The sequence below is a fragment of the Rhizobium sp. YS-1r genome (assembly GCF_000757525.1).
Lineage (GTDB): Bacteria > Pseudomonadota > Alphaproteobacteria > Rhizobiales > Rhizobiaceae > Neorhizobium > Neorhizobium petrolearium.
On the sequence record NZ_JPYQ01000006.1, the window covers coordinates 1 to 115343 of the forward strand.

Genomic DNA, 115343 nt, shown 5'->3' on the forward strand with positions numbered 1-115343 from the left:
ATAAAATCGGAGCCAGTGGAATCCACAGATTCACAAAAGCCGCCCGACGCTCTAACTGGGACGGTTTTTACGATGCCATGCACGACCTGTCATGGATCGAAGCCGGGAGCATCAATATTGTCGTATTGAATGGCATCTCCTTATATCGCCGTAATCCCAATCTTTTCCAAAGGTTCGCAAGTTCACTCGACGCGGTTGGCGCCGAATGGGCCAAACCGGTGTCCGAAGGCGGGCCATGGGATAGGCGGCCGAGACCTTTCCATGCCCTTTTTGCCAGCAGCCGGAAATCCGACCTGCCTTTGCCGCTTCTTGATATCAATATCTGATCCGGATTTCGCTATTATCAAACAAAAGGCCGCCTCAAGGGCGGCCTTTCTGTTCGGTGTGTGCAGCTTCTTAGCTGAACCGGCCGGCGGCGTGGGCGAGCATCGTGTAGACCTTGCCCGTATCCGAGGTCAGGTAGCTCTGCGTCACCGTCTTGTCGCGGTCGGTGCGGGCGACGTCGGCAAGCAGCTTTTCGAAATCGGCGATGTAGCGATCGACGGCCTTGCGGAATTCCGGCTCGCGCTCGTACTTGCGCTTGATCTCGTCGAAGGTCTGCTGGCCTTTCAACGTATAGAGGCGACGGGTGAAGACGTCGCGCTCGCCGCGTTGGTAGCGCCGCCACAGATCGACCGATGCGTCATGGTCGATCGCGCGGGCGATATCGACCGAGAGCGAATTCAGCGATTCGACCATATGGCGCGGATTGCGATTGTCACCATTGCTGCGTGGCGCGGGAGCCGGTTCGGCCGGACGGGCCGGTTGCGGCTGGCGTGCCGCCGGCGCTTCTCCGAGCTCGTCGCGCGAGGCGCCGCGCAGGAGATTGCTGATCCAGCCTTCATCACCGCGCACCCCCTGCTGTTCAGGCGCCCGCGGAGCTGGCGCCGATACCGGCCGGCCGAGCGGAAGCGTACCGCGCAGCGAGCCCGAGGCATAGGGATCATTGCGGGATGCGGCGGGAGCGGTCTGCGGACGAGCCGGCGCTGGCTGAGGCTGCGGCGCCGGCGCGGGGCGGGGCGTCGAGGCTTCGGAAACTTCGAAGTTCTGCGTGGAGCGGCCAACCAGCGCGGAAATATCCTGAAGAGCCTTGATCTGCTCGGCGACCGCACGGCGCATGGCTGCAGCACTTTCCTTGGCTTCTTCCGGAAGATCGAAGGCACCGCGCTTCAGCTCCGAGCGGGTGACGTCGAGTTCGCGGCGGATATCCTGCGCCGAACGCCGGATCTCGTCGGTCGCGCCGGAGAACCGGTTGATCGCTTCCTCGACCGACTCGCGCAGTGTTTCGCGAAGCTGCTCGGCCGCACTGCCGGACCGGTTGGTGGCATCCGACAACAGCCGTTCGATATCGCCGAGCGACTGAGAGATGCTGCCACGCATCCGCTCCGAAAGATCGCGGGTGCGCTTTTCGGCTTCCGACAACGTCGCCTCGATGGCACGATTGGCGTCACCGCCGGCATTGGTCAGCGCTTCGCGCATCGCATCCGCAGTGACTTCGGCACGGTGCTGGGTTTCCCCGAGCGTGCGGCCGATATCGGCAAACGAGGTGTGCAGGCTTTCGCGCAGCCGTGAACCTACCTGCAGCGAACGTTCTTCGGCACGTTCAAAAGCGCCGTCGACGAGGCTTGTCAGGCTGCGCATCGTTGCTTCGATTTCCTCGGAGCGCTTGACGAGGCCGCCCGCCAGGCTGTTGAGGGCGCTCTGGCGTTCGTCCAGCGTGCTGGTGAGGTTGGATTGGGCGGCATCAAGGAGATCGGACGCCTGCGCGAGCACTCTGGAATGCTCGTCGAAGCGGCTGACGATGCCACCCACCTGATCGAACGTCTGGCTGAAGACTTCCGTCATCCGTTCGATATTGGTTTCCAGCATGCGGGTCGAACCGGAAACGATATCGGCGGCTTGTGTCGCCGATTGCGTGAAACGATTGGCCGTCACGCCAAACTTGCGGTCGGCCTCTGCCAGATGTTCCACAACCAGTTCCGTGGTGCTGCCGAGTTCCTGCGTCGCCTGTTGAACCAGTGCGCTGATGCTGGAATTGCTTTCCGCAAGCTTGTCGATGAGGCCGTTTACCGCGACCGACAGGCCCTGTTCGACACGGCGCATGGTGCCGGCCGCATCCTCGGTCCGCTGGCTAATTGCCGAAAGCGTCTCGTTCGTCCGGGCGGTGATGGCATCGATCAGCGCCGAATTTTCGTTGCGGATGCGCGCGCTCGTCTCCTCGGCCGTGGCCGAGAGCCGTTCTGCACCCTGCTGCGCCGCAGCGGTAATCTGCGTGACGGCGGATCGGCCGGTCTCGGCATATTCCTCGACCATCGGCTTTGCCTTCTCGTCGAGAATGCGAGACAGTTCGGCCGAACGGCTTGCGAGCATGGAATTGAGGTCGCGGGCGCGGGTATCGAGGGCCGAACGGATCGCTTCGCCGCGCGCAGCAAGGGCGCGGTCGACGGCGTCCATGGCAGTGTCGAGCTGGCTCGCGGTTTCGGCGAGCGCGCCGCGGATATCGTCGCCGCGGGTGCCGAGCACCTTCTGTGCATCGTCGAGCGCTTCCGAGATCGCTGCCACCTGGCGTTTCACAAGATTGTCGGCCTCCGCCACCTTGCTGACGATCGCGCTACCGGCCTCGGAGAAGGCATGCGCCACGGTCGCCGCCTGGCCGGCAAGCCGGTTCTGCGTTTCCGAAATCCGACCGACGATCTCTGTGGAACGCTCTTCGATCGCCTTGGTGAACTCGTCATTTCGGTTGGCGAGTTCCTGCGTGAATTCGGAGCCGGCGCGGGCGAGCGCTTCCGCCGAGCGGGTGGCTTCGCCGTCCATGCTCTGGGCCGCTGCGCTGACTGCTTCGCGCAGGGTCGAGGCGAGGCCGACGGCCTTGCTTTCGATGGTTTTCGTGACGTTGTCGAGGCCGATCGTCAGCGCCCGATCGACCGTTCCGAGCCGTTCCTCGATACGGGCCGTGCGGTTGTCCATGGTCTCGGTGATCCGGTCCGTCGCTTCGCCCGCTGCACGCTCCAGCTCGGCCGTGCGGCTGCCAAGCGTGGTGGAAAGCTTGGTGCCCGCGTCTTCGACGAGCTGTGTCGCGTTGAGGATCTCGCCGCGGATACGGCCTTCGAGACCACCGAACGTGGACTCGATCCGGCTTCCGGTTTCCTCGAGCGCCTGCTGAACATCGCCGACGGTCTCGCGGACACGGTTGGAAAAGGCATCCGCCGACTGTCCGATGCCGCTGGCCGCGTCGGAGAGCTGGGTGGTGAGTGCGCCGACATTGTTGCGCAGCCGTTCTTCGAGCGACTGGCCAGCCGCATCGATGGCGTCCTTGAGCGTGCTCTGCTGGTTCTCGAGCGACATTTCCAGCATGCCTGCACTTGCGGCGATGGAGGTGCTGATGGACGTCGCCTGATCGTTCATCAGGCTGCCGATCTGCTCATGCGCCTCGCCGAGCGCGCCCGCGATCATGGAGGTGCGTTCTTCGAGCGTCTCACGCAGCTGCTCGTAGCCGGAGCCGAGGGTCGCCTCCATCTGCTGGTGGCCGAGACCGATCGTCGCGGCAATGCGGTCCTGTGTCGAGCCGAGGAGCGTCTCCATGCGTTCCAGGCCGTCGGCCATGCCCGTCTCGAATCGCTGCGTGCCGTCTGCGAGCGTGCTCTCGATGCGACCTGCTGCCCCGCCGACGGTCTGTTCCAGACGAGCTCCGCCGCTTTCGAGAATACGCGAGAGCTCGGCGGTCCGGTTCTCCAGGGAAAGGTCGAGATTGAGCTGGTTGTCGGCATAGGCGTTGCGAATGGCATCCACCCGGGCAGCGAAGGACTGCTCGATGCGGCCGTCCGCATCGGTGAGCGTGCTCGCAAGCGCGGTGGCCTTTTCGTCCAGCATGCCCGAGAGACGATCTTCGCTGAGTGCCAAGGAAGTGGCGATTTCCATCGACTTGTCGTCGAGAATCTCGGCGAGCTTTTCGCGGTTGGTGTTCAACGTTTCATGGATTTCGGACGTGCGCCGGCTGAGATTGTCGCCGATCTGCTGTTCGGTCTCGGAAAGCGCGCGGAGGATGGATTCCGACTTTTCATTCAACGTGCCGGTGAGGCGGTCCTCGCCGAGCGCGAAGGAGGTGGCGATTTCCATCGACTTGTCTTCGAGAATCTCGGCGAGCTTTTCGCGGTTGGTGTTCAACGTCTCATGGATTTCCGACGTCCGCCGGCCGAGATTGTCGCCGATCTTCTGTTCGGTCTCGGAAAGCGCGCGGGCAATGGATTCCGACTTTTCATTCAACATGCCGGTGAGGCGATCCTCGCCGAGCGCGAAGGACGTTGCGATTTCCATCGACTTGTCTTCGAGGATCTCGGAAATGCGTTCTCGATTGGTATCAAGCGATGCCTGCATGGCAGTGGCATGGCGGCCGAGATCGCCGCTGATGCGCTCTTCGCTTTCCGAGAGTGTCCGGGCGATATGTGCCGACTTCTCGTCGAACATGCCTGCCAGACGCTCCGGCGCATTGGAGATCAGCGTGTCGAGCGCGGCGGTCTTCTGGCTGAGAACCTCGGTCAGATGATCGTGGCTGCTGGAAAGGGCGGTGATGATCGCGCCGGAGCGGACTGCCAGCCCCTGCTCGAACCTCGTCTGGTTTTCCGAGAGCGCATCGAGAAGATAGTTGCTGCGCTCGGCAAACGTACCGTCGATCGTCTGCTGAACACTCGCAAGCCCTTGCTGAAGCTCGCCGATACGTAATCCAAGCGCATCCTGGATGCCGGCGACGTGGGAGGTCAGTGTGCCGTCGATCGTCTCGTGGACATTCGAAAACGCGTCCTGGATCTCGCCTGTCCGCGATGCAAGCACGGTGTGGATTTCGGCCGTGCGGGAGGCGAGCGTATCCTGGATCTCGCTGCTGCGGGCCGTCAGCGCGCCGGAGAGTTCGCGCGCGCGGCTTTCAAGCACGGAATCGAGCACTTCCTGGCCGGTGTCGAGTGTGGTCGCAAGCGCGAGCGACTGGTCGGTCAGCGAGGAGCTGATGCGCTCGATGCTGGAGCTTAGAATGTTCTCGATCGACTCCGAGCCGCTTGCAACGGTCTCGTTTATGCGGGCAAGGCTGTCCATCAGCTTGCTGTCGAGCGTGCCGGCACGCTGATCGAATGCCGACGTGAACTGCGAGATGCTCTCGTCGAACGTCGTGCTGAGCTGGCCGACGGTTGCCTGCAGGCGTTCCTCGAAGAAGCCGGAACGCATGTCGAGGTCCATGACGACGTCGTCAACCGTGCTCTGCAAGCTCTGGCGGAAGAAAGAGCCTCTTTCATCGAGCGAGCTGTTGAGGGTGGCGAGGATACCGTCGAGGGAGCCGGTGAGCGTCCTTTCGCTGTCTGTGAGGCCTTCCGTGATTTCGCGTGTGCGGGCGAGCAGGGTTTCGTTGAGCTGTCGGGTGCGGTCGGCAAGGGCCGCGTTCAGCTTTTCAGTATTGGCGTCGAGCGTTGAGGCGCGGGTTTCGAATTCGTTCAGCAGCGCCTGGCCGCGTTGCGAAAGCACCGAGGTGATCTCTTCCATCCGCTCGTCGAATTCGTGGGCGAGCGCGAAGCCGGAGGAGTTCAGGGTCTGTAGCAGGCTTTCCGCCTTGTTGGTGAGCAACGTGCCCAGCGCCTCGCCGGCTGCGTCGGATTTCTCCATCAGCGCGGCGGCACGGGTATCGATCATCGAAGCGAATGCTTCGCCGGATGTTGCCAGGCGGACCGAAATCTCTTCGGTCGCCAGCGACAGCTCTTCCTTGAGCTGGTCATGAGCGCCGACGATCGAGGAGCGGATGCGTTCCGCGTGATTGACGATTGCATCGCGCTCGGCGCCGAGTTCGTGCACGAGCCCTCTGACGCGCAACTCATTGTCGGTGAAGCTGCGCTCCAGCGCATTGACTTCCGAATGCACAAGGGTTTCGAGCTCGGTGGCGCGTGCGATGGTGCGCTCGATGCCTTCATTCATCGCCGAGACTTCGCGGCGCACGGCCTGTCCGACGCTCATGATCCGCTCGGAGGCGATCGTCTCCGGCTCGGACAAGCGAAGCGCCACTTCGGCCATGGAGCGGGCAGCGTTCCTGAGATCTTGCGCGCGCGCCATCATGATGGCGAAGGCGAAGAACAGCATGATTGGCACAAGGATGCCGACCACGAGCGCGACGAGGCCCGGCGCAGCAAGCACGCCGGCGACGGAAGTGATTTCCCACAGTTGGTTGCCATAAATGAGCTGGCCAAGCCCGATGCCGGCGATCGCCCAGAGAATCGAGATGATCACCGCATTGCGGATGGCCGAACGCATCGCGCCGCCTTCCAGTGTCCTGAGAAGGGCCGTCGTACTGCGCCTGCCGGCGTCATTGGCAGGCTGGAGGGCAGGAGACTTGGCAACGGTCTCGGAAGCCGACGATCTGTAGGATTCGGCGGTGTCCTCCTGATTCTGCGAAGGAGCCGGACGCTGCTTGGATGTATCTGACACGCGGGCCTCCGAGGCATGGAGCGCTGGTTTGGGGCGCGGCGGCTCATCGTCGAAATTGATCTTCAGAGCATCTTCCAACGCCTGGAACGCCGTCTCGTCGATCGATTCGCTGCTGGTTTTCTTCGCCATGCGGTTACGCCTCGTTACATACTCGCCCGGCCATCCCATCCGACGCTCTGCCGCCCGCAGACCGAAAGACGGAACACTGCCTGCCGGAAACCCAACTCCCTCATGGAGCCTGTTTCCTATTCACTTTCAGGTCGGACGGCCGTTCTTTCAAACGGATGATAACGAAAGCTTACCAACCTGACATCTGCGGCAAAAGGAGAATATTCCTCGCCACCTTAGTCGTACTGTAGTGGCACATCCGGCCATCTGGCACAATTAAAACGCCTGCCTGAGGCCGGTGGCTCGGATTGTTGTTAACAGAATTTAAACCATGGAAAGATGCAAAAGTCCTAAAATCCCGGGAGCTTAGCAGAAATTAACCATATGGGAAGATTTCAGCCCCGATTGTGCCGGAATTTAACGGGATAGCGGCATGTGCCCCGCACAATTCGGGACACTTTTAGAATAACAATAGGGAAAACTGGTCCATGGCAATGGCAGCCGTCAGTATCGCGTTCGAAGCGCCGGAAAATCATCGGGGCGCGTGCCCCTCGCACTCCCGTCCGATTGATCTCGTTCATCTCGCGCACCAGACTATGGGCGACAAGGCGCTCGAAATCGAAGTGCTGCAGATGTTCGCGCGCCAAGCGCGGCGTGCGCTGCAGGACATGACCGGCGCCGACGCTGCGACGACCGCGGCTGTCGCCCATCGCCTGAAGGGAGCCGCCAGCGCGGTCGGTGCTTTCCAGGTTTCAGCAGCAGCCGAGAAACTCGAAAACAAGAGTGCGGACGCCGCTCTGAAGGCCGCTGTCGACGCAGCCGTCATCGAAGTGGAAAACTTCATCAATAAGCTCTGCCGCTAGAGGCATTAATTTTTGGCTCAGGGCGCCCATGGGACAGCCTGCGGCGCCCGAAAATGTTGACTGGACCGGGGTTTTATTGGAAGACAGCGCGCTTAAATAAGCCGTAACCCTTCAACATCCCGGATTTCCAACATCATGACGAAACTGACCATCGTTGCCTTCGACAGAACGCGCTTCGATATCGACGCCGAACCCGGCTCCACAGTCATGGAGAATGCGGTTCGCAATTCCGTTCCCGGCATCGAGGCGGAATGCGGCGGCGCCTGCGCCTGTGCGACCTGTCATGTCTATGTGGATGAGGCCTGGACCGAAAAGGTGGGGCCGCCCGCACCGATGGAGGAGGACATGCTCGACTTCGCCTTCGAGGTGAGGCCGAATTCCCGGCTTTCCTGTCAGATCAAGGTGAAGCCCGAGCTCGACGGGCTGATCGTCAACGTGCCTGAGCGGCAGGCCTGACCTTCTCTTTTTCACGAAAGAAGCGCAAAAAGAAGCCTCGCTGCGCAAAACTGCAAGCGAGGCGAGGCGGGCGCATCACCAACAGGCGAGGGAGGAGACACCTGTGGCTGAAGACGCGCCAGGAGAACCTAAAAAGCGCGGAAAACGATCCTCACGGATGCCGAGGGGGGCTGTGCAACATATCGCCGCCCGATCGGAACGCACACTGATCTCGTTGCTATCTACCTCGTTTGCTTCGCCTTTCGACGACTCGCCGGCAGATCAACCATGTCTCATCTATATATGAGATTCGTATTTTAGGCTATCGCGATAAATCATCCGTCATTGGCCGGATGAGGCGCAAGCTTCACGAAAGCTTCGCTGCGTTCGAGTTGGCGATTTCAAGGAACGCGGCTTACTTGCCTCTGCGCTTCAGGTTGTACTGCAGGAGCCGCATCAGGCGCGCATCGAAATTCGCCGCCTCGACCTGATCGAAGCGCAACTGTTCCCTGTCATGGGATTCGAGAAGCCGGCTTGTGATCTCCGCCACCTGTTTCTCCAGAACCTCACAACTCCTGTTCGGACGAAGGGCGAGCAGTTCCCGTTCCAACTGGTAGGCATGGTTGCGGGCGATCTCCGCATGGCGCTCCTCGTGCCGCTTGATATCCGTCGACAGCGTGTCCCAGATGAAACCGAGGTCGGCTGTGGCGCGTCTGCGATTGCTCCAGCGTGGCAGGACGATGCGGGTGCGCAACGTCACCCGCGCGCCGCTGATCTCGCAGCGCCCGCCCTTTTCCATATAGGTGACGTCGCCGCCGAATTTGATCTCCGTCGCCCCCGGGTGGCGGTGTCCGGTCGTGCGCGTGACGGGGCCTCGCTTCTCGAGTTCCTTGTCGAGATCTTCCGCCGTGCGTCCGCCGATCCGGAAATAGGAATAGGTCTTGGTGATGGCTGGCTGGGCCGAAGCCACCGCCGGGATCACGCAGAGGAAAAGAATTGCACCGGAAAGCCGGCGGACCCTGCGCATTAAAAACATTCTCTGGCCTGCGACGTTGAACTTCAACCAAGCTTGGGGCATAGCCAAGGGGAGCGCAACACAAAGGCATGAAATTTTGCGTTACCCCTCGACAGATGGACAGCCGGTGACATCGCGGCGCAACAGGTCATGGCACGTTGGGCGGGGCCGGACCTTCGAGCTTGGCCCGACGGGCCATATCATGGCGATCATCAACGTCACGCCGGATTCCTTCTCCGATGGCGGACGCTACGGAAGCGTCGACGCTGCGGTGGCTCACGCGCTCGCCTGCGTCCGCGACGGTGCCGCAATTCTCGACATCGGCGGCGAATCGACGCGGCCAGGCGCGGCGGAAGTAATGGCCGCGGAAGAGCAGGGCCGTGTCCTGCCGGTAATCGAGAGACTTGCGGCAGAGACCGACGCGCTGATCTCCATTGACACCTATCGTGCCGAGACGGCGAGGCTCGCCATGGCGGCAGGCGCCCACATCATCAACGACGTGCACGGCCTGCAGCGCGAGCCGGAGATCGCAACGGTCGCCGCGGCGACGGGAGCCGGCATCTGCATCATGCATACCGGCCGGGGCCGCGAGCAGGAAAAGCGGGCCGACCGCATCGCGGACCAGGAATTCTTCCTCACAAAATCGCTTGAGATCGCCCGTGCCGCCGGTATTCCGGAAGAGGCGATCGTACTCGATCCGGGCTTCGGTTTCGCCAAGAACCGCGACGACGACATGGAGCTGATGGCGCGCTTTGCTGAGCTGCACCGGCTTGGCTTTCCGCTGCTTGTCGGTACATCGCGAAAGCGTTTCATCGGCGCGGGGACAGGCCGCGACAAGCCGGAGGAACGCGATGTCGCGACCGCCGCGACCACTGCCATCCTGCGGCTTGCGGGAGCGGCGATCTTCCGCGTCCACAATGTCGCCGCCAACCGCGATGCGCTGGCGATGGCGGACGCCGTGCTGGCTGCCGCCTGGGCTCATGAGGAAAAAGGAAATACCTGATGGGCACCTATACGATCACGCTGAAGAACTGCGGCTTTTACGCCCGGCATGGCGCATTTGAGCAGGAAGCCACGCTCGGCCAGCGCTTCTTCGTCGACGTCGTCATGCATGTGGCAGCGGACGAGGCGCTCGAAAACGATGATGTCGAGAGTACGGTCCACTACGGCATCGCCTATGAGATTGTCGAAAAAGTCGTGACGCAGAACCGCCGCAACCTGATCGAGGCGCTCGCCAGGGATATCGCCGTGGCGCTCTGCGCCTGGTCTCCGCAGATCAAGCGTGCCGATATCACCGTTCGCAAGCCGAGCGTGCCGATCCCAGGTATCCTGGATTATGCGGAGGTGCGTGTTGAACACGTCGCCTGAAAAGCCCTTCGAGATCGCCGCATTGGGTATCGGCGGCAATATCGGCGATCCCCCGGCCGCCATGGCCGAAGCCCTGCGGCAACTCGACCAACGCGAAGATTGCCGCGTCCTCGCCGTTTCGAAACTTTATTCGACTCCGCCCTGGGGAAAGACGGATCAGGCGGATTTCTTCAACTGCTGTGCGCTGGTGGAAACGTCGCTGGACCCCGAGGAGCTTCTCGATGTCTGCCTGTCGATCGAACAGGGCATGAAGAGAGTGCGACTGGAGCGCTGGGGGCCGCGTACTATCGACATAGACATCCTCACCTTCGGGACACGTAATCAGAAGAGCGAGAAACTGGAATTGCCGCACCCCCGCATGACCGAGCGGGGGTTTGTGATGATGCCGCTTGCAGATATCGCACCAGACCTTCTGGTGAAGGGACGAAAAGTGGGCGAGTGGCTCCAGGAAACGGATACCGCCGGCATCAAGATCGCAAGGGACAGCCAGGATTGGTGGCGGGGCGCGTAAGCGCCGCGGACGCGGTCTTTACTGGTTGATCGAACCGACGGCGATCGAGTCGAGGTCCCGGTCGAGGCTGAGCCCGATGACCGGAATCATCTGGTCTTCGACCTTGACCGAAATCGTGATGTTCATCTTGTTCTCGCCGCGCAGGCTAGCCACCATGGCGCCGTTGAGCTTGGCACGGTTGATGCCCATCACGACCTTGTCGCCATTGACCGACCCGGAGATGATGTCGAGACCCTTGCCTTCCGCACCGTCCAGGAATTTGCCGGTGTAGCTGCGACCGCTCTGGGTGATAACCGCCGACATAGGCTGCTGGAAGACGCCGACCCGGCAGGTGCCGTCGAGCTTGATGCCGACATCGCCGTCCGGAGTCGGCGCACCGGTCAGGCTGCAACTGAATTTGGTGCCCTTGTATTTGCCGGCGACGATTTCGCCCGGGCCTTTCCAGGCGCCGGCGACCGACTGGAAGAAAACCTTGTCGCGAGGAGCGGCTTCCGCTTGCGGAGCCATGGCCGACGTGGCCGCGACAGTCAGAACGGCAAGCCCGCCGATAAGCGAAAGGAGGCGCGGATACATGATACTTTCCCCGACGAGCAGCGACGTTAAGTGCTTCGTAATTTAGGCGGGAATGGTTAACGAGTGGTATCCGTGGCCGGATTGCAGCGACCCTCGATCGGCCTATTCTTCGTCTTTCCGGCTGCCGACCGCTGCAATATCCGAGATGAAATCACCGATCCCCGGGCGCTTGACTGCCTTGAAAGGAAGTGGCCGGCAGAGGTCCATGGCGGCGATACCGATTCGAGCGGTGAGCATCCCGTTGATGACCCCTTCGCCAAGCCTCTTCGACAGTTTCGAGGCAAGCCCGTGGCCGAGCACCTGCTGGGCGAGGCCGTCGCCGACCGCGATGGAGCCTGTGACGGCGAGATGCGCGATCACGTCCCGCATCAGCCTCATGAGGCCGAGAGTACCCGGCCGGCCCCCATAAAGTTCCGCCATGGCGCGGATGAGCCTTGTGACTTCGAAGAGCACATAGGCAAGGTCGACGACCGCGCGGGGGCTGACGGCGGTGACGATCGAAACGCGTTTGGATGAGCCGAGGATCAGTGCGCGGGCCTTGCGGTCGAGAGGGGCCAGGAGTTCCCGTTCGGCCAGTTCCAGAAGCTGCGGGCCGTCAATAATGTCGTCCTTCGTGGCATCGAGCGTGGCCCGGCCCCTGGCGGTCTCGGCGCGATGGCTGAGGATTTTCGCAAGCCTCGAGACAACAGAGCGTGCCGCTGCCGGACGAGGGGAAAGGATCGCTTCCTCGGCTTCCGCCTTCAACGTCTGGACGGCGGAAAGCCGCATCATGCCGAAGATTTCACGACCGATGATCACCGCCACCGCGAGAAGCCCGGCCCCGAGCGCGATCAGTGCCGCATAGCCGAGCCAGTCGGCGCGCGAGAAGAGGTCGCGGATCACCTGGTCGGCCCACAGTCCGAAGGCGAGCGACAGGAAGGTGCCGAAGGCGGCGAGCGCCAGATTGACGAAGGAGAATTTCTTGCGCGCCCGCGGCTCGGCAACAGGGATCGCTTCCGGGGCGAGCTCGGCCGGCGTCACGAAAGGGTCCTGGTCATCAGGGGTGACGACGACCTCGCCCTCGAAACTGCGCGGGCTGCGACGAACCGGGGGGGCTGCCTCGCCATGAGACATCGCTTCTTCTTCCACCGCGAAGGAGGCGGGCCGGCGCCTGCCGTTCTGAGGTGTCTCGGGCGGTTTCATGCGAGGCGGTCTCCGAACAGGAACTGCATGGCGCGGTCGAGCCGGATATGCGGCACAGAGAGCTTCAGGCCGCCGTTCGATTCTTCCAGCGCCGGCGGGCGGAAGCGAACGACGTTGATTTCCGGGAGTTCCGCATTCGGTGCATCGAGATTTTGAAACAATGCTTCAGGATTATCCGGTAAATCTCCGGGAAATATGGCAGTTTTCTTGTTTCCGTCGAAGCGTTCGCCGTTGATTGTCTCACCCGCCATCGGCGTACCGATGATGACCGGCAGGATGTGGTTGTCTTCCTTGACAGTCGCCTCGCGGGTGGCGCGGACGGAAGCGATCGCCATCACCTCGATGCCCGCGCCTGCCATGCCGATCCGCTGGATCGCGCGATCGACCAGACGGCCGGTGAGCCTTTCCAGCCGGTCATGGCTTTCGTGATGCAGGTGGTCCGCCTTGGTGGCGGCGACCAGAACCTTGTCGATCCTTCGGCCGATGAGCGACGAGAAGAAGCTGTTGCTGCCGGGGCGGAAACAGGCGAGCACGTCCGTCAGCGCGCGCTCCAGATCCTGCACGGCTTCGGGGCCGCGGTTGATCGCCTGAAGAGCGTCGATCAGCACGATCTGCCGGTCGAGCCGGGCGAAATGCTCGCGGAAGAAGGGTTTGACGACTACGTTTTTATAAGCGTCGTAACGGCGCTCCATCATGGCCCGCAGCGAACCCTTGGAGGCTTTGGTCTCCGGAATGTTCGGCAGCGGCGCGAACGTGAGCGCCGGCGAACCCTCCAGATCGCCGGGCATCAGAAAGCGTCCGGGCGGCAAGGTCGACAGCGATCGCTCATCCGCCTTGCAGGCCCTCAGGTAAGCTGCAAAAGCTTCCGAAAGGCGCCGCGCCGTCATCTCGTCCGCCGGCGCATCCATGTCGATGCTCGACGCCAGCGCCAGCCACTCGCGCGACAATTCCTTGCGGATGCCGGTTTCGGCGAGCGTTACGGTGTTCTCGCTGAACGCGCGAAAATCCTGGGTGAGAAGCGGAAGGTCGAGCAGCCATTCTCCGGGATAATCGACGATGTCGATCGAAAGCCGGCCGCGCGAGAACATCCGGCTCCAGCCACTGGCGCTCTGATAGTCCAGCGTGATGCGCAGCTCCGAAATGGCGCGGGTCGAATCCGGCCAGATGCGGTCGCGGACCAGCGCCTGGATATGGTCCTCATACTGGAAGCGCGGGATCGCATCGTCCGGTTGCTGTTCGAGCCGCACCGCGGAAACGCGTCCGGAGCGGACGGCTTCGAAGAGCGGCAGGCGACCGCCGTTCAAAAGGTTGTGGACGAGCGATGATATGAATACTGTCTTGCCGGCCCGCGACAGGCCGGTGACACCAAGCCGGATGGCGGGATGCATGAGGCCCGAGGCACGGTCGGTGATATTGTCGAGCGCAATCCGCGCGTCGTCGGTGAAGCTGGTAAGCGAAGGCGGCAAGGCGTCGTTCCGGGTTCAATGTTCCAGCTATATAGGAAGCGGAGACGATGCCGCAAAGGCGACGGCACGTCTCAGGCCGTCAGGAAGTCGATCAGCACCCAGGCTGCGCCGGAACCTGCAACAATCCCGCGATAATCGAGCACGGCGAGACCGGCAGGCGGATAGCCGCCCGGAATGGCGGCGACCATCTGGTCGGCGCCAATCAACGCCTCCAGCACCTCTTCCATGGTCGGGTTATGGCCGATCAGCATCACCGAGGCGCTTTCCTTCTGGCCTTCGAGGACGGCAAGATAGGTGCTGAGCGAGCCGCTGTAGAGCTCGTCGATATAGACCGGCTCGATCGCCTCGTCGGTCGCACGCCGCACGGCTTCCGCCGTTTGACGGCAGCGGACCGCGGTCGAGCTGATCACGATATCGGGCCAGTATTTCCTGTCGGCCGCTTTGTCGGCGACGATCTCGGCCTCGGCAAAGCCCTGATTGTCGAGCGCCCGGTCGAAATCATGCTGTCCCGGCTCCGCCCAGCCAGACTTGGCGTGGCGCAGGAGATAGATGCGGGAAGGAGGAGGAGTGATCGTCGTCATGCCCGGCGCCGGAACCAAAGAAATTCACTGGATGGGTAGCCTTTCGACGGGATACTCGTCAACTGCCCGAAATGTTTCTGCTGGAACGGACACGCGCCGGCCAAGTTAAGCACAAGAAAACTGGCTGCAGTCAATAAAGGTTAAAAAATAGCCATTTAGCTGAATTTTGTGACGGTTTTAAAAATATCTTAATGCTTGGCGGAAGGCTTGAACCGGCATAGGCGAATAGGATATAGAGGCGCCGCATGAGATGTTCTTCAGGAGAATCGCGTTGAGTGAGAAGATCGATCTTAGCAATTATGTGCTCTCGGAAGACGACGAGTTCATGAATGCAAATCAAAAAGCGTATTTCCGAGCAAAGTTGATTGCTTGGAGAAATGACATCCTGAGAGAAGCGCGCGAAACGCTGGATCATCTGGCAGAAGAAAGCGCAAATCATCCCGATCTCGCTGATCGGGCCTCCTCCGAAACCGACAGAGCCATCGAACTCCGCGCCCGTGATCGCCAGCGCAAGCTGATTTCCAAGATTGACGCCGCCCTCCAGCGTATCGAAGACGGCACCTACGGCTATTGCGAAGAGACCGGTGAGCCGATCGGGCTCAAGCGTCTTGACGCCCGACCGATTGCAACGCTGTCGATTGAAGCGCAGGAACGGCACGAGCGCCGCGAGAAGGTCTACCGGGACGAATAGTTTCACGATTTCGCCGAAACGCAATTTCAAGGGCACGGTTTTCCGTGCCTTTTTTATTGGCGAGAAATCATAGGGGGCCGTCGCTCATTTGTCGCGGTTGACAGACATCTCGCCGAAGATGCGGGCGACCTCCGTCTGCAGGGACGGCTCGGGCGTGGCGCCGGTGACACGTGGTGCTGCTGATGGATTGCGCGGCAGCGTCGGAGCGGGCGGCTGCCCCAGCGCTGCAGCCTCGCGGGCGGCCAGATTGTTGGCCATCTCCTGTTCGAGGATTCGTTCGAAATCGCTGCCGAGCTGTTTCGGTTTCTCGGCTGCGGGCTGGAGCACGGGGGGAACCGCCGCAGGATTGGCGGGCGCGACGCGCGGCTCGGGGACGTCCTGCAGGACCCGTTCGCGGGCGGCATCAAGCACATTGGCGGCAATGTCGAGCGAATGAGCGGACGTGGCGGCGGCCGCCACTGCTCCGACCGGCCGCAAGGGCTCGGGTTTCACGTCAGTTGCTTGCCGGACAGGCAGTTCGATTTTCGGCGCGACCGCATGTTCGGGAGGCGCGGCAAGAATGGGCGGCGCGGGCCGCGGGGGCGTTGTATCCATCGGCCCCGGTCCGGTGGCGAGCGGCATGACGGCTGGCGCCGGACGCGTCGCGTCGCGGGAAACGGAACGTTCCCTTGCCGGCTCCACGCGAGGTTCCGGAGACACCGGACGCTGGGCGAGAGCAGTTCGCGGCTCGGCGGCCGGCAAAGCGGAGAAGGGAACCGTCATATCCGAAGGATCTAAAGGTGTGGAACGGCTTGCGGCGGACGCCGATGCCGCATTCATGCCGGCGGCCCCTGTCGAAATTCCGCTCTCGATGACGATATCCGTCGGCCCGCCGATCATCACCAGGTGTTCGACATTGTCGCGGCGGACGAGGACGAGGCGCCTGCGTGCGTCGACGGCGGCGGCATCCAGTACCTGCAGCCGCGGCTGGCGGTTCTTCCCGCCGCGCACGAAGGGCGAGGGCCCATTGCGGCCGCGGATCATCCACAGCGCGACAACGAGCAGAAGAAGCGCAATGCCGACACCGAGGACTGCGATCACGAGGCGGCTACCGTAGGCGCTCAACAGATCTTCCAACATTTTTTGCCACTCCTCATATGAACGCTGCCGTAAAAGACGACTTTTTTTATGCCGAGGCAAGCCGTCCGCTGTCGTTGTCCCATCCCGGAAAAGCGGGATGAAATGGTAAAGATAGGTCGCACCTGCGAACTGTCCCGGGTTTTGTGGCCTTGCGGAGCTTTTTGCTTCACCTGCAACTTGCTAAGAAGGAATCGCGGGGATTTCTTCCTGCGGATGTCCATGGCCGCGGCGCCGGCCGAAATGCGAGGAATTGATGACGAAGTTGCAGCAAGGCGGCAACTACGAGGCGCCTCTGGTGGAGCGCGGGACACGCGGCGGCACCATCATCCGGATCGTTCTTCTGGCTCTCGTGCTTTGCGGGGTGGCCGCCGGCTTCGTGCTGTTCCAGCATGCGCTCGCCAACGAGGTGGTGCTCGGACTGCTCGGCATCCTCGCCATGGTCGGCATTTTTTTCCTGGTTTCCTCGCTTATCGGCCTTGTCGAAGTCATGCCGCAATCGCGATCCGACGAGCTGGCACGCGGGTTCCTCGCCAGCCATCCCGACGGAATTCTGATCACCGATCCGAAGGGTCGCATTCTCTATGCCAACGCCGCCTATGGCCGGATGACCGGCGCGACCAAGGCAAGCAATGTGCAATCCCTGGAAGCACTGCTTTCCAAGACCCGTGAATCGACCGAGGCACTCTACCGGCTGACCACGGCGCTCCGTGAGGGGCGTGAGGGTCACGAGGAGTTCCGGCTTCTGCAGCCTCTTGGCCGCGTCACCGGCAACGGCTCGGGTGCCCATTGGTATCGTCTGAAGGCGCGGCTGCTCGGGCCGGCCGGCAAGGGCCAGCTCGATATCTGGCAGATTACCGACATCACCTCCGAACGTGAGGACCAGGAGCGCTTCTTCCGGGAACTGCAGAATGCAATCGACTATCTCGACCATGCTCCGGCGGGCTTCTTTTCTGCCGGAAAGAAGGGCGAGATCTTCTATCTCAATGCCACGCTCGCCGAATGGCTCGGCATTGATCTGACCAAATTCATGCCGCGTTCGATGACGATTTCGGACCTTGTGGCGGGCGAGGGCATGGCGCTCATTCAGTCGGTGCAGGCGGCCCCTGGGCTGCAGCGGACCGAAACGCTCGATCTCGACCTGCGCCGTACCAACGGCCAAAGCCTGCCCGTGCGCCTGGTGCACAGTGTCAGCGCCACCCGCGACGGTGCGCCGGGTGAAAGCCGCACGATCGTATTGACGCGGCCCAAGGGCGGCGAGGGAGATCAGTCGGCCTCGGCGATGCGCTTCACGCGCTTCTTCAACAACACGCCGATGGCGATCGCCTCCGTCGACGGCGAAGGCAGGATCCTGCGCATCAACGCACCGTTCCTGAAACTGTTCGCCGGCGTGGTATCGCGCGACGACGTCGAGGCCGGCGCGGATCTCGAACGCATCGTGCATGAAAATTCCCGCCAGCAGCTCATGCAGGCGCTTGCCGCCGCAAAGGACCGGCAGGGTGACATTGCACCCATTGATTCGCGCCATCCTGCCGACGAAAACCGTTATATGCGCTTCTACGTGAATGCCGTGATCGACGAGAGCGACGAGGCGCCTGAAGAGGCGGCGATCGTCTATGCGGTCGAAACGACCGAGCAGAAGGCGCTCGAGACCCAGATGGCGCAGACACAGAAGCTCAATGCGGTCGGTACGCTTGCGGGCGGCATCGCGCACGACTTCAACAATGTGCTTACCGCAATCCTGCTTTCATCCGATCACCTGCTTTTGCAGGCGCGTCCTTCCGACGCGAGTTTCGCGGATCTCATGGAGATCAAGAGGAACGCCAACCGCGCGGCTGTGCTGGTGCGCCAGTTGCTTGCCTTCTCGCGCAAGCAGACCATGCGGCCTGTCGTGCTGAACCTCACCGATGTGGTCGGCGATCTGCGCATGCTGGTGGATCGATTGATCTCCGGGACGAATGTGAAGCTCGAAGTGGATTACGGCCGCGATCTCTGGCCGGTGCGCACCGATCTCTCGCAGTTCGAACAGGTGTTGATCAATCTCTGCGTCAATGCCCGCGATGCCATGCCTCAGGGCGGCACGATCCTGATCAAGACCCGCAACGTCTCCGCGGAGGAGGCGGCGGGTTTTCATCAGGCGGACCTGCCTTCGGAAGATTTCGTGATGGTGGAAGTCTCCGATACCGGCACGGGTATTCCTTCCGAAATCATGGACAAGATTTTCGAACCCTTCTTCACCACCAAGGAAGTGGGCAAGGGTACCGGCCTCGGCCTCTCCATGGTTTATGGGATCGTCAAGCAATCCGGCGGCTACATCTATCCGGAGTCGGAAGTCGGCCGCGGCACGAGTTTCCGCATCTTCCTGCCCCGCCACGTGCCCGAGGCGGCAGTCGCGGTCGCTCCGGGGGCTGCCACCAATGCCCCGGCCGGTCAGGCCGCCCCGCCACCGGTCGTCTCGGTGACGCCCGCGGAAGACCTCGATCTGACAGGCAAGTCCGCAGTCGTGCTGTTGGTCGAGGACGAGGAAGCAGTCCGTCGCGGCGGCAAGCGCATGCTGGAAACGCGCGGTTATACCGTTCACGAAGCGGGTTCCGGCACCGAGGCGCTGGAGATCATGGAGGAACTTCAGGGCAAGGTCGATATCGTCGTTTCCGATGTCGTCATGCCGGAAATGGACGGGCCCACGCTGCTTACCGAGCTGCGCAAATCCTATCCGGACCTGAAGTTCATCTTCGTTTCCGGCTATGCGGAAGATGCCTTTGCCCGTAACCTGCCGGCTGACGCCAAGTTCGGCTTCCTGCCAAAGCCGTTTTCGCTGAAGCAGCTCGCTGTCGCGGTCCGGGAGATGCTTGATTCGAACTGAGAAGCGGGCCGGTTTCTAAAAATTTCGAAACGCTGCGATTCGTCCGCTGGATGTGGCGATGTCTTGTTTTCCTTGATGAATTTTCCACATGCCAGAATACGTGAACATCTTGAGAACGGAATGGAAATAACGATTTGCAGTCAAGCAGTTGATTGGCGCTTGTCAAATGAGAACAAAACATGTACATCATCTTTATCGGCTGCTTCATTGCTTGCGCGGTGGCAATAACCTAAAGGTGGGATCATATGGCACAGAATACTTTGCGGCTCGTAGAGGATAAAGGCGTGGACAAGAGCAAGGCGCTGGAGGCGGCACTGTCGCAGATCGAACGATCCTTCGGTAAGGGATCGATCATGAAGCTCGGCTCGAACGAGAACATCGTCGAGATCGAGACGGTTTCGACCGGCTCTCTAAGCCTCGATATCGCGCTTGGTATCGGTGGTCTGCCGAAGGGCCGTATCGTCGAGATCTATGGCCCTGAAAGCTCAGGCAAGACGACGCTCGCACTGCAGACGATCGCCGAATCCCAGAAGAAGGGCGGCATCTGTGCCTTCGTCGATGCCGAACATGCACTCGATCCGGTCTATGCCCGCAAGCTCGGGGTCGATCTCCAGAATCTCCTGATCTCCCAGCCCGATACCGGCGAGCAGGCGCTCGAGATCACCGATACGCTGGTGCGCTCCGGTGCCGTCGATGTTCTCGTCGTCGATTCGGTTGCGGCGCTGACGCCGCGTGCCGAAATCGAGGGCGAGATGGGCGACAGCCTTCCGGGCTTGCAGGCGCGACTGATGAGTCAGGCGCTGCGCAAACTGACGGCCTCGATCTCGCGCTCCAACTGCATGGTCATCTTCATCAACCAGATCCGCATGAAGATCGGTGTCATGTTCGGTTCGCCGGAAACCACGACCGGCGGCAATGCGCTGAAATTCTATGCCTCGGTTCGCCTCGACATCCGTCGCATCGGACAGGTCAAGGAACGCGAGGAAGTGGTCGGCAACCAGACTCGCGTCAAGGTCGTCAAGAACAAGATGGCGCCTCCCTTCAAGCAGGTGGAATTCGACATCATGTATGGCGAGGGCGTATCCAAGACCGGCGAACTCGTCGATCTCGGTGTGAAGGCCGGCATCGTCGAAAAGTCCGGTGCGTGGTTCTCCTATAACAGCCAGCGTCTCGGCCAGGGCCGCGAGAACGCCAAGACGTTCCTGCGCGACAATCCCGAACTTGCCCGCGAGATCGAAATGTCGCTTCGCCAGAATGCCGGTCTCATCGCCGATCGTTTCCTCCAGAATGGCGGTCCCGACGCGGACGACGGCGGCGAAGCCGCCGAAATGTAGGCGGTTCCGTCGCGTTTGGAGCTTCTCCTCGGTTACTTTATAGCCGGCCGCGAATCGAAAGATGCGCGGCCGGTTTCTCGTTTGGTTGAGCGGTGTGCGGCTGGACAGTTGGGGGTGCGGACGATACAAGCCTCTGGTTTTCAAATAACGGACCGCATCCGGCGGTGAAGAAGGGCGTAGCATGAGCGGCGTGAATGAAATTCGGTCGACCTTTCTCGACTATTTCCGAAAGAACGGACACGAAGTCGTGGCTTCCAGTCCGCTGGTGCCGCGCAACGATCCGACGCTGATGTTCACCAATGCCGGGATGGTGCAGTTCAAGAACGTCTTCACCGGTCTGGAGACCCGTTCTTATTCGACGGCCGCGACCGCACAGAAATGCGTGCGGGCCGGCGGCAAGCATAACGACCTCGACAATGTCGGCTATACGGCACGCCACCATACCTTCTTCGAAATGCTCGGCAATTTCTCCTTCGGCGACTATTTCAAGGAGCGTGCGATCGAGCTTGCCTGGAACCTGATCACCAAGGAATTCGGCCTTGACCGCAACCGTCTTCTGGTGACCGTCTACCATACGGACGACGATGCTTTCAGCCTGTGGAAGAAGATCGCCGGCTTGGCCGACGAGAAGATCATCCGCATCCCGACCAGCGACAATTTTTGGGCGATGGGCGATACCGGCCCCTGCGGTCCATGCTCGGAAATCTTCTACGACCATGGCGAGCATATCTGGGGCGGCCCTCCCGGTTCGCCGGAGGAGGATGGCGACCGTTTCATCGAGATCTGGAACCTCGTCTTCATGCAATATGAGCAGGTTACGAAGGAGGAGCGCATCGACCTGCCGCGTCCTTCGATCGACACCGGCATGGGTCTGGAGCGCGTTGCGGCCGTTTTGCAGGGGCAGCATGACAACTATGATATCGACCTGTTCCGCGCACTGGTTTCGGCCTCCGAGGAGGCAACCGGCGTCAAGGCGGAAGGCGAGCGTCGCGCGAGCCATCGCGTGATTGCCGACCACTTGCGGTCCACCGCTTTCCTGATCGCCGATGGCGTGCTTCCGTCCAACGAAGGACGCGGTTATGTGCTTCGCCGCATCATGCGCCGCGCCATGCGTCATGCCGAGTTGCTTGGCGCCAAGGAGCCGCTGCTTTGGAAACTGTTGCCGGCGCTCGTCCAGCAGATGGGCCGCGCCTATCCGGAGCTGGTGCGCGCCGAGGCCCTGATTTCCGAAACGTTGAAACTCGAGGAGACCCGCTTCCGCAAGACGCTGGAACGCGGCCTCTCGCTGCTGTCCGACGCAACGAGCACGCTTCACAAGGGCGATATGCTCGACGGTGAAACAGCCTTCAAGCTCTACGACACCTACGGCTTTCCGCTCGACTTGACCCAGGATGCGCTGCGCGCCCGTGAAATCGGTGTCGACATTTCAGGATTTACCGACGCCATGGAGCGCCAGAAGGCCGAAGCCCGCTCCCATTGGGCGGGCTCCGGCGACAAGGCAACCGAGACGATCTGGTTCGAACTCAAGGAAAAGTTCGGTGCGACCGAATTCCTGGGTTACGACACAGAGACGGCGGAGGGCGTCGTCCAGGCGATCGTCCGCGACGGCAAGGCGGTCGATAGCGCATCGGCTGGTGATCAGGTGCAGGTGATCGTCAATCAGACACCGTTCTATGGGGAATCCGGTGGCCAGATGGGCGATACCGGTGCAATCTCTACGGACAGTGCCCGGCTGGACGTCTCTGATACGCAGAAGAAGGGCGAGGGCCTTTTTGTTCATAGCGCGATCGTCGCCGATGGCACCTTGAAGGTCGGAGATGCCGTGGCGCTGGCGGTCGATCACAGTCGCCGCTCACGCCTGCGGTCGAACCATTCGGCGACCCACCTATTGCATGAGGCGCTGCGCGAAGTTCTCGGCACGCACGTGGCGCAGAAGGGTTCTCTGGTCGCGCCGGAACGCCTGCGTTTCGACGTTTCGCATCCGAAGCCGATGACCAGCGAGGAATTGCAGAAGGTCGAAGACATGGCAAATGCCATCGTTCTTCAGAATGCGCCGGTCACCACGCGCCTGATGAGTGTCGACGATGCAATCGCGGAAGGCGCGATGGCGCTGTTCGGAGAGAAATACGGCGACGAAGTGCGCGTCGTTTCCATGGGCAGGGCCATCGAGGGACCGAAGTCCGGCAAGCCCTATTCGGTCGAGCTTTGTGGCGGCACGCACGTGAATGCGACCGGCGATATCGGCCTGGTCCGCATTCTGGGCGAAAGCGCGGTCGGCGCCGGTGTCCGCCGTGTCGAGGCGGTGACGGGCGAGGCGGCACGCGCCTATCTCGCCGAGCAGGACGAGCGGGTGAAGACGCTGGCTAGCGCGCTGAAGGTACAGCCGACGGAGGTCGTTTCGCGCGTCGAGGCGCTGATCGACGAACGGCGTAAGCTTGAGAGAGAGTTGGCCGATGCCAAGCGCCGGCTTGCCATGGGCGGCGGGCAGGGCGGCTCGGCCGGCGATGTCCGCGAAATCGGCGGCATCAAATTTATGGGCAAGGCGCTCACCGGCATCGATGCCAAGGATCTGAAGGGTTTGGCCGATGAAGGCAAGGTGAGCCTCGGCTCCGGCGTCGTAACGCTGATCGGTGTGTCGGAAGATGGCAAGGCAAGTGCTGTCGTTGCGGTGACGCCGGACCTGACCGGCCGGTTCAGCGCAGTGGATCTGGTGCGGCTCGCCTCCGCGGCCCTCGGCGGCAAAGGCGGCGGCGGACGGCCGGACATGGCTCAGGCGGGTGGTCCGGATGGAGCCAGGGCGGACGAAGCGCTGGAGGCGGTGGCAGCGGCGCTCGATGCCTGATGATATATAGGAAGCGGGCGAGGCCCGCTTCTCCGTTTTTGAGGGAAGGCGAATGGGTGTGAACGCCAGAATCGAGGATGAGCCGGATGAGGCCGTCGATGGCCTGGTGCCGGCATTGTTCCGCGATGCGCCGAGTTCGGTCTCATTCAACAAGCTGCGCAAGCGCCTGCTTCGGCAGGTGCGCCAGGCTTTCGATGACTTTCAGATGCTGAAAGGGCAGAAGCGCTGGCTGGTTGGCCTTTCAGGCGGCAAGGATTCCTATTCGCTGCTCGCCGTACTGCTCGATCTGCAATGGCGCGGGCTTCTGCCGGTCGAACTGATCGCCTGCAACCTCGATCAGGGCCAGCCGAATTTTCCGAAACACATCCTGCCGGACTATCTGACCTCGATCGGGGTGACGCACCGGATCGAATACCGCGACACCTATTCGATCGTGAAGGAGAAGGTGCCGGAAGGCGCCACCTATTGCTCGCTCTGTTCCAGGCTACGCCGCGGCAATCTTTACCGGATCGCGCGGGAGGAGAGGTGCGACGCGCTGGTGCTCGGCCATCACCGCGAAGACATCCTTGAAACCTTTTTCATGAACTTCTTCCACGGCGGCCGTCTTGCAGGCATGCCGGCCAAGCTCCTGAACGACGAAGGCGACCTGATGGTGCTGCGTCCGCTCGCCTATTGCGCCGAGGACGATCTCGCGAAATTCGCCGCCGCCATGCAGTTCCCGATCATCCCCTGCGATCTCTGCGGCTCGCAGGACGGCTTGCAGCGCAATGCGATGAAGCAGATGCTTGGCGAGATCGAGGCACGCATGCCCGGCCGCAAGGATGCGATGCTGCGCGCTCTCGCCCATGTGAATCCGTCCCATCTTCTTGATCCGAAACTCTTCGATTTTGCCGGCCTGCAGACCAACCCGTCACCCTGAGTTCCTCTTTCAGAACCTGAGATATAACGATGACCCTTCCGCTCGACGTCACGAAGCTTGCCGATCTCTTGCGCCTTGCTGCCAGATCCGAAATCCTGCCGCGCTTCCGTCGGCTCGGAAACGGCGACGTGCGCTCGAAAAGCGAACCGTCCGACCTCGTGACGGAGGCAGATGAAGCGGCAGAGCGGTTGATCCGGCGCGAGCTCGAAACGATTGCTCCGGATGCATTGTTCGTCGGAGAGGAATCGGTCGCCGCCGACCCCGCCTTGCTTGGCAGGCTCGCCGACGCGGAATTCGCGATCGTTGTCGATCCCGTGGACGGCACCTTCAACTTTGCTTCCGGCATTCCAGCTTTTGGTGTCATGGCCTCCATCGTCTGGAAGGGCGAGACGGTCGCCGGCATCATCTATGACCCCATGGGCGATGACTGGGTGATGGCGGAGAAGGGGGGCGGCGCTTTCCTGATAAGGCCTGAGGGGGAGGCAATCCGTCTTTCCGTGGCTCAACCCCGGCCGCTGGATGCGATGGTGGGCATGGCTTCAGCCGGCTATTTCTTCGGTGACATGCGCCACCGTATCCTGGGGAATCTTGCCAAGGTACGCTTCTTTTCGAGCTATCGCTGCTCGGCGCATGAATATCGCACCTTTGCGGGTGGCCATGTGCAATTCGTGCTCTACAACAAGCTGATGCCCTGGGATCATCTGGCAGGCACGCTGATCGCGACCGAGGCCGGCGGTTATGCGGCGCGCTTCGACGGTTCAGCCTATCTGCCGCATCATGTCGATGGCGGTTTGCTGCTGGCCACCGACAAGGAAAGCTGGCAGATGCTGCGGAACGAGATCATCGGAGCCTGATTGGAAAAGGCCGGATTTATTCCGGCCTTTTTGCTGTTCAGATCCGCGGATTGTGCGGCTGGAAGAGTTTTCCCTTCTCGCCGATCAAAACGAAAATCAGGCCGATAATGGACACGGTGAAGAAGCCGGCAACGAGCGGCAGGGCCGTGCCGTCGAAGGCCTGGCCGATCACCAACCCGATAACCGATCCGCCGACCGTGCTCATGAAGCCGAGCACCGAAGAGGCGGTGCCCGCCACATGGCCGAGCGGCTCCATGGCCAGCGAGTTGAAGTTCGAGCCGATCCAACCGAACTGGAACATGGCGAGCGAGAAAAACACCAGGAACAGAAGGATCGGCATGGGCTGCGGCCCGAAAACCTGCATCAGCATCCACAGGAAGGTGATGGTGATGAAGCCGATGAGCGAGCCGTGCGACAGGCGGCGCATGCCGAACCGGCCGACGAAACGGGCATTCAGGAAGGAAGCGGTCGACATGAACACGGCCACGGCTGCGAATGCGACCGGGAACCAGACGCCGAGCTGGTAAATCCCCCCGTAAATCTGCTGGGCGGAATTGATGAAGCCGAACAGGGCGCCGAAGATGAATGTGCTGGCGATCGTGTAGCAGAGGGCGATGCGATTGGTCAGCACGATCCGGAAGCCGTCAAGGATCGAGGAGACAGTGAAGGGGCGAACGTCGGCAGCGTCCAGCGTCTCGGGTAGGCGGCTATACATCCAGAAGCCGATACAGAGCGAAACGATCGCGATGAATACGAAGATCAGGTGCCAGTTACCGAGGAACATGATGAGCTGGCCGGTGCCTGGCGCGATGATCGGCACGATCATGAAGACCATCATGATCAGCGACATGACCTCCGCCATGGCGCGGCCGCCATAGACGTCACGGACGATCGAGATGGTGATGACCCGGGTTGCTGCGGCGCCGGCACCCTGGATGAAACGCAGCACCAGCATTGCGCCGAAGGAAGGCACGACCACGATGCCGATCGCACACAGAATATAGACCGCAATGCCGAAGAGCATGGGCTTTCGGCGGCCGAAGCGGTCCGAAAGCGGGCCATACAGGATCTGCGCCGCACCAAGCCCGAATACATAGGAAGAAACGACATATTGGCGGTGGTTTTCGTTCACCACGCCCAGCGAGGCGCCAATCTCGCCCAGGCCGGGAAGCATGATATCGATCGCCAGGGCGTTGAGCGCCATCAGCATGGCCATCATCGCAATGAATTCGGCTCGGCCCATGGCGCGCAAGCGATCCGGGGCCGTTTGTGAAGGATTTGTCACAGTGGTTTCCTAAACAATGGGAAAGGCGCCGTTGGGAGCGGCGCCTTGAAAATGTCTTCGATAAAACCCGGACCGGGTGGTCCGGAAGAATTCAGGCGGCGCCGCGGACGGCGATGCCCTGTTCCTGCAGATGATTCTGCAGTTCACCCGATTGGAACATCTCGCGGATGATATCGCAACCGCCAACAAACTCGCCCTTGACATAGAGTTGCGGAATGGTCGGCCAGTTGGAATAGTCCTTGATACCCTGGCGGATTTCGGCGTCGGCAAGCACGTTCACGCCCTTGTAGTCGATGCCAAGGTAATCGAGAATTTGCACCACTTGGCCAGAGAAACCACACTGCGGGAACTGGGGCGTACCCTTCATGAAGAGAACTACGTCGTTCGCCTTCACTTCGTTGTCGATGAATTCGTGAACTCCGCTCATGTCATATCCTTTCACACGCGGTTTCAAGGGCCGCTGCGCTGCGTCATTTCTCCTAAATAGCAACACAGCCCCGGGAATTCCAGCGGAATAGTCGGCTAGACGCCAATCGGGCATCGGGTTTTGACGCTATCTGCGCGGCACACCTGTGCTCAGTGGTTCCGTTGCCTGCTGCGGCTTGCCGCTGTACGCCGGCGGCTCACCTGCTTCTTCGCGGGCTTGGCGGTCCGCGCAGTGGTCTTCGTGACGAAGCGGCCCGACGTGGCGGAGCGGGTCTGCCGCTTCTTGCGCTTGGTGCTCGTGCGGCCATGCGACTTCTTCAGCAGCTCCTTCATGGCGCTCTGGACGATGCCCGTGACGATCTCGTTGATCAGGTTCGGCATGGATCGTCTCAGTCCGTCGGGGCCGAAGTCTGCAATGCCAACGCATGCAGGACACCGCCCATATTGCCTTTCAGCGCCTCGTAGACCATCTGATGCTGCTGCACGCGGCTCTTGCCGCGGAACTGCTCGGCCACCACTTCGGCCGCGTAATGATCGCCATCTCCGGCAAGATCCCGGATGGTGACCTTGGCTCCCGGAATGCCGGCCTTGATCAGATCCTCGATTTCACCCGGTCTCATCGGCATGATGTTTTTCCCTTTTTCTTTTCACGGACTCACCGCGAGCTTTTGTGAGGACAGAGTGCCTCAAAGCCGCTCCCGGGTCAAAGAGGGATCGAGCCGCGATCGACAGCTTCTCATCCGCAAAACACGGGATCAATCCATGTAGGTCGGGAACCAGCCTTCATGGGCTTTGACGAGTTCAGCCACCGGTACATCGATAAGACCGTCGATCGCCAGCCTGTCGCCCGAAACGGTTCCGAGCGGGCGGAAGGGCACGCCGGCACTTTCCGCATTCGCCTGCACGAAATTGGCAAGGTCGGCCGGAACGGCGATCACGTAACGGGCCTGGTCCTCACCGAAAAGAAGGGCATGCGCAGGGCCGCGCTGCTCCGACAAGCTCACCTTCGAGCCCTTGCCGGAAGCCATGGCCATTTCCGCGAGCGCGAGGACAAGGCCACCGGAGGAGATATCGTGGCACGCGGTCACCTGACCATTGCGGATGATGGACCGGACGAAATCGCCGTGGCGACGCTCGGCGGCGAGATCGACGACCGGAGGCGGGCCATCGATGGTGTCGAGGATGTCGCGCAGGTAGACGGAAGAGCCGAGATGGCTGCCGTCCGTGCCGATCATGATCAGCTTGTCGCCTTCTCGCGCCGAGCCTATCCTCGTCATCTTCTGCCAATCGGGCAGGAGACCGACGCCGGCAATTGTGGGTGTCGGCAGGATCGCGACACCGTTCGTTTCGTTGTAAAGGGAGACGTTGCCGGATACGATCGGGAAATCGAGCGCGGTACAGGCTTCGCCTATGCCTTTGATGGCGCCGACGAGCTGGCCCATGATCTCCGGTTTTTCCGGATTGCCGAAATTGAGGTTGTCGGTCGCAGCGAGCGGCTCGGCGCCGGTCGCAACGAGATTGCGCCAGCATTCGGCGACCGCCTGTTTGCCGCCTTCATACGGATCGGCCTCGACATAGCGCGGGGTCACGTCGGAGGAGAAGGCGAGCGCCTTGCTGGGATGGGTGTCGACACGCACGACGCCGGCATCACCGCCCGGACGCTGCAGAGAATTGCCCTGGATCAGCGTGTCATACTGTTCCCAGACCCAGCGTCGGCTGGACTGGTTGGGCGAACCGACCAACTTCAGCAGCGCCGCGTTGTAATCGGCCGGTGCCGGAACCTGGGATGCGGGCAGGGGGGCGCGGCCGTTCGACTGGATCCATGGCCGGTCATATTCGGGCGCCTGATCCCCAAGCTCCTTGATCGGCAGGTTCGCCACTTCTTCGCCCTGGTGCAGGATGCGGAAGCGCAGGTCGTCGGTCGTTTTGCCGACGATCGCGAAATCGAGGCCCCATTTGACGAAGATCGCCTCTGCTTCCTCTTCCTTCTCCGGCTTCAGCACCATGAGCATGCGCTCCTGGCTCTCCGAGAGCATCATCTCATAGGCGCTCATGCGGTCTTCGCGCACCGGCACCTTGTCGAGGTCGAGCTCAATGCCGAGGTCGCCCTTGGCACCCATTTCGACAGCCGAGCAGGTGAGTCCTGCGGCACCCATGTCCTGGATCGCGATCACCGCTCCGGTTGCCATCAGTTCGAGGCAGGCTTCGAGCAGGCACTTTTCGGTGAAAGGATCGCCGACCTGCACGGTGGGGCGCTTCTCCTCGATCGATTCATCGAACTCGGCAGACGCCATCGTGGCACCACCGACGCCGTCGCGGCCCGTCTTGGCGCCGAGATAGACGACCGGCAGGCCGACGCCTTCCGCCTTGGAATAGAAGATCGCATCGGTACGCGCGAGGCCGGCTGCAAAGGCATTGACGAGGATGTTGCCGTTATAACGCGGGTCGAATTCCACTTCGCCGCCGACGGTCGGTACGCCGAACGAATTGCCGTAGCCGCCGACGCCGGCGACGACACCGGAGACCAGGTGCTTGGTCTTCGGATGATCGGGAGCGCCAAACCGCAGAGCGTTCATCGCCGCGATCGGACGTGCGCCCATGGTGAAGACGTCGCGCAGGATACCTCCCACTCCCGTCGCCGCACCCTGATAAGGCTCGATATAGGAGGGGTGGTTGTGGCTCTCCATCTTGAAGACGACGCAATCGCCGTCATCGATATCGACGACGCCGGCATTCTCGCCTGGTCCCTGGATGACGCGCGGTCCCTTGGTCGGCAGGGTGCGCAGCCATTTCTTCGATGACTTGTAGGAGCAGTGTTCGTTCCACATGGCCGAGAAGATGCCGAGTTCCGTAAAGGTCGGCTCGCGGCCGATCAGATCGAGGATCCGCTGATACTCGTCCGGCTTCAGGCCATGCGAAGCGACGAGTTCGGGAGTGATCGCGATGCTGTTCGGAATGGTCATGTTCTTCTCTGGATTGAAGGGCCAAGCTTTGGCGCTCTTTAACCTAAGTGGCGCGGGGGCGCGACAGGAAAATGCTGCTGCTGAATGTTACGACATCCTGGCGGCGAAAACAAAAAGCGCCGGAAAAAACCGGCGCTTTCAAAAAATGGTATCTGATCCGATCAGAATTTATAACCGACCGAGATGCCTGCGTAGGACAGTCCATCGTTGTCGTCGCAAAGACCGGCGTTGGAAGAGTGCTCGATGGTCGCCAGAACGCGCCAGTTTTCGGTGATGTTGTAACCAAGGGCAGCCGACTCGTGGAAAAGGACGCTGCAGCCGACCTGCGGCCCGTCGTTGTCGTCGTCGACATTGTTGATCGCGCCGCCGAAGCCGAGATCGATGAAGAACTTGTCGGTCAGGGGAGCCGTCCACGTGAAGCCGGCATAGACCTGGCTGGCTTCCCCAGCCGTCGAGACAATCGCACCGAGATGCACCCTCGGACGCAGCATATGGTCGAGGAAGCTCTGGGCATGGCGCTGGTCGAAGGGGTCGAAGAAGACCGTGGCTGACGGGAATGCGCCGGGCTCGAAGGTGCTTTTCGCCTGAATCGAGCCGGAAACGCCGATACGGACTTCATCGAGCAGGTGTTCCTGGGCGAATGCCGAGGAAGACATCGCCGAAGTGGCGATGATTGTCCCGATGACAGAGCCGAAAAATGCCTTCTTCATTAACATCGCCCTCACAATTGCCGCTGCTCGCGGCCGGCACGATCCGCGTTATGCGACCGACCGTCTCCAGGGACGAATTGGTACAATGGGGCTCGGGGGGCGTCCAGCAGGCGTTTAGGCGGCGTTATGACTTATGGCGAAAAGATGTGAAAATTCGGAAAAGCGGTGCAGACCTGCAACAGGCTGTACCTGAAGGCGCGAACGTTGATGGCGAATATCAGCAGCCGTTCGCGCCGTTCGCCCAGCGCAGGACGTCCCGCTTGATTCGCTCTCCTTCGGCCCCGGTCATTAACGGACCGAACACGTCGAGGCGCGCGGGGCTTCCTTCCGCCTGTACGACCAGCACCGGGCGGGATTCCGGGCTGTTGCGCGGAACGGCGAGGATGCGCGGCCGTCCGGAGAAGGAATTGAGTTCCGGCGCCAGCCGATAGGGTTTGAATGTTGCATCGCCCGACTTGAACCAGCAGGTATTGGCGGCGAGCGCCACTCGCTCCATGGTCGGGAGCGCGGCGCGATTGGGTGCCGCGGCTTCCCGTCCTGATTGACAGGCCGAAAGGGCCATGCCCGCGAGAACGAGGGAAAAGAGGGCGGGAAGGCGTATGGAAAACGGCATCGAAACGTCCTGGCGTGATTTACGGCGCTCTTTGGTCGAGGCAGATGACCAGAGGGTTAAGCGGCGGCCGCAACCACATCGAGCGCCGAGGCGAACAGACCACGACCGTCATTGCCGCCATGGGCCGCCTCGATCAGGTTTTCCGGGTGCGGCATCATGCCGAGGACATTCCCGCGGCTGTTTATGACGCCCGCAATGTCGTTCAAGGAGCCGTTCGGATTGGTGCCTTCGGCATAGCGGAAGACAATCTGGCCATTGCCTTCCATGGAAGCCAGGGTTTCGGCATCGGCAAAATAGTTGCCGTCATGGTGGGCGACCGGGCAGCGGATGATCTGCCCCTTTTCATAGGCCCGCGTAAAATCCGTCTCCGCATTAACCACTTCGAGCTTCACTTCCTTGCAGACGAATTTCAGCGAAGCGTTGCGCATCAGGGCGCCGGGCAGCATGCCGGCTTCGACGAGGATCTGGAAGCCGTTGCAGACGCCGAGAACCTTTACTCCCTTGTCAGCTTTCTCCTTGATCGCCTGCATGATCGGCATGCGAGCTGCAATCGCACCGCAGCGCAGATAATCGCCGTAGGAAAAACCGCCCGGAATGACGATCAGATCGACATCATCCGGGATTTCGGTTTCCGTCTGCCAGACGGTGACCGGTGCTTTGCCGGAAATCTTGGTGAGTGCGGCAATCATGTCGCGATCGCGATTGAGGCCGGGAAGCTGGACGACGGCGGATTTCATGGGTGCGGTTCAAACCTTGCTTGTGCCTCCGCGAGCTCACGCAATTCGAGGCGGTTTTCTATCCGATCAAGGCGCGTTTCGTGTCTGGACAGCGTCGTGTAGATATTGTGAATGTCTTGCTGCATCGAGATCATAGTGCCGCGCATTGCGTTCATTTCAGCTTTCAGCTCGCGTTGACCAAGCTTCACATCCGCAATGTCTGCATGCATTCGCTTCATGAGTTCATACATCAGTTCATTCGTGATTTCAGCCATCACGCGCTCCGCAACCGTCAGTCGAGGGCGATAGTATAGTTCTCGATCACCGTGTTTGCCAGAAGCTTCTCGCACATGGCCTTCAGATCGGCCTCCGCCTTGGCCTTGTCGGCGCTGTCGAGCTCGATGTCGAAGACCTTGCCCTGTCTCACATGACCGACGCCGGAAAAGCCGAGGCTGCCAAGCGCGCCTTCGATCGCCTTGCCCTGCGGGTCGAGGACGCCGTTCTTGAGCGTGACTGTCACGCGTGCCTTGATCACTGATCTACCCCCTGAATTACTTGACGAGAACCGGCCCCATCCCGCGGATCGGCTCGTTTTCGTTGATGATGCCAAGACGGCGCGCGACTTCCGAATAGGCCTCCAGAAGCCCTCCCAGGTCGCGCCTGAAGCGATCCTTGTCCATCTTTTCCTTGGTCTCGATATCCCATAGACGGCAGCTGTCCGGCGAGATCTCGTCGGCGAGGATGATGCGCATCATGTCGCCTTCGAACAGGCGGCCGCATTCGATCTTGAAATCGACGAGCTGGATGCCGACGCCGAGGAAGAGGCCGGACAGGAAGTCGTTGACCCGGATGGCAAGCGCCATGATGTCGTCAAGCTCGGCCGGATTGGCCCAACCGAAAGCGGTGATGTGCTCTTCGGAGACCATCGGATCGGCAAGCACATCGGACTTGTAATAGAATTCGATGATCGAGCGCGGCAGAACCGTGCCTTCCTCGATGCCGAGACGGGTCGAGAGCGAGCCGGCGGCGACATTGCGCACGACGATCTCGAGCGGGATCATCTCAACTTCCTTGATGAGCTGCTCGCGCATGTTCAGCCGGCGAATGAAATGCGTCGGGATGCCGATCTTGTTGAGATGGGTGAAGATGTATTCAGAGATGCGGTTGTTGAGAACGCCCTTGCCGTCGATGACGTCATGTTTCTTCTTGTTGAAGGCAGTGGCGTCGTCCTTGAAGAACTGAATTAGCGTGCCGGGTTCGGGGCCTTCATACAGGATCTTGGCCTTGCCTTCGTAAATACGGCGGCGACGGTTCATGGTTTCTTGTCTCGTTGTTGGCGCCCCTCGCGGGCGCAATGGATGATGTTTGAGCGGTCCCTTATCGGAAAAGAACGGGTTTCACAATGCAGGCCTCCAAAAGCTTGTGGGCAGAGGGGGACTTGACGAAAAGCAATGAAGAATCATTCATCGTCAGCTTACACGGATTTTTGAAGCTTTTTCTGTAGCAATGACCGCGTCCTCAAGAAAAGGACAGTCATAACCAGTAAAAAGCAGGGATTTCATAATGTATGCTCTTCGCGAACGGGGCAGAGCCCTTGAAGATAAATTCGCCTACGATCAGTCCTTCCAGTTTCGTGCGGAAGCCCGTCGTAACAAGCTGATGGGCCTTTGGGCCGCATCACTGCTCGGCGTGGCCGATGCCGACGGTTATGTTCAGGATCTAGTATCCTTCACCCTCGACGACAAGACTTTGCACGACATAGCCACCAAATTGCGTCATGATTTCGACGCAGCCGGCATCGCTGTAACCGACGAGCAGTTGCAGGCGAAGATGCACGATCTTCTCATTGAAGTCGTCAAGGAGATGCAGACCGCCTGAGGCTGACGCCAGCAAGGCTGGAGGAACATTGGCGCCATTCCTTGAATAGTTTGCATCCGTCAATTCGTTTGTGCTGGAATCGAAGCGCCGCCGATTGCACTTCGCGCGTCTTTTGATTAAGGGGTCCAGTCACAAAGTCCACTTTTGGGAGACCCGAGATGAGCGGCATCAGCGATCGCGAAAGAGCTTTCGAAAACAAGTTCGCCCTGGACCAGGAATTGAAGTTCAAGGCGCTTGCCCGCCGCAACAAGCTCGTTGGCCTTTGGGCTGCCGGCCTGCTCGGCAAGACGGATCCGGAAACCTATGCGAAAGAGGTCGTTATCGCCGATTTCGAGGAAGCCGGCGATGAGGATGTCTTCCGCAAGCTGCGCGGCGATCTTGATGCGGCCGGCGTTGCCATCTCCGACCAGGACATTCGTACAAAAATGATCGAACTGCTCGCCGAGGCGGTCAATCAGATCGAAAACCAGTAAGCGTTCCGTGTTCTTTGATACGAAAGAAAGCCGAGCCCGGCCGGGCTCGGCTTTCCTTATGCGGGAAAGATCGAGGAAGCAGCACGGGCGGAGCTTTGCGGCGGTCTCGTCAAGCGGAGACCTCGCCGAGACGTCCGCGGCCCGAACGGATGAAGCCGGGAATTCCGGAGCGGGGCATCGGCCTTGCAAGCGCATAACCCTGCAGCACGTCGCAGCCGAGATCGCGCAGGATGCGGATCTGTTCAAAGGTTTCGACGCCTTCGGCGATGACCCGGATATTCAAGGATTTGCCGATCTCGACGATCGAACCTATCAGCTTTCGCGGTTCCGGGGATTGCGAAACGAGCCGTACCAGCTCCCGGTCTATCTTGAGGGCTCGTGGGTTTAGCCTGAGCAGGCTTATGATGGAGGCGTGACCGGTGCCGAAATCGTCGATCTCGATATCGATGCCGAGCTTTCTAAGCCGCGCCAGGTTCTTCAGCACGCCGTCGTCACAATCATCGAGGAAGATCGACTCCAAGAGCTCGAACGATACCATACCCGGTTCGATCTTCAGTGCCTCGAGCTTGCGCGACAGTGCTGCATCGTGAAGGCGGCGATAGGAGACATTGACCGAGAGCTTCGGAATCTCAAGGCCCTGCTGTCTCCACTCGCGGAAATCCGCCAGCGCTTTTTGAAGGATCATTCCGTCGATCAACGAGACCGCATCCAGTTCTTCGGCGGTCTCCAGGAACTGGTCCGGCGGCAGCATACCGTGCTCCGGATGCATCCAGCGGGCAAGCGTCTCGACCCCGGCAATTTCCAGCGTCGCGGCGTCGAACTGGAGCTGGTAGAAAGGGACGAATTCATCGCGTTCGAGACCGAGCAGGATCTCGTCCGACATCCGTTTGGTGCTGATGATCTCGTTCTGCGTATCCGCCGAAAAGAATTCGTGCCGGTTGCGGCCGCGCTTCTTGGCTCGGTAGAGCGCAATATCGGCATTCAGCAGGAGCTGGCGGGCATCGACATTTGCCCCCATCTCACAAGCGATGCCGATGCTGGCGCCGAAACGGCAATCATGACCCTCATACGAAACCGGCTTGCGCAATTCCTTGATGATCCGTTCGGCAAGATTTGAGAGCCTTCGCGGCGATCCCTGGAATTTCGAAAGGATGACGAATTCGTCGCCGCCGATGCGGGCCACGAAATCGCCTTTCCGGATCGTCTCTTTCAAGACCTTCGCCGCATGCTTCAGCATCATGTCGCCGGCGCTGTGGCCGAGTGTGTCGTTGATCTGCTTGAAACGATCGAGATCGATATGAAGGATGGCAATGCCCTGTCCGTGACGGGTGCATTCCGCTGCCACACGCTCCAGCATCTCGTCCAGGTAACGCCTGTTCGGCAGATCGGTCAGGTAGTCGTGCATCGCGTTGTGCTCAATGCGGCTGCGCGCGGCTTCAAGCTCCCGGTTGCGTGCCTCGGCAAGGGTCTTGGCCCGTTCGAGCTCGCGACGGAGTATCACGTCAGCGGTAACGTCCCAATTGGCGCCGACCATCTTCTGATGGCCGGTGCCGTCGGTAAAGGACATGGTCTGGGTGCGGATGGTGCGCTCAGAACCGTCGCGCAGGATGATCCGGTATTCATCGGAGAAACGCTTCTGATCCCGGATATGCTTCTCGACGTTGGCTTGCACGCGCTCCGCGTCCTCCGGATGCAGAAAGCTTTCCCATAGGCCACCGATGACGACCTCTTCGCTTTTTTCCAGGCCATAAATCCGGAACATCTGCTCATCCCAGTCCACCTCGCCGGTGTCGAAGTCGCATTCGTAGACGCCGATGCCGGAAATTTCGAGGGCCATGTCGAGCCGGCGGGACATCTTTGCCATCGCCTCTTCGGCCGCCTTGCGCGCGGTGATATCCGTATCCGTGCCCACCACACGCGTGGCCTTGCCGCTCGCATCCCATTCGACGCAAGCGCCGCGACATTCGATCCAGATCCAATGGCCTTGCTTGTGGCGCTCGCGATATTCGAACACTGCATAGGCCGGGTCGCCCGCGTTCTGCCGCTCTATTGCGTGGGCGACCCGCTCCCGGTCTTCGGGATGCACGAGTTCCAGCCATGCCTGCGTGGAGGCGGCAAGCGGATCCTCAGGTGACATTCCGCGAATCTGACGCCACACCGGGGAATAGTATTTCTGGCCGGTTGCATAGTTATGGTCCCATACCCCTGAGACGGAACTGACAAGGGCGTTGTTCCAGCGGGTTTCGCGCTCCGCAAGCTCTTCGACATGCTGTCTTCGCTCGGTGACGTCGGTGATATGCACGAAGAGCAGTGGCTGGTTTTTCGGATTTCGTGCAAGCGGAGCCAAATGGACCAGCGCCCATCGCGTAGGCCCCTCCGCCCGGGCGACCCGCAATTCCAGAAGTTCGGAGGAGGAGCCGTTGCGCAATTGCAGGAGCTTCTCGTCGATCTCCGCGCGTCCTTCAGGATCAAACAGGTTCGAAAAGCTGGTCGTCGCGGCCGCGCTTCCGATCCAATCGCGTCGAAATGGTGCGTTTGCCGCCAAAAGCGCGCCGGCGTGATCGATGACTGCGATCGGGAAAGGAAGAGCTTCCAAGGCCAACGCTACAACGCCGGTGTCGTCTCCTGAACTGGAGTTTAAACGGCGTGAGAGAACGTTTGACGGCATCGGCGGGCCTGGCTCACTACGAATGAGCGAAAACTTTAGCAAATGCCGATTAAGTTCAGCTTAAGATTGTCGTTCGAATTGCCGCCTCTGAATTCAACAAGGGCATGACGAGATATCGTCTCGTCATGGTTTCAGACGGCTGAGGAACTGTGCAAAGACCATGGTGCCCTCCGGCCAGGGGCCATGGCCGGATTCAGCATTGATATGGCCCGCTTCTCCAGCATCGATGAAGAGTGAGCCCCAGGCCGAGGCGATGTCGTCGGCATGTTCGAACGAGCCGAACGGGTCGTTGCGACTGGCGACCGTCAGTGAGGGAAAGGGCAGGGGATCGCGCGGATAAGGGCCGAAGGTCATCAGGTGCCTGGGCCGGATCTCCGGATTGTCCACCTCGGGCGGCGCCACAAAGAAGGCGCCGGCGACGCGCTTATTGAACAGCGGAATAGCATGGATCGCGGACGGTATGCCGAGGGAATGGGCGACCAGCACGACCGGACGAATCGAGGCATTGACCTCTTCGGCGACGCGAGCGACCCAATCGTCCCGGACGGGCTTTGACCATTCCGCCTGCTCCACACGGCGGGCGGTGGAGAGCTTTGATTGCCAGCGCGTCTGCCAGTGGTTGGGTCCGGAATTGGTATAGCCGGGGATGATCAGGATATCGGCTTCGGATGCTTTCATGATGGCGCGATTTGAGGAGCAACGCGTTCGAAGTCAAGGCAAGAGGCGACAGAAGCTGCAAAATTTGCTAGACTTCCTTTGCCGGTTGCCGAGGAAGCGTGTCGGCCTCTTCTTAGTCGAACGTCTTACGGTGGTCGGGTGGATCGATGCATCGTCGATTCCGCTCAGTTTGGCGGAATCCATATCGGAACTGCCACCACGTTGTTCTTTGCGTATGGGGGAACGCGGAACCGTGACGGGTCTAGGAGGAGAATCCTTATGACGACATTTCATGTCATGGCCGGTGCAGACAGCAGTTTTGTCCGTCCGGTCGTTCGCAAGATCGGTGTAGCCGACATTATGGACGCCCTGAGCCTGGGCTGGAACGACTTCCGCGAGAAGCCTTCACATTACGTGTTCTTGTGTCTGATCTATCCGCTCGCGGGTGTGTTCCTGATGGTCTGGAGCTCCGGCGCCAACCTGCTGCCGCTGCTCTTCCCGCTGATGTCCGGGTTCGCCCTGCTGGGGCCTCTTGCGGCAATCGGGCTTTATGAAATCAGCCGCCGCCGCGAGCGCGGCGAGGACAGCTCATGGCGACATGCCTTTAGTGTGCTCAAATCGCCGGCGTTGCCGTCGATCATCGCCGTCGGCTTCCTGCTATTCGTGCTGTTTATATCCTGGTTGCTGGTGGCGCAGGCGATCTACACCGCCTATTTCGGCGACGTGGCTCCAACCTCCATCTCGTCCTTCCTCAACGAGGTCCTGACGACGCCGCAGGGCATGGCGCTGATCCTGTGGGGCAATCTCGCCGGCTTCCTCTTTGCGGTGGTCGTGCTGGCGACGACGGTGGTGGCATTTCCGCTACTGCTGGACCGGGACGTCGGAGCGGTAGCAGCCATCGACACGAGTGTCCGGGCCACGCTGGCCAATCCGGTGCCCGTGGCGCTCTGGGGGCTGATCGTCGCAGCTCTGCTGGTCATCGGAACCATACCGATCTTCGCCGGCCTTGCTGTCATCATGCCAATCCTCGGCCACGCGACCTGGCACCTCTATCGCAAGCTTGTGGCTCCTGATATCTCCATCCGGTCACCCCGCAGGATTGATGATCTTACCAACGGTCAAGCCTGATCCGTAGCTTCCAGGCAAGTCATATGGAAACGCCGCCGGAACAGCCGGCGGCGTCCATCGTCAAACAGCTTCCGTCATTCCCCGAAGACGCGCTTGAAGATCGTGTCGACATGCTTGGTATGGTAGCCGAGGTCGAACTTTTCGCGGATATCCTCTTCTGAGAGTGCCGCGCGGACTTCCGGATCGGCGAGAAGTTCCTCGAGGAAATCCTTGCCCTCTTCCCAGACCTTCATGGCGTTGCGTTGCACGAGCCGGTAGGCGTCTTCGCGGGAAACCCCGGCTTGCGTCAGCGCAAGCAGCACACGCTGCGAATGAACAAGCCCGCGGAACTTGTTCATATTCTTCATCATGTTTTCCGGATAGACGAGCAGCTTATCGATCAGGCTGGTCAATCTCGCGAGCGCGAAATCGAGCGTGATCGTGGCGTCCGGGCCGATCATGCGTTCGACGGAGGAGTGGGAAATATCCCGCTCATGCCACAGCGCAACATTCTCCATGGCCGGGATGGCATAGGAGCGGACCATGCGGGCAAGCCCCGTCAGGTTTTCGGAGAGCACCGGATTGCGCTTGTGCGGCATGGCCGAGGAACCCTTCTGGCCCGGTGAGAAATATTCCTCTGCCTCCAGCACCTCGGTGCGCTGCAGGTGGCGGATTTCGACAGCCAGTCGCTCGATCGACGAGGCGATGACACCAAGGGTGGCGAAGAACATGGCGTGCCGGTCGCGCGGGATGACCTGCGTCGAGACCGGCTCCGGTTTCAGACCCATGGCGGCCGCGACATGCTCCTCGACGCGTGGATCGATATTGGCGAAGGTGCCGACGGCGCCGGAAATAGCACAGGTCGCAATCTCGTCGCGGGCCTCCATGAGGCGGGTCTTGTTGCGGTCGAATTCCGCATAGGCCTGGGCGAGCTTCACGCCGAAGGTCGTCGGCTCCGCATGGATACCGTGGCTGCGGCCGATCGTGACCGTGTCCTTGTGCTCGAAGGCGCGACGCTTCAGCGCTTCGAGAAGCCTGTCGATATCGGCAAGCAGAATGTCCGTCGCCCGCACGAGCTGCACGTTGAAACAGGTATCGAGCACGTCGGACGAGGTCATGCCCTGGTGGATGAAACGGCTGTCGGGACCGACGAATTCGGCAAGATGGGTCAGGAAGGCGATGACGTCATGCTTGGTGACGGCCTCGATCTCATCGATGCGGGCAACGTCGAACTGAGCCTTGCCGCCTTTTTCCCAGATGGTCTCGGCGGCCGATTTCGGGATCACGCCAATCGCAGCCAGTGCATCGCAGGCATGCGCTTCGATCTCGAACCAGATGCGGAATTTCGTTTCGGGCGACCAGATGGCGACCATTTCGGGCCGCGAATAGCGGGGGATCATGGGCTTTCGGCTTTCTCAATGGTGTTCGGCGCCGCTGTAGCAAGAAGTGCGAGCAAGCTCAAGTTTGCAGGCGTCTCAACGCAGGTCAGGACTTGCTGTTTTGATCGGAATGGCAATCCAGCGGCCGTCCTGCCCCTCGAAACCGGCGCTGAAAACCATGATGAGGGCGACCTCGATCCGGGCTCCACCGGGAACGACGCCGGTGACGATACCGCCCAAGCGATAGCCGCTAACGCAGCCGCGCGAGGAGGGGATGCGCTGGTCCTCGTGAACCATGTCATCTACCGGCTTTCCATCCCGTTCGCTAAAATGCAGGCGGAGCGAAACGTTTCTTTCGACCAGGCCTTCGCAGCGCGGATCATGCGGTTGCGGGATTTCCTCAAGTACGAGCGTGTTGGGTTCACCGACGGAAGGCACGACGGCCACGCTGCGGTAGCGCAGCCGGTGAGGATCGTTGTCGACTTCGGTGATCGGATTGAACGCGACGAGTTCGCCTGGATGATTGGCGAGTTCATGAGCCTCAATCACCACTTCCGCATCGTTTTGAACCTTCCAGCGGGCTTTGGCTATCGTCGCGTCGTCCTCTTCAAGGCGCACCCGGAAGGGCGTTCCCGGCAGATAGGTGTCCTTGGTGAGATCGAGCACATGGATATTGGCATAGGGAAAACCGGAGCCATCCTGAATGCCGTATTCCTCATAGGCGAAGATCTGGCCGTCGGTGGAAAAGCCGATGGGGTGGATGCTGGCGATATCGGCTGCGGATGTGGAACCGGCGAAGAACATCGCCGCACAGGCAGGAACCGAAGATCGCAAGCGCAATGTCATCTGCGTCCATCCTCCGCCGCAGCTTTCAGCCGCGCGATATTTTCCCGATAGGCCGCGATTCCCTCGCCTTTGTAAACCGCAGAACCCGCGACGAAGACATTCGCGCCGGCAGCGGTTGCTGCTGCGATCGTTTCTGCGGTGATGCCGCCGTCGACTTCGAGCTCGATCGGCCGGCTGCCGATCATTGCCTTCGCAGTGCGGATCTTCTCCACCATCGCGGGAATGAACTTCTGGCCGCCGAAGCCCGGATTGACGCTCATGATCAGGATCAGGTCGATGTCATCCAACACGTTTTCGAGAACGGAAAGCGGTGTTGCCGGGTTGAGTGTGACGCCCACCTTCTTGCCGAGCGCGCGGATCGTCTGCAGCGACCGATGCAGGTGCGGGCCTGCTTCCGCATGCACCGTAATCCCGTCGCAGCCTGCCTTCGCGAAGGCTTCGAGATAGGGATCGGCCGGCGAAATCATCAGGTGGCAGTCGAAGAAGGCCTTGGTATAGGACCGGAGCGACTTGATGACATCGGGACCAAAGGAGATGTTCGGCACGAAATGACCGTCCATCACGTCGAGATGCACCCAATCGGCGCCGGCTTCGATGACGTCGCGCACCTCCTGTCCGAGTTTGGAAAAATCGGCGGCGAGGATGGAAGGTGCGATTCGGATCGCCAAGGGCGTGGCTGGGGTCATGGTCGAAAGAGCTCCGGTTTTCCCCGCCACTTAGCACCGGCAGGCTTCATGAACAATCGTCACTCGGTTGCCGGATGCGAGAGGGCGAAGGCCGATCCGCGCCATTCGAGCAGGCGGAATGGATTCTCCTTCAGTTCCTGGTCGACACCGAAGGCGATCGGGCCTATGGCCGTATTGAAGGAGCCGCTGGCGATTGCCGCGGTCGCTGGCCTGTTGCCAGCCCTCGATATTGCCTGATGCACGACTTCTACCGCGGCATAGGCCGGCAGCACATAGCCATCGGGATCGATATTCCTTGTCTGCAGCGCCGTGATCGCAGCAGCAGCCGAGGGCAGGGTCGCATAATCGGGAAGCGCTACCGCGAGCACGCCGTCACGCAACGGCACAGGCCGGTTGGCGGCACGAAGCGTGTCGCCGCCGATCAATGTCAACGGGATGCCCTCCGATACCGCATCGCGGGCGATGATCGCCATGTCGTTGCGGTCGCCACCGACGAAGACATGCGTGGCGCCCGCCTTGGCGAGGCGGCGTACCAGCGCCACCTGTTGCTCCTGGCCGGGGCGGAAGGTGTCGGTAAAGACCGGCGTGATTCCCATCGGCTCCAGTTGTTGGCGAATGGCGCTGGCCAACTCGCGGCCGTAGATCGTGCCGTCGTCGACGAGCGCGATCGGCTCGGCCTTCCAGAGGTCGAGAATGATTTCGGCAAGCTTTTCCGCCTCGTCGCCTTCGACCGGCGCCATGCGGAAGAAGGGCCAGCCGTTGCGCGAGGCGTCCTCCATGAGGATTTTCGAGCGGACGGAAATACTGATGGCCGGGATCTGCTCCGCCTTCAATTGCGGCAGCGCGGTGGTAAGGGTTTCGACGCAGAGGAAACCGATCGCCGCAGCGGCCCTGGCGTCCACAAGGCTCCTGGCGACGGCAGCACCACTGCTTTCATCACAGCTTTCATCCACCTCGACAACCGTATCGCCTGCCGCCTCGGCTGCAGCACGTGCGCCCTGAACGATCTGGGCGCCGAGAGAGGCATACGGGCCGGAGCGCGGCGCCACGACGCCGATCACCGCAGCCGATGCCGATCCGCATCCGACAAGCGAAGCCAGCAGGCCGGCGATGATGAAACGTCGTGCTGTCATGCTTTGCTCTGGCATTCAACCTCAGGCCACATTTAGCCTTCTCGTCGCCGCCGTCAAAGAGAATCGGCCGGCGATGGTAAAAAGCCGCAATGGACGTGGACATCAAGCATCTTTGCTACCATATCTCGAAAAAGGGGGCTGCGATTGTCCTCGGTGCTTTTATGAGATGCCTTTGTCGGACCAGACTTTTCCCGATCCCGCTATCTATCGCAACGGTATGGCGCGTTATGCCGGCCATGTTCAGGTGGTGACGACGGAATTCGAAGGGGTTCGGCGCGGCGTGACGGTGACCGCAGCGTGCTCCGCCTCGGATAATCCGCCGACCGTGCTGGTATGCCTCAATCACAGCAATGCCAATAACGCGATCTTCGAAAGGAGCGGCATATTCGCATTGAATTCGCTGGCCGCCAGTCATCAAGCACTCGCGACAGCCTTTGCTGGTTTGAGCGGCGTGCCGGCGGGAGAACGTTTCGCACTGGGAACCTGGACAACGCTTGCGACGGGTGCGCCGGTGCTCGCCGACGCCGTGGTGAGCTTCGATTGCCGGCTGACCGACATCAAGCATGTCTCGACGCATTTTGTTATGTTCGGCGAGGTGAAAGCCATCCATTTCGGCCCGGAGGCACCGTCGCTCATCTATCTGGACCGGGGTTTTCGCACGCTCTAGAACGCCGTTTGAAAGGGTATGAATATGCCGGATGGGAAAACGGGCACTTTGCCCACCTCTATTCCCCAATCGATCCCTCGGTCGATCGACGAGACGATCTCGCTCTTGAGCAAAGAGGATTATCTTGCCGGCCGATCGCTCGCGACAGTGATCTTCCTGGCGCTGAAGATGAAACGGCCGCTTTTTCTCGAAGGCGAGGCAGGCGTCGGCAAGACGGAGATCGCCAAGACGCTCGCCAGAGCGCTGGGGCGGCCGCTGATCCGCCTCCAGTGTTACGAGGGCCTCGACATTTCGTCTGCCGTCTACGAATGGAATTATCCGGCACAGATGCTGGACATCCGGCTTGCGGAAGCGACGGGTATCGAGGATCGCGAGCGGCTGGAGGCCGATCTGTTTTCCGAGCGCCATCTGATCCGCCGTCCGGTACTGCAGGCGCTGGGGCAGGCGGGCGGACCGGCGCCGGTTTTCCTGATCGACGAACTCGACCGCACCGACGAGGCTTTCGAAGCTTTCCTGTTGGAAGTGCTCTCGGATTTCCAGGTGACGATCCCGGAACTCGGCACGATCAAGGCCGCCGAGCCGCCGATCGTCATCATCACCACCAACCGCACCCGCGAAATCCACGACGCGTTGAAGCGCCGCTGCCTCTACCACTGGGTTGATTATCCCGATGCGGTGCAGGAGCTGGAAATCATCCGCCGCAAGGTGCCGCAATGCGCCGAGACGCTGTCGCGACAGGTCGTCGCGTATGTACAGAAGCTCAGGACGCTCGATCTCTTCAAGAATCCGGGCGTGGCCGAGACCATCGACTGGGCGACGGCGCTGACCGAACTAGACCGCATCGCGCTCGATCCGGAAACGATTGCCGACACGCTCGGCACGCTCCTGAAATACCAGGACGACATCGCCCGCATCAGGGGAGGTGAGGGCGAGCGGGTGCTCAATGAGGTCAAGGCGGAACTTCTGGCGGCGGGATAGGGAAAATGGCGGCGGGATTGGATGGAGACGCAGCGATCATGCCGCCGGTCCCGGCCGGCGACGGGCGGCTTGCGGACAATCTCGTTTATTTTTCCCGCGTGCTCCGCCGTGCCGGATTGAAGACCGGCCCGGCCGCTGCCGTCGACGCGATCGCTGCCATCGATGCGATCGGCATCGGTTCGCGCGAGGAATTTCACGCAGCGCTTTCGGCTGTTTTCGTCAAGCGCCACGAGGACCAACCGGTTTTCGACGAGGCATTCCGGCTCTTCTGGCGCTCGCGCGATCTCGTTGGCAAGATGATCGCGATGATGTCGCCCCGGGCGGCCGATAACCGCGAGCCGGAAAAGCAGAAAGCCGGTGCTGCCCGCGTCAGCGACGCGTTGACCGCCGACCAGCCGGAAAACCCGAGCAGAAAACCGCCGGAAGTCGAGGTGGATTCCCGCTTCACAACGTCCGCCAGCGAAGTGCTGAAGCGGATGGATTTCGCCCAGATGACCGCCGCCGAATTGGCGCAGGCAAGGCGTGAGCTCCAAAAGCTCGCTTTGCCGCTCGACCAGGTGATGACGCGCCGTTTCCGGCCCTCGAATCGTCCGCAGCGGATCGATCCGCGCGCCACCATGCGCCAGGCGATGCGGAGCGGCGGCGATCTCATTCTTCCGCGCTTCCGGCAACGCCGCAGGGCGCCGCCGCCGCTCGTCGTGCTCGCCGATATTTCCGGCTCGATGAGCCAGTACACGCGCATTTTTCTCCATTTCCTGCATGCGCTGACGGAGAAGCGAACGCGGGTGCATACCTTCCTGTTCGGCACGCGGCTGACCAACGTGACGCGCCAGATGCGTCGTCGCGATCCGGATGAGGCGCTGTCGGGCTGTACGGAGGCCGTGCGGGACTGGTCGGGCGGCACGCGGATCGGCGCAACCCTTGCCGAGTTCAACCGTCTCTGGTCGCGGCGCGTGCTGGGGCAGGGGGCCGTGGTGCTTCTCATCACCGACGGGCTGGAACGCGACGGTGTCGAGGAACTCGAAAAGGAAATGGACCGGCTGCACCGTTCCTGCCGGCGGCTGATCTGGCTGAATCCGCTGCTCAGGTTCGACGGCTTCGAGGCGAGAGCGCGCGGCGTGCGCGCCATGCTGCCGCACGTGGACGAATTTCGCGCCGTTCACAATCTGCGGTCGCTTGCCGATCTCGCGATTGCGTTGTCGGATGATCATACAAAGGCCGCGGACCCGCGGCGCTATCTGGATATGAGGAGGGTCGCATGACTGTTTCCGAAATATTGGACCCGCTGGCCACGGCCGAGAGCTGGAAAGAGGCTGGCCGCGATGTTGCAATCGCCACGGTGATCGACACCTGGGGCTCGGCGCCACGCCCGGCCGGCAGCCATCTCGTCATCGATGGCGAGGGCAATTTCGAAGGTTCCGTCTCCGGAGGTTGCGTCGAAGGCGCGGTCATCACCGAGGCGCTCGACGTGATTTCGACCGGCACGCCGAAGATGCTGGAATTCGGCGTGGCGGACGAGACCGCCTGGCGCGTCGGCTTGTCCTGCGGCGGCAAGATCCGGGTCTATGTGGAAAGGCTCGCCTGATGCGGTTCGAAACACTGAAGAAACTGAATGCGGCCCGGCGCGCGCGCCAGGCGGCGATCGCGGTCACCGACATTTCCGATGGCAAGATACAGGTGATCCTTGAAGGCGAGGACATGTCCGGCCCGCTCGGCGAGGAAATCGCCAAGGCTTTCCGCAGCGGCAAGGCGGGCACAGTGGACGTCGAAGGCCGCTCTCTCTTTCTCAACGTGCATCTGCCGCCGCCGCGCATCGTGGTGATCGGTGCGGTGCATATCAGCCAGGCGCTGGCGCGGCTGGCACCGGTCGCAGGCTATGACCTGACGATCATCGATCCGCGCACCGCCTTTGCGACGGAGGAGCGTTTTGAGGGCGTCGAGCTGATCGCCGATTGGCCGGAGGATGTGCTGAAAGATCGGCCGCTGGACGCCTATACGGCGCTGGCAGCACTGACCCACGATCCGAAAATAGATGATTTCCCGCTGTCGGAGGCGCTCAAGGCCGGCTGTTTCTATGTCGGCGCGCTCGGCAGCCGCAAGACCCATGCGAAGCGTGTCGAGAGGCTGAAGGAAATGGGCCGCACCGATAACGAGATCGGCCGGATTGCGGCACCCATCGGCCTCGACATCGGCGCCGCAAGCCCGGCTGAAATTGCGCTTGCGACGCTTGCCCAGATCGTCCAGGCCTTCCGTCGCCGCGAGCTTGTCGCTGCGGGGTGATGCGATGAAATACGGAACCTTTCAGCTTGAGGAAGCAGGGGGCACGGTGCTGGCGCACAGCATCCGCTTGCCCTCAGGCCGGATATCGAAAGGGCAGGTGCTTTCGCAGGAGGACATTGCCCGTCTTTCTGAAGAAGGGATGACATCCGTTGTCGCTGTCCGGCTTGATCCCGGTGATATGCTGGAGGATGAGGCAGCTGCGGTGATCGCCCGCACGATCGCGCCCGACAACTTGCGGTTTTCCGAAGCGACGACGGGGCGGGTGAATGTTTACGCCAAGATCGATGGCCTCTTCGTCGCCGACAAGGCGGTGGTGGATGCACTGAACCGCATTGATCCGGCAATCACGCTCGCCTGTCTTGCCGATCACGTCGTGGTGCGCGCCGGCGACATGGTGGCCACCGTCAAGATCATTCCTCTGGCGGTTCGCGGCGAGAAGATCGCCCAGGCCGTTTCGCTTCTGGCAGAATCGGTGGCATTCGAGGTAAAAACCTTCCGTCCCCGAGCGGTGACTCTGGTGGCGACCGAACTTCCATCGTTGAAAGCTTCGGTCATGGATCGGACCGCACGGCTTCTCGAACATCGACTTGCATCATCTGGTAGCCGGCTAATAAAAGAAATACGGATTCCACATTCTGCCGATCGCCTGACTGAGGTTCTTCAACAGCTTACGCCGCAGGAAACTAATGAGCCGGCTATGATTATTGTCTTCGGCGCTTCCGCGGTAGCCGATAAGGATGATGTAATTCCGGCGGCTATCCGAGCTGCGGGCGGCGATGTGGAACAGGTGGGCATGCCGGTCGATCCCGGCAATCTGCTGGTACTCGGGAGGATCGGTGACATGCCGGTGCTCGGCGCGCCGGGTTGCGCCCGCTCGCCCAAGGAGAATGGTTTCGATTGGGTGCTGAACCGGTTGATGGCCGGCGAGACGCCCACGTCGTTCGATATCACGGGCATGGGGGTCGGCGGGCTTCTGATGGAAATTCCGACCCGGCCGCGTCCGCGCGACGCTACGACGGAGAAAGCGAAACTTCTCTCGGTGGGGGCCTTGCTGCTTGCTGCGGGGCAGGCGCGGCGCATGGGCAAGGATGGCCCGCACAAGCTGTTGGCGGAATTCGACGGTGTGCCGCTCGTCCGCCGCGTGGCCGAAATGCTGTTGGCCTCGCAGGCCGCGCCGGTCGTTGCCGTCACCGGGCATCGGCGGGAGGAGGTCGAGGCGGCGCTTTCCGGTCTTGATATTCGCGGCCAATTCAATCCGGACTATCCCTCCGGCATGGCAAGTTCGCTGGTCACGGGGTTTTCCGCGCCGGAGCTGGCGTCGGGAGATGGTGTCCTCGTCATGCTGGGAGATATGCCGGGTGTGACGGCGAAGCATGTGAACATGCTTGTTTCCGCTTTCCGCGAGGCGGGTGGCGGTGTGGTGGTGCGTTCCGTCTCGGAGGGAAAGCGGGGCAATCCGATCATCCTGCCGCGCATTGCCTATGACGCGGTCCTGAGGCTTGAAGGCGACGTCGGCGCCCGCGCCATCATCGAGAATTCCGGCCTGTCGGTGATCGACGTCGATATCGGGCCGGCCGCGCATCTAGACGTCGATACGCCCGAAGCGGTGACGGCTGCAGGCGGCATATTGAGGGGGTAGGCGATGGATAATGCCGGCATCGAGGAAATGTTCGAAGGCTTGGGTCCGGTCTCGATCCGTCGCATGTTCGGCGGCAAGGGTGTCTATCACCAGGGCCTGATCGTCGCGATCGATCTGCGCGACGAGGTCCTTTTGAAGGCGGATGAACTGAGCGGTCCGGAATTCGAGGCGGCCGGCGCGCGCCAATGGGTCTATCAGAACAAGAAGGGCACGCCTGTGCCCATGCCCTACTGGTCTGTTCCGGACGCGGCCTATGATGATCCTGACGAGATGCGGAAATGGGTCAGGCTCGCCTTTGAGGCGGCCGTGCGGGCGAACGCGAAAGCCTGAATGCGAAGCGTCGCCGCCGACAGTGCAAGATTTCGCAGGTTGATCGGGAAACTAAGGGAAGCTTATCATCTGCTTCGTAATGGGGACGCGGGCTGCCGAGACTATCGACCAGGATCACGTCCGAGAATAGAAACAAAATGATTTTATCAAGATAGCCGCTCTGGTTCGCCGGAGCGGCGTTGTTCTCATCGCTGATTTGCGAGCTGGGCCAGTGCTTTGACGCAGAAGACCGAAAGCGGCTGCGGCGGGTTCTGCGGATCGAACCAGCCGATCTCCGACAGCTTATCCGGTTCCATGAGCGTCGGTTCGCCGATGAAGTCGCGCGTGACATAAATCATCGAAATCCAGTGCTGCCGGTCGGCTTCGGTTATCTCCTCGGCAGCGCAGAGAAATTCGACTTTGCCGATTCTGAGGCCGCTTTCCTCTTCCGCCTCGCGGCGGGCAGCGTCTGCGGACAGCTCCATAAGGTCGACCTTGCCGCCGACGATGCTCCAGAAACCGGCTTCCGGTGCCTTCATGCGGCGGCACAGCAGAACCTTGCCGTCGTCGCGCAGGATTACGAGCCCGGCGCCTACGCCCGGAAAATCGATGCCCGGTTTTGTCACGTTGAATTAAGCCTTGGCGTTGGCAACGATCAGCATGAAGGCGGGGATATCGTCACCGAAGCCGACCGGGGTCGGGCCATCATCATGATCGCGATGGTAGCGGGCACGACGTTCGCGGTTGTCGTCATTGGCAGGGTTCGGCCGCGTGTTGCGGTTGCCGCTCGCGTTCTGCGGCTTCCTGTCTGTCTTGCGCTCCGGTTTCACGTTTTCCGCCCCCGACTTGTCGAATGCCTCTTCGGCCTCGCCCTGATTATCTTGGTTCTTCGTGTCAGCCCTATGAACAGAGCTGCCGCGGCCCGAATCGCTTCGCCTGCCTCGGCCGCGCTCCTTATCACGATCGCGACCCTTGCGGCCACGCTGATCGTCTTGGCTCTCCATGGGAGCGGGGAGCGCGGAAAGGTCACCGCTCTGCCATTCGATCTTCTCGTTGATAAGCTTTTCGATGGCGTCGAGATATTTGGTGTCGGAGCGGGTAACGATGGTGAAGGCACGGCCCGAACGCCCGGCACGGCCGGTGCGGCCAATGCGGTGGACATAATCTTCGGCATGGATCGGCACGTCGAAATTGAAGACGTGGCCGACGTCCGGAATATCGAGGCCGCGGGCCGCGACGTCGGAGGCCACGAGGAGCTGAATGCCGCCCTCCTTGAAATTCGCCAGCATGGTGGTGCGCGAACGCTGATCCATGTCGCCATGCAGGGCGCCGACCGAGAAACCATGCCGTTCCAGCGAGCGGAACAGATCCGCGACATCTTTCTTGCGATTGCAGAAGATGATTGCGTTCTTGAGGTCGTCCTGCGCCTTGATCAGATCCCGTAGCACCGCGCGCTTCTCGTAATCCTTGTTGTGCGAGGCGACGAGGCGCTGCGTCACGGTCTTGGCGGTCGTCGAGGGTTTAGCCACCTCGATTCGCTCCGGATTTTGCAGGAAGCGGTCAGCCAGCTTCTGGATTTCCGGCGGCATCGTGGCCGAGAAGAACAGGGTTTGCCGGGTGAAGGGGATCATCTTGGCGATCCGCTCGATATCCGGGATGAAACCCATGTCGAGCATGCGATCGGCTTCATCGATAACGAGGATCTCAACCCCGGTCATGAGAAGCTTGCCGCGCTCGCAGTGGTCGAGCAGGCGGCCCGGTGTCGCGATCAGCACGTCGGCACCGCGTTCGAGCTTGCGATCCTGGTCTTCGAAGGAGACGCCGCCGATCAGGAGCGCGACGTTCAATTTATGGTTCTTGCCGTATTTGTCGAAATTTTCGGCGACCTGGGCTGCGAGCTCGCGGGTGGGCTCCAGGATGAGCGTGCGCGGCATGCGGGCGCGGGCTCGTCCCTTTTCCAGAAGCGTCAGCATGGGCAGAACGAAGGAAGCCGTCTTGCCGGTTCCAGTCTGGGCGATGCCGCAGATATCGCGACGCTGCAGCGCGTGGGGAATTGCCCCTTCCTGGATCGGTGTGGGGATTGTGTAGCCCGCGTCGGAGACCGCGGAGAGGACTTTCTGGCTCAGGCCAAGATCAGCGAATGTGGTCAAAGGGAGTTCTGTTTCCGTTCCGGTTCTTAAGCGAACACTGTGCAGGTCGACGCGCGAATGGCTGACGACTGGCCGCGACATAGGACCAAAATGCCCGAAAGTCAAGGAAAGCAGGCAATTCGGCTGCCGGATTGATGAACGAAGATACTAAATAGTCAAGCCGGCTATCGTTTGCGCGGCAGGAAGGTTGTCTTTCGTCAAAACGAAAGGCTCAATTGAGGTATGTCGTGAGCTTCATGCCGGCATTGAGGAAATGGATAGGGTCGACCGGATTGCCGTCGCGGCGGACTTCGTAATGCACATGTGGACCGGTGGAGCGACCGGTGGAGCCTGCCCGCCCGATGACATCGCCGACGGAGACCATATCGCCTTCCTTGACCAGGATCTTCGACATATGCCCATAACGAGTGGTGACGCCCTGGCCGTGATCGATTTCGACCATGTTGCCGTAACCGCCGGAAGGCCCGGCGGTGATGATCTTGCCGGCGCCGGTTGCAACCACCGCCTGGCCGGTATCCGCCTGGAAATCGACGCCTGCGTGAAGGGCCAGCCGGCCAAGAAAGGGGTCGATGCGGTTGCCGTAGCGACTGGTGATCTCATGGCCGGGTGCTGGATTGCCGAAGGGCAGGTCGCGAGCCGTTTCTCGCACGCTTTCCAGCCGTCTGAGTGCTGCGTCGAGCTCGTCGAGCGAAACATCGAAACCGCTGACATCAATTTGCGGCTCGACATAGGGGCCGCCCACACCTTCGCTTGTATCTCCTGAAGCCTTTCGTGCAGGGTCTACCTGAACGCCGGTGCGCTTGAGGATCGCGGCAATCGCATCTGCCGTTGCGGAAGCGTCGGTTGTCAGATTGGTAATCTTGGCGAGCTGTTCCTTCTCTATGTTTTTCAAAGATAGCGTCACATTGGAAAAAACGCGGTCGGCCCGATCGGCAATGTTGTCGCGCAGCGGCACAAACCCGAGCGCACTCTTTGTATCGAGCGGAGTGGCGGAAGTCTTGCCGGAGAGTAGCTTGTCGATGGCCTGGAAGCCGCTTCCTCCGGAAAGCGAGGCCTGCCGCTCCTTCTTGACCGGTTGGAAGGCCGGGGCGGGCATCTCGGGCGCGGTCAATCCGGATTCTTCCGCTCGGTTCAGCAGCGATCCGAGCTTGCCATGTCGATCGAAGAGAGCGTTCTGCTGCTCAAGCAGCTTTTCCACCTTTTGTTCGACGACTTGCTGGTCGAGAAGCTGGCGCGAAGTAATGCGGTCGAGTTGGGCGCGCAGCGCCGCGATACGGTCTTCGTAATCGTGTTGCATGCGGGCCTGGCGCGCCATGGTCGCGCCGACCAGGTCGTCACGGATGACGAGATAGGAGGTCGCCGCAAGGTAGCCGATCGTAAACACACCGAAAAAGCAGAAGGTCAGAGCCGCCATCCAGGGGCGAATGGTCATGTGGCGGATTTTTTCGCCGCTGGCGAGAATGAGGACGTGCTGAGGCGCACGCTTCCCAAACGCCCGTTTTTCGATTCCCTTCGCCACGTGAATCTCCCGGAGATGCAACCCGTTCCGTTGGATCGATTACACATGGTTAAGGTTAATGAATGCTTATTTCAGGCGCTGCTGGTGGACGTGAGGGAGCGGTAGAACGAGGGCGTGAGGCCAGCTTCGGCGCGGGCGATGTCGTTGAACGGCGCTTTGAGGGAGCCGCGGAAATTGGCGCGCACCAGTTGCTGGAATGTCGCTGCCGGATCTTTTCGCTCTCGGGCGCAGAGGAAGCGGAACCATTTCGCGCCGATCGCCACGTGACCCTTTTCGTCATTGTAGATGACATCGAGAATCGCCGCACTTTCCAGATCGCCCGTCTCGCGCATCTTGGCCTGCAGCGACGGCGTCACATCGAGCCCCCGCGCTTCCAGGATGAGCGGCACGACGGCGAGCCGTGCAGTCAGATCGTTGCGGGTCGAGTGGGCTGCCTGCCAGAGCCCGTCATGAGCCGGCATATCCCCGTAATCGGCTCCCAGGTCGTTCAATCGTGCGCGGACCATGCGGAAATGCTTGGCCTCTTCGAACGCGACCTGCATCCAGCCGTCGAAGAAGGAGTTCGGCACCGCTTCGGTCGCAAAGCGGGCGACGATATCGAGCGCCAGGTCGACGGCGTTGAGCTCGATATGGGCGATCGCATGCAGCGTAGCGATCCGGCCGTTCAGCGTATGCAGCGAGCGCTTTTCGACGGCTTTCGGCGGCACGAGTTCCGGCTTTTCAGGTCGGCCCGGCCGCTCGGGCAGCGGCGGATCGAGCGGCGAGCGCAGCGACAGCCGACGTTCGAACCAACGGGTGGCGGTCTCCTGCGCAAGCCGCGTCTTGATGTCGAGATCGGCCGAAAGGATCGCAGTCGTTGCGCCGCCTCTCAGCGACGTGATCGAAAACGTGTCCGTCATCGGATTCCTCTGCTTACAGTGCCTTGAGGCTTTCCAGCACCTCCTCGGCATGGCCCGTGACCTTCACTTTCGGCCAGATCCTTGCGATTCGCCGGTCAGCGCCGATCAGGAAGGTCGTCCGTTCCACACCCATATAGGTGCGACCATACATCTTCTTTTCTTTCCAGACGCCATAGAGATTGGCAAGGGCTGCGTCTTCGTCGGAGGCGAGGATGACCGAAAGCTCGTGCTTCTTGGCGAACTTGTCATGTTTCCTGACGCTATCGGGAGACACTCCGATCACGCTTGCCCCTGCCTTTTCGAATTCCGGCAAGAGCCCGGAGAACGCGATCGCCTCCCTGGTGCAGGCGTCCGTGTCGTCCTTGGGATAGAAGTAGAGCACAATCGGCTTACCCGAATGAGCCTGCAAGGAAACGGTGCCGCCTCCGTCGCGTGGAAGCTCGAAGTTCGGTGCAATGTCGCCGACCATCAAATGGGACATGGATTTCCTTTCTTTTGCCGGTATCTTGAGTGATTGTCGCCGCAATCGGTATATACTGGCCTCCGCGGCGTCCAGATCATTTGCGAGTATGGAAAGATAGTTTCAACCTGATGGCGGAAATTCGCGGAGAAAGGGTCAGTTTCAGCCGGAAGGACATCATTCCGCTGCACGAACTTCCCTCTGCACAGGCGGAAGATCCGATCATCGTCCATTGCCCGCCGCCGCCAAAACGCGTGAAGCGATTCGGCAGGACGGTCGTGCTGCTCCTGATGCTGGTGCTTGTCGCGCTCGGCAGCGCCGTCTTCGCGATCGAAGGCGGAGCAGTCGACGGAGCGCTTTCGACACGCGCCCAAAGCGCGCTCAACGACGCGATCGGCCCGCGTTATGCCGCATCGGTCGGTTCGACTGTCATCCGCTTCGATTCGGGTTTTCGTCTGGCCCTGGAGGCGCGCGACGTCGATATCGTTGAACAGGCAACGGGCAAACATTTGAGCCAGACGGGCGCCATGCGCATGGCGATCGATCCCCTGGCGCTTCTCGGTGGCCGGATCTCCATCAAGCAGATGGAGGCGGAAAACATCCACCTCAACACGGCGCAACTGCCGTCCGGCGATCCGCTGCCGCTGTCCGAGGTGCGGATCGACGCCATGCCCGCTCTGCTCGAACAGGCTTTTCAACGTCTCGACGAGGCGCGTGGTCTCATCGAGCGCACAGGCACGGGTTCTGTTCGTATCTCCGGCATCGAAATCCTGCTGCCTGCCGCCCCGGGGCGGAAACCGATCATGCTGGTCGTCGATAATCTCGAGCTGACCCGCAGCATCGAGGGCGAGGTGGAGATCAATGGTGCGATCAGCCTCAATGGCCGCAAGGCCGTGCTGACGGCTGCGTCCAGGACCGTGGGAGGCGTCACCACATCCCTATCGGCGAAGTTAACGGGTCTCGAGGTCACGTCCTTCCTGCTGCAGCGAACCGAGGAGGGAGCGCCGCGCGAGGGGATCGAAGGTTCGCTCGATCTCGACCTTGCCGCCGTCCGCGCGCGCGAGACCACGAAGCCTGCCATCACCGCAACGCTTCGCCAGTCTCCGGGCTATTTCTATTTCGATGGCCTCCAGCAGACCTTTACCGGCGCCGTCATCAATATCGCCTATGATTTTGCCAAGGATTCGATCGAACTCCTGAAGTCGGAAGCCCGTTTCGGTCCTACGGTCCTGCCGTTCACGGGAGCGGTCATCGATCTCAACCGACTGAATCCGGACGATCAGCGGCTTGGCTTCGGCCTGGACCTTCTGATCAGCAGCGGCACGGCCGTGGGAGCGACCGAAAGCGAACAGCCTGCACAGTTCGATCTCAAGGCGACGGGTCGATACCTCTCGGCTGATCGCGAGCTTCAATTCGATGAAATGGGTGTTTCCAGCCCTCTTGGACGGATGGCCGGAGCTTTGAAAATCCGGTTCGGCGATCAATCGCCGGAAATCAGCTTCGGTGCACAGCTGCCGAACATGGAAGTGACCGGCGTCAAGCAACTCTGGCCCTTCTGGATGGCGCGCAAGCCGCGCGATTGGATCATGGGCAATATGTTCGGCGGGACCGTGACCAATGGCTCGATTGCCGTCTTCATTCCGGCAGGCCGTATGAAAGGCCCTGGCATTCCGATGGAGCTCGACGGGAACGAGCTGCAGATCAGTTTCGATGTTGCCAATGCCCGGATCAACCTCCCCGGCGACATCCCACCGCTCCGTGACATCGAGGGCCGTTTCGATCTGAAAGGACAGGTGCTCCAGTTCGATATCGCCCATGCGGCGTCATTCTTTCCGTCGGGGCGGTCCGTCTCGGTGGAGAATGGCCGTTTCTCCATTCCCGCCACTTATGACAAGCCCTTGATGGCTGATCTTTCGCTGAGACTTGCAGGACCTGCGGACGCAGTGGCGGAACTTGCGAATTTCCGACCGATCAACGCTCTTAGGGGGACAGAGTTCAAACCGGAAGATTTCTCCGGCAATGCCCGGCTCGATCTCAAGGCGCGCATGGGTCTGATTAACGCCCAGAATCCCCCCAAGCCAACCTGGAACGCCCATGTCGAACTCGATGACGTCGATCTCGGCACCGAGTTTTCCGGTCGCAAGATCGGCGCGCTGAACGGAACGCTGGATATCGACACGCAAGCCGCTCGGCTTGCCGCCAGGGGTGAGATCGACGACGTGCCGGCGGATATCACGGTCGTTGAGCCGGTTGATGGCGCATCACCCGTCAAACGCGAGCGGATTATCAAGACGGTGCTCAACAACGACCAGCGAGAGAAGCTGGTTCCGGGACTTTCCGAGATAATCGACGGGACGATCTCTGCGCATTGGATCTGGGTTGATGAAGCCCGCCAGACCGTGGCGCTCGACTTGAGTCGCGCGGCTCTCTCCGTTCCGTGGCTTGGATGGACGAAGGGCGGCGGCATTCCGGCCAAGGCTCAATTCGAGCTTTCCGGAGAGGGGGCTCGCACCGACATCCGCAATTTCGAGCTATCCGGTGATGGTTTTGGCGCGCGGGGAAGCCTGGTGCTCAATAGTGACGAGCTTACTTCGGCCGAGTTCTCCCGTGTCCAGCTTTCGCCTGCGGACAATTATGCGGTCGCCGTGAAGAAAGCGAAGAGCAATTTCGACATATCGATCACCGGTTCCGTAATGGATATGCGGCCGGTCATCACCAGGCTGAGGGCAGAGGAAAAGGGAAAAGGTGGTGGCGGTCGCGACGACGATGACGTAACGGTGCGAGCCAAACTCGACCGCATGATCGGCTTCAACGACCAGACGTTGACCAACGTGTCGCTGTTGGTTTCCAGGCGCGACGGCGATGTCACGACTGCTGATTTCTCTGCCGCGACGGGTAGCGGCCAAGCGGTGATCAGCGAGATGAATGGCGGCAATACGGTCTCCATCACCAGCGGAGATGCAGGCGCGGTGATCCGCTTTACGGATCTTTACGACAACATGCGCGGCGGGCTCCTGAACCTGCGGCTGAAGGCGAATGGTAACGCCTGGACGGGATCTATCGATCTGCGCAACTTTTCGCTCGTCAACGAATCGAAGCTCCAGTCTCTGGTCTCGACACCGGATCAGGAAGGGCGGAGCCTGAGCACCGCGACGAAGCGTAATATCGACGTCACCTCGGCCAAATTCCAGCGTGGTTTTGCGAGCCTTCTTTACCGCGACGGGGCTTTCGCCGTCGAGAACGGCGTGGTGCGCGGCGAACAGATCGGCGCGACCTTCCAGGGACTTGTGCGCGATTCCAGAGGCAATATGAACATGACCGGAACGTTCATGCCCGCCTATGGATTGAACCGTCTCTTCGGCGAACTCCCCTTGATCGGTGCCATTCTCGGCAACGGCCGTGATCGCGGCCTGCTCGGCATTACCTTCAAGCTGGAAGGCCCGTTCGACAAGCCGAAGCTCACCGTTAACCCGCTGTCGCTGATCGCTCCCGGCATTTTCCGGCAGATCTTCGAGTTTCAATAGAAAAAGGGCCGCAGACGCGGCCCAGTTTTGTTTGCAAATTGCGGGACTGGATCAGACCGGGCGCACCAGGATGTGCTTTTTCTTGCCGAGCGAAAGCTTGATGACGCCGTCGCCGGTGATCTCGCCTGCACCCACCGTCTTGCGTTCGTCGGTAACAGACTGATCGTTGAGGCGCACCGCGCCACCCTGGACATGTCGGCGGGCTTCGCCGTTCGAGGCGGCGAGGCCGGCGCGTACCATCAGCGACAGGAGGCCGACGCCGGCATCGAGCTCGGTGGCTGGAACCTCGACGGATGGCAGGTTTTCGGAAAGTCCGCCTTCCTCGAACGTGGTCCGCGCGGTTTCCGCAGCAGCTTCCGCCGCTTCCCGGCCATGCACGATGGCGGTCGCCTCGGTTGCCAGGATCTTCTTCGCTTCGTTGATTTCCGAACCTCCGAGCGCCGCGAGCCGGGCGATCTCGTCAAGCGGCAGGCGCGTGAAGATCTTTAGGAAGCGGGTGACGTCCGCGTCCTCGGTATTGCGCCAGTATTGCCAGAACTCGTAAGGGCTGAAGACATCTTCGTTGAGCCAGACGGCGCCGGAAGCGGTCTTGCCCATCTTGGCGCCGGAACTGGTCGTCAGGAGGGGTGTCGTCAGGGCATAGAGCTGCGGTGTCCCCATGCGGTGACCGAGGTCGACGCCGTTGATGATATTGCCCCATTGATCCGAGCCGCCCATCTGTAGGCGGCAGCCGTAACGCCGGCTGAGCTCGACGAAGTCGTAGCCCTGCATGATCATGTAGTTGAATTCGAGGAAGGAGAGCGACTGCTCCCGGTCGAGCCTCAGCTTGACGCTGTCGAAGGAGAGCATACGGTTGACCGAGAAATGCCGGCCTACGTCGCGCAGGAATTCCACGTAGTTCAGCTTCAGGAGCCAGTCGGCATTGTTGACCATGAAGGCATCCGTCGGGCCGTCGCCGAAGCGGAGGATGCGGGAGAATATCTTCTTGATGCCTTCGATATTGGTGGCGATCGCCTCTGGCGTCAGGAGCCTGCGCTGCTCGTCCCGGAACGAAGGGTCGCCCACCATCGAGGTGCCGCCGCCCATCAGCGCGATTGGCCGGTGGCCGGTCTCCTGCAGCCAGTAAAGCATCGTGGCAGAGATCAGGTTGCCGATATGGAGGCTCGTTGCGGTAGCGTCGTAACCGACATAAGCCGTCACGGTTTCCTTCGAAAACAGTTCGTCGAGACCAGCCTCGTCGGAAATCTGGTGGATGAAACCACGCTCGTCGAGCGTGCGGAGGAAATCGGACTTGAACCTGGACATGATCAATCTCTGGCAGGGATGTGTTTTCGCTGTGTGGGGCGCGTCTAGCACTGTTTTTGCCCGCAATCACTTCAAAAGTGATGCTTGGAACGATCAATGCGAGGAATGGAAGGACCGCAACCAATACGGAGGCACGCAGAACACGCTGATTGTCGCTAATATTTTAGGTATTAACCGTTTCTTGTTCATGCGCATCTAACATCGGTCATGGAACACGGTAAACGGGTGGCGTGCAGCGATCTGCACTGAGGGTTGATGAACGGGGCGACCTTCTTCCTGGCGGTGAATTTTATCATCGCCATTTCCTTCTCGCTGGTCTTCGCGGTTGTATCGACTCGCAGCCGCTCGCGAAGTGCTGCGCTCTGGTTCGCGGCCGGCTTTGCGGTCGCTTCGCTCTCGGCGATCTGCGAGCTGCTGGTCGCCTACACCGCCCTGACCCGATTTTGGGCGATCGGCGCGTTCGCGACCGTGCTTGGCGGTATGATCCTGCTGAGAATCGGCATCGGGGACCTGTATGGCCGGAAGAGCAATCTGCCTTTCGCAATCTGCTTCCTGGTTGCCTGTACGATTCTCGATGTCCTGATATACAACCTGCCGCGCGGGACTGTCCTGCATGCTTTCTCATATCAGACGCCTTTCGCTTTGGTGGTCCTGGCCAGCGCATTTGCGGTTCTCTCCTCCGCGCGCCGGCTCGCGATCGATCGGGCGCTCGGCGGCCTGCTCCTCGTTACCGGCCTGCATTTCTTCGGTAAGGCCGGCATGGCGGTACTGGCGGGGGCGGGGACGACCGCCAGGGATTACATCCATACGAATTACGCGCTGATCTCGCAAAGCTCGACCGCCGTGCTGATGGTCGCGGTCGGGCTGACACTGCTTTCGGTTCTGGTGCTGGAAATCATGGCCGACGAGCGCAGCAATTCGGAACAGGATGCCCTATCCGGTCTTGCCAATCGCCGAGGTTTCGAGAATGGCGTGAAGGCGGCGATCTCGATGGCGCCGAATGTCCGGCACGCGGTGATCATTTGCGATCTCGACCATTTCAAGAGCATCAACGACACCTACGGCCACCACGGTGGTGATCTGGTGATCCGTGCTTTCGGCGAACTTTTAAAGACGAGCGCAACAAAGACGACTGTCGTCGGCCGCATCGGCGGAGAGGAGTTCGGTGTCTTCATGCCGAATACGACGATAGAGATGGCGCTGATTTTTGCGCAGGCGCTTCGGGCCGGGACGATGGGGATCCGCATCAGCGCCCTGCCACCATCCTTTACCGTGACCGCCAGCTTCGGCGTCGCGGAGCTTGCTTCGGGAGGCGAACTCGCCGACGCGATGCGCAATGCCGATGCAGCTCTCTACGAGGCGAAACGCACCGGCCGCAATTGCGTCAAGCAAGCGCATCCGGGGTTTCCGCCTTCTGGATCGATCAGGGTCGTGAAATGAAAACGGCCGCCGGGGCGGCCGTCTGACAAGAGCACAGGGAACGCCTCAGCGGATGCGTTTGGCGGCCGGCTCCGGCACCAGTTCCCCATTGAGACGACGGTCGAGATAGTCTTCGCATTCCGCCATGAGGGCTTCCACCTGGCCGTTGAAGAAGTGGTTGGCGCCTTCGACGGTACGGTGGGTGATCAGGATTCCCTTCTGGGTCTTCAGCTTTTCGACAAGGCCGTTGACATCCTTTTCCGGTGCGACCTTATCGGCATCCCCATTGATGATGAGGCCCGACGAGGGGCAAGGCGCAAGAAAGGCGAAATCGTAGATGTTCGGCTGCGGCGCGATCGACATGAAGCCTTCGATCTCCGGGCGGCGCATCAGAAGTTGCATGCCGATCCAGGCCCCGAAGGAATAACCTGCAACCCAACAGCTCTTGGAATCGGGATGCAGGCTCTGCACCCAGTCGAGCGCGGAAGCCGCGTCGGAAAGCTCGCCGGCGCCATGGTCGAACTCGCCCTGGCTGCGCCCGATGCCACGGAAATTGAACCGGAGCGTCGTGAAGCCGCGTTTCTGGAACATATAGAAAAGTTGGTAGACGATCTGATTGTTCATCGTGCCGCCGAACTGCGGATGCGGATGAAGGATGATGGCGATCGGGGCGCTCTTTTCCTTGGACGGCTGATAGCGACCTTCCAGGCGGCCGGCGGGGCCGTTGAAAATGACTTCGGGCATTGGTACTCCGGTCAACGTGCTCTGGTTCCGAACAGGTCGTCATCACGTCGAGTTTGACTTGACGAAGTCGCTCAGCTTTTCTACAACTCAGTTTAGAACCATTCGAAACTTTGGGCGCCATTCGAAATGGAGCCCGATGCGATGTCTCATAAGGCAAGGCTGGCGGAAATTTCAACAAAAATGCGGAATTCTCCGCATTCGTGAGATTTGACTGCTATCTAGGAACGGAAATCGATCAGGCAATGGCGCCAAACCGCACATATCTGGACTGGAACGCGACCGCACCTTTGAGTGCGCCGGCTCGCGCTGCCATGTTGGATGCGTTGCGGCTGCCCGGCAATGCTTCGTCCGTGCATGGCGAGGGCAGGGCGGCCCGCGGCGCGCTGGAGACGGCACGGCGGCAGGTTGCGGCTCTCGTGGGTGCCGAGGCGCCGCATGTGACCTTCGTGAGCGGAGCGACGGAAGCGGCCAATCATGTGCTGACGCCCGAATTCCGGATGGGCCGTGCCCCGTTGACGGTCAGCCGGCTCTTTGTGTCGGCGATCGAACATCCGGCGATCCGTGAAGGCGGGCGTCTCGACCCGGAGCGGGTCACGGAGGTGCCGGTCAATCGCGATGGGATCGTCGATCTGGCGGCGCTCGAAAACCTGCTCGCCGGCCATGATCGCAGTGCCGGCCTGCCGATGGTGGCTGTGATGCTGGTCAACAACGAGACGGGCATCATCCAGCCGGTGGCGGAAGCCGCCGCGATTGCCCATGCGCATGGCGGGCTGATGGTGGTGGACGCCGTGCAGGCGGTCGGCCGCGTGCCCGTTGATATCAATGTCCTGGATGCTGATTTCCTGATCCTCTCGTCCCACAAGATTGGCGGCCCGAAGGGCGTCGGTGCACTGGTTTCGCGCGGCGAGGTGCTGATGCCGAAGCCGCTGATCCGCGGTGGCGGACAGGAGAAGGGCCATCGTTCCGGCACCGAGAATTTTCATGCCATCGTCGGCTTTGGTGCGGCGGCAGCAGCGGCGCTTGAAAATCTCGAAGAGCGCAGCGCCGCAATCGCTGGTCTGCGTGACCGGCTGGAGGCGGGCATGCGTCAGGCGGCGCCGGACGCCATCATCCATGGCGAAACAGTCCCGCGTGTGGCGAATACCTGCTTCTTCACTTTGCCGGGTCTGAAGTCCGAAACCGGACAGATCGCCTTCGATCTCGAAGGCATTGCGCTGTCGGCCGGCTCTGCATGCTCTTCGGGAAAAGTGGGCGAAAGCCATGTACTGAGCGCGATGGGGTACGATCCCAAGCTCGGCGCGCTCAGGATTTCGCTCGGGCCTGATACGACCGACGAAGACATCTCGCGGGCGCTTGCGGCTTTCGCCAAGATTGCCGGCCGCCGGAGGCCGAGGGGCGAAGCGGCCTGATTTTGTCGAATTTGCGGAAACGCAAATTTCCGCTTGCCAAAAGGTGTGAAAACAGCCTTTTGGCCACTACATAGGGGAGGCGTTTGTCCCCCCGGAATGCTGACAAGAATTGCCGGAATTTGAACCGGCAAGAATTGGAGAATGATATGCCTGCCGTCCAGGAAACAGTCGATCAGGTCCGCCGGATCGATATCGACCAGTATAAATACGGTTTCGAGACCGTCATCGAAGTGGACAAGGCTCCCAAAGGTCTTTCGGAAGAGATCATTCGCTTCATTTCGGCCAAGAAGCAGGAGCCGGATTGGATGCTGGAATGGCGTCTCGACGCCTATCGCCGCTGGCTTACGATGGAAGAACCGACCTGGGCGCGCGTCGACTATCCGAAGATCGATTTCAATGACCTCTACTATTACGCGGCGCCGAAGAAGTTTGGCGGTCCGAAGTCGCTCGACGAGGTCGATCCGGAGCTTCTGAAGACCTACGAGAAGCTCGGTATTCCGCTCAGGGAGCAGGAGATACTCGCCGGCGTCGAGAAGCCGAGAGTGGCCGTCGACGCGGTCTTCGATTCGGTCTCGGTCGTCACCACGTTCAAGGAAGAGCTGAAGAAGGCTGGCGTGATCTTCATGTCGATTTCCGAAGCCATTCGCGAACATCCCGATCTGGTCCGCAAGTATCTCGGTTCCGTCGTTCCTGCCACCGACAATTTCTATGCGACGCTGAACTCGGCAGTCTTCACCGACGGGTCCTTCGTCTTCGTGCCGAAGGGCGTCCGGTGCCCGATGGAACTTTCCACCTATTTCCGCATCAACGAGAAGAATACCGGCCAGTTCGAGCGCACGCTGATCATCGCTGAGGAGGGCGCCTACGTTTCCTATCTCGAGGGCTGCACGGCACCGCAGCGCGATGAGAATCAGCTTCATGCCGCTGTTGTCGAGCTCGTGGCGCTCGATGATGCCGAGATCAAGTATTCGACCGTCCAGAACTGGTTCCCGGGTGATGCCGAAGGCAAAGGCGGCATCTACAACTTCGTCACCAAGCGCGGCGATTGCCGCGGTGCGCGCTCCAAGATTTCCTGGACCCAGGTGGAAACCGGATCGGCGATCACCTGGAAATATCCGAGCTGCATCCTGCGTGGCGACGACAGCCGTGGGGAGTTCTATTCGATCGCCGTATCCAACGGCCATCAGCAGATCGATAGCGGCACCAAGATGATCCACCTCGGCAAGAACACGTCGAGCCGCATCATCTCCAAGGGTATTTCCGCCGGCAAGTCGAACAACACCTATCGCGGCCAGGTGTCGATCCATCGCCGCGCCGAGAATGCCCGCAACTTTACGAACTGCGACTCGCTGCTGATCGGCGACAAGTGCGGTGCGCATACCGTGCCCTATATCGACGTGAAGAACGCCTCCGCGCAAATCGAGCACGAGGCGACGACGTCGAAGATTTCCGACGACCAGAAGTTCTACGTCATGCAGCGCGGCATTCCGGAAGAGGAAGCGATCGCCCTCATCGTCAACGGCTTCGTCAAGGACGTCATCCAGGAACTGCCGATGGAGTTTGCCGTCGAGGCCCAGAAGCTGATCGGCATTTCGCTCGAAGGAAGCGTCGGGTAACAACGCCTCCGTCATCCTCGGGCTTGTCCCGAGGATCTACAAACGTCAACGGAAAGAAGGAATGAGCGGTTTCGTCTACATGATATCCGATAAACCACGAGGCGTGATCTACACCGGTGTCACGAGTGATTTACAGGGGCGCGTGTGGGAGCACCGCAACGAGGTGCAGAAGGGCTACACTCAGAAATACAAGGCGAAAAATCTGGTGTGGTTCGAAAATCACCCGAACATCGTGCTGGCGATCCAACGTGAAAAGTCGCTGAAGCGGTATGTACGGGAGTGGAAAATCAAGCTCATAGAAGAGTTCAATCCGACTTGGATGGACCTTTATGAACACATAGGTGAAATGGAAAACACATACCGACCCCATCCGAATACAAAACTGTGGGGCGATTACAATTAACGGTTTAGATCCTCGGGACACGCCCGAGGATGACGGACCAGAAAACGGACCGCTCTCGCGATCGGTCAAAGGCGGCCCTTGAACCCGCCCTATGAGTAGGAAACGAAATGCTTGAGATCAAGAACCTTTTTGCACGCATCGCCGAAGACGGCACCGAGATCATCCGCGGCCTGAACCTCACCGTGAAGCCCGGCGAGATCGCCGCCATCATGGGGCCGAACGGCTCCGGCAAGTCGACGCTCTCCTACATCTTGTCGGGTCGCGAGGACTACGAGGTCACCGAAGGCGACATCCTCTATAACGGCGAGAGCATCCTTGAACTCGATCCCGCCGAACGTGCCGCCAAGGGCATCTTCCTCGCGTTCCAATACCCGGTCGAAATCCCGGGCGTCGCCACCATGCAGTTCCTCAAGGTCGCGATGAACGAGCAGCGCAAGGCGCGCGGCGAAGCCGAGCTGACGACGCCGGACTTCATACGTCGCGTCAAGGACGCTGCCGAGAAGCTGAAGATCGACCAGGCCATGCTGCGTCGTCCGCTGAATGTCGGTTTCTCCGGCGGCGAAAAGAAGCGCGCGGAAATCCTGCAGATGGCGCTGCTTGAGCCGAAGCTTTGCGTGCTGGACGAGACCGATTCCGGTCTGGACATCGATGCGCTGAAGATCGTCGCCGACGGTGTCAACGCGCTGAAGTCGCCGGACCGTGCGGTGATCGTCATCACCCATTACCAGCGCCTGCTCGATTATATCGTGCCCGACAGCGTGCATGTGCTTTACAAGGGGCAGATCATCCGCTCCGGCGACAAGGCGCTCGCGCTCGAACTGGAAGAGAATGGCTATGCCGACATCATTGGAGAAGCGGCCTAAGCGCGCGGGAAGGATGGTGTCATGAACATGCAGACGACAAACCAGCCTATTGGTCGGATGACGGTTGCGGAAACCGCTCTGGTTGAAGCTTTCGGCGCCCAGTTCGGCGAATTGCCGGGCAATGGCGCGGTCGCTGGCACGCGCGACCGGCTTCTGGACGATTTGAAGAAGGCCGGTCTTCCGACCCGCCGGATCGAGGCCTGGCACTATACGGACCTGAAAACCCTGTTGCGGGCGGTTCCCGAGGCGACGCCGGTCAGCGCGATCGATCCCATAGCGCCGCTGGTCGAGGGCTCGGTTGTCCTTTCAGTGCTGCAGGGGGACGCCGATGACGATGCTTCGGCCGACGGAATTGAGATTGCCCGCTTTAGGGACAAGCTCGCCGATGGTTCGGCCGTCGCCGGCCTGACGGCGCTCGACAGGGACGATGCCATCGGCCGCATCAACGGCAGCTTCGTACGTGACGGTTTTGCGATCTCGGTTCCTGCCAACGCGGAGCTGGAAGAGCCGATCGAACTGCAGGCCCTCCATGCAGGGGGGCAGATCCATACGCGTTTCCCGGTCTCCTTCGGTGCAGCCTCCAAGGCGACGATCATAGAGCGTCACCGGTCGGTGACGGATGATGCCGCGCTCGTGTCGTCGATCAGTGACATCGTGCTGGAGGATGGTGCGGAGATCACCTGGATCATCCTGCAGAGCCAGGGCGCTGCCGATACCCATCTCGGCCAGATTCGCGTCAAGCTCGGGACGAACGCGAAGCTGAAACTCTTCGTCGTCAATGCCGGCGGCAAGCTGGTGCGCCAGGAACTGCGCATCGACGTCGAAGGCGAGGGCGCCGATTTGACGCTGCGCGGCGTCAATCTGCTCGGCGGAGAAGGTCATACGGACGTGACGCTGGTTCTCGGCCATAACGTGCCGCACACCAACTCCACGGAAATCATCCGCAACGTCGTCTTAGATCGCGCCAGCGGCGCCTTCCAGGGCATGATCCGGGTTGCACCGGATGCCCAGAAGACCGACGCCAAGATGGCCTGCAACACGCTGCTGCTCTCGGACAATGGTGAGTTCTCGGCCAAGCCGGAGCTCGAAATCTTCGCCGACGACGTGGTTTGCGGTCATGGTGCGACAGTTGCGGACATCGACAGGAACCATCTGTTTTACATGATGGCGCGCGGCGTTCCGGAGAACAAGGCGCGGGCCATGCTGGTCCACGCCTTTGTGGCGGAGATCGTCGAGGAACTCGATGACGAGAAGCTGGTCGAGGCACTGGAAGGCGTCATTTCGGCCTGGCTTGAAAGGCATGCCTGATATGGACCAGACCACACCGGCGACGACCTATGACGTGGAAGCCATAAGGCGGGATTTCCCGATCCTGTCGACCATGGTGCATGGCAAGCCTCTGGTGTACCTGGACAACGGCGCGTCGGCGCAGAAGCCGCAGGCGGTGATTGATGCGATCAGCCATGCCTATTCGCACGAATATGCCAATGTCCATCGTGGCCTGCATTTCCTTTCGAATGCTGCGACGGAGGCCTATGAGGCGGCGCGTGAAAAGGTGCGCCGTTTCCTGAATGCCGGGTCGGTCGACGAGATCGTCTTCACCAAGAACTCGACGGAGGCGATCAACACGGTCGCTTATGGCTGGGGCATGCCGAGGATCGGCGAGGGCGACGAGATCGTCGTCACCATCATGGAGCACCATTCCAATATCGTGCCCTGGCATTTCATCCGTGAACGGCAAGGCGCGAAGCTCGTCTGGGTGCCGGTCGATGACGAGGGCGCTTTCCACATCGAGGACTTCGAGAAGTCGCTGACCGAGAAGACCAAGCTCGTCGCGATTACCCATATGTCGAATGCGCTCGGAACGGTCGTCCCGGTCAAGGAGGTTTGCCGCATCGCGCACGAGCGGGGCATTCCGGTGCTGATCGACGGCAGCCAGGGGGCCGTGCATATGCCGGTCGATGTCCGTGATATCGATTGCGACTGGTATGTGATGACGGGACACAAGCTATACGGCCCGTCAGGCATCGGCGTGCTCTATGGCAAGATGGATCGCCTCAAGGAGATGCGGCCCTTCCAGGGTGGCGGCGAGATGATCTTCGAGGTGACCGAGGACAACGTCACCTATAACGACCCGCCGCACCGTTTCGAGGCCGGCACCCCGCCGATCGTCCAGGCGATCGGGCTCGGTTATGCTCTCGATTACATGGACAAGATCGGCCGCGCGGCAATTGCCCGCCACGAGGCGGATCTCGCAGCCTATGCGGCCGAGCGGCTTCGGGCGATCAACTCGCTCAGGATCATCGGCGATGCGCCGGGCAAGGGCAGCATCTTCTCCTTCGAGCTTGCCGGCATCCATGCCCATGACGTGTCGATGGTGATCGACCGCAGAGGTATCGCCGTGCGTGCTGGCACCCATTGCGCCATGCCGCTCTTGAAACGCTTCGGCGTGACCTCCACATGCCGGGCATCGTTCGGCATGTACAACACACGTGCCGAAGTGGACGCGCTTGCGGATGCGCTGGAATACGCGCGTAATTTCTTTGCCTGAGGATTTTGTCATGGCTGTCGATGAAACGGAACTGAAATGGGATGCCCGCGAGGGGATTATCCAGTCCGCTATTCCTGCCGACGAGCTCGCCCGCCTCGGCGACGACATCATTGCCGCGCTGAAGACCGTGTATGATCCGGAAATCCCGGCTGACATCTTCGAACTCGGCCTCGTCTACAAGATCGACATCGAAGACGACCGCATGGTGAAGATCGTCATGACACTGACCGCTCCCGGTTGCCCCGTAGCCGGCGAGATGCCTGGTTGGGTCGAGAATGCAGTCGGCGCCGTGGAAGGGGTCTCCGGAGTAGAGGTTGAAATGACCTTCGATCCGCCGTGGACGCCGGAACGGATGTCCGAAGAAGCTCAGGTTGCCGTGGGTTGGTATTGATCCGTTTACGGCAGGACATTACATTTGAATCGTGAAGCGCCGGACCTTGAATCCGGTTGTGGAAGGAGAAAAAGGCCCATGGGCTTTGCAGTGATGACAATGACCGATGCCGCAGCGGCGCGCGTCAAGCAGATCGTGGCCAATTCCGGGGCGGATGCGAAAGGTGTTCGCGTCGGGATCAAGAAGGGCGGCTGCGCCGGCATGGAATATACGATCGATCTCGTCACCGAACCCAATGCCAAGGACGATCTGATCGAGCGGGATGGCGCCAAGGTCTGGATCGAACCGTCTGCGGTCCTCTATCTCCTGGGCACCGAAATGGATTTCGAAGTCACGAAGATGCGGTCCGGCTTCACCTTCGTCAATCCCAACCAGACATCCGCCTGCGGCTGCGGCGAGTCCGTCGAGCTGAAGCCGGCGGATCTGGCCGCGCTTGCAAGGCAGCGCGAGGCCGAGGCCCACGTCTGATCCACTCATGAATTATCGAGATAGGCGAGGAGTGTTTCCATCGCCTGTCGCGCGCCGTTGATGTCACGCGCCTGTATGGCGCAAATGACGGCGATATGTCGTGCTGCCGATTGATCCATGCGATCGGCAGAGGCCTTTGAGAACCATAACCGTCGCGAATGCGTCTGAAGCGGTGCCAGGGCCGAAACCAGGAAGCGATTGGGGCAGGCCTCCTCGAAGATCTCATCGAAACGCCTGTCGGCCTCCAGAAAACCCAAAATGTCGCCTGTGTCGGAAGCCGCATTCATCGCCTTGGCGCAATCCACCAAGGCGGAGCGCTGCTCTTCATTCGCATGTTCCGCCACGAGGGCAGCGGCAAGAGGTTCGAGCTGCCGGCGCACCTGCATGATGCCTTGATGATCGCCGGGGACGATCTCGGCGATTTGCAGTCCGACGCGCGGCCGCACCCGGATCAGCCCCTGCCATTCGAGCTTCTGAATCGCTTCGCGAACCGGGGGGCGCCCCGGGCCGGCAAGCGCGATCAATTGCCTCTCCGTCACGGGAACTCCCGGCTTCAGTTTCAGCGTCACGATCAGGTTCTCCAGCCGCCGATAGGCCTGCCGGCTGAGGGATTCTGCCTCGGATGACATCTTGTTGGTTTCTCCCCGGGCAATCGCGGTAGACCGGCACCGTGACGAAGCTCGGTCGGAACCGCTATTCATGCCGGAGAGCTTCGATCGGGTTAAGCTGAGCCGCACGGCGGGCAGGGAAGTAACCGAAAATCATGCCGATTGCAGCCGAGAAGACAAATGCAAGCGCAATGATCGTCGGGCTCGTTACGAAGGGCACCTGGAGATAGCTGACGACGCCGAAGGCGAGAGCCAATCCTGTCATAATGCCCGTGACGCCCCCGAAAATCGACAGCATGACAGCCTCGACGAGGAACTGGGTGAGCACCTGTCCTTCCAGCGCGCCGATCGCCAGTCGGATGCCGATTTCGCGCGTCCGCTCCGTTACCGAAACGAGCATGATGTTCATGATGCCGATGCCGCCGACGAGCAGACTGACAGCCGCCACTGCCCCGAGGAGGCCCGTCAGCAGCACCGTGGTGCCGGTCATCGCCGCGGCGATCTGCGACATGTCGTTGACCGAGAAATCGTCCTCGCGGCCGATCGCGATGCGCCGCCGCTCGCGCAGCAGGCTTTCCACGTCAGACTGCACCTTCGACGTCGCGACGCCGTCCTGAGCGGAGAGAATGATGCTGCTGATCGTCGTCGTCCCGCCGATCCGCCGCTGGTGCAGCTTCAGCGGCATGATCACCGTGTCGTCCTGGTCGTCACCCATGCCCGACTGACCCTTGACGGCAAGTACCCCGATGACCGGGCAGGCGATGTTGCTGACGCGAATGTTCTGGCCGACCGGGTTGGCTGCGCCAAAAAGCTCCTTGCGCACTGTTTCGCCGATAATGCAGGCGGCATGGCTGCCACGGTCTTCGTTTGGCAGGAAGTTGCGACCGAACGCGAGGTCCCAGTCCTGCGCGATCAGGTAATCATTGGTGGTGCCGATGGCGCTGGTCGAATGGTTGGCTCCGCCGGCAATCACGGTTGCCGTGCCACGGTTTACCGGGGCAACGGCCCTCAGACCGGTCACCTGTTCCCGGATCGCCTGCACATCCTTGTCGGTAAAACGCTTGGCCTCGGTGCTGACTCGTCCCGGCCCCCATTGGCCGGGTCGGACGAACAGCGTGTTGGTGCCGAGACGCGAAAGCTCGTCCTGAACGCGTGCCGTCGTGCCGTTGCCAACCGTCACCATCGCGATCACGGCAGCGACGCCGATAACGACTCCGAGCACGGTGAGGAATGAGCGCAGCATGTTGCGGCTGATCGCGCGCCAGGCGAGTTTTGCGGTTTCAAAGAACATGATCCGGCTCCTTCACCCGCACTTGATCCGAGGCAAGCCGGCCGTCGACGAAACGCAGGAGGCGTTTGCCATAGGCAGCAATGTCTTCCTCATGGGTGACCATGATGACGGTGATGCCGTTCTCGCGATTGAGCCGGGTGATCAGTTCCATGATTTCGGAGCTGGTCCTGGTGTCCAGATTGCCGGTCGGCTCGTCGGCAAGCAGGACGGCTGGATTGGTGACGATGGCGCGGGCGATCGCAACGCGCTGCTGTTGACCGCCTGATAGCTCCTGTGTCGTATGGCTTTCGCGGCCCTTGAGGCCGACCTGTTCCAGGGCGGCGAGCGCGAGCCGGCGGCGTTCACGGTGGTCCATGCCACGGTAGACGAGGGGCAGTTCGACATTCTCGACGGCGGATGTGCGGGCAAGCAGGTTGAAGCCCTGGAAGACGAAGCCCAGCATATGCCGTCGAAGCAGCGTGAGCTGCGAACGGTTGAAGCTGCTCGTCGGGATGCCCTGGAAGAAGTATTCGCCGGAGGAGGGCACGTCGAGCCCGCCTATGATGTTCATGGCCGTGGATTTGCCCGAGCCCGACGGCCCCATGATGGCCACGAATTCGCCCTGCGAGATCGAGAGATCGATATGGTCCAGCGCGCGGATCATGGCTTCGCCGCGGCCATAGAATTTGGAGACCTGTTTGAATGTAATGAGGGGAGGAAGCGTCATGGCCTTGCCCCTCAGTTGGCCCGAGCCACGGCATCCGTGATCAGCAGGTCTCCTTCCGTGATGTCGCCGGATTTCAGCACCGTGAACTGCCCGTCCGTCGGGCCGGTTTCCAGCTGGACACGGGTGGGGACGCCGGCACGCAGGACCCATACGGCACGGCTGGCCGCCGAAGCCTCATCGCTGCTGCGGTTGGTGCGCAGGCGCGGTGGTGAAAAGAGCCGGGTCAGGAAACTGCCGCGATTGCCGCTGGTGGTCGCGGGTGGCGAATAGCGCAGAGCCGCATTCGGCACGAGGAGTGCATCGGAGACGGATTCCACCGTAATGTCTGCGGTTGCCGTCATGCCGGGGCGCAACAGGAGGTCGGCATTGTCGACCGTCAGGATCGCCTTGTAGGTGACGACATTGGAGACGGTTTCGGATGCAAAGCGCACAGTCTCGATGGCGGCGGGAAAGCTGCGGTCCGGATAGGCGTCGACGGAGAATTTCGCGAGTTGGCTTTCCCTCACCTGGCCGACATCCGCCTCATCGACTGAGACTTGAAGTTCCATATGCCTCAGGTCTCCGGCGATGGTGAAGAGCACCGGCGCATTGAGCGAGGAGGCAACCGTCTGGCCGGGATCCACATCGCGGGTGAGCACCACGCCGTCGATCGGCGAGACGATCTTGAGTTTCGAGAGATTGACCTCTGCAAGCTGCAGGCTGGCTTCGGCGGACAGGACTGCGGCTTCGTTGACCGCCTTGGTCGCGACGGCAGCTTCATAAGTATATTGGGCGGCGTCCAGCTCCTGCTGGCTGGAAATGCGGTTGCTGACAAGGCCGGTCAGCCGGTCAAGCGTATTCTTGGCGGATGCGGCTTCCGCTTCTGCCTTGAGCACGCTCGCCTTTGCGGAGGCAAGCTGGGCGCGAGCGCTCTGGACATCGGCCTCCTGCTTGTTGGTGTCGAGTTCGGCGAGCACATCGCCCGTCTTCACCGGGCTGTTGTAGCTGACATTGACTTTGCGCACCGTGCCGGAGAGTTCGCTCGATATATCCACCTGGTCGGTCGGCTGGACGGAGCCGGTTGCAGTGACGATGACCGAAAGATCGCCGCGCTTCACGGGCTGTGTCGTATAGTCGTATCGCGTCCCGTTGCTGCCGAAATAGGTATAGGCGCTGGCGGCAGCGATCAGAAGGACGATGGAAACGATTGGCCAGAAGAGCCAGCGGCGCTTCTTGCCGCCGCCCGACGCTGCCAGGATCGCGGCGAGATCGGGCGCATCGCTCGTCTTTACCGCTGGGTCGGGTGTCTTCTGCACGTTCAAGGTCAAGTCCCTCTTTGGATGATATATGGGACGGCCGTACGTGTCCGTCCCGCCGCCACACGGCGCGAATCCGCCGGAAGCGTGGTCGTCGCGGATTTCTCTATGCTTCCAATGACATGAAACGCGTGTAGGAGGAACTTAAATATCGGTAAGGTAGTTCTGCCTTGATCCGCATCAGACGGCGGCTCTTTTTCTGGGAACGTCGAAGCCGGCATCAATGCGGCTTCCGCGACGGCGACGCTGCCGTCTCGTTCGAAGAAGAACAGGGCGACAAATCGGTTCGTTAATGGAAAAGCCGGCATCTCGCGCGGGATGCCGGCTTTTTGTCGTTTTCAAATCTGTGATTATTGCACCGAACCCGGGACGCCGAAACGTTCCGGCCATGGTCGGAACCTTTGGGTCAACCTCTTGTGAAGAAGGTCAGGCCGTCTCGCGGGCTGTTTTCAGTGCCGCCGCCCACCAGGCGAGGTCGTCCAGCATGGTCTTCACGCCTGGCTCGAGATGGGTGAGTTCCTTGATATCCTTGCCTTGCTGCCAGACTGCGAAGAAATCGGCACCCTGGATGTGCACGCCCGGACGAGTCGGAACCATCTGTAGCTCGACGGCTATGTTGCGCAAATGCTCGACCGCACGTGCGCCTCCGACGCTGCCGTAGCCCACGGCCGCCGCCGGCTTGCGGTTCCATTCCTTGTAGGAGTAGTCGAGGGCATTCTTGAGTACGGCCGTGATCGAACGGTTGTATTCAGCTACGATAAAGATGTAGCCATCGAATTCGGCGACCTTTTTCTGCCAACGCTGACCGACTTCGTTTTCGGTTGGAACCCAGGCATTGGACGCCTTTTCATTGAAGAATGGCAGCGGGAAGTCGCGCAAGTCGACGAGTTCGAATTCCATGTCCTCGCGCTGCGACGCAGTCTCGCAAATCCACTTGGCTGGCTTTTCTCCAAAACGGACGTCGCGCGTGCTCGTGATGATGATGGCAATCTTCGGCTTGGCCATAAAATTTTCTCGCTTTCGGGAAAGGGATTTGGATGGGACCGAAGCAATATGGTCGCAAGAAGAAAATGGTCAAGCCGGCCGGAGGGCTTCGACGGGGCGGCTGCGGGGTTCACGCGATCGTGCTCGCCAAAACGGCTCAGTTCGTGGACGAGAGTTCTGTGGAGGGCGCCAGGATATTGGCGTTGCCGAGGGATTGGTCTGCATATTTGAATGCCAGGATGCTAAGCACCGAGGCGATGAGAACGACGAAAATGATCCGCATCAGGAACTCCTTCGCCCGCATAAACGGTGCCAGACATGTAGAGGTTCCGGGTTGTGTTTCAATAGAACGTGATGACCATTCATGGTCGGGGTGGGCACAGCCCGATCCCGAAGACCGGGCTGTGCCATATGATGATGCGGGATCTGGCGGTTTAGCTGACCGAGAAGGGGACCGCTACGAAGGTCTGGCTGTCGCCGCGCTGGATGAGAAGCAGGACCGATTTGCGACCGGCCTTGCCCGCATCAGCAACTGCTGCCTTGGCTTCCTTGGCTGATTTCACCGGCCGCTGGTTGACCGAGACGATGATGTCCCCGGGCTGCAGGCCGGCATCGGTTGCCGGCTTGTCGGGGGCGACGCTTTCGATCACCGCCCCGCTTTCCCGGCGCGGCAGGTTGAGCGCCTGGCGAACATCCGGGGTAATGTCGCCAAGGCCGACGCCGATCGTCGGAACGCGTTGTGCGGCCGGGCTCGACTTGTCGCCGTTATCGGCGGAGGCCTGCTGCTGGTCGTCCTGGTTGCCGCCGATCGTGATGCGCAGGTCCCTGGTCTCGCCTTCGCGCCACACGGTGAGGCTTTCCCTGGCTCCTGGCGCGAGATCGGCGACCATGCGCGACAGGTCGCGGGGTGATTTGATCTCCTGCCCGCCGAGGGCGGTGATGACGTCGCCGGTCTCGATGCCGGCCCGGGACGCCGGCGTGTCATCGCTCACATTGGCGACCAGCGCGCCTTCAGGCCTGCCAAGGCCGATGGCGCTCGCAACGTCCGCCGTTACCGGCTGGATCTGCACGCCGATGAAGCCATGCTCGATCGAGCCGTCCTTCATCAGCTTGGCGACAACCTTTTGCGCCTGATCGGAGGGAATCGCGAAGCCGACGCCGACGCTACCGCCATTCGGCGAGTAGATAGCGGTGTTGATACCGATCACCTTGCCCTGGAGATCGACAAGCGGGCCACCGGAGTTTCCGTGATTGATCGGTGCGTCGATCTGGATGAAGTCATCGTAGGGACCGCTGTGCAGGTCACGGCCGCGGGCAGAGACGATGCCGGCGGTGACCGTCGTACCGATGCCGAAGGGATTGCCGATCGCAAGGATCTGGTCGCCGGCGTTGAGCCTGTCGGAATCACCCCAGTTAACGGTGGCAAGCGGCTTCGGCGCATTGATCTTGATGACGGCGAGATCGGATTTCGGGTCGGCGCCGACGAGCTTGGCGGGTAGTTCCGTGCCGTCGTCCAAGGTTACCCTGATGCTCGTCGCGCTGTCGATCACGTGATTGTTGGTGACGATATAGCCGTCTGCGGCGATGATAAAACCGGAACCGAGGGCCTCTGCATGCGGGGTCGGGCGTTGCGGCATCTGGCGCGGGATCGGAATGCCCTGCTGGCCGAAGAACTGCCTGAACTGCTCATCGAAGGGTGAAGCATCGCTGAATGGCGAATTGTCGCCAGTATCGGCATTCTGGGCTTTCATCACGGTGGTGATGGTGACGACGGCCGGCTTGTCGGCTGCGACGATCGGTGCGAAGGAACCGCCCGGGGCGACTGTGCCGGTAATCGGCGCAGTGTCGGTCGCGGCCTCGGCGGCGTTGAGGCCGAAGATGACGGGCATGGCAAGCGGAGCAACGGCAATGGCTGCACCAAGAAGGGCGGCGAGGCGGTGTTTGCGAAGGATATCGGACATGCTGGTTTTCCTTTCTGATTGATGGCTCCGGCCCCGCCTTGATGACGGGTTCCGGGGCGAGGGGGATCGAAGCCGCGGACTAAGCCCGCGGCCGATCGGCTTTCGGTGAGGTCAGAAGAGAAGGAGAGCCAGGTAGACCACGGAATGGTCGTGCTCTTCGGAAGTTCAGTTCGGTGGATGGCGTAGCCGGATTGGTGGGCGACGATCTATCGACATGAACGAGCGCATGGCGCCTCCGTTCTTGATCAAAGAAGTTCAATCGGCTGTCTCATACCGTCGCGTCGCGGCATGTGCGGCCGCCGGCGGTATTCAGTCTTGCATCGAAAACTACGCCTCGAAGCCGCGATAGTCAGCTTAACAATTGATAAGGTTATAGACCGGCGACCTGTCGGATTTTCGGCCGAAACCTGAGTTTCGGGAGCGCGGAAAAATTAGAATAATTGATGTTTATCAATTGTTTGCCCGCATCCTATTCGCCGACGCGCGTTCGATGAAACCTGAATTCTTTGTAAGAATGATGTTTCTGCTGAGAAGATGAAGAATTTTTAAGGTGGTGAGAACGCAGGGATTCGAACCCTGGACCTACTGATTAAAAGTCAGTTGCTCTACCGGCTGAGCTACGCTCTCCCGTGGTGCGCTGCAGCGCGTCCTTGAAAGTGCGCGGAACATATGCAGGTGACCCGTTGCGGTCAACCCGCAAAAACAGCAAAAATGCGGCTTCTTGCCGCTTTTCCATGATGATGCGAAAAGGTGATTGGCATTCGCCGCCTTGAATCGGTACGTGAAGCGCAATGCCGGGTCTGAAAAGACTGCCATCCGGAGCCACACGTGTCGATTGCCGAAGTATCATTGCTGAGTGCGCTTCTTGCCGGCGCGCTGTCGTTCCTTTCCCCCTGCGTGCTGCCGCTCGTGCCGCCCTATCTTTGTTATATGGCGGGCATTTCCGTTGAACAGTTCCGCGGCGGCGGTGCCGCGGTTGCCGAGTTCAGGAGCGGAACGCGCAGGGCGGTGCTGATGTCTGCGCTGTTCTTCACCCTGGGATTCGCAACCGTTTTCGTGGCACTTGGGGCAGGGGCCTCGACGATCGGCGTACTGCTGCGCCAGCATCTGGACCTTCTCTCCAAGATCGGCGGTCTGATCATCATCGCCATGGGCCTCAACTTCCTCGGCGTCTTCCGAATCGGTTTCCTGGCCCGCGAGGCGCGCTTCCAGGGCGGCGGGCAGCCGGCAACTCTCTCGGGCGCCTATGTCATGGGGCTCGCCTTTGCCTTCGGATGGACGCCGTGTATAGGTCCGGTGCTCGGCGCCATTCTTGGTGTTGCCGCCTCGCGCGACACCGTAGGCGAGGGGGCTATGCTGCTTGCCATCTATTCGCTCGGCCTTGCCGTGCCCTTCTGGATCGCCGCCGGCTTTTCGGGAGCCTTCATGCGGTTCCTGACGCGCTTCCGCCGCCATCTCGGCACGGTCGAGAAAGTCATGGGCGTATTCCTGATCCTGACCGGTCTCGCCTTCATCTTCGGCTTCGTCAGTTCTGCCGCGATATGGTTCCAGCAGACCTTTCCAATCCTCATGCAAATCGGTTAACGGGAATCTCCTTCCAACGCGACCCGGGACCTTGGGCTGGCAAAGATGGCCGACATTATTGCAATGCTGTTGCCCTTCTTCGGGCTGATCTTCATCGGTTACCTCGCTGCCAAGGTTACCAAACAGCCCGCCGAAGCGCTTGGCTGGATGAACACTTTCATCATCTACGCAGCACTTCCGGCGCTGTTCTTCAAACTCGTCTCGCGCACGCCGGTCGAACAGTTGACCCGGGTCGACTTCATTCTCGGCGAGATCGGCGCGACCTATCTGATCTTCTTCCTTCTTTTTCTCATCGGCTTCTTCATCAGGCGCAATTCCTTCGCCGATTGCACAATCCAATCGTTTGCGGGTGCCTATGGCAATATCGGTTACATGGGACCGGGGCTGGCGCTGCTGGCCTTCGGTGAAGCGGCCGCCGTGCCGGTGGCGTTGATCGTTTGCTTCGAGAATGCCGCGCATTTCATCGTTGCGCCTGCCATGATGGCGGCCGCCGGGGACGACAGGCGCCCGGCGATCCGGGTTGCGGCCGACATTGCCCGAAGGGTGGCATTGCACCCGTTCATCATCTCGACCGTGCTGGGCTTCTGTTTTGCCGCCCTGGCGATCAGGCCGCCGGAGGCATTCCAGCGCCTGGTCGATTATCTGGCGCAGGCGGCAGCCCCTTGCGCTCTCTTCGCCATGGGGGTGACGCTGGCGCTGAGGCCCATCCGCCGCGTGCCCGTGGAGATCGGCTATATCGCCGTTTTCAAGCTGGCCATGCTGCCGATGACGACCTATGTGGTGCTGTCGCTGATCGGCAACTTCGATCCCGTCTGGATCTACTCGGCGACCCTGCTTTCGGCGCTGCCGACGGCGACGAACGTTTTCGTCATCAGCCAGCAATATCACGTCTGGCAGGAAAGGGCGTCCGCGAGCATCCTGATCATCACCGTACTCTCGGTGCTGACCTTGCCGGTGTTTCTCTACCTCATCAACGCTGGAATTCTACCGCCGGACCTCATTCCTTAAGGCGTCAAGGACGGCACGGAACCCGCGGCCAGGCTCGATTCCCTCGCGCATCAGCAGATTGCGGAGCGGCGGGGCGCTGCCGAGGAAATGCAGGCCGGCTGCACGCAGCATCTGCACGGGCAGGAAATCCGACAGCAGAGAGCGGTTGAGAACGTCGACGCCGAAGGTGCGGCTCATGACGTCCGGCCGCCGGCGCCGGTTGAAACGATCGCCTGCATCCGCCGGGATCGGCCGGTCGCCGATGGGGGCGAGAAGCTCGGAAAGGGCGATCACGTCGCGCAGCGACAGGTTGAGGCCCTGCGCGCCGATCGGCGGGAAGGCATGCGCGGCTTCGCCGATCAGGGCTAGGCGCCCCTTGCCGAAACGGTCCGCCATCAGGCTTGAAAGCGGCCATATCTGCGGGGTGTCTTCCACCGTCACCTTGCCGAGCATGGACTGCATGCGATTTTCAATAGCCTGCGACAGGTCTTCGACGGGCAGAGCGACGAGGCGCTGAGCTTCCTTCGGCGTCACGACCCAGACAAGACTGGAGCGAAGGCCCGGAAGCGGAACCTGGGTAAAAGGTCCAGTCTCCGTGTGGAATTCGGTCGAGACATTGCCGTGCGGCAGCGTATGGGCGAAATTCAGCACCAGTGCCGATTGGCTGTAGGACCAACGGCGCACGCCGATTCCGGCCGCGTCGCGGGTCTTTGACTTCCGCCCATCGGCCCCCACGATAAAATCGACCGTGATGGTGGAGGCATCCGAAAGCGTGATCGCTGCCCGTTCGGCGGAATAATCCACGGTTTGAACGCTCTGCGTAATCTTGGTGATGTTCGGTTCCGCGGTGACGGCTGCATCCAGCGTCCCGGACAGCGCCTTGTTCGGGATGTTGTAGCCGAAGGCATAAAGGCCGACATCCTGTGCCCGGAACTGTGTCGTCGGCGCCCGCAGCAGCCGCTTCGTGCCATCGATGATCTGCATGATGGACAGGGCCGCCGCCGAGGGGGCAATATCATCCCACACGCCGAGCCGTTCCAGGAAGCGGATCGACTGGTCCATCAGGGCCGTCGTGCGCTCGTCTGCTTTTTCGGATACGGGAGCAATGAGGGCTACCTTGCGCCCGGCGCGCGCGAGAGCCAGGGCCGCAAGCGATCCGGCAAGCCCCCCGCCCACCACGGCGATCTCGAAATGCTGCATTTCCGTTGTCCTGATCTGCGAATATCCTTGACGAAACTATTTAGAACTTCAAAGCGTGCATATCCATGGGGCATCGCGGCGCAGCATAGAAAAAGCAAGGGTTTATCCGCGCCGCGTAGGGCTGGCAGGTTGCAAAGCGTGCTGATTGGCCGCATACCAGCCCAACGAGAGAGAGGTGGACTGGCGGCGTGATCAGACGAATCTTCAACTACCGGAAAGTTCCTTATGCGGAAATGCGCGCCTTTTCGGTTCATCTTCTAACTGCTTCGGGTTCGTTCCTGGCCTTCCTGGGTGTTGTCGCGGCAGCCGAACACCGCTTTGTGGACATGTTCTGGTGGCTCGGCCTTGCGCTGCTTGTCGACGGTATCGACGGACCGATTGCCCGCAAGGTGCGGGTCAAGGAAGTCCTGCCCAACTGGTCGGGCGACACACTCGACAATATCATCGACTACGTGACCTATGTCCTGCTGCCGGCTTTCGCACTCTACCAGAGCGGCATGATCGGCGAGCCCTGGTCCTTCTTCGCTGCCGGCGCGATCGTCGTATCAAGCGCCGTCTATTACGCCGACACGGGCATGAAGACGGAGGAATATTTCTTCTCCGGTTTCCCGGTCGTCTGGAACATGGTGATCTTCACGCTTTTTGCTATCGATGCCAGTGCGTTGACGGCGCTGATCGTCGTCTCAATCTCCGTGATCCTCACGTTCCTGCCGATCAATTTCCTGCATCCGGTGCGGGTGAAACGCTTGAGACCATTCAACCTCGCCGTCTGCCTTGTCTGGTGCGCACTGGGTGGCTATGCACTCCTCCTGCATTTCGCCACGCCGGACTGGGTGGCCTGGGGCGTCGTCGTGAGTGGCATCTACCTTTATTGCATCGGCGCCGCGCTGCAGCTTTTCCCCAATCTGGGGAAATAGTTGGACGTTGCTTCTTGTGCTTTTTCTTTGATGTTGTGCGAAGCAACAAAAACGGTATCAATATGACAAAAGAACGCTCAGCATCAGGCTTGAGAAGCGTTCAAAGAACAATGCGCCGCCGTGCCGGCCGAGCCTCGCAAGAAGGTTGGACACAGGCGAAACAGGGGGTTCAGTGACGTTATCCGAAGGTCCGGCGACCGTTCCGCTCTTGTCGGTTCGAGGTTTGACCAAACTTTTCGGCAGCTTCGCCGCCTGCAGTGCGATCGATCTGGATATCGCGCCGGGCGAGATTCATGCGCTTCTCGGCGAAAACGGTGCCGGCAAATCCACCCTGGTCAAGATGCTTTTCGGCGTGCTGCAACCGAGCGCGGGTCGGATCCTTTGGGACGGCTCACCAATGACAATCGCTTCGCCTGGCGAAGCCCGCCATCTCGGCATCGGCATGGTCTTCCAGCATTTCTCGCTTTTCGAGGCGCTGACGGTGGCCGAAAACATCGCGCTGTCGCTCGACCCGAGAATTTCGCTGTCGAGGATTTCCGACGAAGCGGCGTCGCTTTCGAAAGCCTATGGTCTGCCGCTCGATCCCAAGGCGCATGTGGCGGACCTTTCCGTCGGCGAGCGCCAGCGCATCGAGATCGTTCGCGCCCTGCTGCAAAATCCCAAGCTGATCATCCTCGACGAGCCGACCTCGGTTCTGACGCCGCAGGAGGCTGATCGTCTGTTCGAGACGCTTTTCAAGCTGAAGGCCGAAGGTCGATCGGTTCTCTACATCAGCCATCGGCTGGAGGAGGTGCGGCGCATCTGCGACCGTGCCACCGTGCTTCGTCACGGCAAGGTTACCGGCGCCTGCGACCCGAAGCAGGAGACGCCGGCCTCGCTCGCCCGCATGATGGTCGGCTCCGAAGTGGCCGAAGTGCATCGGGATGGCGAAGCGCCGCTTGGGGATACCTGCATCGAGGTCAGCGATCTTTCGGTGCCGGCGCGCACGCCCTTTGCCGTCTCGCTGAAGAATATCTCGATGAAGGTGCGGGCCGGAGAGGTGCTGGCGATCGCAGGCGTCGCCGGCAACGGCCAGGGTGAACTCTTCGATGCGCTGTCGGGCGAATATCCCGTCGCCGAAGACGAGGCGATCCGTATCCGCGGCAAGGCGGTCGGCCACACCGGCATCAACGGACGCAGACTGCTCGGTGCCGGCTTCGTGCCGGAGGAGCGCCATGGCCATGCGGCTGTCCCGGCTATGCCGCTTTCCGACAATCTTTTGCTCGCCCGCAGTCAGTCGGATAGGAAGGCATTTTTATCTGCAGGCTTGGCCGCAATCGTCCGCCACGATGCGATCCGTTCGGCGACGCGGCGCATCTGCGAGGCGATGGATGTGAGAAAAAGCGGTGAGGATCCGCTCGCGGGCTCGCTTTCCGGCGGCAATCTGCAGAAATTCATCGTCGGGCGCGAGCTTGACCGTCAGCCGGCTATGCTGGTCGTCAATCAGCCGACCTGGGGTGTCGATGCGGGTGCGGCAAGCCGCATTCGCCAGGCGCTGATCGATTTGGCAAAGGCAGGCTCGGCCGTTGTTGTTATCAGCCAGGATCTGGACGAGATTTTCGAAGTCGCGACCAATATCGCCGTAATCTCGGAAGGCAGGTTGTCCACGGCGTATCCGGCCGGAACGCTCAGCCTCGAGCGCATCGGCCTCATGATGGGTGGCATCCACGAGAGCCATTCAATTCCGGAGGCGGCGCATGCGCATTGAGCTTGAAAAGCGCGCCCGCGTCTCGACGCTGTTCTCGATCCTGTCGCCGCTGCTTGCGCTGGCGCTCACATTGATCTTCGGCGCGGTCATGTTCTGGCTGCTCGGAAAAAACCCGCTTAACGCACTCTACGTTTATTTCGTCGAGCCGCTGCTGGAAGTCTGGTCACTGCACGAACTGGCGACCAAGGCGGCGCCGCTCATCCTCATCGGTGTCGGGCTTGCGGTCTGCTACCGGTCCAACAATTGGAACATTGGCGCAGAAGGCCAGTTTACCATCGGCGCGATTACCGGTTCGATCCTGCCGGTCCTGTATCCCGACTGGCATTCACCGATGATCCTGCCGCTCATGCTGATCATGGGAATGGCGGGCGGCGCGCTTTATGCCGGGATCCCGGCCCTCTTGAAGACCCGCTTCAACACCAACGAGATCCTGACGAGCCTCATGCTGGTCTATATCGCCCAGCTCTATCTCGACTGGTTGGTACGCGGTCCGTGGCGCGACCCGCAGGGATACAACTTCCCGCAGACCAAGAGTTTTCAGGTCGAGGCGGTCCTGCCGGAAATACTCTCCTCCGGCCGCGCCCATTGGGCCTTCGTCTTCGCGATTATCGCAGCCGTCGCGCTCTGGTTCATGATGCGCTTCATGCTGAAAGGGTTCGAAGTTTCCGTGCTCGGTCAATCAGAAAGGGCAGGGCGCTTTGCCGGCTTTTCTGCTCGCCGCATGGTGTGGTTTTCGATGCTGCTCTCCGGCGCTCTGGCGGGGCTTGCCGGTATATCGGAAGTGTCAGGCTCGATCGGCCATGTGCAGCCCACCATCTCGCCCGGCTATGGCTTCACCGCCATCATCGTCGCCTTCCTCGGACGCCTCAATCCGCTCGGCATTATCGCCTCGGGCCTTGTGCTGGCGCTGACTTATCTCGGTGGCGAAGCGGCGCAGCTTTCGATCGGCATTTCGGACAAGGTCAGCCGCGTTTTCCAAGGGCTGCTGCTTTTCTTCGTACTTTCCTGTGACACGCTCATTCACTACAGAATTCGACTGATCGTTGCAGGCACCAAACCGGCGGAGGTGAAGGCCTGATGTTCGAGGCTATCCTCCTTACCGTCATCACCGCATCGACACCGCTCGTCATTGCGTCGCTTGGTGAGCTTGTGACGGAACGCGCCGGCGTGCTGAACCTCGGTGTCGAAGGGATGATGATCATGGGCGCAGTCTGCGCCTTCGCCGCCGCGCAACTGACCGGCTCGCCTCATCTCGGCATTCCTGCCGGCATTCTGGGCGGGGCGATTTTCTCGCTGCTCTTCGGCTTTCTGACGCTGACGCTCGTTGCCAACCAGGTGGCGACCGGCCTTGCACTCACCATTCTGGGGCTTGGTCTTTCCGGCCAGATCGGCGAGGCGTTCGTCGGCCAGCCCGGCATCAAGCTGCCGCCGATCGTCATCCCGCTGCTCTCGGATATTCCGTTCGTCGGCCGGGTTCTCTTCAGCCAGGACCTGATCTTCTATCTGTCCATCGCGCTGGTGATCGGCATCAACTGGTTCCTGTTCAGGAGCCGCACCGGCTTGCAGGTCCGGGCAATCGGCGACAGCCATGCCTCCGCTCATGCGCTGGGCATCAATGTCATCCGCACACGCTATCTGGCGGTCATGTTCGGCGGTGCCTGCGCCGGGCTTGCCGGAGCGCAGCTCTCGCTCGTCTATACGCCGCAATGGGTGGAGAACATGTCTGCCGGCCGGGGCTGGATCGCATTGGCGCTCGTCGTCTTCGCCTCATGGAGGCCATGGCGTGTGCTTGCCGGCGGTTATCTTTTCGGTGCAGTCGGGGTTGGCCAATTGCACGCGCAGGCCTTCGGTGTCGGCCTGCCTTCACAACTGCTGTCCGCCCTTCCATATGCGGCCACTATTGTCGTGCTGATCATCATCTCGCATAATCGCCGCACGACGCTCATCAATACGCCGGCATCGCTCGGGAAACCCTTTGTCCCCGACCGGTGACCGCGGTGCAAAAACAAACGTCTTCAAGCCAATAGAGGTTCGGAAATGAAGAAACTGATTATTGCCCTTGCCGCATCGGCCGCCTTGCTCGGCGGGTTTTCGACCGGCGCCCAGGCCCAGGAAAAGAAGAAGGTCTGTTTCATCTACGTCGGGTCGAAGACGGACGGCGGGTGGACACAGGCGCATGACCTCGGCCGCCAGGAGCTCCAGAAGGCTCTCGATGACAAGATCGAGACGCCCTTCCTGGAAAACGTTCCGGAGGGCCCGGATGCCGAGCGCGCCATCGAGCGTATGGCCCGGTCCGGCTGCGCCATGGTCTTTACCACGTCTTTCGGCTTCATGGACGCCACCGTCAAGGTGGCTCAAAAGTTTCCGGACGTGAAGTTCGAACATGCGACCGGCTTCAAGTCGGCTCCGAATCTCGCAACCTACAACTCACGCTTCTATGAAGGTCGCTATATCCAGGGGCAGATCGCTGCGAAGATGTCGAAGAAGGGGCTGGCAGGCTATATCGCTTCCTTCCCGATCCCGGAAGTGGTGATGGGCATCAACGCCTTTGAGCTCGGCGCCAAGTCGATCAACCCGAACTTCAAGCTGAAGGTGGTCTGGGCCAATACCTGGTTCGATCCCGGCAAGGAAGCCGACGCTGCGAAGGCTCTCATCGACCAGGGCGTCGATATTCTGACCCAGCACACCGACACGACGGCTCCGATGCAGGTCGCGGCCGAGCGAGGCATCCTGGCGTTCGGGCAGGCTTCCGACATGATCGCCGCCGGCCCGAAAACCCAGCTCACCGCGATCGTAGACACCTGGGGTGCCTATTACATCAAGCGCACCAAGGCACTCCTCGACGGCACCTGGAAATCCGAACAGATCTGGGACGGCTTGAAGGACGGCATCCTGACCATGGCGCCCTATACCAACATGCCGGACGACGTGAAGGCGATGGCCGAGGAGACCGAAGCCAAGATCAAGTCGGGTGAACTCCATCCCTTCACCGGCCCGATCAACAAGCAGGACGGCACTGCCTGGCTTGCTGCGGGCGAAAAGGCTCAGGATGGCGTTTTGCTCGGCATGAATTTCTATGTTGAAGGCGTCGACGACAAGCTGCCTCAATAGTGTCTGATCCACTTCCCTTTTGGGAAGCATGGAGGGCGTCCTCGGGCGCCCTTTTTGTTTCTGCTGCACACAAGCCGTTTATCGCGCTTCAACTGTCTTGCTGCTAAAAGCCGGGCAATTGCATGAAGGAGATTCCCGATGAGCCGTTCCTGCCTTGCCGTCATCCTCGCCGCCGGCGATAGCACACGCATGAGGTCATCGATGTCAAAGGTGCTGCATCCGGTGGCCGGTCGGCCGATGATCGCGCATGTGATGGCCGCGGTCGCATCGACGGGCGTTTCCGCCGCAGCGCTCGTGGTCGGCCGGGATGCGGATGCGGTTGCCAAAGCGGGCGCTGTCGAGGGCGTTACGGTCGAGGCCTTTCTCCAGGCCGAACGACGCGGAACGGGCCATGCGGTCCTCACAGCAAAAGATGCCATCGCTCACGGCTACGACGATGTGTTGATTGCCTATGGTGACGTGCCGCTGGTGACATCCGCGACCTTTACCCTGGCGCGTGAAGGACTTGCTGACGGGGCGGATGTCGTGGTGATCGGCTTTCATACCGACAAGCCGACTGGTTACGGTCGGCTCCTTGTCGAAAACGGCGAACTCATCGCCATTCGCGAGGAGAAAGATGCAAGCGAGGAAGAACGCAAGGTCACCTGGTGCAACAGCGGCTTGATGGCGATCGATGGCCGCAAGGCGCTGTCGCTTCTCGAAAAAATCAGCAACAACAATGCCAAGGGTGAATATTATCTTACCGATCTGGTCGAGATCGCGCGCGCTGACGGCGGCAGGGTGGTGGCCGTCGATGCACCCGAAACGGAGGTCGCCGGCTGCAACAACCGCGCCGAGCTTGCCGCCCTTGAAAGGCTGTGGCAGGAGCGCCGCCGCCACGAACTGATGCTCTCGGGCGTCACCATGGTCGCGCCGGAGACTGTCTTCCTTTCCTACGATACCGAAATCGGCCAGGACGCATTTATCGAGCCGAATGTCTTTTTCGGACCTGGCGTGAAGGTCGAGGCCGGGGCTCTCATTCATGCCTTTTCGCATATGGAGCGCGCCCATATCGGGGCGGGGGCGGAAATAGGTCCGTTTGCGCGCCTCCGGCCAGGCGCTACGTTGCTTTCCAAGTCAAAGGTCGGCAATTTCTGCGAGGTCAAGAATGCCGAGATTGGCGAGGGAGCCAAGGTCAATCACCTGACCTATATCGGCGATGCGTTCGTCGGGGCCCATTCGAACATCGGCGCGGGTGCCATCACCTGCAACTATGACGGTGTGAACAAGCACGTGACCCGCATCGGCGCGAATGCCTTCATCGGCTCGAATTCTTCGCTGGTAGCGCCGGTTTCGATCGGCGACGGCGCCTATGTGGCCTCCGGCAGCGTGATTACCGAAGACGTGCCCGCCGATGCGCTGGCCCTTGGCCGTGCACGCCAGGAAATGAAGCCTGGGCGTGCCAAAGTGATCCGGGAGCGTGCGCTTGCTTTCAAGGCCGCTAAAAAAGCAGCGAAATAAACAAGAGCACCTTAACCGCCAACCATTACTTTCCGACATCGAAAGTGACTACTGAACCGATTGCGCAAAACGCGTAATCGGATAGGAATTCACGCGGTTCAACCAAGCGGAGATAAGCATCCATGTGCGGGATTGTCGGGATCGTCGGAAGAGGGCCGGTAGCATCACGCTTGGTTGATGCGCTTCGGCGGCTCGAATATCGCGGTTATGATTCCGCCGGAATCGCGACGATCTGCGAGGGCCGGATGGATCGCCGCCGGGCCGAGGGCAAGCTGTTCAATCTTGAAAAGAAGCTCGATGCGGAACCGTTGCCCGGCACGATCGGTATTGCCCACACCCGTTGGGCGACCCATGGCGTGCCGAATGAAACCAACGCGCATCCGCATTTCGTCGCGGGTGTCGCCGTCGTCCACAACGGCATCATCGAGAACTTTTCCGAACTGAAGGACGAACTGCTTGCCGAAGGCGCCGTCTTCGAGAGCCAGACCGATACGGAAGTCGTGGCGCATCTGCTCGCCAAATACACCCGCCAGGGCATGGATCACCGCGAGGCCATGCTTGCCATGCTTAACCGCGTCTCCGGGGCCTATGCGCTCGTCGTGATGTTCGAAGACGATCCGGACACGATCATGGCTGCGCGTTTCGGACCGCCACTGGCGATCGGCCATGGCCGGGGCGAGATGTTTTTGGGCTCCGACGCGATCGCGTTGTCGCCTTTCACCAATGAGATCACCTATCTGGTGGATGGCGATTGCGCCATCATGACCCACAAAGGTGTCGAGATTATCGATTACGAAGGCAAGCTGCTCAAGCGGCAGAGCCAGATTTCTCAAGCCACCGCCTTCATGGTGGACAAGGGCAACCACCGCCATTTCATGGAGAAGGAGATCTACGAGCAGCCTGAGATCATTTCTCACGCGCTCGGCAACTATATCGATTTTGCCGCTCATACGGTGAAGAAGAACGATACGGCGATCGATTTCGGCAAGGTCTCCGGCCTGGCAATCGCCGCTTGCGGTACAGCCTATCTTTCGGGCCTGATCGGCAAATACTGGTTCGAGCGTTATGCACGCCTGCCCGTCGAGATCGATGTTGCCTCCGAATTCCGTTACCGCGAATTGCCGCTGTCGCCCTCGCAGGCGGCATTGTTCATCTCGCAGTCCGGGGAGACGGCGGATACGCTGGCCTCGCTACGTTACTGCAAGGATCAGGGCTTGAAGATCGGAGCGGTGGTGAACGTCAGGGAATCCACCATTGCCCGCGAAGCGGACGCGATCTTCCCGATCCTCGCCGGACCGGAGATCGGCGTCGCGTCTACCAAGGCCTTTACTTGCCAGTTGGCCGTCCTGGCTGCACTTGCGATCGGCGCCGGTCGCGCCCGTGGCACCGTGAATGCAGACGACGAAAAGGCGATGGTCAAGCATCTTGCCGAGATGCCGCGTATCATGAGTCGGGTGTTGAACGACATCCAGCCCGAGATCGAGGGCCTGTCTCGTGAACTCTCCCGTTTCAAGGATGTTCTTTATCTTGGTCGCGGCACGAGCTTTCCGCTTGCCATGGAAGGTGCGCTGAAGCTCAAGGAAATCTCCTATATCCATGCGGAGGGTTATGCCGCCGGCGAGCTGAAGCATGGGCCGATCGCGCTGATCGACGAGAACATGCCGGTAATCGTGATCGCGCCGCACGATCGTTTCTTCGAAAAGACCGTCTCCAACATGCAGGAAGTGGCGGCGCGCGGTGGCAGGATCATCTTCATCACCGACGAGAAAGGGGCAGCCGCCTCGAAACTGCCGACCATGGCGACCATTGCGCTGCCAAATGTGGACGAGATCATCGCGCCGATGATCTTTTCGCTGCCGATCCAGTTGCTTGCCTATCACACGGCAGTCTTCATGGGCACGGATGTCGATCAGCCGCGCAACCTGGCGAAATCCGTCACTGTCGAGTGATCTCTGCGGCTTTTTCTTGCAACGCAGTATCGCATCCGGCATTGTCGCCTCGATGAATGCTGCAATGTTTAGATGGGTCAGGGAAGCCGGATGAGCGACAGTCCAGAGCGTATATCGCTGGCGGGCCGGCTCAGGAATAATTTCCTTACGGGGCTCGTCATCTGCGCGCCGCTCGCGATCACCATATGGCTGACCTTCACCTTTATCGACTGGGCGGATAGCTGGGTCACACCTTACATTCCGAAACGCTACGACCCGCAATATTATTTCAATATCACCATTCCCGGCACGGGTCTGGTGATTGCGGTCGTCTTGATCACTATCATCGGCTTCCTCGGCAAGAACCTCATCGGGCGGTCGATCGTCAATTTCGGCGAGTCGATCCTGCATCGCATGCCGCTCGTCCGGACGATCTACAGGAGCGTCAAGCAGATCCTGGAGACGGTGCTGAAGGAACAGTCGACCTCCTTCAAGAAATGCGGGCTGATCGAATTCCCGAGCCCCGGCATGTGGGCGCTGGTTTTCATTTCCGGTGACGCACAGGGAGAGATCGCGGCAAAGCTCAATGCGGATGGCGAGGAGATGGTCGCCGTCTTCCTGCCTCCGACGCCGGTGCCGACAGCCGGTTTCCTGATGTTCGTGCCGAAGAGCAAGCTCATCATGCTTGACATGACGCCGGAAGAGGGGGCGAAACTGCTGATTTCCGGGGGGCTGATCGCGCCGGACTATAAGCCTGCCAGAGGCGTACCCACGGCAGTTCTTCCTCCGCCGGTAACGCAAGGCTGATCTATCCCGCTCTCAGGAAACGGATAGCCTCGTCGCGACGGTGCAGATAGAGCAGCACGCGCATGTTCTGGCCGCGTTCGCTCATCAATTCCGGGTCACGTTCCAACAGATAGGCTGCATCCTTGCGGGCGATCTCCAAGAGGTCGGCATGCGCTTCGAGACTGGCGATCCTGAAACCCGGCGTGCCGGACTGGCGGGTGCCGAGCAGCTCGCCTTCGCCACGCAGGCGCAAATCCTCCTCGGCGATCAGGAAACCGTCCTCGCTGTCGCGCAGGATCGAAAGCCGCGCGCGTCCGGTTTCGCTGAGTGGCCCTTTGTAGAGCAGTATGCAGGTGGAAGCTTCGTCGCCGCGCCCGACGCGACCGCGCAACTGATGGAGTTGGGCAAGCCCGAAGCGTTCCGCATGCTCGATCACCATGATCGTTGCATCCGGCACGTCGACGCCCACCTCCACGACGGTAGTCGCGACCAGCAAACGCAATTCGCCATTCTTGAATGCGGACATGACCGCATCCTTTTCCGGACCGCTCATGCGGCCGTGGATGAGCCCGACATTCTCACGGCCCAGCTCTTTCGCCAGCACCGCATACCGCTCCTCCGCCGACATGAGGTCGGAGACATCCGACTCCTCGACCAGTGGGCATATCCAATAAGCCTTCTTTCCTTCATCGATCGCCCTTCTCAGCCGTGCGACGATCTCGCCGAGCCGTTCGGTCGGGATGGTGACGGTCTGGATCGGCTTGCGGCCGGCAGGTTTCTCGGTGAGCTTGGAAACGTCCATGTCGCCGAAGGCGGCAAGCACCAGAGTGCGCGGGATCGGCGTCGCGGTCATCACCAGCATGTGGGGCGAGATACCCTTGGCGGTCAGCCGGAGACGCTGATGCACGCCAAACCGGTGCTGCTCGTCCACGACGGCAAGCATCAAATTGTGATAGTTGATCGCATCCTGGAAGAGTGCATGGGTGCCGATAATGATCCGGGCTTCGCCGGAGGCGATTCTTTCGGCAATCTGCTCGCGTTCTCGACCTTTCGTGCGCCCGGTCAGGACTTCGACCGTCACGCCTGCCGCTCCGGCCAGTTTGGAGATTGTTGCGAAATGTTGGCGGGCAAGGATTTCCGTTGGTGCCATGAGCACGGCCTGACCACCGGCTTCGACAGCCGCCGCCATGGCGAGCAGCGCAACCAGCGTCTTTCCGGCGCCGACATCGCCCTGTAGAAGCCGCAGCATGCGCTCATCAGCCGCCATATCCTTCAGAATATCATCGACAGCCAGCTTCTGGCTCGGTGTCAGCGAGAAGGGTAGGGAGGCTATGATCCTGGCGGATAGATCGCCCTTTACCCGGATCGGCTGGCCCGGCACCTTGCGAAGGCGTTGGCGCACCAGCGAGAGCGACACCTGGCCGGCCAGGAACTCGTCATAGGCAAGCCGACGGCGGGCGGGCGACTGCGGATCGATATCCGTCTCATCGCGCGGATCGTGCAGACGCCTGAAGGCTTCCGCAACGGAAGGAAACCCTTGACGCTGCGTGAGTGCTGCATCCGCCCATTCCGGCAGGGTTGGTAGACGTGCGACGGCGCCGTCGATCGCCCTGCGCAGCACTTTGGGCGACAGGCCTGCCGTTAGCGGATAAACAGGCTCGATCAAAGGCAGGTTTTCGGCCTCTGAGGATTTCACGATGAAATCCGGATGCACCATGGAAGGGCGGCCGTTGAACCAGTCTACCTTGCCGCTCACCATCACCATCTCGTCGATCGGCAGCGATTTCTCCAGCCAGTTGCCTTTGGCATGGAAGAAGGTCAGCGCCAGTTCGCCCGTCTCGTCATGGAGAAAAACACGGTAGGGCAAGTTCGACTTGCCGCGCGGCGGAGGCTGATGCCGATCGACACGTCCTTCGATGGTGACGATCGCCCCTTGGGGCGCGAGGGCGATGCCCGGCCGGTTGCGCCTATCGATCAGCGAATAGGGAGCGTGGAAGAGGAGGTCGATGACACGGCAATCGTCCGCATCCTCGCGGCCGGTAACAAGCGCGATCAGGTCGGCGAGCTTTGGCCCGACGCCGGCAAGCGAAGCGACGGGCGAGAACAGTGGATCGAGAGTGGCGGGACGCATAAAGCGCAAAATGCGATGGATTTTGCCTATTTGGCAAGGTGACGACGACGGAAAAGCGTCCTATATGAACCGCAAACAGGGACACCGACATGACTGGACTATCACGCACCAGCGCGGATCTCGATCCGCGCCGCCGTCGCATTCTCTATCGTTGCTGGCATCGCGGTATTCGCGAGATGGATCTCGTATTCGGGCAGTTTGCGGAAACGGAGATTGCCCGTCTGTCCGATGCCGAACTCGATCAGTTCGAGGCGGTCATGGGTGAGGACGATCATGATCTGCATGCCTGGATTACGGGCGCAAAGCCGCTCCCGGAACATCTGAGGACGCCGCTCTTTGCGCGCATAGCTGCCTACACGCCGGATTTCGACCCGGTCACCAAGGCTTCTCTGGAAGCGAGGCTTGGCCTCATCCGATGACTTCTGGCTCGATGATTCCCGGATTCGACGCGAAAAGAATAACGGCTGCAGGAAGTTCGCTCACCATCGGCAACGTGCCGCCTGGCATGGAGCCGCTCATCCTGGCGGAGCTCGCGCGCGCCGGCCAGCCGATCGCCTATGTCATGTCCGACGGGCAGAGCATGCCCGATCTGGAACAGATGCTGTCCTTCGTCGCGCCGGAAATTCCGGTCCTCGCGCTGCCGGCCTGGGACTGCCTTCCCTATGACCGGGTCTCGCCGAGCGCCGATGTCTCCGCGCGGAGGCTGGCGGCACTCTCCGGCCTGATTGCGCATCGGAAGAAGCCGCATGCGGCGATCGTGCTCGTCACGGTCAACGCCATGCTGCAGAAGATCGCTCCCGCCGAGATCATCGAAAGTCTCGCCTTCTCGGCCAAACCCGGTAATCAGGTGCGCATGGACGACATCGCCGCACGACTGGAGCGCAACGGCTTCGAGCGCGTGGCGACCGTGCGCGAGGTCGGTGAGTTCGCGGTGCGCGGCGGCATTCTGGACGTTTTCGTGCCGGGTACGGAAGAGCCGGTGCGGCTTGATTTCTTCGGCGATACGCTGGAGTCGATCCGGTCCTTCGATCCGGCCAGCCAGCGCACGACAGGCCAGGCGAGGTCGCTCGATCTGAACCCGATGAGCGAGGTGACGCTGACGCCCGATACGATCAGCCGTTTCCGCAAGAACTACCTTTCGCTTTTCGGTGCCGCGACTCGCGATGACGCACTCTATCAGGCGGTATCCGAAGGCCGCCGCTATGCCGGCATGGAACATTGGCTGCCGCTGTTCTACGAACGGCTTGAAACCGCCTTCGACTACCTCCAGGGCTTCCGCATCGTTACCGACCATACGGCGCGTGAAGCGGCGACCGAGCGTTCGAAACTCGTTCTCGACTATTATGAGGCGCGGCGCGATAGCGGCAGAGAAGGAAAGGGCGCTGCAGCACAGGCCGCCCCTTACAAACCCATTTCGCCAGGTCAGCTTTATCTCGATGGCAAGGCGTTTGCATCGGCGCTCGACGCCGTCGGCGCACTCCGGGTTACACCCTTCAACGAGGTGGATGCAGAAGGGCGCCGCGTGGTGACAGTAGGCGCCCATGCCGGCCCGCGCTGGGCAAAAAACCAGGCCGAAGACAAAGCGCGCGACGAACGCGTCAACGTCTTCGACCTCGTGGTCAAGCACATCGCCGACAAGCGCGCCGAAGGCATCAAGGTCCTCGTCACCGGCTGGTCCGCCGGCTCGCTCGACCGCCTGCTGCAGGTTCTGGACGAGCGTGGCTTGAAGCGCATCAGGCCCGTTGAAAAGCTCTCCGATCTGGATCTACTCGAAAAGGGGGAGGCAGCTTCCGCCGTCCTCAGCCTCGAAGCGGGTTTTGAGACGGATAGCATCGCGGTCATCGGCGAGCAGGACATCCTGGGCGATCGCATGGTCCGCCGCGGCAAGCGGCGCAAGCGCGGGGCGGATTTCCTGACGGAAGTCACCGGTCTCGATGAAGGTTCTCTCGTCGTCCATGCGGAACACGGTATCGGCCGTTTCGTAGGTCTCGTCACGATCGAGGCGGCCGGTGCGCCGCGCGCGTGTCTGGAATTGCATTATGCCGATCAGGCAAAGCTCTTCCTGCCGGTTGAAAACATCGATCTTCTGTCGCGCTACGGTTCCGATGCGGCCGAGGCCCAGCTCGACAGGCTTGGCGGTGGTGCATGGCAGGCACGCAAGGCGAAGCTCAAGAAGCGGCTGCTCGATATGGCGGACGATCTGATCCGCATCGCCGCCGCGCGCATGACCCGCCGCGCGCCGGTGCTCACGACGCCGGAGGGGCTTTATGACGAATTCGCCGCCCGCTTCCCCTATGACGAGACCGAGGATCAGGCGAATGCGATTGACGCCGTACGCGACGATCTCGGCGCCGGCCGGCCGATGGATCGCCTCGTCTGCGGCGACGTCGGTTTCGGCAAGACGGAAGTAGCGCTGCGCGCCGCCTTCTTTGCTGCGATGAACGGCGCACAGGTGGCGGTCGTCGTGCCGACCACTTTGCTCGCCCGCCAGCACTACAGGACCTTCAAGGAACGCTTCCGCGGCCTGCCGATCACGATCGCCCAGGCATCGCGCCTCGTCTCCGCCAAGGAGCTGGCGGATACCAAGAAGGGCTTGGCCGAGGGCAAGGTCGATATCGTTGTCGGCACCCATGCGCTGCTCGGTGCCGGGATCAAGTTCGCCAACCTCAGTCTGCTCATCATCGACGAGGAGCAGCATTTCGGTGTCAAGCACAAGGAGCGGCTGAAGGAACTCAAGAGCGATGTGCATGTGCTGACGCTGTCGGCGACGCCGATCCCGCGCACGCTGCAGCTTGCCATGACCGGCGTGCGCGAACTCTCGCTCATCACGACGCCGCCGGTCGACCGCATGGCGGTGCGCACCTTCATCTCGCCCTTCGACCCGCTCGTCATCCGCGAGACGCTGATGCGAGAGCATTATCGCGGCGGCCAGAGTTTTTATGTCTGCCCGCGAATTGCCGATCTGCCGGAGATCCAGGACTTCTTGCAGTCGGACGTGCCGGAATTGAAGGTTGCGGTTGCCCACGGGCAGATGCCGGCCGGCGAACTCGAAGACATCATGAATGCCTTCTACGACGGCAAATACGACGTACTTCTATCGACCACCATCGTCGAGTCCGGCCTCGACGTGCCGACCGCCAATACGCTGATCGTCCATCGGGCCGATATGTTTGGGCTGGCGCAGCTTTACCAGCTTCGCGGTCGGGTGGGACGCTCCAAGGTGCGCGCCTTCGCGCTCTTTACCCTGCCGGTCAACAAGCCGCTGACGACGACCGCCGATCGTCGACTGAAAGTGCTGCAGTCGCTCGATACGCTGGGGGCAGGCTTCCAGCTCGCCAGCCACGACCTCGACATTCGCGGCGCGGGCAATCTGCTCGGGGAGGAGCAGTCGGGCCATATCAAGGAAGTCGGTTTCGAGCTCTATCAGCAGATGCTGGAGGAAGCTGTCGCCGAAGTGAAGGGGGACGACGAAATCACCGACACCGGCTGGTCGCCGCAGATTTCCGTCGGCATCACAGTGATGATCCCGGAAAGCTATGTGCCCGATCTGCATCTGCGCATGGGTCTTTATCGCCGGCTTGGCGAATTGACCGAACTTTCAGAGATCGATGGTTTCGGCGCGGAAATGGTGGACCGTTTCGGTCCCATGCCGCCCGAAGTGCAGAACCTCCTGAAGGTCGTCTATATCAAGTCGCTCTGCCGCAAGGCCAATGTCGAAAAGCTGGATGCCGGCCCGAAGGGCCTGGTCGTCAGCTTCCGTGACAAGCAGTTCCCCAATCCGGCGGCGCTGGTCGGCTACATCGCCAAGCAGGGAACGCTGGCAAAAATCCGGCCGGATCAGAGCGTGTTCCTGACGCGCGACCTGCCATCGCCGATGAAACGGCTCACGGCTGCCGCCCAGGTGATGACGCAATTTGCCGAGTTGGCGAAAGATGATTAAATGTCGGATTGAGTATCGGGTTTGGTGACGACCGCGGCTTGCGGGTCGGTCGCGACGGATGTCGGTAGCGGCACATCGCGAGCCCGCTCGCGCGCAAGCGTGAGCAGGCCGGAGCCGATGATCAGGACGATGCCAAGGAGCATCGGCAGGTCGACCGTGTCGCCGAAGATCAGATAGCCGAACAGGATCGCCCAGAGCATCTGGCTGTATTGCGTCGGACCGACAAGGGCGGCCGGCGCGTAATAGGCCGCATACATCAGCAGGATGGTGGCGAGCGCCGCGAGAAGACCGTATCCGGCAAGCATGGCCCATTCAGGCAGGGTCGGCCAGCGGAAGTCCGGGATCATGAGGATGCCCAGCACGACGAGCACGCCGATGATGCCGGCGCCATAGAGTGAGATGTTTTTCTCCGACGGTCCCATGGCGCGATAAACGATGATGGAGATCGCGCCGGAAAGTCCCGCGAAGACAGCGCCGACATGGCCGATGGAAAGCTCGCGGAAGCCGGGGCGAAGCACGACGAGCACACCGATGAAACCGATGATGACGGCGCTCCAGCGCTTGATGCCGACCGCTTCCTTGAGGAAGAGCACGGACATGATCGTCACGAACGAAGGCAACAGGAAGATCAGCGCGAAGGCTTCCGCCATCGAGAGATAGGTGAAGGCGGCGACACTGCCGATCGTGCCGATGGCAGACGAGAAGAAACGCAGGATCCACAGCGGCCGGTTGCTGCTTCTGAAGGCATCCGTCCACCGGTCGTCGGGTTTCAGCAGAAATGGAAAACCGGCAAGCATGAAGACGGCTCCGAAAAAGCCCATCTCATAGGCCGTCAACGCGCCTTCGATCATCTTGACGCTGGCATCGCTCCAGGAATAGGCCGCAAACGAAGCGAAGGCGAGGAGAACGCCCTTCATGCTCTGGTCGTTACGCAAGACAATGACTCCCGAGCAGTTCAGATCATGCCCTTGCGGGCTTCCGCCTTCAATTTGGCGATTTCGCGCAACGCATTGGCAAACACATCCGGCGTCTGGGCGCCGCTGACCGCATATTGCCCGTCGATAATGAAGAAGGGCACGCCAGTGACGCCCATCTTCTGCGCCGCGTCGATCTCGGACAGCATCGTATCCTTGTCCGCTTCGGTTTTCAGAAGGTTTTCAATCACCTTGCGGTTGAGGCCGCTTTGCGCGGCGATATCGGCTAGAACCATGTGATCACCGACATTGCGGCCTTCTTCGAAATTCGCCCTGAAGAGCGCGGTCGCGACCCTGTCCTGAACCTCTCGGCCTTCCATTATCGCCCAGTGCAGCAGGCGATGCGCATCGAGCGTATTGGGGCCGATCTTGATTGCCTCGAAATTATAGCGGATGCCGACCTCTTCGCCGAGTTTCTTCAGCATTTCATGCGCGCGGTCCACGGCATCTTTGCCGCCGAGCTTGCGCGCCAGATCGGCCTGGTGATCGACGCCTTCCTGCGGATGGTCCGGATTGAGCCGGAAGGGCCGCCAGTTGACATCGACGCCCACCTCGTCCTGGACCTCGGCGATTGCAAGTTCCAGCCGCGCCTTGCCGAGATAGCACCAGGGGCAGACCACATCCGATACGATGTCGACGGTTACGCGCTCCACGGCGGGTGTCCTTTCATTGGCAGGGCTGGATGTTTCCGGTTATTGCGCGCGTTTATCCCACCAGGTGTTGAGCTGGTAGCCGTAAAGCGGCAGCGCTTCCGGATAACCGATATGCTTGCGCCGCGCCACCCATTGTTCCGCGATGTGGTAGAGTGGCACAAGATAATGGCCGGAAATCAGCATGCGGTCGTAAGCCCGAACCGTCGCCTCGAAATCCTCCTTGCTGCGTGCCGTCAGCATGGCCTCGATGAGCCTGTCGAGATCGGGGTCGGCAACGCCCGCAAAATTGAAGCTGCCGTCCTTGTCGCGTGAAGACGAACCCCAGCGCCCCATCTGCTCGATGCCCGGCGATAGCGACGAGGGATAGGATTTGACGATCACGTCGTAGTCGAAATTGCCGGAACGCGCCTGGTATTGCGCGTCGTCTACGGTGCGGATCGACATATCGATCCCGATCATCTTCAGCGTCCGCTGATAGGTGATCGCCAGTTTCTCCTGGTCCTGGGTCTGGGTCATCACTTCGAAGGTGAGCGGTCTGCCGGACGCATCCGACATCCTGCCGTTCTTGATCGTATAGCCGCCCTTCTTCAAAAGTTCGACCGACTCGCGCAGCACTTTGCGATCGGCGCCGGAGCCATCGGTCCTCGGCAGGCGATATGTACCGTCGAGCACGGCCGGTTCGATCCTGTCCCTGGTGGTTCCGAGGATCTTGATCTCCCGCTCGTCGGCTGGTTTGCCGAGAGAGGAAAGGGGAGAGTTCTGCCAGAAGCTTTCCGTGCGGGTATAGGCGTCTTCGAAGAGGTTCTTGTTAGCCCATTCGAAATCGAAGGTAAGCGATAGGCCGGCACGGACGTTGACATCGGCAAAGATAGGGCGGCGGGTGTTGAAGACGAAACCGAGCATCCCGGTCGGCAGCTGTGGCTTGAAGGCATCTTTCACCACATCGCCGTTCTGCACGGCCGGGAAATCGTAGGCGCGTGCCCAGTGGGTCGGGCTGCCTTCCAGATAGATATCGATCTCGCCCTTCTTGAACGCCTCGAACAGCGTATTTTCCTGCAGGAAATATTCGACCGTAACCTGCTCGTAATTGTCGAAACCGACCTTGGAAGGAATGTCCTTTCCCCAGTAGTCCGGATTACGTTCGTAGACGATGCGCTCGCCGGGAGAGACGGATTTCACCCGATAGGGGCCGGAGCCGACCGGCGGTCTCAGCGTTGACTGGTCGAATGTGGCCGGGTCGATGGCATGCTTCGGCAGGATCGGCGTGGCAGTTGCGAGAATCAGCGGGAATTCCCGGTCCGCCTTGTCGTTGAAGGTGAAGCGGACGCCATGCTCGCCAATCTTTTCCATTTTCTCCACCGGCGTCAGCCGGTTTGAAAAGGGGATACGGCCCTTGTCGCGTAGAAGTTCGAAGCTGAAGATCACGTCATCCGCCGTGACTGGCTCGCCGTCTGACCATTTCGCATTCGGATTAAGGTTGAACTGGATGAAGCTGCGTCCCTCGTCCCATTCGACGCTCTCGGCAAGCAGACCGTACAGGGTGAAAGGTTCGTCGCTTGATCGCGTCATCAGCGGTTCATAGACGAGATGGCCGAAAATCGGGTCCCAGAGCCCACGCGCGGTGGTGCGCATGCTCTTCAGGACGAAGGGATTGAGGCTGTCGAATGTGCCGACAACGCCGTAGGCTACCTTGCCACCCTTCTTTACGTCCGGGTTGACATAGGAAAAATGCTTGTAGTCCGGCGGTAGCGCCGGACTGCCATGCATGGCGATTCCATGAAGGGGTTCTGCCAGTGCGGGCGTGCCGATCAGAAGTGCGGCCATAAACGGAATGAAATGTCGCATGGGACTCATGGCGGTGAAATCCTCGCTGATTCGCCCGCAAGATAGCGCAAGCAAAGAGGGGCACCAACCGCCGGAACACGCAAAAGATTGATGGGCGGCATTAACGTCTTGTCAAAAAAAGCGAAAGGAGGGCTGGATATCGGCGGCGGCCCGATGTAACAGGTTGGCCAGACGGGCGGGTCATTCAATTGCCTCATTTGACCGACAGGTGACGGGCAGTAAGACGCCCCGAGGGATGAGAACGGCTTCGGCCGCGCCCAACGGATTTCAGGAGACGGATTTCGTTATGATGCTCAAGGCAACCCAAGTTCTGCGGACGGCGATGTCCGCTCTCGCACTTTCGATCGGCGCGAGCGCGCTGCCGGTTGCATCGTTTGCACAGGACGCGGCGGCGCCGGCAGCCGGTGCTCCGGGTGCCCCGCCGCTCGGCTGGTTCAAGACCTGCACCAAGCAGGACGATAATGATCTCTGTGTCGTCCAGAATATCATTGCAGCTCAGAACGGCCAGTTGATTACCGCCGTCGGCCTGATCACGGTCGAAGGCAAGGTCAACCGCAAGATCCTGCAGGTTTCCGTGCCGACTGCACGCCTCGTGCCGCCGGGCATCGTCATGCAGATCGACGGCGGCAAGGGCCAGAAGCTCGATTACGTTGTCTGCCTTCCCGACAAGTGCACAGCCGAAGTTCCGCTGACCGACGCGATGATCGCAAGCCTCAAGAAGGGCAATGATGTGGTCTTCACCTCGATCAACTTCCGGCGGGCTCCGAACCCGATCAAGGTCTCCCTCCAGGGCTTCACGGGCGCCTTCGATGGCCCTGCGATGCCGCAGGAGCAGATCGCCCAGAGCCAGCGGAGCCTGGAAGAGGGCATGCAGCGCAAGGCCGAAGAAACACGCAAGAAGCTGGAAGACGCTCAGAACGCTGCCAAGCAGAGCCAGTAATTCGGGTCTGAACCCCATCGAAAGCCCGGCCTTGCGCCGGGTTTTTTGATTCTGATAAAAAAAGCGCCGGCGGGAACGCCGGCGCTCTTCAGTTTCAAAACGCTCCGGCTAGGCCGGATCAATGGGCCAGGATGATCTTGGGCTTCAGCTGGCCGGATGGAGCGCGATCGAAGATCTGATAGACCTGCGGATTGCGCAGTGGCGCGTCGCTTTCGTCATGTTCCAGGTTCTGTTCCGAAACATAGGCGACATATTCCGTCTCGTCATTCTCCGCCAGGAGATGATAGAAGGGCTGGTCTTTGCTCGGCCGGATTTCCGCGGGAATGGAGTTCCACCATTCCTCCGTATTGGCATATTCCGGATCAACATCGAACACGACGCCCCGAAACGGAAAGACTTTGTGGCGGACCACTTCTCCGATGGTAAATTTAGCGTTGCGTTGTTTCATGGTGCGATGTCCTTTCGCATCCAATGTGGGAATAAAACCTCCCGACATCAAGAGATTAATGCAGGCACGCCCCCATCGTTCCACGGGATAGACTTAAGTATTCGCAAGTTTCCATGGTTTTGCGGTGGCCAGAATGACTCCGCCAAGCACCAGAACGATTCCGAGCGCATGATACTGCTCGAAAGTTTCATCCAGGAATACAACCGCCATGACGATCGAGACAGGCGGCATCATGTAGAGCGTGATGCCGGCTGTCGCCGGCCCGAAGATGCGCACCGTATGCTGGAAACAGAAGAAAGCGGCAAGCGAAGCGAAAAGGATGATGCCGGCAATCTTCGACCAGGCCGATACGGTCCTGGGCAAGAGCCCGCCGTGAAGGAATTCCCAGACAGCCGGAGGCAGCAGGAGCAGAGATCCGGAAAAGGCGATCAAGCCGAATAGCGAGAGCGGCCGGATGGCCTGTGCGGCAGGCCGGCGCAGGAGCACCGAATAGACCGCGAAGGCAATCGCCGCCACAAGCATGCCAAGGTCGCCGAGGTTGAAGTCCATGTGCGTGAGGGCGCCGAAATCACCACGCAGTACGATTGCGGCAACCCCTGCAAATGCGACGCCCATGCCCAACAGTTCGCGGCCGCTGATCCTGCGGCCGGAAAACTGCCATTCGAACAGGATGATGAAGAGCGACGAAGTCGTGTAGATCAGCGTTGCATTCGAGGCCGTGGTCAGCGTCAGCGCCCAATAAACGAAGCCGCCGCAGATGCCGATGCTCAAAAAGCCGAGCCACAGCCAGAGCCAGGTGTGCTCGCGGACGAAGGTCCAGGCGGCCGGCCAGTCGAGATAGAGCAGCGGCACCATGGTCAGCGTCGACCCGGCCCAGCGGATGAACGCCGTGATGAAGGGGCCGACCTCCCCGATCACCCCGCGCCCGAAGATCAGGTTGCTGGAAAAGAGGACGGGCACGAAAACGAAGATCAGCCAGTCGAGAGCACGTGGTTGCGGCGTATTCGCGGAGGACATCGGAACACCGGAGAAATTTCGGCAAGGCAACCGCCTCACCAACTGAAAACGGCGGGCCTGAAGCCCGCCGTTCGAGGAAAAGCGCGGGAGAGACCCCCGCCGCCCTGATCAGGATGAATAGTACATGTCGAATTCGACCGGATGCGGCGTCATTTCAAAGCGCATCACTTCGGTCATCTTCAGTTCGATATAGGCGTCGATCTGATCGTCGTCGAAGACGCCGCCGGCCGTCAGGAACTTGCGGTCCTTGTCGAGGTTTTCAAGCGCTTCGCGCAGTGAACCGCAGACGGTCGGGATCTTCTTCAATTCCTTCGGCGGCAGGTCGTAAAGGTCCTTGTCCATGGCTTTGCCGGGATGGATCTTGTTCTTGATGCCGTCGAGGCCGGCCATCAGCATGGCGGCGAAGCCGAGATAGGGATTTGCCAGCGGGTCCGGGAAACGAACTTCGACGCGCTTCGACTTCGGGCCGGAGCCGAAGGGGATACGGCAGGATGCCGAACGGTTGCGGGCCGAATAGGCGAGCAGAACCGGTGCTTCATAGCCTGGTACGAGACGCTTGTAGGAATTCGTCGACGGATTGGTGAAGGCGTTGATCGCCTTGGCATGCTTGATGATGCCGCCGATGTAATAGAGGCAGGTCTCGGAAAGGCCTGCATATTCGTCGCCGGCAAAGGTCGGCTTGCCATCCTTCCAGATCGACTGATGGACGTGCATGCCTGAACCGTTGTCGCCGAAGACCGGTTTCGGCATGAAGGTTGCGGTCTTGCCGTAGGCATTGGCGACCTGGTGCACGACATACTTGTAGATCTGGATCTTGTCGGCGTTGCGCACCAGCGTGTCGAATTTGACGCCAAGCTCGTGCTGGGCGGCGGCCACTTCGTGGTGGTGCTTTTCGACGACCACACCCATTTCGGCAAGCACGGTCAGCATTTCGGAGCGCATGTCCTGCAGGCTATCGACCGGCGGGACCGGGAAATAGCCGCCCTTGACGCGCGGACGGTGGCCGAGGTTGCCGGTCTCGTAGTCGGTGTCATCATTGGACGGCAGTTCGGACGCATCAAGCTTGAAGCCCGTGTTGTACGGGTCCGCCTTGTATTTCACGTCGTCGAAGACGAAGAACTCCGGCTCGGGACCGACATAGACGGTATCGCCGATACCGGAGGCCTTCAGATAAGCTTCCGCCTTCTTGGCGGTGCCGCGCGGATCGCGATTATAGGCCTCGCCGGAGATCGGGTCGAGGATGTCGCAAACGATAACCATCGTCGACTGGGCGAAGAAGGGGTCCATATGGACCGTCGCCGGATCCGGCATCAATACCATGTCCGACTCGTTGATGGCCTTCCAGCCGGCAATCGAGGAACCGTCGAACATCACGCCGTCGGCGAACATGTCCTCGTCGACGGCCGAAATGTCCATAGTGACATGCTGCAGCTTGCCGCGCGGGTCGGTGAAGCGTAGGTCCACGAACTTGACGTCGTTTTCCTTGATTTGTTTCATGATTTCGCTTGCGCTCGTCATATGACGTTCCTCAATGTGTAAGATGACGATGTGAAGCCCCGGCCGGCGGCCGCGAGGCGGATTAGATGGCGTCTAGGCCCGTTTCACCGGTACGGATGCGGATGACCTCCTCCACATTGGAGACGAATATCTTGCCGTCCCCGATCCGTCCAGTCTGCGCGGCATTCCGAATGGCTTCGATGACCGCATCCGCATTCTCGTCCGCCAGGACGACCTCGACTTTCACCTTCGGCAGAAAGTCGACGACATATTCCGCGCCACGATAGAGCTCGGTATGACCTTTCTGGCGGCCAAAACCTTTTGCCTCGGTCACGGTGATCCCTTGCAAGCCGACCTCCTGAAGGGCTTCCTTCACTTCGTCGAGCTTGAAAGGCTTGATGATCGCTTCGATCTTTTTCATGAGAAACTATCTCTCCGCTTCTCCCTTGAAGCAGGCCTCTACCCACTTGGCCATGCCAATGCAGTTATCGTGCCAAACTCGGATGGCACTTTCAAAAAAATAATGCTGTTTTGCACCAAATCCCAACACAAGCGAGGGTTTCGTGGCAAAAATGCCTCCGTTTTTCCCGGATATTGTGCGTCACAGCACAAAAAATGCGCTTTCATGACGATTTTTTGAAAGTTGAACAAGCGTAAATGTGTACGCGGAAATGATGATAATTTAATCATTTGCTTATTTTGTATGCTAATTGACGTGTGAAACAGCGCTTGTTTTCTGTTCATCTTTCCGTTCAATAGCAGCATGCGCAAATCGCTGGACCATATTCTTTTGACGCCTGACGAGATGGGAGCGGCCGATGCTGCCTCGGCTGAATCCGGCATTCCGTCTTTCGGCCTGATGGAACGGGCGGGGCAGGCGGTGGCAGCGTCGGCACTGCGGCATTTTCCAGGTGCCCGGCGCTTTGTCGTGCTGTGCGGCCCTGGCAACAATGGCGGTGATGGATATGTCGCGGCCCGGGCTCTCGCGGAAGCGGGCGCATCTGTTGCCATCTATCATCTGGCTGATCCGCAAAAGCTGAAGGGCGATGCGAAGCTGGCGCGCGAACTCTCCGGTTTGCCGTCACAACCATTGCAGGACTATCATCCGGCAAACGGCGACGTCGTGATCGATGCGCTGTTCGGGGCGGGTCTCGCCCGCGCCGTCCCCGAACCCGTCGTGGATGTGATCCATAAGGTCCGTGAGGCGAAGATCCCGGTCCTTGCTGTCGATCTGCCTTCCGGTCTCTGCGGGCGACGCGGCATCCCCCTCGGTGCCGCTTTCGAGGCGAACTGCACGGTCACCTTCATGACGCGCAAGCCGGGGCATCTTCTGCTGCCGGGACGGGTGCGTTGCGGCGAAGTGGAGGTCTTCGACATCGGCATTCCGGCGCGGATCATTGACACCGTCGCCGGGAAGACAAGGGAGAACTCGCCCGTGTTGTGGCGCAATCTCCTGCCGGCATCCGGTCCCGATACGCATAAATACCGGCGCGGACATCTAACGGTGTTTTCCGGCCCGGCGAGCAGGACGGGTGCCGCCAGACTTTCGGCGGCGGCGGGGCTGAAGACGGGGGCAGGGCTGGTGACAGTGGCTTCGCCAAGCGATGCCATGGAGGTCAATGCGGCTTCGCTCACCGCTGTCATGCTGCATCAGATCGATACCGTGGAAGATCTGGAAACGTGGCTTCGCACCGCAAAGCTTGCCGCTTTCGTGCTCGGACCCGGCTTCGGCGTTGGCGGGAGGGCAAGGCAATTCGTGCTGGCTCTGCGGGATCGTCCGCTGGTGCTCGATGCGGACGGCATAACGTCATTCAGGGACGATCCGTCGGAACTGTTCGACGCCTTTGCCGACGGCAATACCCATCTTGCGCTGACGCCGCATGAGGGCGAGTTCTCGCGCCTCTTCCCGGATTTGGCCTCGGACGAAAACCTGAGCAAGGTGGAAAAGGCGGTGAAAGCCGCCGAACGTGCTCATGCGGCAATCGTCTACAAAGGCGCCGACACGGTGATCGCGGCGCCGGACGGCCGCGCCTACATCGACACGAACGGACCGCCGTCGCTCGCCACTGCCGGCTCCGGCGACGTTCTCGCCGGCATGATCGGAGCACTCTTCGCCCAAGGCATGCCGGCCTTCGAGGCGGCGGCAGCCGCCGTCTACTTGCATGGCGAAGCTGCAAAGCGGGCAGGCAGGGGCATGACGGCCGAGGATCTCGCCGCCCATGCCGGCGTCTGGCTAGATCCCTAGCTGCGACTTTCCAGGAGCTCGCGCATCGCCATCGCGCCATAAGGCGCATTCACCTTGCCTTCATGGATGAAGAAGGCGAAAACGTCGCGCGGCTCCTTTTTCGGCCTGTGCTTGTCGTCGACCAGCGGCAGGTCGTCCGGCACGTCACCCTCGGCCCAGGTTTCCAATCTTTTCGCCCAGGCCTTCATATCCTCTTCCGCATAGCAGGTCTTGATCTCGTCCGACCCTTTTTGCAGGCGTGCATAGACGAAGTCCGCAGTGACATCGGCGATCATCGGATAGTCGAAATGATCGGCGCAGACGGGAGCGATGTTGTATTTCGCAAGCAGCGCCACGAATTCCGGTACCTTGAATGTGTCGTGACGAACTTCGACCACATGTGCCAGCTTCAGGCCGTCGAGCTTGTTCGGCAGAAGTTTCAGGAAGGCCTCGAAATCATCCGGCTCGAATTTCTTCGTCGGCGCGAACTGCCACAGCAGCGGCCCGAGATGATCGCCGAGTTCCGTCAGCCCCTGACCTAGGAACTTCTCGATCGATTCCCCGGCCTCCGCGAGAACCTTGCGGTTGGTGGTGAACCGGCTTGCCTTCAGCGAAAAGATAAAACCGTCCGGCACGTCGGCCGCCCATTTCGCAAAGGTCTCCGGCTTCTGGGCGCCGTAATAGGTGCCGTTGACCTCGATGACCGCGAGCTTGCTCGCGGCATATTCGAGCTGCTTCTTCTTCGGCAGCTTGTCGGGATAAAACGTGCCCTCCCAGGGTTCGAAAGTCCATCCACCGATGCCCGTGCGGATAATGCCGGCTTTAGTCATTCACATCCTCCCAATGCGGATGTTTACTCCGCCGCTTCCACCTTTTTTGCCGGTCGCCGATCCAGCAGTTCCTTCAGGAATTGCCCGGTATAGGACCGCTTTTCCCTGACGATCTGTTCCGGCGTACCTGCCGCGACGATCTCGCCGCCGCCCGTGCCGCCTTCCGGACCGATATCGATAATCCAGTCCGCCGTCTTGATGACTTCGAGATTGTGCTCGATCACCACCACGGAATTGCCCTGGTTCACCAGTTCGTGCAGCATTTCCAAGAGCTTGGCGACGTCGTGGAAATGCAGGCCGGTCGTCGGCTCGTCGAGGATATAGAGCGTGCGACCGGTCGAGCGCTTCGACAGTTCCTTGGCTAGCTTGACGCGCTGCGCCTCGCCACCCGAAAGCGTATTGGCCTGCTGACCAACCTTGATATAGCCGAGGCCCACATCGAAGAGCGACTGCAGCTTGTCGCGCACCGCCGGCACCGCGGAGAAGAACTCGACGCCTTCTTCGACCGTCATGTCGAGCACGTCGGCGATCGACTTTCCCTTGAAGGTGACGTCGAGCGTTTCGCGGTTGTAGCGCTTGCCGTGGCAGACGTCGCAGGTGACATAGACGTCCGGCAGGAAGTGCATTTCGATCTTGATCACCCCGTCGCCCTGGCAGGCCTCGCACCGCCCACCCTTGACGTTGAACGAAAAACGGCCCGGTTGATAGCCGCGCGCTTTTGCTTCCGGCAGGCCCGCAAACCAGTCGCGGATCGGCGTGAAGGCGCCGGTATAGGTCGCCGGGTTGGAGCGCGGCGTCCGTCCGATCGGCGACTGGTCGATATCGATCACCTTGTCGATGAATTCGAAACCGTCGATCCGGTCGTGCTCGGCGGGAATCTCGCGGGCGCCCATGATGCGGCGTGCGGCCGCCTTGTAGAGTGTCTCGATCAGAAACGTGGACTTGCCGCCGCCCGAAACGCCGGTCACCGCCGTAAAGACGCCAAGCGGAATGGCGGCTGTAACATTCCTGAGATTGTTGCCGCGTGCGCCAAAAACCTTGATTTCCTTGCTCTTTTTTGGCTTTCTGCGCTCGGGCGGCACGGGCACGCCGAGCTCGCCGGAAAGATATTTGCCGGTCAGCGATTTTGGATTGGCCATGATCTCGGCCGGCGCCCCTTGAGCCACCACCGTACCGCCGTGGATGCCGGCGGCCGGGCCGATGTCGACCACATAATCCGCCGTCAGGATGGCATCCTCGTCATGCTCGACGACGATCACCGTGTTGCCGATATCCCTGAGGTGCTTCAGCGTGTCGAGAAGGCGCGCGTTGTCGCGCTGGTGCAGGCCGATCGACGGCTCGTCGAGCACGTAGAGCACGCCGGTCAGGCCCGAACCGATCTGCGAGGCAAGGCGGATGCGCTGGCTTTCGCCGCCGGACAATGTGCCGGAATTGCGCGACAAGCTCAGGTAATCGAGGCCGACATCGTTCAGGAAGCGCAGGCGCTCGCGAATTTCCTTGAGAATTCTCACCGCGATCTCGTTCTGCTTGGCGTTCAGGTGTTCCGGCAGCGCCTCGAACCAGTCGCGCGCCACCCTGATCGACATTTCGGTGACTTCGCCGATATGCAGCTTGTGGATCTTGACGGCGAGTGCTTCCGGCTTCAGGCGATAGCCGTTGCAGGCGGGGCAGGGAGCGGCGGACATGTAGCGCTCAATATCCTCACGCGCCCATGCGGAATCGGTTTCCTTCCAGCGGCGCTCGAGATTCGGCACGATGCCTTCGAAAGTCTTCACAGTCTTGTAAGAGCGGGCGCCGTCGGCATAATGGAATTCGATCTTCTCCTCGGTCCCGTGCAGGATCGCCCTTTGCGCCTCTTCCGAGAGCTCGTTCCAGCGGCTCGAAAGCTTGAACCCGAACGCCTTGCCCAAAGCTTCGAGCGTCTGGTTGTAATAGGGCGAGGTGGATTTCGCCCAGGGCGAGATCGCGCCGTCGCGTAGGGTCCGGGCGGGCTCCGGCACGATCAACGCCTCATCCACTTTCTGCTGCGAGCCGAGCCCGTCGCAGGTTGGGCAGGCGCCGAACGGATTGTTGAACGAGAAGAGGCGTGGCTCGATTTCCGGAATGGTGAAGCCGGAAACGGGGCAGGCGAATTTTTCCGAAAACAACACGCGCTCATGTGTCTCGTTGAGCGATTTGTTGGCCGAACCGCCTGCCGCCGTTTCCTCCGGCGGCAGCGGCTTGTCGGCGAATTCGGCGACCGCCAGGCCGTCGGCAAGCTTCAGCGAGGTTTCGAGGCTGTCGGCGAGGCGCGCACCGATATCGGAACGCACGACAAGCCGGTCCACCACCACATCGATATCGTGCTTGTATTTCTTGTCGAGCGCCGGAACATCGGCAATCTCGTAGAACTGGCCGTCGACCTTGACGCGCTGAAAGCCCTTCTTCATCAGATCGGCGAGTTCTTTCTTGTACTCGCCCTTTCGGCCGCGGATCATCGGCGCCAGAATATAAAGACGCGTGCCTTCCTCGAAGGCGAGGATGCGGTCGACCATCTGGCTGACGGTCTGGCTCTCGATCGGCAATCCCGTCGCCGGCGAATAGGGCACGCCGACGCGTGCGAAGAGCAGGCGCATATAGTCGTAGATCTCGGTGACCGTGCCGACCGTCGAACGGGGATTGCGCGAGGTCGTTTTCTGTTCGATCGAGATCGCCGGCGAAAGCCCGTCGATCTGGTCGACGTCCGGCTTCTGCATCATTTCCAAGAACTGGCGTGCGTAGGCCGAAAGGCTCTCGACATAGCGCCGCTGACCCTCGGCATAGATCGTGTCGAAGGCAAGCGAAGACTTGCCCGAGCCGGAAAGCCCGGTCATGACGATCAGCGAATTGCGCGGCAGGTCGAGATCGATGCCCTTCAAATTGTGCTCGCGCGCACCACGTATTGAAATGGTTTTGAGTTCACTCATCTTCATGCTCTCGGGAGGATCGAAGGTCCTTATGTAGTGATTGATCCGTCGCTGTCGAGACGGAAACTTGCTGCAATGCAGCGCCATTTCGAGTCGGTTGACAGCACTATAGGAATAAAATAGAACAAATAAAGAACAAATTTGCCTGTGGATTAAAAATCATCGGCGCCCAATGAGTGAGGCCGATGGGCTAAAGTGTCATGATTGGTTTTAAGTCCGCGGGATGCGGCAGAGACGAGGTGAAGAGTTATGGCTGGTAGCGTGAACAAGGTCATTCTGGTGGGGAATGTCGGGGCCGATCCGGAAATTCGCCGCACACAGGATGGCCGGCCGATCGCCAACCTGCGCATTGCGACCTCCGAGACCTGGCGCGACCGGAATTCCGGCGAGCGCCGGGAAAAGACCGAATGGCACAATGTCGTCGTCTTCAACGAAGGCCTCTGCAAGGTTGTCGAGCAGTATGTGAAGAAGGGCGCCAAGCTTTATATCGAAGGCCAGTTGCAGACCCGCAAATGGCAGGACCAGAGCGGCAACGACCGTTATACGACGGAAGTGGTGCTGCAGGGTTTCAATTCGACGCTCACCATGCTCGATGGTCGGGGTGAGGGCGGTGGCGATCGAGGTGGTTACGGTGGCGGCGGTAACAATCGCGTCGGGAACGACTACGGCGGCGGTGACTTCGGTGGTGGCGATGATTATGGCCGGCCGTCGGGCGGCCCGGCTCGTGGTGGCAGCCAGCAGCCGGCAGGCGGGAATTTCTCGCGCGATCTCGACGACGATATCCCGTTCTAGAATCGAGGATTTCCTCGACTTTCATCAACACCTGCAGGGATTGATGCCTGAGCGCTCTGTTTCATTTCAGGCGCTTAGACGCATATCGGCGTCTTGGGTTGCTCCGTCGGCGAGCATCGCCACCAGGACATCCGACTGTGATAATATCCCCACGAGTTTATTATTGCTCCGGGTGACCGGCAGGTAGTGCAGTCCTTCCTCGGCAAAGATGACGATGGCATCGGCAACGGGCGTGTCGGGACTAACGGTTCTGACGGGTGCAGTCATGATGTCCTTGATCGTGTCGCTGGGCGCGCTTTTGCCGGAAAGCACCAGGCGCAGGCGTTGGCCGAAGCCGATCCTGGGCCGTCCTTTGGTCCAGTTCGCCTTGTCGAGGAAATCGGTCTGCGTAACGATGCCGACGACCTCGGCTTTGTCATTGGTAACGGGCAGGGCCTTGAAATGATGGGCGCGCATCAGGTCATGCGCTTCCTTCAGCGAGTTGTCGGGCGCGACTGCGACGACGTCGCGGGACATGATGCTGGCACAATCGAGATGGACGGCGCGGCGGCGATAGGAGCGCAATTCCGTTCGCCGCAGGATGGTTTCGAGATCGTCGCGGTCGATATCGAGAAATTCGTCATATTCCTTCAGCACCTCGTCGAGGTCCTCTGACGTGAAGCCGATGCGCTGAACGGGAGCGGGATCGGCGGTGCCGTGATCAGTCGTGGGCGGCTTGATCGCGTGAGGGTAGGGGCGTCCCGTCAGGTTGTTGAAGATCAGGGCAAGCACGAGCAGGGCCAGCGAATTGCCTGCGACCGGCCAGAGGACAAAGCCGTATCCAAGTTCATGGATGGCCGGCCCGCCGAGTACGGCGGTAAGTGCGATCGCACCGCTCGGCGGATGCAGGCAGCGGAAGGTCATCATGAGAGCGATCGCGATACCGATCGCAGCCGCTGATGCTACGAACAGATCATTGATGAGCAAGGCGGCGGTCACGCCGACCAGCGCTGCAACAGTATTGCCGCAGAGGATCGACCAGGGCTGGGCGAGCGGGCTGGACGGCACGGCAAAGAGCAGGACGGCCGAGGCTCCCATCGGCGCAATCAGGGCCGGAAGCGATGCGTCGGCCCGCAAGGCCAGACCTCCGATCATCCCCGTGACCAGAATTCCCGTCAGAGCGCCGAGAGCGGCGCGCAGTCTTTCCCTCGTACTGATGGGGCTGGCTTCGGGCAGAAGCCGGCGTAGGGTGCGTTGCATGATGGACTTTCGATTCCGATTGATGGCATTCCGGTTGGCGAGCGCTTTTAGCAGAAAACGGCGCTTTGTCGCGGGCTCTATAGATGAAAAGCCGAACGCACGCCGTCCACGATGAACTGGACGGACAGGGCGGCGAGGATGACGCCCAGCAGGCGGGTGAGGATCGCCCGGCCGGTGACGCCAAGAAAACGGTCGAGACGTTCTGCGATCAGCAGGGTGACGTAGACCAGCAGCATGATCAAGCCGATGACACCGATCAGCAGGGCGCGGTCAAGTGGGCCGGGGAATGTTCCGGCAAGCAGCACGGTCGCGGAAATGGCGCCTGGCCCGGCGATCAGCGGCAGGGCGAGCGGAAAGACCGCGATATTGTGGATATGGTCGATGGTGATTGCCGCCTGAGAGGTCTTTTCCTTCCGCTCCTGGCGTCTTTCGAAGACCATCTCAAAGGATATCCAGAAGAGAAGCAGGCCGCCGGCAATACGAAAGGCGCCGATCGAAATCCCCAGGATGCCGAGCACGCCCGAGCCGAAGAGAGCGAAGACGGCCAGGATGCCGAACGCAATCAGCGATCCCCGAAGCGCCACATGCCGCCGCTGGAGCGCAGTCATGCCGACGGTCAGTCCCAGGAAGACCGGCGCAAGCCCCGGTGGATCGAGTGTCACAAGCATCGTGGTCAGTGCATTGACCAGCATATCCGGGGTGGCCATATCCTCTCCTGTCACGCTGCATCCTTGCAGTCGCATGCGAAGATTGTTAGGACAGGCGCGCGGTTTAGGGAAGCCTGCAACGGGTTTTCGAAATTGAGGTGCTATGTCTTGTACAATGCCCGGAAAACACCGCAAAAGCTGTTCAAAACCACGGTGGAAATTGGCGCTCGGAACCGCTTTCCGCTATAAACAACCAACTGATTCCGAACAGAGATCGTGATCCGATTTGACTGAGCAAAGCACACCCGGCGGCGGAAAGCTGCCTCCAGGCATCGAACCCATTTCCATCATGGAGGAGATGCAGCGGTCCTATCTCGATTACGCCATGAGTGTGATCGTCAGCCGCGCTCTCCCGGACGTCCGAGACGGACTGAAACCGGTTCACCGGCGCATCCTCTATGGCATGTCGGAACTGGGGATCGACTGGAACAAGAAATACGTCAAATGCGCCCGTGTCACCGGGGACGTGATGGGTAAATACCATCCGCACGGCAACCTGGCGATCTATGATGCGCTCGCCCGTATGGCGCAGGACTGGTCGCTCCGCCTGCCGCTGATCGACGGCCAGGGCAATTTTGGTTCGATCGACGGCGACCCGCCGGCGGCCGAACGCTATACCGAATGTCGCCTTGAAAAGGCTGCCCATTCCCTCCTCGACGACCTCGACAAGGAGACGGTCGATTTCCGCGACAACTACGACGGCACGCTCTCGGAACCCGTCGTGCTGCCGGCGAAGTTTCCGAACCTTCTGGTCAATGGTGCCGGCGGCATCGCCGTCGGCATGGCGACCAACATACCGCCGCACAACCTCTCGGAAGTCATCAATGGCTGCATTGCCATGATCGACAATCCGGCGATCGAGCTGCCGGAGCTGATGGAGATCATTCCCGGTCCGGACTTTCCGACCGGCGCCCTAATCCTCGGCCGTTCCGGCATCAGGTCGGCCTATGAGACGGGCCGCGGCTCGGTCATCATGCGCGGACGCGCCACGATCGAACCGATGCGGGGCGACCGCGAGCAGATCATCATCACCGAGGTTCCCTATCAGGTGAACAAGGCATCGATGGTCGAGAAGATCGGCGAACTCGTGCGGGAAAAGCGCATCGAGGGCATTTCCGACCTGCGCGATGAATCAGACCGCCAGGGTTACCGCGTGGTCGTCGAGCTGAAGCGCGACGCCAATGCGGATGTGATCCTCAATCAGCTTTATCGCTATACGCCGCTGCAGACCTCTTTCGGCTGCAACATGGTGGCGCTGAACGGCGGCAAGCCTGAACAACTCGCGCTCATCGACATGCTGAAGGCCTTCGTGTCCTTCCGCGAGGAGGTGGTGAGCCGGCGCACGAAATACCTGCTGCGAAAGGCGCGCGAGCGTGCGCACGTCTTGGTGGGGCTCGCGATTGCGGTTGCCAATATCGAGGAGATCATTTTGCTGATCCGCCGTGCGCCCGATCCGCAGACGGCGCGCGAACAGTTGATGACCCGCCGCTGGCCGGCTCACGATGTCGAGGCGCTGATCCGCCTGATCGATGATCCGCGCCATAAGATCAATGATGACGGCACCTATAACCTGTCGGAAGAGCAGGCTCGCGCAATTCTCGAACTGCGTCTTGCGCGCTTGACGGCTCTTGGCCGCGATGAAATCGGCGACGAGTTGAACAAGATCGGTGTCGAGATCAGCGACTATCTCGAAATCCTGTCGTCACGTCTTCGCATCCAGCAGATCGTCAAGGACGAACTCGCCGCAGTTCGTGACGAATTTGGCACGCCGCGGCGCACCGAGATTCTCGAAGGCGGTCCGGATATGGACGATGAGGATCTCATCGCCCGTGAAGACATGGTCGTCACCGTTTCGCATCTCGGTTACATCAAGCGCGTGCCGCTCGGTACCTATCGCGCCCAGCGCCGCGGCGGCAAGGGCCGTTCCGGCATGGCGACGCGTGATGAGGATTTCGTCACCCGCCTGTTCGTTGCAAACACGCACACGCCGGTGCTGTTCTTCTCTTCGCGCGGCATCGTCTACAAGGAAAAGGTCTGGCGCCTGCCGATCGGTACGCCGCAGTCGCGCGGCAAGGCACTGATCAACATGCTTCCGCTGGAATCCGGCGAACGCATCACCACGATCATGCCGTTGCCCGAGGACGAATCGACCTGGGATAACCTGGACGTCATGTTCTCGACCACGCGCGGCACCGTCCGCCGCAACAAGCTGTCGGACTTCGTGCAGGTGAACCGCAACGGCAAGATCGCCATGAAGCTCGAGGAGGAGGGCGACGAGATCCTCTCCGTCGAGACCTGCAAGGGTCCGAACTCGGACGTCAACGAACCGGGTGACGACGTGCTGCTGACGACCGCGCTTGGTCAATGCATCCGCTTCCCTGTCGATGATGTGCGCGTCTTCGCCGGCCGCAATTCGATCGGCGTGCGTGGCATTACGCTCGGCGAGGGGGATCGCATCATCTCGATGACCATTGTCGGCCATGTCGATGCGGAGCCCTGGGAGCGTGCAGCCTATCTCAAGCGCTCGGCGGCCGAACGCCGTGCGGCGGGCGTCGACGAGGAGGATATTGCTCTCGTTGGCGAGGAAGTCACCGAGGGAGGGCTGCTGTCCGATGAACGTTATGAAGAGCTGAAGGCACGTGAAGAATTCGTGCTGACGGTTTCGGAAAAAGGCTTCGGCAAGCGTTCGTCCTCCTATGATTTCCGCACATCTGGCCGCGGGGGCAAGGGTATCCGCGCCACCGATACGTCCAAGACCGCCGAGATCGGTGAACTGGTCGCCGCCTTCCCGGTTGAGGAAAATGACCAGATCATGCTTGTTTCGGATGGCGGCGTGCTGATCCGTGTGCCGGTCAACGGCATCCGCATCGCCAGCCGTGCGACCAAGGGTGTGACGATCTTCTCCACTGCCAAGGATGAGAAAGTCGTATCGGTCGAGCGTATCAGCGAGCCGGAAGGCGACGAGGAAAACGGCAATGATCTGCCTGAAGAGATCACGGCCGAGACTGGTGATATCGGTGCTGCTCCGGAAGGCGGACCGACGGATGAAGGTACGGCCGAATAGGCCGCGCCTCTCCAGAACTGGACGAGCCGAACAAAAGTTAAAAGCCGGAGGATCTGATCCTCCGGCTTTTGTTTGAACCGGTCGCGACGGGAGTTCTGCGTGATCCGGTCCGTACTACTGTGAAATTGCTTAGAACGCGCTGTGACGACGCGCGAAATCACGAAAATCCTTCATGTCCTCGCGCTCACGGCGAAGTTCGGAAATCGTGGATGCCACGGATGCCACGAACATGATGCTGATCAAGCCTGCAAGTACAGTCAACGTCACGAACATGGTCATCCCTTCTGGTTCGTGTACCCGCGTCAGTAATACGAGAGATCGCTATAGCGACCCGTTACCTGCGGGTAATTGAGATCGGTCAATTCGGATTTATCTTGATAAAGGGTTACTGTTGCCGTCAGCATTACAGCGATCATTGCCGTCCACACCAGGTTGATCATGGTGATCTTGTCAGGCATGACCGTTTTCCTTTTCGCGATCATCTCCGTCTGTCCTTCTTGTTTGCCTGAACGCGCGTCGCGCAAACAGGTTCCACCGCATTTTGAGAGAAACTTAGCCGGATTGCTCTGAAGCGTCCTTGAATGGCCTGTTCATCTGGCGTTCAGAATTCGACCATTTCACGCTTCGTCTGGTCCGAAAGCGACGACCATGGCTTCCACCAGGAAAGCAATCATCACGGCCCCCATCACTATCACCGCCAGCATCTTTCCTTCGTTTCTCCCTCGATACGGACGGGGCTTAGTGCCCGCCACGATGCGCATAAGATCACAATGCCGCTGAAACACCCTTGAACGGGGCATTCATCTTCCGTTCAGAATTGGGAGAGTCTTGCGGCGAGCAGCCTTCCGTGACAAAAGGCCGGAGAATTCGTTGGAACAGGCCACTCGGCATGACGACTGCTTTTTATCCCGGTTCTTTTGATCCGATGACCCATGGTCATCTGGATGTGCTCGTCCAGGCACTCAATGTTGCCGAGACGGTGATCGTCGCGATCGGCATTCATCCGGGCAAGGTTCCGATGTTCACCTTCGAGGAGCGAGCCGAACTCATCCGCGCATCGCTTTTTGAAGTCCTGCCCGGCAAGGCAACCAATGTTTCCGTGGTTTCTTTCGATAATCTTGTGGTCGATGCAGCCCGCG

General features: G+C 60.6%; 103 protein-coding genes and 1 tRNA gene (1 of these 104 running past the window's edge). 50 read left to right on the forward strand and 54 right to left on the reverse strand.

Annotated elements, in window-relative coordinates; all coding sequences use genetic code 11:
* Positions 1 to 326: barstar family protein (locus tag JL39_RS31900; RefSeq protein WP_037146708.1), on the forward strand; the 326-nt coding region annotated here is incomplete at its 5' end.
* A 70-nt stretch (positions 327 to 396) separates the two neighbouring features.
* Here the strand turns inward: JL39_RS31900 and JL39_RS04450 are convergent.
* Entirely contained in the window at positions 397 to 6627 is a 6231-nt protein-coding gene (locus JL39_RS04450) for a hypothetical protein (protein WP_037146710.1), read from the reverse strand.
* A 473-nt stretch (positions 6628 to 7100) separates the two neighbouring features.
* On the opposite strand from JL39_RS04450, the gene JL39_RS04455 reads away from it, so the two are divergent.
* Both JL39_RS04455 and JL39_RS04460 read left to right on the forward strand, forming a co-directional pair.
* Positions 7101 to 7469, forward strand: a complete 369-nt coding sequence (locus JL39_RS04455) for an Hpt domain-containing protein (protein ID WP_037148405.1) — start codon at positions 7101 to 7103, stop codon at positions 7467 to 7469.
* Positions 7470 to 7604: 135 nt separating this feature from the next.
* Positions 7605 to 7925: a 2Fe-2S iron-sulfur cluster-binding protein gene (locus JL39_RS04460; protein WP_037146711.1), complete on the forward strand. Its 321-nt coding sequence runs from the start codon at positions 7605 to 7607 to the stop codon at positions 7923 to 7925.
* A gap of 394 nt (positions 7926 to 8319) precedes the next feature.
* Here the strand turns inward: JL39_RS04460 and JL39_RS04465 are convergent, their stop codons facing one another.
* The gene (locus JL39_RS04465) at positions 8320 to 8931 is read right to left on the reverse strand and encodes a DUF922 domain-containing protein (protein ID WP_037146712.1); all 612 of its coding nucleotides are present in this window, start codon (positions 8929 to 8931) and stop codon (positions 8320 to 8322) included.
* Positions 8932 to 9121: 190 nt separating this feature from the next.
* Between JL39_RS04465 and folP the strand changes: the two genes are divergently transcribed.
* The 3 genes from folP to folK are packed head-to-tail and all read left to right on the forward strand — an operon-like array spanning position 9122 to position 10798.
* Positions 9122 to 9922, forward strand: coding sequence for a dihydropteroate synthase (gene folP, locus JL39_RS04470; protein WP_081952718.1), 801 nt, complete (start codon positions 9122 to 9124; stop codon positions 9920 to 9922).
* Positions 9922 to 10287, forward strand: coding sequence for a dihydroneopterin aldolase (folB, locus tag JL39_RS04475; protein ID WP_037146714.1), 366 nt, complete (start codon positions 9922 to 9924; stop codon positions 10285 to 10287). Before folP ends, folB begins: the two co-directional genes overlap by 1 nt.
* On the forward strand, positions 10256 to 10798 hold the full coding sequence (folK, locus tag JL39_RS04480) for a 2-amino-4-hydroxy-6-hydroxymethyldihydropteridine diphosphokinase (protein WP_052182676.1): 543 nt from the start codon (positions 10256 to 10258) through the stop codon (positions 10796 to 10798). Before folB ends, folK begins: the two co-directional genes overlap by 32 nt.
* An 18-nt stretch (positions 10799 to 10816) precedes the next feature.
* On the opposite strand, the gene JL39_RS04485 is transcribed toward folK, so the two are convergent.
* The 4 genes from JL39_RS04485 to JL39_RS04500 form a co-directional block, all read right to left on the reverse strand.
* Positions 10817 to 11371, reverse strand: a complete 555-nt coding sequence (locus JL39_RS04485; RefSeq protein WP_037146720.1) for a hypothetical protein — start codon at positions 11369 to 11371, stop codon at positions 10817 to 10819.
* Between the two features lie 102 nt (positions 11372 to 11473).
* A complete protein-coding gene (locus JL39_RS04490; RefSeq protein ID WP_037146722.1) occupies positions 11474 to 12553 on the reverse strand; it encodes a TIGR01620 family protein in 1080 nt (359 codons plus the stop codon).
* Positions 12550 to 14019 carry a YcjX family protein gene (locus JL39_RS04495; RefSeq protein ID WP_037146724.1) on the reverse strand — a complete coding sequence of 490 codons (1470 nt, stop codon included), beginning with the start codon at positions 14017 to 14019 and terminating at the stop codon, positions 12550 to 12552. Before JL39_RS04495 ends, JL39_RS04490 begins: the two co-directional genes overlap by 4 nt.
* A 71-nt stretch (positions 14020 to 14090) precedes the next feature.
* Positions 14091 to 14600 (reverse strand): histidine phosphatase family protein, encoded by a 510-nt coding sequence (locus tag JL39_RS04500; protein ID WP_037148408.1) that lies wholly within the window; start codon positions 14598 to 14600, stop codon positions 14091 to 14093.
* Between the two features lie 271 nt (positions 14601 to 14871).
* On the opposite strand from JL39_RS04500, the gene dksA reads away from it, so the two are divergent.
* Complete coding sequence (dksA, locus tag JL39_RS04505; protein ID WP_037146726.1) at positions 14872 to 15291, forward strand: RNA polymerase-binding protein DksA; 420 nt, start codon at positions 14872 to 14874, stop codon at positions 15289 to 15291.
* Positions 15292 to 15375: 84 nt separating this feature from the next.
* On the opposite strand, the gene JL39_RS04510 is transcribed toward dksA, so the two are convergent.
* Positions 15376 to 16410 carry a flagellar biosynthetic protein FliO gene (locus JL39_RS04510; protein ID WP_037146727.1) on the reverse strand — a complete coding sequence of 345 codons (1035 nt, stop codon included), beginning with the start codon at positions 16408 to 16410 and terminating at the stop codon, positions 15376 to 15378.
* Between the two features lie 253 nt (positions 16411 to 16663).
* Here JL39_RS04510 and JL39_RS04515 point away from each other — a divergent pair, with 253 nt between their 5' ends.
* The 5 genes from JL39_RS04515 to JL39_RS04535 all read left to right on the forward strand — a co-directional run bounded on the left by JL39_RS04515 (position 16664) and on the right by JL39_RS04535 (position 25219).
* Positions 16664 to 19270 carry a PAS domain-containing sensor histidine kinase gene (locus JL39_RS04515; RefSeq protein ID WP_037146728.1) on the forward strand — a complete coding sequence of 869 codons (2607 nt, stop codon included), beginning with the start codon at positions 16664 to 16666 and terminating at the stop codon, positions 19268 to 19270.
* Positions 19271 to 19515: 245 nt separating this feature from the next.
* Entirely contained in the window at positions 19516 to 20604 is a 1089-nt protein-coding gene (gene recA, locus JL39_RS04520) for a recombinase RecA (RefSeq protein ID WP_037146730.1), read from the forward strand.
* 181 nt (positions 20605 to 20785) lie between these two features.
* Positions 20786 to 23446: an alanine--tRNA ligase gene (gene alaS / locus JL39_RS04525; protein WP_037146731.1), complete on the forward strand. Its 2661-nt coding sequence runs from the start codon at positions 20786 to 20788 to the stop codon at positions 23444 to 23446.
* 52 nt (positions 23447 to 23498) lie between these two features.
* Positions 23499 to 24365: a tRNA 2-thiocytidine(32) synthetase TtcA gene (ttcA, locus tag JL39_RS04530; RefSeq protein ID WP_037146732.1), complete on the forward strand. Its 867-nt coding sequence runs from the start codon at positions 23499 to 23501 to the stop codon at positions 24363 to 24365.
* Positions 24366 to 24394: 29 nt separating this feature from the next.
* Entirely contained in the window at positions 24395 to 25219 is an 825-nt protein-coding gene (locus JL39_RS04535; RefSeq protein ID WP_037146734.1) for an inositol monophosphatase family protein, read from the forward strand.
* A gap of 37 nt (positions 25220 to 25256) precedes the next feature.
* Here the strand turns inward: JL39_RS04535 and JL39_RS04540 are convergent, their stop codons facing one another.
* From JL39_RS04540 to purC, 11 genes are all read right to left on the reverse strand, one after another.
* Complete coding sequence (locus JL39_RS04540; RefSeq protein WP_037146735.1) at positions 25257 to 26462, reverse strand: multidrug effflux MFS transporter; 1206 nt, start codon at positions 26460 to 26462, stop codon at positions 25257 to 25259.
* A gap of 133 nt (positions 26463 to 26595) precedes the next feature.
* On the reverse strand, positions 26596 to 26931 hold the full coding sequence (grxD, locus tag JL39_RS04545; protein ID WP_037146737.1) for a Grx4 family monothiol glutaredoxin: 336 nt from the start codon (positions 26929 to 26931) through the stop codon (positions 26596 to 26598).
* A 149-nt stretch (positions 26932 to 27080) separates the two neighbouring features.
* Positions 27081 to 27311 carry a hypothetical protein gene (locus JL39_RS04550; protein ID WP_037146738.1) on the reverse strand — a complete coding sequence of 77 codons (231 nt, stop codon included), beginning with the start codon at positions 27309 to 27311 and terminating at the stop codon, positions 27081 to 27083.
* Positions 27312 to 27319: 8 nt separating this feature from the next.
* Entirely contained in the window at positions 27320 to 27556 is a 237-nt protein-coding gene (locus JL39_RS04555; RefSeq protein ID WP_037146739.1) for a BolA family transcriptional regulator, read from the reverse strand.
* A gap of 129 nt (positions 27557 to 27685) precedes the next feature.
* Positions 27686 to 29893, reverse strand: a complete 2208-nt coding sequence (gene purL / locus JL39_RS04560) for a phosphoribosylformylglycinamidine synthase subunit PurL (RefSeq protein WP_037146741.1) — start codon at positions 29891 to 29893, stop codon at positions 27686 to 27688.
* Between the two features lie 161 nt (positions 29894 to 30054).
* The gene (locus tag JL39_RS04565; RefSeq protein ID WP_037146743.1) at positions 30055 to 30603 is read right to left on the reverse strand and encodes an acyloxyacyl hydrolase; all 549 of its coding nucleotides are present in this window, start codon (positions 30601 to 30603) and stop codon (positions 30055 to 30057) included.
* A 217-nt stretch (positions 30604 to 30820) separates the two neighbouring features.
* Positions 30821 to 31216 (reverse strand): hypothetical protein, encoded by a 396-nt coding sequence (locus tag JL39_RS04570; RefSeq protein WP_052182677.1) that lies wholly within the window; start codon positions 31214 to 31216, stop codon positions 30821 to 30823.
* A gap of 56 nt (positions 31217 to 31272) precedes the next feature.
* Positions 31273 to 31953 carry a phosphoribosylformylglycinamidine synthase subunit PurQ gene (purQ, locus tag JL39_RS04575; RefSeq protein ID WP_037146744.1) on the reverse strand — a complete coding sequence of 227 codons (681 nt, stop codon included), beginning with the start codon at positions 31951 to 31953 and terminating at the stop codon, positions 31273 to 31275.
* On the reverse strand, positions 31950 to 32207 hold the full coding sequence (locus JL39_RS04580; protein ID WP_037146745.1) for a hypothetical protein: 258 nt from the start codon (positions 32205 to 32207) through the stop codon (positions 31950 to 31952). The genes purQ and JL39_RS04580 overlap by 4 nt, the downstream gene beginning before the upstream one ends.
* Positions 32208 to 32224: 17 nt before the next feature.
* Positions 32225 to 32467, reverse strand: coding sequence for a phosphoribosylformylglycinamidine synthase subunit PurS (gene purS, locus JL39_RS04585; RefSeq protein WP_037146747.1), 243 nt, complete (start codon positions 32465 to 32467; stop codon positions 32225 to 32227).
* 16 nt (positions 32468 to 32483) lie between these two features.
* Positions 32484 to 33248, reverse strand: coding sequence for a phosphoribosylaminoimidazolesuccinocarboxamide synthase (gene purC, locus JL39_RS04590; RefSeq protein WP_037146748.1), 765 nt, complete (start codon positions 33246 to 33248; stop codon positions 32484 to 32486).
* Positions 33249 to 33495: 247 nt separating this feature from the next.
* Here purC and JL39_RS04595 point away from each other — a divergent pair, with 247 nt between their 5' ends.
* Entirely contained in the window at positions 33496 to 33810 is a 315-nt protein-coding gene (locus JL39_RS04595; RefSeq protein ID WP_037146749.1) for an ATPase inhibitor subunit zeta, read from the forward strand.
* A gap of 158 nt (positions 33811 to 33968) precedes the next feature.
* Positions 33969 to 34283, forward strand: coding sequence for a DUF1476 domain-containing protein (locus JL39_RS04600; RefSeq protein WP_037146750.1), 315 nt, complete (start codon positions 33969 to 33971; stop codon positions 34281 to 34283).
* Positions 34284 to 34392: 109 nt separating this feature from the next.
* Here JL39_RS04600 and JL39_RS04605 read toward each other — a convergent pair whose 3' ends face one another.
* A complete protein-coding gene (locus JL39_RS04605; protein ID WP_037148412.1) occupies positions 34393 to 36951 on the reverse strand; it encodes an EAL domain-containing protein in 2559 nt (852 codons plus the stop codon).
* 123 nt (positions 36952 to 37074) lie between these two features.
* The gene (locus tag JL39_RS04610) at positions 37075 to 37629 is read right to left on the reverse strand and encodes an alpha/beta hydrolase (RefSeq protein ID WP_037146752.1); all 555 of its coding nucleotides are present in this window, start codon (positions 37627 to 37629) and stop codon (positions 37075 to 37077) included.
* A gap of 258 nt (positions 37630 to 37887) precedes the next feature.
* Here JL39_RS04610 and JL39_RS04615 point away from each other — a divergent pair, with 258 nt between their 5' ends.
* Positions 37888 to 38736, forward strand: a complete 849-nt coding sequence (locus JL39_RS04615; RefSeq protein ID WP_052182678.1) for a DUF2189 domain-containing protein — start codon at positions 37888 to 37890, stop codon at positions 38734 to 38736.
* A 74-nt stretch (positions 38737 to 38810) separates the two neighbouring features.
* Here the strand turns inward: JL39_RS04615 and purB are convergent, their stop codons facing one another.
* The 4 genes from purB to JL39_RS04635 form a co-directional block, all read right to left on the reverse strand.
* Positions 38811 to 40115 carry an adenylosuccinate lyase gene (gene purB, locus JL39_RS04620; protein WP_037146754.1) on the reverse strand — a complete coding sequence of 435 codons (1305 nt, stop codon included), beginning with the start codon at positions 40113 to 40115 and terminating at the stop codon, positions 38811 to 38813.
* 75 nt (positions 40116 to 40190) lie between these two features.
* Positions 40191 to 40940 (reverse strand): DUF2259 domain-containing protein, encoded by a 750-nt coding sequence (locus JL39_RS04625; protein WP_037146756.1) that lies wholly within the window; start codon positions 40938 to 40940, stop codon positions 40191 to 40193.
* Positions 40937 to 41626: a ribulose-phosphate 3-epimerase gene (rpe, locus tag JL39_RS04630; RefSeq protein ID WP_037146758.1), complete on the reverse strand. Its 690-nt coding sequence runs from the start codon at positions 41624 to 41626 to the stop codon at positions 40937 to 40939. Before rpe ends, JL39_RS04625 begins: the two co-directional genes overlap by 4 nt.
* Positions 41627 to 41685: 59 nt before the next feature.
* Positions 41686 to 42759, reverse strand: a complete 1074-nt coding sequence (locus JL39_RS04635) for a branched-chain amino acid ABC transporter substrate-binding protein (RefSeq protein WP_037148416.1) — start codon at positions 42757 to 42759, stop codon at positions 41686 to 41688.
* Here JL39_RS04635 and JL39_RS04640 point away from each other — a divergent pair.
* From JL39_RS04640 to JL39_RS04670, 7 genes are read left to right on the forward strand one after another with little or no spacing between them, the layout of a single operon-like run.
* On the forward strand, positions 42737 to 43426 hold the full coding sequence (locus JL39_RS04640; RefSeq protein WP_348270556.1) for a flavin reductase: 690 nt from the start codon (positions 42737 to 42739) through the stop codon (positions 43424 to 43426). The two genes, JL39_RS04635 and JL39_RS04640, sit on opposite strands and share 23 nt — an antisense overlap.
* A 24-nt stretch (positions 43427 to 43450) precedes the next feature.
* Entirely contained in the window at positions 43451 to 44404 is a 954-nt protein-coding gene (locus JL39_RS04645) for a MoxR family ATPase (protein WP_052182761.1), read from the forward strand.
* Positions 44405 to 44409: 5 nt separating this feature from the next.
* On the forward strand, positions 44410 to 45666 hold the full coding sequence (locus JL39_RS04650) for a VWA domain-containing protein (RefSeq protein ID WP_052182679.1): 1257 nt from the start codon (positions 44410 to 44412) through the stop codon (positions 45664 to 45666).
* Positions 45663 to 45989: an XdhC family protein gene (locus tag JL39_RS04655; protein ID WP_037146766.1), complete on the forward strand. Its 327-nt coding sequence runs from the start codon at positions 45663 to 45665 to the stop codon at positions 45987 to 45989. The genes JL39_RS04650 and JL39_RS04655 overlap by 4 nt, the downstream gene beginning before the upstream one ends.
* Complete coding sequence (locus tag JL39_RS04660; protein ID WP_037146767.1) at positions 45989 to 46684, forward strand: XdhC family protein; 696 nt, start codon at positions 45989 to 45991, stop codon at positions 46682 to 46684. Before JL39_RS04655 ends, JL39_RS04660 begins: the two co-directional genes overlap by 1 nt.
* Positions 46685 to 46688: 4 nt before the next feature.
* A complete protein-coding gene (locus JL39_RS04665) occupies positions 46689 to 48323 on the forward strand; it encodes a molybdopterin-binding/glycosyltransferase family 2 protein (protein WP_037146768.1) in 1635 nt (544 codons plus the stop codon).
* Positions 48324 to 48326: 3 nt separating this feature from the next.
* On the forward strand, positions 48327 to 48653 hold the full coding sequence (locus JL39_RS04670; protein ID WP_037146769.1) for a TfoX/Sxy family protein: 327 nt from the start codon (positions 48327 to 48329) through the stop codon (positions 48651 to 48653).
* A 185-nt stretch (positions 48654 to 48838) separates the two neighbouring features.
* Here JL39_RS04670 and JL39_RS04675 read toward each other — a convergent pair whose 3' ends face one another.
* The 5 genes from JL39_RS04675 to JL39_RS04695 all read right to left on the reverse strand — a co-directional run bounded on the left by JL39_RS04675 (position 48839) and on the right by JL39_RS04695 (position 53681).
* Positions 48839 to 49258: an NUDIX domain-containing protein gene (locus JL39_RS04675; protein WP_037146770.1), complete on the reverse strand. Its 420-nt coding sequence runs from the start codon at positions 49256 to 49258 to the stop codon at positions 48839 to 48841.
* A gap of 6 nt (positions 49259 to 49264) precedes the next feature.
* On the reverse strand, positions 49265 to 50782 hold the full coding sequence (locus JL39_RS04680; protein WP_037146771.1) for a DEAD/DEAH box helicase: 1518 nt from the start codon (positions 50780 to 50782) through the stop codon (positions 49265 to 49267).
* Positions 50783 to 50993: 211 nt separating this feature from the next.
* On the reverse strand, positions 50994 to 52301 hold the full coding sequence (locus JL39_RS04685; RefSeq protein ID WP_037146773.1) for a M23 family metallopeptidase: 1308 nt from the start codon (positions 52299 to 52301) through the stop codon (positions 50994 to 50996).
* 71 nt (positions 52302 to 52372) lie between these two features.
* On the reverse strand, positions 52373 to 53200 hold the full coding sequence (locus tag JL39_RS04690) for a ferritin-like domain-containing protein (RefSeq protein ID WP_037146775.1): 828 nt from the start codon (positions 53198 to 53200) through the stop codon (positions 52373 to 52375).
* A gap of 13 nt (positions 53201 to 53213) precedes the next feature.
* Positions 53214 to 53681 carry a peroxiredoxin gene (locus JL39_RS04695; protein ID WP_037146777.1) on the reverse strand — a complete coding sequence of 156 codons (468 nt, stop codon included), beginning with the start codon at positions 53679 to 53681 and terminating at the stop codon, positions 53214 to 53216.
* Positions 53682 to 53791: 110 nt separating this feature from the next.
* On the opposite strand from JL39_RS04695, the gene JL39_RS04700 reads away from it, so the two are divergent.
* Positions 53792 to 57184 (forward strand): AsmA-like C-terminal domain-containing protein, encoded by a 3393-nt coding sequence (locus JL39_RS04700; RefSeq protein ID WP_037146781.1) that lies wholly within the window; start codon positions 53792 to 53794, stop codon positions 57182 to 57184.
* Between the two features lie 51 nt (positions 57185 to 57235).
* Here JL39_RS04700 and tyrS read toward each other — a convergent pair whose 3' ends face one another.
* On the reverse strand, positions 57236 to 58489 hold the full coding sequence (gene tyrS, locus JL39_RS04705; RefSeq protein WP_037146783.1) for a tyrosine--tRNA ligase: 1254 nt from the start codon (positions 58487 to 58489) through the stop codon (positions 57236 to 57238).
* Between tyrS and JL39_RS04710 the strand changes: the two genes are divergently transcribed.
* Together JL39_RS04710 and JL39_RS04715 are read left to right on the forward strand one after the other, a co-directional pair.
* Complete coding sequence (locus JL39_RS04710; RefSeq protein WP_152601049.1) at positions 58476 to 58688, forward strand: hypothetical protein; 213 nt, start codon at positions 58476 to 58478, stop codon at positions 58686 to 58688. The two genes, tyrS and JL39_RS04710, sit on opposite strands and share 14 nt — an antisense overlap.
* Before the next feature lie 56 nt (positions 58689 to 58744).
* Positions 58745 to 59929, forward strand: a complete 1185-nt coding sequence (locus tag JL39_RS04715; protein WP_037146787.1) for a GGDEF domain-containing protein — start codon at positions 58745 to 58747, stop codon at positions 59927 to 59929.
* Between the two features lie 45 nt (positions 59930 to 59974).
* On the opposite strand, the gene JL39_RS04720 is transcribed toward JL39_RS04715, so the two are convergent.
* The gene (locus tag JL39_RS04720; protein ID WP_037146789.1) at positions 59975 to 60652 is read right to left on the reverse strand and encodes an alpha/beta hydrolase; all 678 of its coding nucleotides are present in this window, start codon (positions 60650 to 60652) and stop codon (positions 59975 to 59977) included.
* 242 nt (positions 60653 to 60894) lie between these two features.
* Between JL39_RS04720 and JL39_RS04725 the strand changes: the two genes are divergently transcribed.
* The 8 genes from JL39_RS04725 (at position 60895) to sufA (ending at position 68353) form a co-directional block, all read left to right on the forward strand.
* Positions 60895 to 62061 (forward strand): cysteine desulfurase family protein, encoded by a 1167-nt coding sequence (locus JL39_RS04725; protein ID WP_037146791.1) that lies wholly within the window; start codon positions 60895 to 60897, stop codon positions 62059 to 62061.
* A gap of 146 nt (positions 62062 to 62207) precedes the next feature.
* Positions 62208 to 63677, forward strand: a complete 1470-nt coding sequence (gene sufB / locus JL39_RS04730) for a Fe-S cluster assembly protein SufB (protein ID WP_037146792.1) — start codon at positions 62208 to 62210, stop codon at positions 63675 to 63677.
* Positions 63678 to 63738: 61 nt separating this feature from the next.
* The gene (locus JL39_RS04735; RefSeq protein WP_037146793.1) at positions 63739 to 64080 is read left to right on the forward strand and encodes a GIY-YIG nuclease family protein; all 342 of its coding nucleotides are present in this window, start codon (positions 63739 to 63741) and stop codon (positions 64078 to 64080) included.
* 107 nt (positions 64081 to 64187) lie between these two features.
* Positions 64188 to 64943: a Fe-S cluster assembly ATPase SufC gene (gene sufC, locus JL39_RS04740; RefSeq protein WP_037146794.1), complete on the forward strand. Its 756-nt coding sequence runs from the start codon at positions 64188 to 64190 to the stop codon at positions 64941 to 64943.
* Between the two features lie 21 nt (positions 64944 to 64964).
* Positions 64965 to 66251, forward strand: coding sequence for a Fe-S cluster assembly protein SufD (sufD, locus tag JL39_RS04745; protein WP_037146796.1), 1287 nt, complete (start codon positions 64965 to 64967; stop codon positions 66249 to 66251).
* A 1-nt stretch (position 66252) separates the two neighbouring features.
* Entirely contained in the window at positions 66253 to 67494 is a 1242-nt protein-coding gene (locus JL39_RS04750; protein ID WP_037146797.1) for a cysteine desulfurase, read from the forward strand.
* A gap of 10 nt (positions 67495 to 67504) precedes the next feature.
* Entirely contained in the window at positions 67505 to 67885 is a 381-nt protein-coding gene (locus tag JL39_RS04755; RefSeq protein WP_037146799.1) for an SUF system Fe-S cluster assembly protein, read from the forward strand.
* 78 nt (positions 67886 to 67963) lie between these two features.
* The gene (gene sufA / locus JL39_RS04760; RefSeq protein ID WP_037146801.1) at positions 67964 to 68353 is read left to right on the forward strand and encodes a Fe-S cluster assembly scaffold SufA; all 390 of its coding nucleotides are present in this window, start codon (positions 67964 to 67966) and stop codon (positions 68351 to 68353) included.
* Between the two features lie 5 nt (positions 68354 to 68358).
* Here sufA and JL39_RS04765 read toward each other — a convergent pair whose 3' ends face one another.
* From JL39_RS04765 to JL39_RS04795, 8 genes are all read right to left on the reverse strand, one after another.
* Entirely contained in the window at positions 68359 to 68982 is a 624-nt protein-coding gene (locus tag JL39_RS04765; protein ID WP_037146803.1) for a GntR family transcriptional regulator, read from the reverse strand.
* A 64-nt stretch (positions 68983 to 69046) separates the two neighbouring features.
* Positions 69047 to 70252 carry an ABC transporter permease gene (locus tag JL39_RS04770; RefSeq protein ID WP_037146807.1) on the reverse strand — a complete coding sequence of 402 codons (1206 nt, stop codon included), beginning with the start codon at positions 70250 to 70252 and terminating at the stop codon, positions 69047 to 69049.
* Positions 70242 to 70958, reverse strand: coding sequence for an ABC transporter ATP-binding protein (locus JL39_RS04775; RefSeq protein WP_037146809.1), 717 nt, complete (start codon positions 70956 to 70958; stop codon positions 70242 to 70244). Before JL39_RS04775 ends, JL39_RS04770 begins: the two co-directional genes overlap by 11 nt.
* Before the next feature lie 11 nt (positions 70959 to 70969).
* Positions 70970 to 72253: an efflux RND transporter periplasmic adaptor subunit gene (locus JL39_RS04780; RefSeq protein WP_052182762.1), complete on the reverse strand. Its 1284-nt coding sequence runs from the start codon at positions 72251 to 72253 to the stop codon at positions 70970 to 70972.
* A gap of 426 nt (positions 72254 to 72679) precedes the next feature.
* Positions 72680 to 73258 carry an NAD(P)H-dependent oxidoreductase gene (locus JL39_RS04785; protein WP_037146811.1) on the reverse strand — a complete coding sequence of 193 codons (579 nt, stop codon included), beginning with the start codon at positions 73256 to 73258 and terminating at the stop codon, positions 72680 to 72682.
* A gap of 136 nt (positions 73259 to 73394) precedes the next feature.
* Positions 73395 to 73520, reverse strand: a complete 126-nt coding sequence (locus JL39_RS32760) for a hypothetical protein (RefSeq protein WP_267950861.1) — start codon at positions 73518 to 73520, stop codon at positions 73395 to 73397.
* A gap of 151 nt (positions 73521 to 73671) precedes the next feature.
* Positions 73672 to 75198, reverse strand: a complete 1527-nt coding sequence (locus JL39_RS04790; RefSeq protein ID WP_037146814.1) for a DegQ family serine endoprotease — start codon at positions 75196 to 75198, stop codon at positions 73672 to 73674.
* A gap of 551 nt (positions 75199 to 75749) precedes the next feature.
* Positions 75750 to 75825: transfer RNA gene (locus JL39_RS04795), tRNA-Lys, on the reverse strand.
* A 201-nt stretch (positions 75826 to 76026) separates the two neighbouring features.
* On the opposite strand from JL39_RS04795, the gene JL39_RS04800 reads away from it, so the two are divergent.
* Both JL39_RS04800 and JL39_RS04805 read left to right on the forward strand, forming a co-directional pair.
* A complete protein-coding gene (locus JL39_RS04800) occupies positions 76027 to 76782 on the forward strand; it encodes a cytochrome c biogenesis CcdA family protein (RefSeq protein WP_037146816.1) in 756 nt (251 codons plus the stop codon).
* 45 nt (positions 76783 to 76827) lie between these two features.
* A complete protein-coding gene (locus JL39_RS04805) occupies positions 76828 to 77790 on the forward strand; it encodes an AEC family transporter (protein ID WP_037146821.1) in 963 nt (320 codons plus the stop codon).
* Here the strand turns inward: JL39_RS04805 and JL39_RS04810 are convergent.
* On the reverse strand, positions 77767 to 78969 hold the full coding sequence (locus JL39_RS04810) for a UbiH/UbiF family hydroxylase (RefSeq protein ID WP_037146829.1): 1203 nt from the start codon (positions 78967 to 78969) through the stop codon (positions 77767 to 77769). The two genes, JL39_RS04805 and JL39_RS04810, sit on opposite strands and share 24 nt — an antisense overlap.
* Positions 78970 to 79157: 188 nt before the next feature.
* On the opposite strand from JL39_RS04810, the gene pcsA reads away from it, so the two are divergent.
* The 8 genes from pcsA to JL39_RS04850 all read left to right on the forward strand — a co-directional run bounded on the left by pcsA (position 79158) and on the right by JL39_RS04850 (position 88979).
* Positions 79158 to 79886 (forward strand): phosphatidylcholine synthase, encoded by a 729-nt coding sequence (gene pcsA, locus JL39_RS04815; protein ID WP_348270557.1) that lies wholly within the window; start codon positions 79158 to 79160, stop codon positions 79884 to 79886.
* A gap of 172 nt (positions 79887 to 80058) precedes the next feature.
* Complete coding sequence (locus tag JL39_RS04820) at positions 80059 to 81633, forward strand: ABC transporter ATP-binding protein (RefSeq protein WP_037146833.1); 1575 nt, start codon at positions 80059 to 80061, stop codon at positions 81631 to 81633.
* A complete protein-coding gene (locus tag JL39_RS04825) occupies positions 81623 to 82711 on the forward strand; it encodes an ABC transporter permease (protein ID WP_037146836.1) in 1089 nt (362 codons plus the stop codon). The genes JL39_RS04820 and JL39_RS04825 overlap by 11 nt, the downstream gene beginning before the upstream one ends.
* A complete protein-coding gene (locus tag JL39_RS04830) occupies positions 82711 to 83625 on the forward strand; it encodes an ABC transporter permease (RefSeq protein WP_037146839.1) in 915 nt (304 codons plus the stop codon). Before JL39_RS04825 ends, JL39_RS04830 begins: the two co-directional genes overlap by 1 nt.
* 45 nt (positions 83626 to 83670) lie before the next feature.
* A complete protein-coding gene (locus JL39_RS04835) occupies positions 83671 to 84744 on the forward strand; it encodes a BMP family ABC transporter substrate-binding protein (protein ID WP_037146844.1) in 1074 nt (357 codons plus the stop codon).
* 138 nt (positions 84745 to 84882) lie between these two features.
* Positions 84883 to 86244 (forward strand): bifunctional UDP-N-acetylglucosamine diphosphorylase/glucosamine-1-phosphate N-acetyltransferase GlmU, encoded by a 1362-nt coding sequence (glmU, locus tag JL39_RS04840; protein ID WP_037146846.1) that lies wholly within the window; start codon positions 84883 to 84885, stop codon positions 86242 to 86244.
* 122 nt (positions 86245 to 86366) lie between these two features.
* Positions 86367 to 88193, forward strand: coding sequence for a glutamine--fructose-6-phosphate transaminase (isomerizing) (gene glmS / locus JL39_RS04845; protein WP_037146848.1), 1827 nt, complete (start codon positions 86367 to 86369; stop codon positions 88191 to 88193).
* A gap of 90 nt (positions 88194 to 88283) precedes the next feature.
* Positions 88284 to 88979, forward strand: a complete 696-nt coding sequence (locus tag JL39_RS04850; RefSeq protein WP_037146851.1) for a DUF502 domain-containing protein — start codon at positions 88284 to 88286, stop codon at positions 88977 to 88979.
* Position 88980: 1 nt separating this feature from the next.
* Here JL39_RS04850 and recG read toward each other — a convergent pair whose 3' ends face one another.
* A complete protein-coding gene (recG, locus tag JL39_RS04855; RefSeq protein ID WP_037146854.1) occupies positions 88981 to 91089 on the reverse strand; it encodes an ATP-dependent DNA helicase RecG in 2109 nt (702 codons plus the stop codon).
* 89 nt (positions 91090 to 91178) lie between these two features.
* Here recG and JL39_RS04860 point away from each other — a divergent pair, with 89 nt between their 5' ends.
* Both JL39_RS04860 and mfd read left to right on the forward strand, forming a co-directional pair.
* Positions 91179 to 91508 (forward strand): succinate dehydrogenase assembly factor 2, encoded by a 330-nt coding sequence (locus JL39_RS04860; protein ID WP_037146857.1) that lies wholly within the window; start codon positions 91179 to 91181, stop codon positions 91506 to 91508.
* Between the two features lie 11 nt (positions 91509 to 91519).
* Positions 91520 to 95029 carry a transcription-repair coupling factor gene (gene mfd / locus JL39_RS04865; RefSeq protein WP_037148428.1) on the forward strand — a complete coding sequence of 1170 codons (3510 nt, stop codon included), beginning with the start codon at positions 91520 to 91522 and terminating at the stop codon, positions 95027 to 95029.
* Here the strand turns inward: mfd and JL39_RS04870 are convergent.
* The 3 genes from JL39_RS04870 to JL39_RS04880 are packed head-to-tail and all read right to left on the reverse strand — an operon-like array spanning position 95026 to position 98510.
* Positions 95026 to 95946, reverse strand: a complete 921-nt coding sequence (locus JL39_RS04870) for a DMT family transporter (RefSeq protein WP_037146860.1) — start codon at positions 95944 to 95946, stop codon at positions 95026 to 95028. The two genes, mfd and JL39_RS04870, sit on opposite strands and share 4 nt — an antisense overlap.
* Before the next feature lie 38 nt (positions 95947 to 95984).
* Positions 95985 to 96656 carry a DsbA family oxidoreductase gene (locus JL39_RS04875; protein ID WP_037146863.1) on the reverse strand — a complete coding sequence of 224 codons (672 nt, stop codon included), beginning with the start codon at positions 96654 to 96656 and terminating at the stop codon, positions 95985 to 95987.
* A 39-nt stretch (positions 96657 to 96695) separates the two neighbouring features.
* Positions 96696 to 98510: an extracellular solute-binding protein gene (locus JL39_RS04880; protein WP_081952719.1), complete on the reverse strand. Its 1815-nt coding sequence runs from the start codon at positions 98508 to 98510 to the stop codon at positions 96696 to 96698.
* Positions 98511 to 98787: 277 nt separating this feature from the next.
* Between JL39_RS04880 and JL39_RS04885 the strand changes: the two genes are divergently transcribed.
* Complete coding sequence (locus JL39_RS04885) at positions 98788 to 99441, forward strand: invasion associated locus B family protein (protein WP_037148430.1); 654 nt, start codon at positions 98788 to 98790, stop codon at positions 99439 to 99441.
* A 118-nt stretch (positions 99442 to 99559) separates the two neighbouring features.
* On the opposite strand, the gene hspQ is transcribed toward JL39_RS04885, so the two are convergent.
* From hspQ to JL39_RS04905, 4 genes are all read right to left on the reverse strand, one after another.
* On the reverse strand, positions 99560 to 99889 hold the full coding sequence (gene hspQ / locus JL39_RS04890; RefSeq protein WP_037148432.1) for a heat shock protein HspQ: 330 nt from the start codon (positions 99887 to 99889) through the stop codon (positions 99560 to 99562).
* A gap of 93 nt (positions 99890 to 99982) precedes the next feature.
* The gene (locus JL39_RS04895; protein WP_037146869.1) at positions 99983 to 100906 is read right to left on the reverse strand and encodes a DMT family transporter; all 924 of its coding nucleotides are present in this window, start codon (positions 100904 to 100906) and stop codon (positions 99983 to 99985) included.
* A 108-nt stretch (positions 100907 to 101014) separates the two neighbouring features.
* On the reverse strand, positions 101015 to 102424 hold the full coding sequence (glnA, locus tag JL39_RS04900) for a type I glutamate--ammonia ligase (RefSeq protein WP_037146872.1): 1410 nt from the start codon (positions 102422 to 102424) through the stop codon (positions 101015 to 101017).
* Between the two features lie 61 nt (positions 102425 to 102485).
* Entirely contained in the window at positions 102486 to 102824 is a 339-nt protein-coding gene (locus JL39_RS04905; RefSeq protein ID WP_037146875.1) for a P-II family nitrogen regulator, read from the reverse strand.
* A gap of 342 nt (positions 102825 to 103166) precedes the next feature.
* On the opposite strand from JL39_RS04905, the gene JL39_RS04910 reads away from it, so the two are divergent.
* A complete protein-coding gene (locus JL39_RS04910) occupies positions 103167 to 104648 on the forward strand; it encodes a bifunctional ADP-dependent NAD(P)H-hydrate dehydratase/NAD(P)H-hydrate epimerase (protein WP_037146878.1) in 1482 nt (493 codons plus the stop codon).
* On the opposite strand, the gene JL39_RS04915 is transcribed toward JL39_RS04910, so the two are convergent.
* Positions 104645 to 105457, reverse strand: a complete 813-nt coding sequence (locus tag JL39_RS04915) for a DUF72 domain-containing protein (protein WP_037146880.1) — start codon at positions 105455 to 105457, stop codon at positions 104645 to 104647. The two genes, JL39_RS04910 and JL39_RS04915, sit on opposite strands and share 4 nt — an antisense overlap.
* Positions 105458 to 105480: 23 nt before the next feature.
* The gene (gene uvrA, locus JL39_RS04920; RefSeq protein WP_037148434.1) at positions 105481 to 108402 is read right to left on the reverse strand and encodes an excinuclease ABC subunit UvrA; all 2922 of its coding nucleotides are present in this window, start codon (positions 108400 to 108402) and stop codon (positions 105481 to 105483) included.
* Between the two features lie 249 nt (positions 108403 to 108651).
* Here uvrA and JL39_RS04925 point away from each other — a divergent pair, with 249 nt between their 5' ends.
* Positions 108652 to 109194 carry a single-stranded DNA-binding protein gene (locus JL39_RS04925; protein WP_037146883.1) on the forward strand — a complete coding sequence of 181 codons (543 nt, stop codon included), beginning with the start codon at positions 108652 to 108654 and terminating at the stop codon, positions 109192 to 109194.
* Positions 109195 to 109260: 66 nt separating this feature from the next.
* Here JL39_RS04925 and JL39_RS04930 read toward each other — a convergent pair whose 3' ends face one another.
* The gene (locus JL39_RS04930) at positions 109261 to 110433 is read right to left on the reverse strand and encodes an HPP family protein (protein ID WP_037146886.1); all 1173 of its coding nucleotides are present in this window, start codon (positions 110431 to 110433) and stop codon (positions 109261 to 109263) included.
* A 77-nt stretch (positions 110434 to 110510) separates the two neighbouring features.
* Positions 110511 to 111140 carry a MarC family protein gene (locus JL39_RS04935; protein ID WP_037146889.1) on the reverse strand — a complete coding sequence of 210 codons (630 nt, stop codon included), beginning with the start codon at positions 111138 to 111140 and terminating at the stop codon, positions 110511 to 110513.
* A 226-nt stretch (positions 111141 to 111366) separates the two neighbouring features.
* On the opposite strand from JL39_RS04935, the gene gyrA reads away from it, so the two are divergent.
* Positions 111367 to 114204 (forward strand): DNA gyrase subunit A, encoded by a 2838-nt coding sequence (gene gyrA / locus JL39_RS04940; protein WP_052182681.1) that lies wholly within the window; start codon positions 111367 to 111369, stop codon positions 114202 to 114204.
* A gap of 129 nt (positions 114205 to 114333) precedes the next feature.
* On the opposite strand, the gene JL39_RS32070 is transcribed toward gyrA, so the two are convergent.
* Positions 114334 to 114477, reverse strand: a complete 144-nt coding sequence (locus JL39_RS32070; protein ID WP_200883928.1) for a hypothetical protein — start codon at positions 114475 to 114477, stop codon at positions 114334 to 114336.
* A gap of 29 nt (positions 114478 to 114506) precedes the next feature.
* The gene (locus JL39_RS32075; protein WP_200883929.1) at positions 114507 to 114662 is read right to left on the reverse strand and encodes a hypothetical protein; all 156 of its coding nucleotides are present in this window, start codon (positions 114660 to 114662) and stop codon (positions 114507 to 114509) included.
* 431 nt (positions 114663 to 115093) lie between these two features.
* Here JL39_RS32075 and coaD point away from each other — a divergent pair, with 431 nt between their 5' ends.
* Positions 115094 to 115343 carry the 5' portion of a pantetheine-phosphate adenylyltransferase gene (gene coaD, locus JL39_RS04945; RefSeq protein ID WP_037146892.1) on the forward strand. 245 nt of this gene lie beyond the right edge of the window, so only the first 250 of its 495 coding nucleotides appear in the window; its start codon is at positions 115094 to 115096; its stop codon lies off the right edge, out of view.

Coding starts and splice junctions, on each gene's coding strand:
- JL39_RS04450 (WP_037146710.1), bottom strand. CDS start 6,627: ATGGCGAAGAAAACCAGCAGCGAATCGATCGACGAGACGGCGTTCCAG.
- JL39_RS04455 (WP_037148405.1), top strand. CDS start 7,101: ATGGCAGCCGTCAGTATCGCGTTCGAAGCGCCGGAAAATCATCGGGGC.
- JL39_RS04460 (WP_037146711.1), top strand. CDS start 7,605: ATGACGAAACTGACCATCGTTGCCTTCGACAGAACGCGCTTCGATATC.
- JL39_RS04465 (WP_037146712.1), bottom strand. CDS start 8,931: ATGCGCAGGGTCCGCCGGCTTTCCGGTGCAATTCTTTTCCTCTGCGTG.
- folP (WP_081952718.1), top strand. CDS start 9,122: ATGGCGATCATCAACGTCACGCCGGATTCCTTCTCCGATGGCGGACGC.
- folB (WP_037146714.1), top strand. CDS start 9,922: ATGGGCACCTATACGATCACGCTGAAGAACTGCGGCTTTTACGCCCGG.
- folK (WP_052182676.1), top strand. CDS start 10,256: ATGCGGAGGTGCGTGTTGAACACGTCGCCTGAAAAGCCCTTCGAGATC.
- JL39_RS04485 (WP_037146720.1), bottom strand. CDS start 11,371: ATGTATCCGCGCCTCCTTTCGCTTATCGGCGGGCTTGCCGTTCTGACT.
- JL39_RS04490 (WP_037146722.1), bottom strand. CDS start 12,553: ATGAAACCGCCCGAGACACCTCAGAACGGCAGGCGCCGGCCCGCCTCC.
- JL39_RS04500 (WP_037148408.1), bottom strand. CDS start 14,600: ATGACGACGATCACTCCTCCTCCTTCCCGCATCTATCTCCTGCGCCAC.
- JL39_RS04510 (WP_037146727.1), bottom strand. CDS start 16,410: ATGTTGGAAGATCTGTTGAGCGCCTACGGTAGCCGCCTCGTGATCGCA.
- JL39_RS04515 (WP_037146728.1), top strand. CDS start 16,664: ATGACGAAGTTGCAGCAAGGCGGCAACTACGAGGCGCCTCTGGTGGAG.
- recA (WP_037146730.1), top strand. CDS start 19,516: ATGGCACAGAATACTTTGCGGCTCGTAGAGGATAAAGGCGTGGACAAG.
- alaS (WP_037146731.1), top strand. CDS start 20,786: ATGAGCGGCGTGAATGAAATTCGGTCGACCTTTCTCGACTATTTCCGA.
- ttcA (WP_037146732.1), top strand. CDS start 23,499: ATGGGTGTGAACGCCAGAATCGAGGATGAGCCGGATGAGGCCGTCGAT.
- JL39_RS04535 (WP_037146734.1), top strand. CDS start 24,395: ATGACCCTTCCGCTCGACGTCACGAAGCTTGCCGATCTCTTGCGCCTT.
- JL39_RS04540 (WP_037146735.1), bottom strand. CDS start 26,462: ATGGGCCGAGCCGAATTCATTGCGATGATGGCCATGCTGATGGCGCTC.
- grxD (WP_037146737.1), bottom strand. CDS start 26,931: ATGAGCGGAGTTCACGAATTCATCGACAACGAAGTGAAGGCGAACGAC.
- JL39_RS04550 (WP_037146738.1), bottom strand. CDS start 27,311: ATGCCGAACCTGATCAACGAGATCGTCACGGGCATCGTCCAGAGCGCC.
- JL39_RS04555 (WP_037146739.1), bottom strand. CDS start 27,556: ATGCCGATGAGACCGGGTGAAATCGAGGATCTGATCAAGGCCGGCATT.
- purL (WP_037146741.1), bottom strand. CDS start 29,893: ATGACCATTCCGAACAGCATCGCGATCACTCCCGAACTCGTCGCTTCG.
- JL39_RS04565 (WP_037146743.1), bottom strand. CDS start 30,603: ATGAAGAAGGCATTTTTCGGCTCTGTCATCGGGACAATCATCGCCACT.
- JL39_RS04570 (WP_052182677.1), bottom strand. CDS start 31,216: ATGCCGTTTTCCATACGCCTTCCCGCCCTCTTTTCCCTCGTTCTCGCG.
- purQ (WP_037146744.1), bottom strand. CDS start 31,953: ATGAAATCCGCCGTCGTCCAGCTTCCCGGCCTCAATCGCGATCGCGAC.
- JL39_RS04580 (WP_037146745.1), bottom strand. CDS start 32,207: ATGGCTGAAATCACGAATGAACTGATGTATGAACTCATGAAGCGAATG.
- purC (WP_037146748.1), bottom strand. CDS start 33,248: ATGAACCGTCGCCGCCGTATTTACGAAGGCAAGGCCAAGATCCTGTAT.
- JL39_RS04595 (WP_037146749.1), top strand. CDS start 33,496: ATGTATGCTCTTCGCGAACGGGGCAGAGCCCTTGAAGATAAATTCGCC.
- JL39_RS04600 (WP_037146750.1), top strand. CDS start 33,969: ATGAGCGGCATCAGCGATCGCGAAAGAGCTTTCGAAAACAAGTTCGCC.
- JL39_RS04605 (WP_037148412.1), bottom strand. CDS start 36,951: ATGCCGTCAAACGTTCTCTCACGCCGTTTAAACTCCAGTTCAGGAGAC.
- JL39_RS04610 (WP_037146752.1), bottom strand. CDS start 37,629: ATGAAAGCATCCGAAGCCGATATCCTGATCATCCCCGGCTATACCAAT.
- JL39_RS04615 (WP_052182678.1), top strand. CDS start 37,888: ATGACGACATTTCATGTCATGGCCGGTGCAGACAGCAGTTTTGTCCGT.
- purB (WP_037146754.1), bottom strand. CDS start 40,115: ATGATCCCCCGCTATTCGCGGCCCGAAATGGTCGCCATCTGGTCGCCC.
- JL39_RS04625 (WP_037146756.1), bottom strand. CDS start 40,940: ATGACATTGCGCTTGCGATCTTCGGTTCCTGCCTGTGCGGCGATGTTC.
- rpe (WP_037146758.1), bottom strand. CDS start 41,626: ATGACCCCAGCCACGCCCTTGGCGATCCGAATCGCACCTTCCATCCTC.
- JL39_RS04640 (WP_348270556.1), top strand. CDS start 42,737: ATGATGAAACGTCGTGCTGTCATGCTTTGCTCTGGCATTCAACCTCAG.
- JL39_RS04635 (WP_037148416.1), bottom strand. CDS start 42,759: ATGACAGCACGACGTTTCATCATCGCCGGCCTGCTGGCTTCGCTTGTC.
- JL39_RS04645 (WP_052182761.1), top strand. CDS start 43,451: ATGCCGGATGGGAAAACGGGCACTTTGCCCACCTCTATTCCCCAATCG.
- JL39_RS04650 (WP_052182679.1), top strand. CDS start 44,410: ATGGCGGCGGGATTGGATGGAGACGCAGCGATCATGCCGCCGGTCCCG.
- JL39_RS04655 (WP_037146766.1), top strand. CDS start 45,663: ATGACTGTTTCCGAAATATTGGACCCGCTGGCCACGGCCGAGAGCTGG.
- JL39_RS04660 (WP_037146767.1), top strand. CDS start 45,989: ATGCGGTTCGAAACACTGAAGAAACTGAATGCGGCCCGGCGCGCGCGC.
- JL39_RS04665 (WP_037146768.1), top strand. CDS start 46,689: ATGAAATACGGAACCTTTCAGCTTGAGGAAGCAGGGGGCACGGTGCTG.
- JL39_RS04670 (WP_037146769.1), top strand. CDS start 48,327: ATGGATAATGCCGGCATCGAGGAAATGTTCGAAGGCTTGGGTCCGGTC.
- JL39_RS04690 (WP_037146775.1), bottom strand. CDS start 53,200: ATGACGGACACGTTTTCGATCACGTCGCTGAGAGGCGGCGCAACGACT.
- JL39_RS04695 (WP_037146777.1), bottom strand. CDS start 53,681: ATGTCCCATTTGATGGTCGGCGACATTGCACCGAACTTCGAGCTTCCA.
- JL39_RS04700 (WP_037146781.1), top strand. CDS start 53,792: ATGGCGGAAATTCGCGGAGAAAGGGTCAGTTTCAGCCGGAAGGACATC.
- tyrS (WP_037146783.1), bottom strand. CDS start 58,489: ATGTCCAGGTTCAAGTCCGATTTCCTCCGCACGCTCGACGAGCGTGGT.
- JL39_RS04715 (WP_037146787.1), top strand. CDS start 58,745: ATGAACGGGGCGACCTTCTTCCTGGCGGTGAATTTTATCATCGCCATT.
- JL39_RS04720 (WP_037146789.1), bottom strand. CDS start 60,652: ATGCCCGAAGTCATTTTCAACGGCCCCGCCGGCCGCCTGGAAGGTCGC.
- JL39_RS04725 (WP_037146791.1), top strand. CDS start 60,895: ATGGCGCCAAACCGCACATATCTGGACTGGAACGCGACCGCACCTTTG.
- sufB (WP_037146792.1), top strand. CDS start 62,208: ATGCCTGCCGTCCAGGAAACAGTCGATCAGGTCCGCCGGATCGATATC.
- JL39_RS04735 (WP_037146793.1), top strand. CDS start 63,739: ATGAGCGGTTTCGTCTACATGATATCCGATAAACCACGAGGCGTGATC.
- sufC (WP_037146794.1), top strand. CDS start 64,188: ATGCTTGAGATCAAGAACCTTTTTGCACGCATCGCCGAAGACGGCACC.
- sufD (WP_037146796.1), top strand. CDS start 64,965: ATGAACATGCAGACGACAAACCAGCCTATTGGTCGGATGACGGTTGCG.
- JL39_RS04750 (WP_037146797.1), top strand. CDS start 66,253: ATGGACCAGACCACACCGGCGACGACCTATGACGTGGAAGCCATAAGG.
- JL39_RS04755 (WP_037146799.1), top strand. CDS start 67,505: ATGGCTGTCGATGAAACGGAACTGAAATGGGATGCCCGCGAGGGGATT.
- sufA (WP_037146801.1), top strand. CDS start 67,964: ATGGGCTTTGCAGTGATGACAATGACCGATGCCGCAGCGGCGCGCGTC.
- JL39_RS04765 (WP_037146803.1), bottom strand. CDS start 68,982: ATGTCATCCGAGGCAGAATCCCTCAGCCGGCAGGCCTATCGGCGGCTG.
- JL39_RS04770 (WP_037146807.1), bottom strand. CDS start 70,252: ATGTTCTTTGAAACCGCAAAACTCGCCTGGCGCGCGATCAGCCGCAAC.
- JL39_RS04775 (WP_037146809.1), bottom strand. CDS start 70,958: ATGACGCTTCCTCCCCTCATTACATTCAAACAGGTCTCCAAATTCTAT.
- JL39_RS04785 (WP_037146811.1), bottom strand. CDS start 73,258: ATGGCCAAGCCGAAGATTGCCATCATCATCACGAGCACGCGCGACGTC.
- JL39_RS32760 (WP_267950861.1), bottom strand. CDS start 73,520: ATGCGGATCATTTTCGTCGTTCTCATCGCCTCGGTGCTTAGCATCCTG.
- JL39_RS04790 (WP_037146814.1), bottom strand. CDS start 75,198: ATGTCCGATATCCTTCGCAAACACCGCCTCGCCGCCCTTCTTGGTGCA.
- JL39_RS04805 (WP_037146821.1), top strand. CDS start 76,828: ATGGCCGACATTATTGCAATGCTGTTGCCCTTCTTCGGGCTGATCTTC.
- JL39_RS04810 (WP_037146829.1), bottom strand. CDS start 78,969: ATGCAGCATTTCGAGATCGCCGTGGTGGGCGGGGGGCTTGCCGGATCG.
- JL39_RS04825 (WP_037146836.1), top strand. CDS start 81,623: ATGCGCATTGAGCTTGAAAAGCGCGCCCGCGTCTCGACGCTGTTCTCG.
- JL39_RS04830 (WP_037146839.1), top strand. CDS start 82,711: ATGTTCGAGGCTATCCTCCTTACCGTCATCACCGCATCGACACCGCTC.
- JL39_RS04835 (WP_037146844.1), top strand. CDS start 83,671: ATGAAGAAACTGATTATTGCCCTTGCCGCATCGGCCGCCTTGCTCGGC.
- glmU (WP_037146846.1), top strand. CDS start 84,883: ATGAGCCGTTCCTGCCTTGCCGTCATCCTCGCCGCCGGCGATAGCACA.
- glmS (WP_037146848.1), top strand. CDS start 86,367: ATGTGCGGGATTGTCGGGATCGTCGGAAGAGGGCCGGTAGCATCACGC.
- JL39_RS04850 (WP_037146851.1), top strand. CDS start 88,284: ATGAGCGACAGTCCAGAGCGTATATCGCTGGCGGGCCGGCTCAGGAAT.
- recG (WP_037146854.1), bottom strand. CDS start 91,089: ATGCGTCCCGCCACTCTCGATCCACTGTTCTCGCCCGTCGCTTCGCTT.
- JL39_RS04860 (WP_037146857.1), top strand. CDS start 91,179: ATGACTGGACTATCACGCACCAGCGCGGATCTCGATCCGCGCCGCCGT.
- mfd (WP_037148428.1), top strand. CDS start 91,520: ATGATTCCCGGATTCGACGCGAAAAGAATAACGGCTGCAGGAAGTTCG.
- JL39_RS04870 (WP_037146860.1), bottom strand. CDS start 95,946: ATGAAGGGCGTTCTCCTCGCCTTCGCTTCGTTTGCGGCCTATTCCTGG.
- JL39_RS04880 (WP_081952719.1), bottom strand. CDS start 98,510: ATGAGTCCCATGCGACATTTCATTCCGTTTATGGCCGCACTTCTGATC.
- JL39_RS04885 (WP_037148430.1), top strand. CDS start 98,788: ATGATGCTCAAGGCAACCCAAGTTCTGCGGACGGCGATGTCCGCTCTC.
- hspQ (WP_037148432.1), bottom strand. CDS start 99,889: ATGAAACAACGCAACGCTAAATTTACCATCGGAGAAGTGGTCCGCCAC.
- JL39_RS04895 (WP_037146869.1), bottom strand. CDS start 100,906: ATGTCCTCCGCGAATACGCCGCAACCACGTGCTCTCGACTGGCTGATC.
- glnA (WP_037146872.1), bottom strand. CDS start 102,424: ATGACGAGCGCAAGCGAAATCATGAAACAAATCAAGGAAAACGACGTC.
- JL39_RS04905 (WP_037146875.1), bottom strand. CDS start 102,824: ATGAAAAAGATCGAAGCGATCATCAAGCCTTTCAAGCTCGACGAAGTG.
- JL39_RS04910 (WP_037146878.1), top strand. CDS start 103,167: ATGCGCAAATCGCTGGACCATATTCTTTTGACGCCTGACGAGATGGGA.
- JL39_RS04915 (WP_037146880.1), bottom strand. CDS start 105,457: ATGACTAAAGCCGGCATTATCCGCACGGGCATCGGTGGATGGACTTTC.
- uvrA (WP_037148434.1), bottom strand. CDS start 108,402: ATGAGTGAACTCAAAACCATTTCAATACGTGGTGCGCGCGAGCACAAT.
- JL39_RS04925 (WP_037146883.1), top strand. CDS start 108,652: ATGGCTGGTAGCGTGAACAAGGTCATTCTGGTGGGGAATGTCGGGGCC.
- JL39_RS04930 (WP_037146886.1), bottom strand. CDS start 110,433: ATGCAACGCACCCTACGCCGGCTTCTGCCCGAAGCCAGCCCCATCAGT.
- JL39_RS04935 (WP_037146889.1), bottom strand. CDS start 111,140: ATGGCCACCCCGGATATGCTGGTCAATGCACTGACCACGATGCTTGTG.
- JL39_RS32070 (WP_200883928.1), bottom strand. CDS start 114,477: ATGTTCGTGACGTTGACTGTACTTGCAGGCTTGATCAGCATCATGTTC.
- JL39_RS32075 (WP_200883929.1), bottom strand. CDS start 114,662: ATGCCTGACAAGATCACCATGATCAACCTGGTGTGGACGGCAATGATC.